91 protein-coding genes (1 of these 91 cut by a window edge) are annotated in these 115,343 nt (G+C 48.8%); 60 read left to right on the plus strand and 31 right to left on the minus strand.

Features of this window, described 5'->3' with window-relative positions; genetic code table 11:
* Positions 1–30 carry the final stretch of an AI-2E family transporter gene (locus tag METBU_RS0100565; protein ID WP_017838773.1) on the plus strand. 1,029 nt of this gene lie to the left of the window's left edge, so 30 of the gene's 1,059 nt are visible here — the last part of the coding sequence; the start codon falls outside the window, past its left edge; it ends in the stop codon at positions 28–30.
* Between the two features lie 60 nt (positions 31–90).
* Here the strand turns inward: METBU_RS0100565 and METBU_RS0100570 are convergent, their stop codons facing one another.
* From METBU_RS0100570 to METBU_RS0100580, 3 genes are all read right to left on the minus strand, one after another.
* Positions 91–702: a DUF502 domain-containing protein gene (locus METBU_RS0100570; RefSeq protein WP_017838774.1), complete on the minus strand. Its 612-nt coding sequence runs from the start codon at positions 700–702 to the stop codon at positions 91–93.
* A 147-nt stretch (positions 703–849) separates the two neighbouring features.
* The gene (locus METBU_RS0100575) at positions 850–1,086 is read right to left on the minus strand and encodes a DUF2171 domain-containing protein (protein WP_017838775.1); all 237 of its coding nucleotides are present in this window, start codon (positions 1,084–1,086) and stop codon (positions 850–852) included.
* A gap of 281 nt (positions 1,087–1,367) precedes the next feature.
* The gene (locus METBU_RS0100580; protein WP_083877578.1) at positions 1,368–2,537 is read right to left on the minus strand and encodes an endonuclease/exonuclease/phosphatase family protein; all 1,170 of its coding nucleotides are present in this window, start codon (positions 2,535–2,537) and stop codon (positions 1,368–1,370) included.
* Positions 2,538–3,270: 733 nt separating this feature from the next.
* Here METBU_RS0100580 and METBU_RS0100590 point away from each other — a divergent pair.
* Complete coding sequence (locus tag METBU_RS0100590) at positions 3,271–4,308, plus strand: YihY/virulence factor BrkB family protein (RefSeq protein WP_235726361.1); 1,038 nt, start codon at positions 3,271–3,273, stop codon at positions 4,306–4,308.
* Between the two features lie 212 nt (positions 4,309–4,520).
* Here the strand turns inward: METBU_RS0100590 and METBU_RS0100595 are convergent, their stop codons facing one another.
* From METBU_RS0100595 to METBU_RS0100635, 9 genes are all read right to left on the minus strand, one after another.
* The gene (locus tag METBU_RS0100595) at positions 4,521–5,861 is read right to left on the minus strand and encodes a DUF2254 domain-containing protein (RefSeq protein ID WP_017838779.1); all 1,341 of its coding nucleotides are present in this window, start codon (positions 5,859–5,861) and stop codon (positions 4,521–4,523) included.
* A 151-nt stretch (positions 5,862–6,012) separates the two neighbouring features.
* Positions 6,013–6,435, minus strand: coding sequence for an EF-hand domain-containing protein (locus tag METBU_RS0100600; RefSeq protein WP_017838780.1), 423 nt, complete (start codon positions 6,433–6,435; stop codon positions 6,013–6,015).
* A 167-nt stretch (positions 6,436–6,602) separates the two neighbouring features.
* A complete protein-coding gene (locus METBU_RS22995) occupies positions 6,603–7,016 on the minus strand; it encodes a hypothetical protein (protein WP_235726362.1) in 414 nt (137 codons plus the stop codon).
* A 340-nt stretch (positions 7,017–7,356) separates the two neighbouring features.
* The gene (locus METBU_RS0100610) at positions 7,357–7,800 is read right to left on the minus strand and encodes a DUF2383 domain-containing protein (RefSeq protein ID WP_017838781.1); all 444 of its coding nucleotides are present in this window, start codon (positions 7,798–7,800) and stop codon (positions 7,357–7,359) included.
* A gap of 53 nt (positions 7,801–7,853) precedes the next feature.
* A complete protein-coding gene (locus METBU_RS0100615) occupies positions 7,854–8,369 on the minus strand; it encodes a hypothetical protein (RefSeq protein ID WP_017838782.1) in 516 nt (171 codons plus the stop codon).
* Positions 8,370–8,386: 17 nt separating this feature from the next.
* Positions 8,387–8,800 carry a BON domain-containing protein gene (locus METBU_RS0100620; protein ID WP_017838783.1) on the minus strand — a complete coding sequence of 138 codons (414 nt, stop codon included), beginning with the start codon at positions 8,798–8,800 and terminating at the stop codon, positions 8,387–8,389.
* A gap of 708 nt (positions 8,801–9,508) precedes the next feature.
* The gene (locus tag METBU_RS0100625; RefSeq protein ID WP_017838784.1) at positions 9,509–10,447 is read right to left on the minus strand and encodes a hypothetical protein; all 939 of its coding nucleotides are present in this window, start codon (positions 10,445–10,447) and stop codon (positions 9,509–9,511) included.
* A gap of 818 nt (positions 10,448–11,265) precedes the next feature.
* The gene (locus METBU_RS0100630; RefSeq protein ID WP_014149000.1) at positions 11,266–11,583 is read right to left on the minus strand and encodes an HPF/RaiA family ribosome-associated protein; all 318 of its coding nucleotides are present in this window, start codon (positions 11,581–11,583) and stop codon (positions 11,266–11,268) included.
* A 467-nt stretch (positions 11,584–12,050) separates the two neighbouring features.
* Positions 12,051–13,211, minus strand: coding sequence for a baeRF3 domain-containing protein (locus tag METBU_RS0100635; protein WP_017838785.1), 1,161 nt, complete (start codon positions 13,209–13,211; stop codon positions 12,051–12,053).
* A gap of 1,048 nt (positions 13,212–14,259) precedes the next feature.
* Here METBU_RS0100635 and METBU_RS0100640 point away from each other — a divergent pair.
* From METBU_RS0100640 to METBU_RS0100670, 6 genes are all read left to right on the plus strand, one after another.
* On the plus strand, positions 14,260–15,333 hold the full coding sequence (locus tag METBU_RS0100640) for an OmpA family protein (RefSeq protein WP_017838786.1): 1,074 nt from the start codon (positions 14,260–14,262) through the stop codon (positions 15,331–15,333).
* 789 nt (positions 15,334–16,122) lie between these two features.
* Positions 16,123–16,743, plus strand: coding sequence for a BON domain-containing protein (locus tag METBU_RS0100650; protein ID WP_017838788.1), 621 nt, complete (start codon positions 16,123–16,125; stop codon positions 16,741–16,743).
* Positions 16,743–17,864 carry a DUF1207 domain-containing protein gene (locus METBU_RS0100655; protein ID WP_017838789.1) on the plus strand — a complete coding sequence of 374 codons (1,122 nt, stop codon included), beginning with the start codon at positions 16,743–16,745 and terminating at the stop codon, positions 17,862–17,864. Before METBU_RS0100650 ends, METBU_RS0100655 begins: the two co-directional genes overlap by 1 nt.
* A 190-nt stretch (positions 17,865–18,054) precedes the next feature.
* The gene (locus tag METBU_RS28890; RefSeq protein ID WP_017838790.1) at positions 18,055–18,177 is read left to right on the plus strand and encodes a hypothetical protein; all 123 of its coding nucleotides are present in this window, start codon (positions 18,055–18,057) and stop codon (positions 18,175–18,177) included.
* A gap of 157 nt (positions 18,178–18,334) precedes the next feature.
* The gene (locus METBU_RS23000) at positions 18,335–20,974 is read left to right on the plus strand and encodes a chemotaxis protein CheB (protein WP_083877581.1); all 2,640 of its coding nucleotides are present in this window, start codon (positions 18,335–18,337) and stop codon (positions 20,972–20,974) included.
* Complete coding sequence (locus METBU_RS0100670; RefSeq protein WP_017838792.1) at positions 20,958–23,165, plus strand: sensor domain-containing protein; 2,208 nt, start codon at positions 20,958–20,960, stop codon at positions 23,163–23,165. The genes METBU_RS23000 and METBU_RS0100670 overlap by 17 nt, the downstream gene beginning before the upstream one ends.
* A gap of 334 nt (positions 23,166–23,499) precedes the next feature.
* Here METBU_RS0100670 and glgP read toward each other — a convergent pair whose 3' ends face one another.
* Positions 23,500–25,236: an alpha-glucan family phosphorylase gene (gene glgP / locus METBU_RS0100675; RefSeq protein ID WP_017838793.1), complete on the minus strand. Its 1,737-nt coding sequence runs from the start codon at positions 25,234–25,236 to the stop codon at positions 23,500–23,502.
* 2,175 nt (positions 25,237–27,411) lie between these two features.
* Here glgP and METBU_RS23005 point away from each other — a divergent pair.
* The gene (locus METBU_RS23005; protein WP_051056227.1) at positions 27,412–28,407 is read left to right on the plus strand and encodes a sterol desaturase family protein; all 996 of its coding nucleotides are present in this window, start codon (positions 27,412–27,414) and stop codon (positions 28,405–28,407) included.
* Between the two features lie 40 nt (positions 28,408–28,447).
* Here the strand turns inward: METBU_RS23005 and tnpC are convergent, their stop codons facing one another.
* Positions 28,448–30,031 carry an IS66 family transposase gene (gene tnpC, locus METBU_RS0100685; RefSeq protein WP_017838795.1) on the minus strand — a complete coding sequence of 528 codons (1,584 nt, stop codon included), beginning with the start codon at positions 30,029–30,031 and terminating at the stop codon, positions 28,448–28,450.
* A gap of 1,519 nt (positions 30,032–31,550) precedes the next feature.
* Here tnpC and METBU_RS23010 point away from each other — a divergent pair.
* From METBU_RS23010 to METBU_RS0100710, 5 genes are all read left to right on the plus strand, one after another.
* Entirely contained in the window at positions 31,551–31,937 is a 387-nt protein-coding gene (locus tag METBU_RS23010) for a DUF4398 domain-containing protein (RefSeq protein ID WP_083877582.1), read from the plus strand.
* Positions 31,938–31,992: 55 nt separating this feature from the next.
* Positions 31,993–32,784, plus strand: a complete 792-nt coding sequence (locus METBU_RS0100695; RefSeq protein ID WP_017838797.1) for an OmpA family protein — start codon at positions 31,993–31,995, stop codon at positions 32,782–32,784.
* A gap of 1,046 nt (positions 32,785–33,830) precedes the next feature.
* Positions 33,831–34,880: an AI-2E family transporter gene (locus METBU_RS0100700; RefSeq protein WP_017838798.1), complete on the plus strand. Its 1,050-nt coding sequence runs from the start codon at positions 33,831–33,833 to the stop codon at positions 34,878–34,880.
* 366 nt (positions 34,881–35,246) lie between these two features.
* Entirely contained in the window at positions 35,247–35,429 is a 183-nt protein-coding gene (locus METBU_RS0100705) for a CsbD family protein (RefSeq protein WP_014148984.1), read from the plus strand.
* An 86-nt stretch (positions 35,430–35,515) separates the two neighbouring features.
* A complete protein-coding gene (locus METBU_RS0100710; protein WP_017838799.1) occupies positions 35,516–35,794 on the plus strand; it encodes a CsbD family protein in 279 nt (92 codons plus the stop codon).
* Between the two features lie 248 nt (positions 35,795–36,042).
* Here METBU_RS0100710 and METBU_RS28595 read toward each other — a convergent pair whose 3' ends face one another.
* Positions 36,043–36,654, minus strand: coding sequence for a hypothetical protein (locus METBU_RS28595; RefSeq protein WP_017838800.1), 612 nt, complete (start codon positions 36,652–36,654; stop codon positions 36,043–36,045).
* Here METBU_RS28595 and METBU_RS23015 point away from each other — a divergent pair.
* The 3 genes from METBU_RS23015 (at position 36,629) to METBU_RS0100730 (ending at position 39,679) form a co-directional block, all read left to right on the plus strand.
* Complete coding sequence (locus METBU_RS23015) at positions 36,629–37,780, plus strand: PQQ-dependent sugar dehydrogenase (RefSeq protein WP_017838801.1); 1,152 nt, start codon at positions 36,629–36,631, stop codon at positions 37,778–37,780. The two genes, METBU_RS28595 and METBU_RS23015, sit on opposite strands and share 26 nt — an antisense overlap.
* Positions 37,781–38,043: 263 nt before the next feature.
* Entirely contained in the window at positions 38,044–38,865 is an 822-nt protein-coding gene (locus METBU_RS0100725) for an alpha/beta fold hydrolase (protein ID WP_017838802.1), read from the plus strand.
* A 235-nt stretch (positions 38,866–39,100) separates the two neighbouring features.
* Positions 39,101–39,679, plus strand: coding sequence for a PAS domain-containing protein (locus tag METBU_RS0100730; RefSeq protein WP_235726363.1), 579 nt, complete (start codon positions 39,101–39,103; stop codon positions 39,677–39,679).
* A 123-nt stretch (positions 39,680–39,802) separates the two neighbouring features.
* Here the strand turns inward: METBU_RS0100730 and METBU_RS0100735 are convergent, their stop codons facing one another.
* The gene (locus tag METBU_RS0100735; protein WP_017838805.1) at positions 39,803–40,516 is read right to left on the minus strand and encodes a Crp/Fnr family transcriptional regulator; all 714 of its coding nucleotides are present in this window, start codon (positions 40,514–40,516) and stop codon (positions 39,803–39,805) included.
* Positions 40,517–40,823: 307 nt separating this feature from the next.
* Entirely contained in the window at positions 40,824–41,555 is a 732-nt protein-coding gene (locus METBU_RS0100740; protein WP_026129953.1) for a Crp/Fnr family transcriptional regulator, read from the minus strand.
* Positions 41,556–42,466: 911 nt separating this feature from the next.
* Here METBU_RS0100740 and shc point away from each other — a divergent pair.
* Positions 42,467–44,434 carry a squalene--hopene cyclase gene (gene shc / locus METBU_RS0100745; RefSeq protein ID WP_017838807.1) on the plus strand — a complete coding sequence of 656 codons (1,968 nt, stop codon included), beginning with the start codon at positions 42,467–42,469 and terminating at the stop codon, positions 44,432–44,434.
* Between the two features lie 89 nt (positions 44,435–44,523).
* Here the strand turns inward: shc and METBU_RS0100750 are convergent, their stop codons facing one another.
* From METBU_RS0100750 to METBU_RS0100775, 4 genes are all read right to left on the minus strand, one after another.
* Positions 44,524–45,273 carry a glycosyltransferase family 2 protein gene (locus tag METBU_RS0100750; protein WP_017838808.1) on the minus strand — a complete coding sequence of 250 codons (750 nt, stop codon included), beginning with the start codon at positions 45,271–45,273 and terminating at the stop codon, positions 44,524–44,526.
* Between the two features lie 292 nt (positions 45,274–45,565).
* Positions 45,566–46,459, minus strand: coding sequence for an LpxL/LpxP family acyltransferase (locus METBU_RS0100760; protein ID WP_017838809.1), 894 nt, complete (start codon positions 46,457–46,459; stop codon positions 45,566–45,568).
* A gap of 275 nt (positions 46,460–46,734) precedes the next feature.
* Complete coding sequence (locus METBU_RS0100770) at positions 46,735–47,163, minus strand: TRL-like family protein (protein WP_017838811.1); 429 nt, start codon at positions 47,161–47,163, stop codon at positions 46,735–46,737.
* Positions 47,164–47,507: 344 nt separating this feature from the next.
* Positions 47,508–47,714 carry a hypothetical protein gene (locus tag METBU_RS0100775; RefSeq protein WP_014148973.1) on the minus strand — a complete coding sequence of 69 codons (207 nt, stop codon included), beginning with the start codon at positions 47,712–47,714 and terminating at the stop codon, positions 47,508–47,510.
* Between the two features lie 886 nt (positions 47,715–48,600).
* Between METBU_RS0100775 and METBU_RS0100780 the strand changes: the two genes are divergently transcribed.
* The 17 genes from METBU_RS0100780 to hemN all read left to right on the plus strand — a co-directional run bounded on the left by METBU_RS0100780 (position 48,601) and on the right by hemN (position 71,320).
* Entirely contained in the window at positions 48,601–49,260 is a 660-nt protein-coding gene (locus METBU_RS0100780; RefSeq protein ID WP_017838812.1) for a polysaccharide deacetylase family protein, read from the plus strand.
* Between the two features lie 1,169 nt (positions 49,261–50,429).
* Positions 50,430–50,831 carry a hypothetical protein gene (locus METBU_RS0100785; protein ID WP_014148970.1) on the plus strand — a complete coding sequence of 134 codons (402 nt, stop codon included), beginning with the start codon at positions 50,430–50,432 and terminating at the stop codon, positions 50,829–50,831.
* Between the two features lie 354 nt (positions 50,832–51,185).
* Complete coding sequence (locus METBU_RS25595) at positions 51,186–51,329, plus strand: DUF3096 domain-containing protein (protein ID WP_014148969.1); 144 nt, start codon at positions 51,186–51,188, stop codon at positions 51,327–51,329.
* Positions 51,330–51,398: 69 nt separating this feature from the next.
* Positions 51,399–51,557: a DUF3309 family protein gene (locus tag METBU_RS25600; RefSeq protein ID WP_017838813.1), complete on the plus strand. Its 159-nt coding sequence runs from the start codon at positions 51,399–51,401 to the stop codon at positions 51,555–51,557.
* Between the two features lie 271 nt (positions 51,558–51,828).
* A complete protein-coding gene (locus METBU_RS0100800; protein ID WP_017838814.1) occupies positions 51,829–60,609 on the plus strand; it encodes a GH36-type glycosyl hydrolase domain-containing protein in 8,781 nt (2,926 codons plus the stop codon).
* A 408-nt stretch (positions 60,610–61,017) separates the two neighbouring features.
* A complete protein-coding gene (locus METBU_RS28600) occupies positions 61,018–61,377 on the plus strand; it encodes a Thivi_2564 family membrane protein (protein WP_017838815.1) in 360 nt (119 codons plus the stop codon).
* Between the two features lie 679 nt (positions 61,378–62,056).
* Positions 62,057–62,674 (plus strand): cytochrome c biogenesis heme-transporting ATPase CcmA, encoded by a 618-nt coding sequence (gene ccmA / locus METBU_RS0100815; RefSeq protein WP_014148966.1) that lies wholly within the window; start codon positions 62,057–62,059, stop codon positions 62,672–62,674.
* On the plus strand, positions 62,674–63,351 hold the full coding sequence (gene ccmB / locus METBU_RS0100820) for a heme exporter protein CcmB (protein WP_017838816.1): 678 nt from the start codon (positions 62,674–62,676) through the stop codon (positions 63,349–63,351). Before ccmA ends, ccmB begins: the two co-directional genes overlap by 1 nt.
* A 124-nt stretch (positions 63,352–63,475) precedes the next feature.
* On the plus strand, positions 63,476–64,228 hold the full coding sequence (locus METBU_RS0100825; RefSeq protein ID WP_014148964.1) for a heme ABC transporter permease: 753 nt from the start codon (positions 63,476–63,478) through the stop codon (positions 64,226–64,228).
* Positions 64,225–64,392 (plus strand): heme exporter protein CcmD, encoded by a 168-nt coding sequence (gene ccmD, locus METBU_RS0100830; RefSeq protein WP_014148963.1) that lies wholly within the window; start codon positions 64,225–64,227, stop codon positions 64,390–64,392. The genes METBU_RS0100825 and ccmD overlap by 4 nt, the downstream gene beginning before the upstream one ends.
* A complete protein-coding gene (gene ccmE, locus METBU_RS0100835) occupies positions 64,389–64,838 on the plus strand; it encodes a cytochrome c maturation protein CcmE (protein WP_017838817.1) in 450 nt (149 codons plus the stop codon). Before ccmD ends, ccmE begins: the two co-directional genes overlap by 4 nt.
* The gene (locus METBU_RS0100840; RefSeq protein ID WP_017838818.1) at positions 64,835–66,793 is read left to right on the plus strand and encodes a heme lyase CcmF/NrfE family subunit; all 1,959 of its coding nucleotides are present in this window, start codon (positions 64,835–64,837) and stop codon (positions 66,791–66,793) included. The genes ccmE and METBU_RS0100840 overlap by 4 nt, the downstream gene beginning before the upstream one ends.
* Positions 66,786–67,313, plus strand: a complete 528-nt coding sequence (locus METBU_RS0100845; RefSeq protein WP_017838819.1) for a DsbE family thiol:disulfide interchange protein — start codon at positions 66,786–66,788, stop codon at positions 67,311–67,313. The genes METBU_RS0100840 and METBU_RS0100845 overlap by 8 nt, the downstream gene beginning before the upstream one ends.
* 22 nt (positions 67,314–67,335) lie before the next feature.
* On the plus strand, positions 67,336–68,163 hold the full coding sequence (locus tag METBU_RS0100850) for a hypothetical protein (RefSeq protein ID WP_017838820.1): 828 nt from the start codon (positions 67,336–67,338) through the stop codon (positions 68,161–68,163).
* Positions 68,164–68,241: 78 nt separating this feature from the next.
* Positions 68,242–68,742 (plus strand): cytochrome c-type biogenesis protein, encoded by a 501-nt coding sequence (locus METBU_RS0100855; RefSeq protein WP_017838821.1) that lies wholly within the window; start codon positions 68,242–68,244, stop codon positions 68,740–68,742.
* Entirely contained in the window at positions 68,739–69,944 is a 1,206-nt protein-coding gene (ccmI, locus tag METBU_RS0100860; protein WP_017838822.1) for a c-type cytochrome biogenesis protein CcmI, read from the plus strand. Before METBU_RS0100855 ends, ccmI begins: the two co-directional genes overlap by 4 nt.
* Positions 69,944–71,320 carry an oxygen-independent coproporphyrinogen III oxidase gene (hemN, locus tag METBU_RS0100865; protein ID WP_017838823.1) on the plus strand — a complete coding sequence of 459 codons (1,377 nt, stop codon included), beginning with the start codon at positions 69,944–69,946 and terminating at the stop codon, positions 71,318–71,320. Before ccmI ends, hemN begins: the two co-directional genes overlap by 1 nt.
* Before the next feature lie 101 nt (positions 71,321–71,421).
* Here hemN and METBU_RS0100870 read toward each other — a convergent pair whose 3' ends face one another.
* Complete coding sequence (locus METBU_RS0100870) at positions 71,422–71,628, minus strand: hypothetical protein (protein WP_017838824.1); 207 nt, start codon at positions 71,626–71,628, stop codon at positions 71,422–71,424.
* A gap of 415 nt (positions 71,629–72,043) precedes the next feature.
* On the opposite strand from METBU_RS0100870, the gene gyrA reads away from it, so the two are divergent.
* The 14 genes from gyrA to METBU_RS0100945 all read left to right on the plus strand — a co-directional run bounded on the left by gyrA (position 72,044) and on the right by METBU_RS0100945 (position 88,591).
* Entirely contained in the window at positions 72,044–74,665 is a 2,622-nt protein-coding gene (gene gyrA, locus METBU_RS0100880) for a DNA gyrase subunit A (RefSeq protein WP_017838826.1), read from the plus strand.
* Positions 74,665–75,747, plus strand: a complete 1,083-nt coding sequence (gene serC, locus METBU_RS0100885; protein ID WP_017838827.1) for a 3-phosphoserine/phosphohydroxythreonine transaminase — start codon at positions 74,665–74,667, stop codon at positions 75,745–75,747. Before gyrA ends, serC begins: the two co-directional genes overlap by 1 nt.
* A 10-nt stretch (positions 75,748–75,757) precedes the next feature.
* Entirely contained in the window at positions 75,758–76,843 is a 1,086-nt protein-coding gene (pheA, locus tag METBU_RS0100890; protein WP_017838828.1) for a prephenate dehydratase, read from the plus strand.
* A gap of 94 nt (positions 76,844–76,937) precedes the next feature.
* Entirely contained in the window at positions 76,938–78,050 is a 1,113-nt protein-coding gene (gene hisC / locus METBU_RS0100895; RefSeq protein ID WP_017838829.1) for a histidinol-phosphate transaminase, read from the plus strand.
* Positions 78,043–78,918 (plus strand): prephenate dehydrogenase, encoded by an 876-nt coding sequence (locus tag METBU_RS0100900; RefSeq protein WP_017838830.1) that lies wholly within the window; start codon positions 78,043–78,045, stop codon positions 78,916–78,918. The genes hisC and METBU_RS0100900 overlap by 8 nt, the downstream gene beginning before the upstream one ends.
* A gap of 1 nt (position 78,919) precedes the next feature.
* Entirely contained in the window at positions 78,920–80,239 is a 1,320-nt protein-coding gene (gene aroA, locus METBU_RS0100905) for a 3-phosphoshikimate 1-carboxyvinyltransferase (RefSeq protein ID WP_026129956.1), read from the plus strand.
* Complete coding sequence (gene cmk / locus METBU_RS0100910) at positions 80,239–80,895, plus strand: (d)CMP kinase (protein ID WP_017838832.1); 657 nt, start codon at positions 80,239–80,241, stop codon at positions 80,893–80,895. The genes aroA and cmk overlap by 1 nt, the downstream gene beginning before the upstream one ends.
* Before the next feature lie 106 nt (positions 80,896–81,001).
* A complete protein-coding gene (rpsA, locus tag METBU_RS0100915; protein ID WP_017838833.1) occupies positions 81,002–82,663 on the plus strand; it encodes a 30S ribosomal protein S1 in 1,662 nt (553 codons plus the stop codon).
* 66 nt (positions 82,664–82,729) lie between these two features.
* The gene (locus tag METBU_RS0100920; protein ID WP_017838834.1) at positions 82,730–83,035 is read left to right on the plus strand and encodes an integration host factor subunit beta; all 306 of its coding nucleotides are present in this window, start codon (positions 82,730–82,732) and stop codon (positions 83,033–83,035) included.
* 110 nt (positions 83,036–83,145) lie between these two features.
* A complete protein-coding gene (locus tag METBU_RS0100925; RefSeq protein ID WP_017838835.1) occupies positions 83,146–83,391 on the plus strand; it encodes a lipopolysaccharide assembly protein LapA domain-containing protein in 246 nt (81 codons plus the stop codon).
* Between the two features lie 503 nt (positions 83,392–83,894).
* On the plus strand, positions 83,895–84,128 hold the full coding sequence (locus tag METBU_RS0100930; RefSeq protein ID WP_014148944.1) for a FeoA family protein: 234 nt from the start codon (positions 83,895–83,897) through the stop codon (positions 84,126–84,128).
* Complete coding sequence (gene feoB, locus METBU_RS0100935) at positions 84,128–86,452, plus strand: Fe(2+) transporter permease subunit FeoB (protein ID WP_017838836.1); 2,325 nt, start codon at positions 84,128–84,130, stop codon at positions 86,450–86,452. Before METBU_RS0100930 ends, feoB begins: the two co-directional genes overlap by 1 nt.
* Positions 86,433–86,654 carry a FeoC-like transcriptional regulator gene (locus METBU_RS0100940; protein WP_017838837.1) on the plus strand — a complete coding sequence of 74 codons (222 nt, stop codon included), beginning with the start codon at positions 86,433–86,435 and terminating at the stop codon, positions 86,652–86,654. The genes feoB and METBU_RS0100940 overlap by 20 nt, the downstream gene beginning before the upstream one ends.
* Before the next feature lie 272 nt (positions 86,655–86,926).
* The gene (locus tag METBU_RS0100945; protein ID WP_017838838.1) at positions 86,927–88,591 is read left to right on the plus strand and encodes an ATP-binding protein; all 1,665 of its coding nucleotides are present in this window, start codon (positions 86,927–86,929) and stop codon (positions 88,589–88,591) included.
* A 243-nt stretch (positions 88,592–88,834) separates the two neighbouring features.
* Here METBU_RS0100945 and METBU_RS0100950 read toward each other — a convergent pair whose 3' ends face one another.
* Positions 88,835–89,371 carry a putative metalloprotease CJM1_0395 family protein gene (locus METBU_RS0100950; RefSeq protein WP_017838839.1) on the minus strand — a complete coding sequence of 179 codons (537 nt, stop codon included), beginning with the start codon at positions 89,369–89,371 and terminating at the stop codon, positions 88,835–88,837.
* Positions 89,372–90,002: 631 nt separating this feature from the next.
* Between METBU_RS0100950 and fae the strand changes: the two genes are divergently transcribed.
* Entirely contained in the window at positions 90,003–90,512 is a 510-nt protein-coding gene (gene fae / locus METBU_RS0100960) for a formaldehyde-activating enzyme (RefSeq protein WP_017838841.1), read from the plus strand.
* Between the two features lie 306 nt (positions 90,513–90,818).
* Here fae and METBU_RS0100965 read toward each other — a convergent pair whose 3' ends face one another.
* Entirely contained in the window at positions 90,819–91,355 is a 537-nt protein-coding gene (locus METBU_RS0100965) for a hypothetical protein (RefSeq protein ID WP_017838842.1), read from the minus strand.
* Between the two features lies 1 nt (position 91,356).
* Positions 91,357–91,902, minus strand: a complete 546-nt coding sequence (locus tag METBU_RS0100970; RefSeq protein ID WP_017838843.1) for a hypothetical protein — start codon at positions 91,900–91,902, stop codon at positions 91,357–91,359.
* 312 nt (positions 91,903–92,214) lie between these two features.
* Between METBU_RS0100970 and METBU_RS23025 the strand changes: the two genes are divergently transcribed.
* On the plus strand, positions 92,215–94,896 hold the full coding sequence (locus METBU_RS23025) for a UvrD-helicase domain-containing protein (RefSeq protein WP_201764840.1): 2,682 nt from the start codon (positions 92,215–92,217) through the stop codon (positions 94,894–94,896).
* Positions 94,883–95,158: a hypothetical protein gene (locus METBU_RS28360; RefSeq protein WP_201764841.1), complete on the plus strand. Its 276-nt coding sequence runs from the start codon at positions 94,883–94,885 to the stop codon at positions 95,156–95,158. The genes METBU_RS23025 and METBU_RS28360 overlap by 14 nt, the downstream gene beginning before the upstream one ends.
* Before the next feature lie 109 nt (positions 95,159–95,267).
* Here the strand turns inward: METBU_RS28360 and METBU_RS25070 are convergent, their stop codons facing one another.
* From METBU_RS25070 to suhB, 5 genes are all read right to left on the minus strand, one after another.
* Entirely contained in the window at positions 95,268–98,915 is a 3,648-nt protein-coding gene (locus METBU_RS25070; protein ID WP_017838844.1) for a DUF748 domain-containing protein, read from the minus strand.
* A 452-nt stretch (positions 98,916–99,367) separates the two neighbouring features.
* Positions 99,368–100,147, minus strand: coding sequence for a motility protein A (locus tag METBU_RS0100985; RefSeq protein WP_014149214.1), 780 nt, complete (start codon positions 100,145–100,147; stop codon positions 99,368–99,370).
* Positions 100,148–100,879: 732 nt separating this feature from the next.
* Positions 100,880–101,644: a slipin family protein gene (locus tag METBU_RS0100990; RefSeq protein ID WP_017838846.1), complete on the minus strand. Its 765-nt coding sequence runs from the start codon at positions 101,642–101,644 to the stop codon at positions 100,880–100,882.
* Positions 101,637–103,037, minus strand: coding sequence for an NfeD family protein (locus METBU_RS0100995; RefSeq protein ID WP_017838847.1), 1,401 nt, complete (start codon positions 103,035–103,037; stop codon positions 101,637–101,639). The genes METBU_RS0100990 and METBU_RS0100995 overlap by 8 nt, the downstream gene beginning before the upstream one ends.
* Before the next feature lie 1,102 nt (positions 103,038–104,139).
* Positions 104,140–104,949 (minus strand): inositol-1-monophosphatase, encoded by an 810-nt coding sequence (suhB, locus tag METBU_RS0101010; protein ID WP_017838850.1) that lies wholly within the window; start codon positions 104,947–104,949, stop codon positions 104,140–104,142.
* 92 nt (positions 104,950–105,041) lie between these two features.
* Between suhB and METBU_RS0101015 the strand changes: the two genes are divergently transcribed.
* From METBU_RS0101015 to METBU_RS0101045, 6 genes are all read left to right on the plus strand, one after another.
* Entirely contained in the window at positions 105,042–105,770 is a 729-nt protein-coding gene (locus METBU_RS0101015; RefSeq protein ID WP_017838851.1) for an RNA methyltransferase, read from the plus strand.
* Between the two features lie 2 nt (positions 105,771–105,772).
* Positions 105,773–106,528 carry a serine O-acetyltransferase gene (cysE, locus tag METBU_RS0101020; RefSeq protein ID WP_017838852.1) on the plus strand — a complete coding sequence of 252 codons (756 nt, stop codon included), beginning with the start codon at positions 105,773–105,775 and terminating at the stop codon, positions 106,526–106,528.
* A 296-nt stretch (positions 106,529–106,824) separates the two neighbouring features.
* Positions 106,825–107,304 carry an Rrf2 family transcriptional regulator gene (locus tag METBU_RS0101025; protein WP_026129957.1) on the plus strand — a complete coding sequence of 160 codons (480 nt, stop codon included), beginning with the start codon at positions 106,825–106,827 and terminating at the stop codon, positions 107,302–107,304.
* 12 nt (positions 107,305–107,316) lie between these two features.
* Positions 107,317–108,423: a cysteine desulfurase family protein gene (locus METBU_RS0101030; protein WP_017838854.1), complete on the plus strand. Its 1,107-nt coding sequence runs from the start codon at positions 107,317–107,319 to the stop codon at positions 108,421–108,423.
* 253 nt (positions 108,424–108,676) lie between these two features.
* Positions 108,677–109,000 carry a HesB/IscA family protein gene (locus METBU_RS0101035; protein WP_014149206.1) on the plus strand — a complete coding sequence of 108 codons (324 nt, stop codon included), beginning with the start codon at positions 108,677–108,679 and terminating at the stop codon, positions 108,998–109,000.
* A gap of 328 nt (positions 109,001–109,328) precedes the next feature.
* Positions 109,329–110,570 (plus strand): TIGR03862 family flavoprotein, encoded by a 1,242-nt coding sequence (locus tag METBU_RS0101045; protein ID WP_026129958.1) that lies wholly within the window; start codon positions 109,329–109,331, stop codon positions 110,568–110,570.
* 211 nt (positions 110,571–110,781) lie between these two features.
* On the opposite strand, the gene mgtE is transcribed toward METBU_RS0101045, so the two are convergent.
* The gene (gene mgtE, locus METBU_RS0101055; protein ID WP_017838857.1) at positions 110,782–112,131 is read right to left on the minus strand and encodes a magnesium transporter; all 1,350 of its coding nucleotides are present in this window, start codon (positions 112,129–112,131) and stop codon (positions 110,782–110,784) included.
* Positions 112,132–112,463: 332 nt separating this feature from the next.
* On the opposite strand from mgtE, the gene METBU_RS0101060 reads away from it, so the two are divergent.
* A complete protein-coding gene (locus METBU_RS0101060) occupies positions 112,464–114,023 on the plus strand; it encodes a porin (protein WP_017838858.1) in 1,560 nt (519 codons plus the stop codon).
* Positions 114,024–114,402: 379 nt separating this feature from the next.
* Entirely contained in the window at positions 114,403–114,621 is a 219-nt protein-coding gene (locus tag METBU_RS0101065) for a PA3496 family putative envelope integrity protein (protein WP_017838859.1), read from the plus strand.
* The last annotated feature ends 722 nt before the right edge of the window (positions 114,622–115,343 follow it).

Raw genomic sequence — 115,343 nt, forward strand, 5'->3', positions numbered from 1 at the left:
ATCCAGACAAGTAAACGAAAAATAACTTAGAACGTTGTCAATCTCCAAAGTTAAGTTCAAAGTACTCCTTTTTGGGCGAAATCAAACCCTTCAACGATCTTTTTCATCATCTTTTGCATTGCCAACAACTCCCGCTGTTGCAACAAAACGCAGAGCATCCTCAATAGACATATCTATTTCTGTTACATTTTCTCGAGATATGATAATTGTGGTGCCGCCACCTATCGAATAACTTAATGGTAAATATACGGCAATCTGGTCATCGGGAATAAAAGGATGTAAAACATCTTCAAAATCTGTAAGAGTAATAAACCCTATTCGTTGAACAGTGTCGTGAGGTACTTTAACCAAAACTACCTGTTTAAATTGCCCTTTGCTCCCGCTAGAAAAAAGAGAACTGATATCGCGTATTGATTTATAAATGCTTTTAACAATAGGAATTTGGACAATAAGTTCTTCCAAATTATTGAATAGTCTTAGGAAAGTTCGAGACTCCAGGAAGGCTCCGAAAAAAAACACGAGAGGAAGACCTAATACAAGCCCCAAGCCTCTTATATACCAGCTGTCCGGGAGGAAAAATTTGAATATATGTTCCAGCCACAATTCTACAGTGCCGGCAAACCAGAAAAGCAAATAAAGAGTGAGGGTAAGGGGAATAACAGCGATTAGCCCTTTGAAAAAAATTTTACTGATCGGCTTCATATTAACTGTCCAATTAACGGAATTTATACCCTAAAAATGAGCGTTGCCAATTCTTTTACGCTGTGGTTTTTAAGTCTCAGTTTCTCAATAAAAGCAAGTAGCCACACCGCCTTTAGTCTGTTTTTTGGCGCGAAGTCATTCTTCTATTTAATTTGGCGAAATTGTTGACCATTCTGCCATCGCTTCGTCACCTGGTCGATCTACTTTAACCATACCTTTTTCAGTTGAGGTTACCCAACTTACCGGAATGTAATGATGATTACCGGTTTTATCTTTCTTCAGCTTAATCGTATCCTGTCCCTCCATATGGTCGACTGTGGCAAACTGACCGTCTTGGGAGCAGACAACGGGCATATCAGGTTTAATTTGGTCGGTATTTATCATAGCTTTTCTCCGGTTGGAATAGTCTGAAAGTCTGAACGAGAACAATTAATAATTCTACAGTCGGTAGCTCAGGTAAGGTTTGAGAAGCATTACCTGTTTTTAAATATATACACAAGAATGGCATCGGTCTGTACGGCTTCGCACATAGCAAATCACCCAGGTTATTCGTCAGCGGAACGGGGCAAATTTGTCGAAGCGGCTACCCGGCCGCGAACGGTGCGGGTAGATAAGCGCTTCCGGTTCCGCTTATCGCTCCGCGGGGTCGACGCTCCCATGACTTGTCAGCCGTTAGACTTTCCTTTGTCGATGGCTTCGTCAGCTTCTTGTTCATCGCTAGCGTTCGGCTTGAGTTCCTCGTTTGCCACGGAAGCCCCGGGATCGTAGTCGAGAACCACGAACAAGGGAAAGTGGTCGGATCCGATGTCGGGAAGCCTACGCAGCTCGACCAGAAGGAAATGCCGGGATGCGAAGACGTGATCCAGCGGAAAGCGCAGGAGGCGGCTTTTGGTGTCAAAGGTGTTGATTAACCCCCGGCCCACCCGTGGGTCGAGCAATCCACCGATCCGCTGAAAAAGATGCGTGGTGTGCGACCATGCTACGTCGTTGAGATCACCGGCGACGATGACTGGAACGTCCCCAAGTTCCTTTACCTCTTTGGCAACCAGCATCAACTCGGCATCGCGCATATCTGAGTCTTCGCGTTCGCCGTCTTCGTTTTCTTTTTCGTCTTCTTCCTCGACGCCGCCGTCTTCCCCATCGTCGGCACGTTTGGGGCCGGGAGGGCGAGGATGCACACCATAGAAGGTCACGACTGCTCCAGACCGGAGCCGCACCTTGGTGCGAATCGACGGAATTTCCGGCTCAATTAAAAACCGAATCTCTGGATTTTCCAGCTCCAGTCTGGAATAAAGCAGCTTTCCGTAATGATTCTTCTGCGGTTGGAATAGCGTGTAAGGATAGTCGTCTTCCAGGCCGGCGAGCTGTTCAAGCCACCACTGAGTCGGTTCGCTTAGCAGGATGATGTCGGGATCGTTATCGCGAATGAGGTCGCGCAGCGCTGCCACTTCCCGATTATCGGAGAGCACGTTGAAGATCAAAAGCGATATGCGGTTGGAGTCGTCTACGGCGTGGCTGTCCGACATTTCTTTGGAATAAATCGCCGTATAGGGAGCGATGGAATAGAGTTGCCAGACGAGTCCCAATCCGACCATCGCAGCAAGCGCGTATTCCCATGGCCGCAATGGCCCATAAAGATGCAGCACCGCATAGCCTACCAGCGTCAGCCCTATCAGGGCGGCAATCTGTACGCGCGGAAAATCAAAGACACGTATCCACCAGGCGTCGCTACGAAGTAAAGGGACTGCGGTAGCGAAGATCAACACCAACGAAAGCAAACCAACTGCGAGGCGGCAGAGGAAATAGAGAGCTTTCCATTCAGGTATTATTGGCATGATGCAAAATTGCTCCTTTATTTTTTAGTGTGACCCCTGCGTGTTGAGGATGATTATACTTTTCGCACTTCAAATTTCGGCAGTGCTAGAGTAGGCGCCGGGGTTCTCGGCAAAGGCTTTGCCAGCATGGATCTGGCGTAGAGCCTGGACGTATTCACGGCGTCCTTTGGCGGACACCCAGGCGCCGAATTTTGATCTACGACGGGTATAATATTTGGAGTAGAACATTCCTCGCGGATTATCCCTGTCCAATCGGAGTCATTGTCACCGGTCGTTAGCACTGATCCGGTCTACCAATAGGGGTGGAAAGTCCTTTATACATTTGCGATAGCCTCCCTGTAAGTGCGTTACCGAACAGACTGTAATTATTTTGCCCTATATATTTTGCAGCCATATTATCCAGGCCCTGGGCATTTAGCCTGCTTGATTTGGTGAATGAAGGATGTTTATTTATACCTATCGCACTTCAAATTTCGGCATTAGCGTATGGAGGCGCCGGGGTGTCCGTGGCAGTATAGATGCTGTCATAGAGCCTACATGGACGTATTCACGGCGTCCTGTGACGGGCACCCCGATGCCGAATTTTGATTTACGATGGGTATAAAAAGGCCAACAAATGAAACACATGGAAAAGCGATTACCCGAAAATTACAGCGCCGATGTGCATGGCAAGCCGTTGCACCGAAACGTTTCCTCGGCCTCGGCCGATGCCGGGCGGTAATGCATCATGCTTATGAACATAACTAATTTTTTCAAGGGGCTTTCATTAAAACAGGCTTCTTCAGCTGTAATCAAAGGTATGCGTTGCGGATACGTACTACTGTCTCCATCGCTGGCCGCCTGGTTGGCCCATCGCACTGCCAGTAAGGGGGCTGCCGTGGCTTTTTACACCCTGTTCTCGATGACCCCCATCTTGGTGTTGACCATTGCAGTGGCAGGCTATTTCTTTGGTGCAGAGGCGGCGCAAGGAGAAATTATTACGCAGATGCAAGCGTTGGTAGGACCCAATGGCGCCCAAGCTATCAGTGCTGTGCTGGCCGCCGCGCACTACTCCGAGTCTGGGGTTATCGCTTCGGTCGTTGCTACGCTCCTGCTGCTGCTGGGGGCTACCAGCGTATTCGTTGAATTAAAGGATAGCCTTGATGAAATGTGGGGCACCGATAAACCTCAAGCCTCTTCTATCAGCGTACTATTCAAAACCCGGGTTGTGTGCTTTGGCCTGGTTCTGGTTTTAGCGTTTTTATTGTTGGTTTCGCTGGTCATCAGCACCGCTCTGGCGGTATTTAAACAGTATGTCTTCGGTGGGCTCTGGAGTTTGGCTGCTCTGGTGCTGTCTCCATTGGCATGGTTGATTTCCTTTGGGGTCATTGCCAGCTTGTTTGCGGTGATTTATAAAATGCTGCCGGATGCACCGCTGGCTTGGCAGGATGCCTGGTTCGGTGCGCTGTTTACGGCCTTTTTGTTCAGTCTTGGTAAATACGTCATTGGGGTTTACCTGGGTAACAGCGGCGTAACCTCAGGTTTTGGCGCAGCAGGATCAGTAATCGCCCTGTTACTCTGGGTCTATTATTCCGCGCAGATCTTCTTTTTTGGGGCCGAGTTTACCCGCCAGTTTGCTTTGCGGTTTGGTAGCCTGCGCCAGCGCGATCAACTTAGAACCATATCTGAAAATCATGGCAATGGAGATAGAACCATCGCTGAAAATTATGGAAATGGAGCGAGTAAAAGGTATATAAATATTCAGTCTCCCTCTTTGAAAAAGAGGGATTAGGGAGATTATTTCAGCAATTCCCAGTTTGAGCAGTTTCGCCGATTTTAGGGTGTGGGTTATGCCTGTCGAGGAACGCCGTAAACCCATCCATGGGGGCTTGGCGGCAGCTAAGAGCCAAGGATGGTGTGAATGCAGATTTTGCAGGAGCAAAAATCTGCCCTGCCGCCGACACCTGTCAATCGAGCCACCAACCCCCCTTCCAAAACAGTTGTCTAAGTTATTTCATGCTCGTTCCTAAGGCTCTGGACCAGAGTCATCAATGTTTCTTGAAGCCGGTCGGCTACGCGCAGGCGGTCGGTTAGGTTAACGATTTGGCTTGCGTCTTCACCAACCAGCTGAGCATGTCGGACTAAGGCGTTGCGGTCACTGTCTCGGCGCACATCGGACGCAATGTCGCCGATGGTTTTAAGAAGGTGCAGCATCACGTCCGGATTGCGGGCGCCATAGAGACGAATCTGGTCAAAAGCGGTATCGGTCAGCTCCTCGAAATCGAGCGTGCAAGCAATCACGCGTAAGCGGCCGTGTTCATCCTGACGTAGCGCCATGGGGAGTTCGCGTCTTGCCACGCCGCATAGCGATGCGCCTATCCAATCAATACAGGCCAAGGCGGTGAAAGGTTCGTTGATGCCCGTCGACAGCGCATGAACACCGATTTCCACCATCTGCTGCATCATATACTTTGCGTCTTGATGAGGCGTGCAGTGGACTCCGAGACTAAAGCAGTCTCGTAATTGAAGCTCGATATCTGGATTCATATGCGCACGCGGCAGCACATGCAGCAACGTCGAGGTCGTTGTCACGAAACCGCCGGGGCGCCTTGCCAATTGCAGCATCAAGTCGTGTTGCGTCGCTAACTTTATTAACTGTTCATCGTCCACGACCTGCACATAGCCAGTTGCCGCGGATAGCACAATATCCGCGGCTTGCCATTGACTGTCATCGGGCAATTGCTCTGAGCAGGTATTGTCGCTGGGTCGGCCGATGCCTTCGGGGAATAAAACCGGCAGCGATTCCAGGAATTGTTCTCCCACATTGGCGATCAGATTCTCGGCTTGAATGTTTTGCGAAATGTGATGAATGAAATAGATCAGCACGGCCATCGAAACCAGCGCCAACAGCATGCCGATATTCACTGAAATATACGGCACGAAGCTATTTTCGATAGAACGCACGGTTCGCAACACCATCAGACAATAGATAAAGGTGGCGATAAACGTACCGAGTGTAAATTGAACCCCGCGATCGGCGGTAAAATTCCTGAGTACGCGCGGCCCATAATGCGATGACGTTTGCGCCAGAGTGGTCACCGTTAACGAGAACACGATTGAAACCACCGTCATGATTGAGCCGGCAATAACCGACAGCACGCTACGCGCGCCTTCAGGTCCTCCCAACCATACCCAGCTTGTATTGCGTAGCCACGCATCACCTACGGCAGAGTCAATAGCAATGGTAGCCAAAGCCGCGCCTGCGGCAAGCAACGCCATCAGTGCGGGTAGAAACCAAAAAGTATCGACTACCGCGTCACGGATGTTGATTAATTGCAGCTTCATGGTTGCTCCTGATTAGCGAGATGTTTCAGCTTGCTAATCAGATAAAATAATGAATTTAGATCCCATTCAGGCTACTCGAAATTATTAGGCCTGGAAAATTAAAAATAAAAGCCTGTTTTAAGACGCCAGGTAAATATGCTAATCCCGCGATTTACCGAACTTGACCTTCCCGTTTGGTTTCAGTTATCAGGTTTTGGTATTCATGTTGTTCCAACTTGCCATCCTCACCTGCGTCGACTTTGTCGAATACTTGCAATAGATAAGGATAATTTTTCAATTCATCTTTAGTTATGTAGTTATCGCCATTGACATCAGCCTCAGCAAATGTGGGCAATGCCCCTGCACCGTCTTTAGAGTTAGCAACGGGTTTACTTTTTCTATCAATTTGTGAGTTTTGCGCGCCGGAAGTGTTTTCAGCCTTTGCAGTTTGGGTAGCAGCGACTAGGCTGATACTCATGGCAATTGCCGTCCAGATAGGGAGACTGAAGAAATTAAACCATTGTCGAACTGTTGCCTTCGATGGGGCGGCATTTATAGCATTAGACATTTCGTTGATGTTTTTATCGGTTTTCATAATAGGTTCCTTTATTTACTAAGTGCGATCAGCTTTATATTGACTCGATACGGCTAAAGCATAAATCTATATATGAGTCCATCAAGTCAATTTAATCATAAACTTAGTGCGTGATTTAAGTCGGTGCGATATCGTACATAAAGTCTTCTATTCAACTCAGTTTTTTTCTAGCCGGAGTTTAAGCGCGTATTTTTCCCGGTCGATTTCTCCTCGGGTACGGATACCAAACCGTCGTAAGAGGGGTAAGGGGGGGCACCATCCTTGCAAGCCTGCAAGCCATGCTGCAATAGAAAAGGCAAAACAATGCCGGGCAGAAATAACCATTTCGGATTTTTGGTTAAACCAAGAATCAGACCGGTTAGGGATAAAGTAGAGGCATTGACTTCAAGCACTCGCTCTACATCCCATTCCTTATCCAGCATTTGAATACGCTCAAGAATTTCCGCCTTGCTTTTGCTCTTATATTCTTGAATATTTAAATCTGTTTGAAGATCTATTTCTTCGTTGACATGGGAAGCGGTGGAGCTACGAACGCGATCCAGGCTTGATCTTGTTGAATCTTCAGCATTAAATATAGACATAAGTGACTCCAATAAAAAACTTCAAAAACTTACCTGATTAGCAAGATGCTTCAGCTTGCTGAAGCCAATTGTCCGAGCAGTGGCCAGTCGTAACCACTTCTGCGGGACGGGTTATTTAACCCGTCCCCAACGTTTCGGTTTGCCCTAAACATTTCGGCTAACTTCGGCCAAAGTCAAAACGTTTAGGACGGGGTTGCAAACCCCGTCCTGCTAGGGATATGCTGGTTTTTGGGCTTTAGCTGAAGAAACTTGCTAATCAGGATAAATAAAGCCAGCGCGAATCAATTTGAGTTCACGCTGGCTTCTTTATTTAACAACTGCGTACTAAGGGCTGGAAAATCTAATCGGCTTCCACGCCTATAAGCCGATCCAAAGTTCGAATATGCTCTTGTTGAGCAGGTAGTAGCTTCGTTTCAATCAAAGAGCGAATTTCTGAAGGCAGCTCAGTTTCTTGCAACGCCTCCTCATAAGCTTCTGCGCCACTTTTTTCTCCGCTTTGTAAAGACTTTAGCGCCGTTTCTTTACCCAGCAGATTAGCGCCTCCCTGGACTATTTGCGCCCAAGTTCCCCAGGCTCCTGAATCTTCACAGGGAGTTCCTCCCAGTCGAATGATGAGTGACTGTAAACTGGAAGCTGACGCTTTATGATCCTCATAAATGGTCCTTAGATGCTCCGATTCGCTAAGGACGACATCTTCATGAAGTTTGTCCAGCGCCTGTTGATAAGTTTCTGTTGCAGACAATTCATCTTTCAGAAATTTGTTGAGTGTTTCTATGTTATGCATGATAAAACTCCTAGGTGATTATTTCTTGATTACGTGCAATAGCAGCAGCAAGCTTAAACTGACGCTTCCCCAGTCGAGGAAATATCTTCTGCATGAGCCTGCTCGAAGATCTTTTTCGCTTTATCAACTTCTTCGCTGCTTGTCGTATGGACTGAAATCAAGGCACTACCTCCCTTGATTTTTCCTTCATAGCGTTTGGCCTCATACTCCGGGATACCCAGTCCGATTAAAGCCCCCGTCAAACTTCCAGCGGCAGCGCCAACTGCGGCTCCGCTCAAGGCGCCCATAAGGGGTCCTGCGGCGATAAAGGGGCCCACGCCTGGAATAGCCAAAGCGCCAATTCCGGCTAATAAACCGAGCGCACCGCCGGTGCCAAAGCCCACTGTTCCTCCAATAGCAGCCCCTTCCGGCGCTTTGGTGTTCTTTTCATGTGCAAAATCCTGGGTGGTGGACTTGTCGGGAAACAAAACTGATATGTCGCTGTGGGAAAAACCCGCGGCATTCAGGTCATTAACTATGCTTTCTGCATGATCGATATTTTGGGCGATACAAAAAACTGCTTTACTCATGTCGTTCTCCTGGGCCTTTACGGCGCTTTAATTTCTAGTTGATTATCTACCTGCACTACGCCGGGTGTTTGTGTGGCGATTTGTTGCAGTCTATTTTTTTCGGCTCCACTTTCAACCAGCCCGCGCAAAGTCACGACTCCATGACGAGTAATGATTTTTGAATTCTTTGCATTGAATGAAAGCGATTCATCCCTAACGACGGCTTGACGGATGGTAGCCGTGATGTCGATATCACTTTTGGATTCCTTTTGATCTTCCGGGGTTAACTTAGCATCATCCCTGTCGCGAACATTGCGCTCGGTATTTTCCAGGTACGAACTGGGGCCGTCAGCCAAATAGATGGCGGTATTCTGTTCAGCTTGTACGGTACCGGTTATCAGTATTAGGCTACCGGTTAAACTGAAAAGTACTAACTGTAATCGTGTAGACATTGTAATTTCCTCGCTTTTGAGCGTTTCTTTTTAAGGCTAATTGGTAATTGGTCAACATAATATTTATATATACCCTTTGCTGGTCAAATTTCGGCGCCGGGGTGTCCGTCAAAGGACGCCGTGAATACGTCCATGTAGGCTCTGTGACAGCATCCCTGCTGTCAAAGCCTTTGCCGAACACCCCGGCGCCTCCATGCGTCAATGCCGAAATTTGAAGTGCGATGGGTATATAAAAGGTGTCGGGCATTAATTTCTAAGGACGCGTGAATAAGTCCTTGTAAGACCTGACTGCAACAGACAGCCTTATAAATCGATACCCGACAACCTACCCAGCCACATATGCTGAACAGTCACGATAATTGAATGGTATCCCTGCCAGTTTTATTTTTTAATTGCTCACCTTTTGAGTCAGCGGTTTTTGCTGTGCAAACTTGAGTGGATTGATGAATTTAGGAACCTGCATAAAATAACTTCCACAAGTGCGAGGATGAATTCGCACCTACATATCCCTGATTTATTCCATGCGCGTTACTTACCCGTCTTATTTCGATGCTGCTTTCTCCGTTCCATCACGACGTCTGTCTCACGAGACGACTATTATAGGAATAGAGCAATCAAAATGATGATGGGTATGGGAATACCGAGAAAGTACAAAAGTATTGAACGCATTGCTTGTCTCCTTCTTTAACGGTTAAAGAGTTGTAGTGGCTAGTACATGTCGCGTTGCTGACCACCGAATATTGCAGCGTAGCTGGCAGCAAACGCACCGATGAGTAGCGATATGAAGAACCACAGCGCCATATAGGCAGAAGTCTTGCGCATTTTGTCAGCCGCTTCTTTCGCAGCAATTTCCGCATCATGTAGCATTGTCTGTGCGCGAGCATAGGTATCCCTCACCAGTTTTTCAGCGTCCTGTTGACTCGTGCCGGTACGCAACGCGACAACCTGTCCGACATACTGCACATCCTCTGCAGGCAGAGGGCCCGTGTGAATACTATTCATGAAGATGCGGATTATTTCGGAAGCGGACCCGACAGACCTTGCCTTCTGTGCTGAATCGCTTTCGGCAGAAGTATAGGAGTATGGAGTTGTGCCGATCTCCCTTCGGAACAGCGAATCCACGAAGTAACCCATCGATTCGCTTTCGCTGTCGGATTTCGCAGCCTCGGCTCCGACTCCAGTGGCTACTCCACCAGCTACAGAGGCAGCTACAGCGGTCCCAGCCTGAACTCCACCGCTAACGATGAATCCAGACGCCCCAGTGAGTAGCGCAGCAGTTAACAGCGCGGCAACGGCCCAGGCCAGAAAGCCGTGCGCGGTGTCACGGAGGTAGACCTCGTCCGTATGTACTGCAATCCACCTTGTTCTCAGCCTGCCGGCTAGGTACCCCCCCATCCCCGAAGCAGCGAGTTGCGTGAAGGTCAACCACAGAATGGACGATACTCCGAAAGTTGTTGCGCTGACGCCGCTGTACGCCCATGGCGATACCGAGGACAGACCTAAACCCGTCCCCAACATCAAAAGGATTAACGCCAGAGCAGCGGCTGCCGTAGCGCCTGCCAAGATAGCGCTCCACGATACTGCGCTAGCTGAAGTTTGTAAGGACAAGGCGTATTCGTCAGCAGTTGAGTTATTAGGCAGGGGCATAATGAGTCTCCATTGAGTTATGTGAGAGAAATTATTGTACGAATCGGCACCATAGTCTGTACGCTATCACACATTCGGCTGAAGCAATTTGCCGCTTCAGAAGTTCAGCGACATTCATACCCCACACCCTAAAATCGGCGAAACTGCTCAAACTGGGAATTGCTGGGTTATTTAACCCTTCGGTTTGCCCTAAACATTTCGGCTTACTTCGGCCAAAGTCAAAACGTTTAGGACGTGGTTGTAAACCCCGTCCTGCTAGGGATATGCTAGTTTTTGGGCTTTAGCTGAAGAAACTTGCTAATCAGGTTAAGTTAAGCAGTCACAGAAATAATTAATGCTCGTATTCAGGCTCTAATGTGCCTCAAAAGCTTGCCATCCATGGCACTGGATTCCGCCAGTCCATGGCTGAATGACGGGTTACCCTTAACTTATACTCATCGGAGATCAAAATTTGGCGCCGGGGTGCCCGTCAAAGGACGCCGTGAATACGTCCCTGTAGGCTCTATGCCAGCTCCATGCTGGCAAAGCCTTTGCCGAGCACCCCGGCGCCTCCTTAGGCACTGCCGAAATTTGAAGTGCGAAAGGTATAATGGCAGTGAGGGTTGACTCGGGTACTCCGAGTTTTTGAGGTACGTTACGAGGCAAGACTCGCCTTAGGGGGCGCCCAGCTCCTTGCCGGCTGGTAGCAGGTATGCGGGTTTCAACGCGGCTCAAGTGTATCCAGCCGTCAGTTCCGATGATGATCTTGGTTCTTAAGATGGGGCAACTTTGAGTCTTAACTTCAATCCGTCCCGTCTCTTAAGTGGGCGCACCCATTTTTAGCGGTTGTTCAATCGTCCTAGGGTGCTGTCTAATGATCGCTTCAATTTCTTGAGAGCACCGTCGACAGCCTGCTCCAGAGTCGCAGCCTGGTCGCTCACTGAAATCGGCTGGAGACCTGCGAGACGAGCTTCCAGCAGGCAGCGGTTATCTCCAGTGCCGGATTTCTTGTCACTGTTCTCGTCGCTCAGGTGGATTTCTATCCGTGTTATTTGTTCACTGAAGCGATCAAGGGTGTCTCTGGCCAGGGCTTCAATTTGTTGAGTCAACGCATCATTGCCCTCGATGTTGCTATCCGTGTTGATCTGAATATGCATGTGTTTGCCTACTTATATATTTATGAGTTGTTAGGGGGAGGAGATACGAGACGGCTAAAGCTTTAGATAGTGAACAACCATGAAGAACATGAATTACTTGAGTCTTTTCTTCGTTGCCTTCATGGTGAAGAATGCTTTTTATCTGTATCTGCGCATTATTTCTCAGTCTCATACGCGTAAGAACGCTTCTTTTTGGTATTCTGCCCATTCCTTCACCTGATTAGCAAGATGCTTCAGCTTGCTGAAGCTAATTGTCCGAGCAGAGGCCAGTCGTAGCCACTTCTGCGGGACGGGTTATTTAACCCGTCCCCAACGTTTCGGTTTGCCCTAAATATTTCGGCTAACTTCGGCCAAAGTCAAAACGTTTAGGACGGGGTTGCAAACCCCGTCCTGCTAGGGATATGCTGGTTTTTGGCCTTTAGCTGAAGAAACTTGCTAATCAGGTTCCTTCAATGTTTATCAAAACTTCAGTCAGAATAACGGTAGATCACAGCTATTCCAGTCTCCGTCGGCATCCGTTCGCTGGGGACCACGACCACTTGTCCGCCCATCTTCAGGACCAATTCTCCTAGATCATCGAGCAGGTCATTAACCTGGGGATGTTCCAAGTCGTCAAATGCGATTTCGCCGGTCGTTGCATTGATCCGGCCTGGAATTTCACGGCTGGCTTCGATCAGCAGCGTGGCGACCCGCCCTTCTACAACAGACTTGGCGACCTGGGTCAGGTCGTCGTCACCGAGTCCCTTGGATCTAGCGTTGCCGAAATCCTCGACCAGTGCGGTCAGGCGCGTTAGATAGCGAGGCTCGATAAGCTGCCAAGCGCGCTGGCGCAGTTCATCGGTCGACGACAGGGCATCCGGGTGGATATCGATGCTTTCCGGTATCAGAAACGAATTGTGGCTGACGTCGTGAAAAATATGATGATGCTCCGGCAGCGCCGCCAGTATCAGCGGCAGGCCCGATGGCTGAGAGTGGTGCTCCAAGACCGCCCGGTCGACGGCGCGGAAGAAGCGTTCCGCGTCGCTGTCCACCTCAGACTCTTTCCCTCCGTGAGTGTGATGCATGGGCGAGTGCCCGCCACCGACACCTCCGTATGAGGCGACGGTCTGGTGTGGCTCGGTCAATTCTTCTCCCAGCGCCTCGGTTAACGTCCGCGGGACACCCAGTGCCGGCTCGATCTCGTCCAAAGCATCACGGTTTCCCTCGAAGAGCTTGATCTTGTGGCGATTCACAGCAAGAATCTGATAACGATCGGCTGACTGAAGAATCCGCACCAGAGGTTTGGTGTGGAAGCTATCCGCCACAACAGCCAATTCGGCTACCGGCCGCTGGAGCTTGTAGACTCGGAATATGCCTTTCGCGCCCAGCACAGCCAATCCGTCATGGGTGCAGTTCCAGAAGTTGCGGTCGTCAGCCAGTGCCAGGAAGGGTTCCAGCAATGGCTGGATTTCGTCGCTCGGGAATTGTTGCAGGAGCGACTCTTCCAGTGCCTTCACGAGGTTCTTGAACCGGATCGGATCTTGCTGATTGTCCGGATGGTTCCGATGAGTCGGTTGGTAAAGCGAAAGGCAAGGAGGATTACAATTCTCCATGAGTCCCGCTGTAAAGTCTTTGTCAAGTGAGTTCACTTTTTCTCCTCTCTTTCGTTATCCACTCTATGTACTCCTGTTTTACTGAAAAATCGTACAACTGTTACTTTGAAAGTTCGTAGATTGGGACTCTTTATCTAATTTTTCGATATGAAAAACAATGTCGGTTCCGACCCTAAGCACCCCAGCGCTTTCATTTGCCGGGGTGATGATAGCTTCTTCATGATCGTTACTCTGAAAGTCATGTTGGGAGATGCCCAAAATACTTTCATTTGCAGCGGCGATACCGCATCTTCATAATCGTTAAGATGAGTCAAAGATGCTGGGCGAATGCGGATTTTGCATGGAGCAAAAATCCGTCCCGCTACCGACCTCCTCGCCAAACATACCCCGCACCTTGTTGTTTATTAGACGATTTTTTCGCTCAAATCAGGAGTCGCACGGTGTAAAGATACGATTAACGGTTGGGCGTTCTATCTCGTTGAAATACATGTTCGGTGACTTATGCACGCGCAAACTTTAAAAAACTCTAACATTAAAACTGAAGACATTCAGTTCGTTAGCGTACATAAGGAAATGAGTCGGCATGCGGGAATGAAGAGTTTTCCCTAGCAGGACGGGGTTTGCAACCCCGTCCTAAACGTTTTGACTTTGGCCGAAGTTAGCCGAAATGTTTAGGGCAAACCGAAACATTGGGGACGGGTTAAATAACCCGTCCCGCAGAAGTCTTTTCAATTACCGACGCAAACAAAATTTTTTCAAGGGGATGCCAAATTCTAAAGTGTTTTAAATACAGGGGCTGAACGAAATAGAAGAACTTGAGTTACTGTTTATTTAGATTGGGCAGGACAATCGGAGTCGATGAATCGAATGCGCGATACGGGTTTAATAAATATTTTATTCGGAAAGGACGCTATGTGCGGTAACGCACTGACGATAACCGAATGTTGCGATTAAGCTACTTAACAAGGTTTATTAGCAACATGATTTGCTGAAGCGTTGAATCACCATGTTTTAACGGAATTTGGCAAATCATTGACGGGTTTTATCATTTCTCATTCATATTTACTTCAATAAGGAAGACACCATGCCGAAACACAATTTATTCGCAATCGCTTTATTAGCCGGCATGAGTATGCAGCCGCTGGTTCAGGCCGACGATCATTATCGATCCGATCGCTGGGACGATCACTATCAAGACGATCGATGGTATATCGCGCCTTTCGCATCATACGTTGACACCGGTGGCGATCGAAGTGCAAGCAACGGTTGGGGCGGCGGAATGGGCTTCGGTAAAATCATCGATGAGCATTTCAATGTCGAATTGAAAGGCTTCTATGAAGGCTTTAACGGTACGAATGGCGCCTGGAGCCTAACCGGTGGTACTGCGGACTTACAGTATTATTTCTTTCGCGATAAATTTTCGCCGTATACGGTCGTCGGTGTGGGCGGTATGAACAGCTGTGTCTCAGGTAATTGCGGAGCGGGTATCATTGGCGAAGCCGGCGTAGGTTTTTCTTATGAATTGCACGACAACCTTTTAGTCCGGAGCGATGTGCGCTATCGATATAACAATAATCTCAATGCCCATGTACAGCCCGGTACGGACGAATTTCATGATATGACGGTCAACGTGGGTTTTGTCATTCCGTTCGGCGATAAGCCGAAAACACTCGCGCAGCGAGCCGATACTCGGGTCGAACCGGTTGCCATTACGGATTGCGCGACTCTCGATTCGGACGGTGACGGCGTAAACGATTGCCTGGATCAATGTCCCGACACTATCAAAGGCGGCGTAGTCGACGCTAAAGGCTGTTTAATCAGGCTCGTATTGAAGGGCGTCGGTTTTAAATTCGATTCAGAGGAACTGACGCCAACCGCCCAAGGAATTCTGGATGGCGTCGCGCAAAATCTCATTGCTCATCCGCAATCCAATGACATTGAAGTACAGGGACACGCCAGCAGCGAAGGCAGTCATGACTACAATATGGCATTGTCGCAACGCCGTTCGGCCTCAGTCGTCGATTACCTCAAAAGAAAAGGTGTCGCCAACAAACTGATTGCGAAAGGCTACGGTGAAACACAGCCGATTGCCGATAACGCCACGGAAGCGGGACGATCCGAAAATCGCCGTGTCGAGTTGATTTGGATCGAGGAGTAATAAACGTATTTTCTCCAAAGCATCTTAAATTTAATTAACGAAAAACCCGTTATCAAAGCGGGTTTTATTGTTAATGCAACCATAAGATTTGAGGTATATCTTAACCTTAGCCGTGGTAGGTAAAAAGCCGATTCAAGCTATACCCGTCGTAGATCAAAATTCGGCACCGGGGTGTCCGACAAAGGACGCCGTGAATACGTCCACTTTACTCTATGCCAGCTCCATGCTGGCAAAGCTTTTGTGAGCGCCATGGATGGCGTGAATGTCGATTTTGCATTACGCCACGGATGGCGTGTATTAGGGCAATGCAGGAGCAATTGCCGAGGAGCGAAAATCGACCGGACACCCAGGCGCCTCCTCTAGCACTGCCGAAATTTGAAGTGCGAAAGGTATAATTTGTGTATTGGCAACTTGGCTAATGTGACCTCGATACCCTTTATTGTTACTTAACGCACCCGGCTTCGAAATCGCGATCAGGGGATCGCTCCCACAGAGCTTTCGGAACCCTTGTGGGAGCGACGCCTTCGTCGCGACTATCGAAGCCAATGATGCTCAGCAGCCATGGATTTTATCGAAGCCACCGAACCGCATAGCGGTTCAGGCTGCATTCCCACGCAGAGCGTTGGAACGATGGAAAAGCCGGTTCACGCTAGACAATCCTGTTTTATGTTCGTTATCGAACAGACCGCGCCTAGTTTTAATGTTAGATTTTAAACGTTATTTCAACACGAAGCGGGAGTGCGGCTATATCGGTTGCATACTGTTTTAAAAGATAAAAAGGAATCACACATGAAAACAATCAATGAATACAAACATATGGCTTTGGCGGATCAAGTTCTAATGCCGGCTTTATTAGCCGTTGTTCTCGGATTGTCCGGTTGCCAACAAGAAGAAGGAAGCGCTGAAAAAGCCGGGCAAAAAATCGATCGAGCGTATGAAAAGGGAGAGAAAAAAATCGAACAATCGCGAATCGATGCAACGCAAAAGCTAGAGGCCGCCAAGGAGTCATTGGATCAACAAGCCGATCGAACTACGCAGTACATCGAAGAGTCGACTGAAGCGTCTAAAGAAGCGTTAGAAAAAGCCGGAGATGAAATTGAACAAACGACAGAGGCGGCAGGACAAGAACTTGAACGCGCAAAGGAGGCGGCAATCGACAGAGCTCAAACGGCCGGTGAGTACATCGACGATTCGGTCATTAGCCTAAAAGTCAAAGCCGCATTGGTCAATGATCCGATGCTTCAGGCATCCCAAATTGAGGTAACAACCGTTAACGGCATCGTGAAGTTGAGCGGTACGGTGGGTTCCCAGCAAGATGTCGACAGGGCATTGGAAATTGCAGTCAATCAGCAATATGTCAAATCAGTGCAAAGCGATCTGATTGTTAAAACTGCACCGAGCGCGGAATAATGAAGAGTTATCGATTGGCGGCAATTATGGGCTTGATGGTATTGCATGCAACGCTGGCTAATGCCGCAGCCCAGAATGACGCATACATCGCCGGTTATGCGGCCGGCGTATTAAAACAGGGTTTAAAAATCGATATGCCGCCGTTAAATGTCCGCGATGGCGTTATTACATTGCCTGTAGGGAATTTAAAAGCCGCAGATCGTGCTAAAGCGGTACAACTATTGTCCGAAATTCCAGGGGTCAATGCGGTAAAAATATCGCAAGCAAAGGCTAGCGTACCTGCCGATGAATTTCAGGTTCCGGGAGATGAGACCGTATCGGCAACCGATAAGATTATTTTACCGACAGGACTACTGCCGAGCGGTCATCTTTTCAAGCCGTTGCTGGCCGATCCTCGCTGGGCGCATTTTTCAGCCGCCTACCGTAATTACCAGAATGACAATTTTGACGGCAAGGACATAGGATCGGTCAGCTTCGGTGAAACCATCCCGTTTTATCGTGCAAACTTCGGAGAAACTTCCGCGCAATGGGAAACGGGCATTCAGGCCTCGGTGTTTAGCGATTTCAACTTGGGAGCCGAATCGACCGATTTGGTCAATACCGATTTCATTGCGTCGCTCTATTCCAGTATGCGGGTTGGCCAGTTTTCAGCGTTCGGCCGCATTTACCATCAGAGTTCTCATCTTGGCGACGAATTTTTGTTACGACAAATCGGCACAAAATTCGAGCGCGTAAACCTTAGTTACGAAGGTGTGGACTTGAGGCTTTCCTATGAGCTTCCTTTTGGCGTGCGCATTTATGGCGGTGGAGGCGGGCTGTTTCACAGAGAGCCTGACGACCTCAAAATATGGTCTGCTCAATATGGCGTTGAATTTCGAAGCCCTTGGCGCATGGAATTTGCCGACATGCGTCCCATCATTGCGGTCGACCTGAAAAATTTTGAAGAAAACAAATGGAATACCGATGTATCGGCCAGAGCCGGCGTCGAGTTTGAAAATTTACAAGTCTTGGGCCGGAAGCTTCAGTTGCTTGTGGAATACTTTAATGGTTACTCGCCCAGTGGGCAGTTTTACAATGACAAAGTGGAGTATGTCGGCATAGGTGCACATTATCATTTTTAACCTGGCGGATGGCTGCACATAATAATCCCCTTTGATTGAAAAACCGGCTAATAATAAAAGGTATGGGATGTGCCTACCGAGGACCGCCGTGAACCCATCCATGGAAGCTTGGCGGCAGCCCGAACGTCAAGGAAGGCGTGAATGCAGATTTTGCAGGAGCAAAAATCTGCAAACGCCATGGAAGGCGTGAATGCAGATTTTGCAGGAGCAAAAATTTGCAAACGCCATGGAAGGCGTGAATGCAGATTTTGCAGGAGCAAAAATCTGCCCAGCTGCCGACATCCTCGCCAAGCATACCCCACACCCTTTTTGATCTCCAATTTGGGAATTGCTGGGGTTGAGTGATGAAAATATTCGATTTCGTGGAGTCAAATTAAGAGAAGCAGTTAAGACAACGCTGTTTTTGCACCGATGACTGAAAATGCGGTGATATGATTGACAGTCAATTTAATCTAACCCATTAGACAACAATGACTAAATCTACTCCCGACCAATCCAGCTCGACTCCATCAAGACTAACCGATACACCCGTCGGTGAACCGGACACGACCACCCCGGAGAGAAAGGTATCCGCCAAAACCGGCAGTTCTAATCCGCCTATTATCGGGGTAGGTACGTCGGCAGGAGGTTTGGAGGCCCTGGAACTATTCTTTACGCCGATTCCGGCAATCAACGGCGCGGCGTTTGTCGTCATTCAGCATCTCGACCCAACGCATCAAGGGATTCTGCCGGAATTATTGCAGCGCGTCACGCCGATGACGGTTACCCAGGCTGGCGATGGCATGCAGGTTAAACCCAATTGGGTGTACGTGATTCCTTCCAATAAAGATTTGTCTATCCTGCACGGTAAGCTGCATTTGCTGGATCCGGTCGCGCCTCGTGGGTTGCGTTTGCCGATCGACAGTTTTTTCCGAGCCTTGGCCGACGATCAGCATGAACGGGCAATCGGTGTGATTCTTTCCGGGATGGGCTCCGATGGTACTTTAGGTATGCGTGCCATAAAGGAAAACGCAGGTCTCACCCTAGTACAAACCCCGGATTCCGCTCAGTTCGATTCCATGCCGCGAAGCGCGATCGATGCGGGACTGGCCGACATCATTGTGCCGGCACAAGAAATGTGGGGGCGTATCTATGCTTATCTCAAGCATAACCCGCGTGGTTTATTGGCCGCGCCCGAAACGAAGTTGGAAGAAAAATCGCAAAGCGGCTTGGAGCAAATTGTGATTCTGCTTCGGGAAAGAACCGGCAACGATTTTTCGCTTTACAAAAAAAACACTATTTTTCGCCGCGTCGAGCGCCGCATGGGCTTGCATCAAATTAATGCGATAGCTCATTATGTGCGGTATCTACGCGAAAACCCGCAGGAACTCGATCTTTTGTTCAAGGAGCTATTGATCGGTGTAACCAATTTCTTTCGCGATCCGGAGGTATGGGAGATCCTCAAAACCAACACGATTCCCGAGCTATTGGCCAATCCTTCGACAAACAAGGACCTGCGGGCTTGGGTGCCGGCTTGCTCGACAGGCGAAGAGGCTTATTCTCTGGCCATCGTGTTCAAGGAAGCCTTGGCGCAAATCCAATCAAAACGTCAAATGACCTTGCAAATCTTTGCCACGGATCTCGATCAAGATGCGATCGATAAGGCTAGGCAAGGTTTTTATCCGGCCAATATTGCCGTCGATGTTTCCGAAGACCGCTTAAGCCGATTTTTTAGCATCGACGGCAACGGCTATCGCATCAACAAGGAAATACGCGAGATGGTGACCTTTGCGCCGCAGAACGTCATCATGGATCCGCCTTTTACCAAGTTGAATATTCTTTGTTGCCGCAACTTGTTGATTTATCTCAATGCCGAATTGCAAAAAAAACTGATCCCGCTGTTCCATTATGCGCTGACCGAAAATGGCATCTTGCTGCTCGGTAATTCCGAAACGATTAGCGGTTTCAGGGATTTATATGAAGTGGTCGACAATAAATCACGTCTTTACCGCCGTATTGAAAGTTTTCGGCGGAATTTGGACGTCGATTTTCCGACTAAGCATTCCTCGGTAATTTCGCAAGCACCTGGCGGCTATAAGCCGCCCGTGATCGATAATCTGCAAACGTTGGCGGATCAATTTTTATTACAACACTTTTCGCCGGCGGCCGTTTTGGTCAATGCTGACGGAGACATTCTTTACATTAACGGACGTACCGGTAAGTATTTGGAGCCTGCCGCCGGCAAAGCTAACTGGAATATTTACGCAATGGCCCGTGACGGACTGCGCCATATTTTGTCCGGCGCATTGAGAAAAGCGCAGAACCAAACCGGAGCCATTCATATGCAAGGCTTGACGGTAGGCACCAATGGCGGAACGCAAATAGTTAATCTGGCTGTTCAAGTAATCAGAAAGCCAGTGGCGTTAAACGGAATGTTATTCGTCGTGTTTAACGATGCGTCTCCGTTGCCGGCCAGAAAACGCTCCCGTAAATCGACGAGTGAGGAACAGAAAACGCTGGAGATCGAACTTCTACATGCCAATGAAGATATACAAACCTTGCGCGAGGAAATGCAGTCTTCTCAAGAAGAGTTGCGCTCCGCCAATGAGGAATTGCAATCGACCAATGAGGAATTGCAGTCATCCAATGAAGAATTGACCACGTCCAAGGAAGAAATGCAGTCTTTAAACGAGGAGTTGCAAACCGTGAATGCGGAGCTTCAAGCAAAAGTAGACGACCTGTCGAGGGTCAGCAACGACATGAATAATTTACTCAATAGCTTGGACATTGCCACGGTGTTTTTGGACAGCGCCCTTAATATCAGGCGTTTCACCAAACATATCAGTCGTATATTCAAGCTGATCAGCAGCGATGTCGGGCGGCCGCTTTCCGACCTCGTGACCGATCTGGACTATCCGCAACTTCAGGAAGATGCGCACGAAGTGCTGCGAACTCTGGTCTTTGCCGAAAAACAAGTCGAAGCCGCCGGTAACCGATGGTTCAAGGTGCGTATCATGCCTTATCGAACCCAAGACAACGTAATCGACGGCGTGGTGATTACTTTTATCGATATTTCCGAAACCAAGCAACTGGAAGCGAAATTAAGGGCTCTCAATGATCAATCCGAATGAACAACCCGATAATTCAGATGAATTACGCTGGCGCGCGGAACAACGGCTTGCTGTTAAACAAGCGTCGCCCGCAGGAGTGGCGATCGACGAAAAAAGGTTAGTGCACGAATTGCAAGTCCATCAAATCGAGTTGGAAATGCAGAATGAAGCGTTGCGGGAAGCGCGTCTTCAGTCTGAAATAGCCCTGGAACGCTTTACCGAACTGTTCGACTTCGCGCCGCTTGCTTATTTTAGTTTATGCTGCAAAGGCATCATTCAACAGGCCAATTTTCGTAGCGAGTCATTACTGGCTATTGAGCGCTCCGCTCTATGTGGGCAAAATTTTGCCCATTGGGTAACCAATATATTTCAACTTCTCTTTAAAAATTTTCTGGCAAAGGTGTTTGCGAATACCGATTCGCACAGCTGCGAGATGACTTTACAAATCGGTAACGATCAAAAATGGGTACGTGTCGAGGGCATTGCCGACAAAACGGGTGATTCGTGTCTTCTTGCCGTGTCGGATATCAGTGAACGAAAACGTAACGAGCAAGAATTGCAACTGGCTGCGACTGTGTTTCTGACGCTCGAGGAAGCCATTATAGTGACTGATAAAGACAACCGGATTGTCTGCATCAATCCGGCCTTCACGCGATTGACGGGTTACCTGTCGGATGAGGCCGTCGGCCAAACGACCGCGCTGCTTAAATCCGGGCGTCATGATAAGGTTTTTTACGAGGCGATGTGGCATAGCCTGAATTCGACAGGCCATTGGCAGGGAGAAATATGGACCAAACGTAAAAACGGAGAAGAATTTCTCGAATGGTTATCGATTAATACGCTGTATAGTCAAAACGGCGAGGTCATCCGGCGTATCGCCACGGCTACCGACATTACCGACAAAAAACGGACGGAGGAAATCATTCGTCGGCAAGCCCATTTCGATCAACTGACCGGCTTGCCTAATCGGTACTTATTTCTCGATCGCCTGCAACGGGCTATCAATAAAGCCAACCGGACAGGGCGGCAGTTGGCCCTGATGTTTCTTGACCTGGATCATTTCAAGGATGTTAACGATACCTTGGGTCACGACGCGGGGGACGAGCTGCTCAAGGAGGCTACACAGCGTTTGAAAGGTTGTCTGCGCGAAACCGATACGCTGGCACGTCCCGGCGGCGATGAATTCACGATCATTTTGGACGAATTGGACGAGTTCAGCAGTGTCGATCGTGTCGCTCAAATCATGGTTGAATGTATGACGGCGCCGTTTATAGTGAAAAAAGAACGGTGTTATATTTCGGTCAGTATCGGCATCGCCTTGTATCCGAGCGATGCCGAAACCCTAGAAGAATTGCTGAAGAATGCCGATCAAGCCATGTATGCCGCGAAAAATCAGGGGCGAAGTCGTTATTGTTACTTTATGCCGGCAATGCAAGAAGCGTCGGCGATGCGGTTGCGCTTAGGCAACGATTTGCGGCATGCGCTGACCGATCGGCAACTGAGTTTGTTTTATCAACCCATCGTGGATTTCGAATCCGGTCGAATCCAAAAAGCCGAAGCCTTGATTCGTTGGCAACATCCTACGCGAGGCTGGATTCATCCGTTAGATTTTATAGCCGTTTCAGAAGATAACGGCATGATAACGGAGATCGACGAATGGGTTTTTCATCAGGCGGTAGACCAGGTCGCCATTTGGCGCGCCAATTACCGTGCGGATTTTCAAATTAGCATCAATACTTCATCCGCGCAGTTTCAAAATAATGGTATCAAGTTAAACGAATGGTTTGTTTATTTGCAGGATCGAGGCCTATCCGGGGATTGTATTGCGGTGGAAATTACCGAAGGATTATTGTTGAATGCAACCGCCATCGTATCTGAAAAATTGCTTGCATTCAGGGACGCAGGCATCCAAGTATCGCTTGACGACTACGGTACCGGTAATTCGTCGCTGTACAGTCTCAAAAAGTACGATATCGATTATTTGAAAATCGACAGATCCTTCGTCGCCAATCTAACGGCCGATTCCAACGAGTTGGTATTATGCGAAGCGATGATTCTGTTGGCGCACAAACTGGATATGAAAATTATCGCTGAAGGTATCGAAACACAGGAACAATTCGATTTGTTGCGGCAAGCGGGTTGCGATTACGGACAAGGGAATTTGGTCTCGAAAGCGGTATCCGCAGAGGAGTTCGAGAAGTTATTATCTTAAAGCGCTGCACGCAATAATTTCGCGAAACATTGTTATACCCATCGCAGATCAAAATTCGGCACCAGGGTGTCCGTCAAAGGACGCCGTGAATACATCCCTGTAGGCTCTATGCCAGCTCCATGCTGGCAAAGCCTTTGCCGCACACCCTGGCGCCTCCTCAGGCACTGCCGAAATTTGAAGTGCGAAAGGTATACAATGGCTCTCATGACTTTCCATGATGGGTTTCGCTTCGCTCTACTCCCTTTTGATTGAAAAACCGTCTAAGAATAAAAGGCATGGGATGTGTCTATCGAGGACCACCGTGATTACAATCGCTCTCATGATGTTCCTACAGTCAGTGGATATAGGCTTTGGTGACGTATTGCAACACCATGCGCTGAGTATTAAAAAACGAGCCATTGAGCGCAATCGTGTGACGCATTACATCGATGAAGCGTTCGCGGTCATGATAAAACAAAGGAACGACTACTTGCTCCAGCTTGTCGTATAACGCCGCTGCATCCCGAGCCGACCGTTCCTCTTCGAAGCTAACGGAGGTCGGTAACTCACCGATTGCCCAGCCGGTAACGCCTTCGATACAACCTTCGATCCACCAGCCATCCAATATGCTCAGGCTGGGCACGCCATTGAGGGCCGCCTTCATGCCGCTGGTACCGGATGCCTCAAGCGGCGGTTGAGGGGTATTCAGCCAAATATCCACGCCGGCCGTCATCAATTGCGCCAATGGCCAATCGTAATTGGGCAGATAAGCAATTTTGACATAGCCTCTCAACGCATCCCGCGCCTGATAGATGCGCTGAATCAGTTCCTTGCCTTGCTGATCCTGCGGATGGGCCTTACCGGCATAGATGATCTGGAAACGGCCGACGCCGGCGGAGATGGCCTTTAAGCGTTCAATATCCCGAAATATCAGGTCGCCACGTTTATAAGTCGCATCCCGGCGAGCAAAGCCTATCGTCAAATCTTGGGCATCCATGCCCACATTGGTAACACGATTGACGTGGTCGATCAGCTGGCGTTTAGCCTGATCATGGGCCTGCCACACCTCCTGCGGTGGAATGCCCAAGACATAGCGCAACGTAAAATTATCCTCGCGCCAACCGGGCACATGCTGATCAAACAGGGCCTGAAACGGCGGGCTGGTCCAGGTCGTTGCATGTACGCCATTGGTAATCGAATCGATGCGGTACTGAGCAAACATTTGCCGCAATACTTCGGCATGTTTCTTGGCAACCCCGTTGACATAATGACTCAGATTGAGCGCCAGATAGGTCATATTGAGATAGTCGTCCCACAGCAATACTTCCTTCATAGCCTCGGTCTCGACGCGGCCCAACACCTGGTTGATGAGCTCGGACGGGAAGCGATCATGACCCGCGGGTACCGGTGTATGGGTAGTGAACACGCAATGCCGGCGCACCACTTCGACATCTTCTTGAGTGACACGATCGTGACCGGCTCGTTCGGCTTGTTCGTCCAGCAGCGCGATGGGTAACAAACTGGCATGACCTTCGTTCATGTGAAAGCGCTCAATGCCATGGTGTCCGAGTGCGCGCAGCATAGACACGCCCCCCATACCGAGCACGACTTCCTGGCACAGTCGGTAATGCTGGTCGCCGCCGTACAGCCAATGCGTTAAGCTACGATCCCATTCCGCATTTTCCGCAAGATCACTGTCCAGAAGATAAACCGGCACTATGCCGCCCGTACACCCGCGAACCTCATAACGCCAGGCACGCAAATGGACCGTCCGGTTTTCTATCGAGACCGCGGCCCGTTGCGGAAATTCTTGGAGAAAATCCTCGACCACCCATTCAACGGAATCCTCGGTCTGCATGCCGCCGCTATCGAGTCTTTGATAAAAATAACCTTTGCGATGCAATAGCGTGACTGCCACCATCGGTAGTTCGCGGTCGGCGGCGGCGCGGATCATGTCGCCGGCAAGAATTCCCAATCCGCCGCTGTAAGTCGGCATCGCAGGGTGCAGAGCAATCTCCATTGAGAAATAGGCTATCCGTGCCTCGTCCCTAACGCTATCCAATTCGATTTTGAATTGCTGTGACATGCTCATATCAAGGCTCTCTTAGAAGATTCTAATTTATTGATGGAAGTGAATTTCGAACGTGCCGGCTCAATGTTCCGTGGTGCCTGTCTCTAGAGCAATTTATTGCCATATAAACCTACCACCAGTTCGCAAAATTACGGTGCCAATAGATTATGAATAGACTATGGACGCCACTTCCGCACATTTTTTTTCAATTTAACCGTAAAAAGGTGGCGATTTTCTGTTCGCTAACGCACATAGAATTGACAAAGGCCGCGTATGCTAGCCGTCTTCGCAACAGTACGACAAAGCCAAGTCTGTGGTCGACATCATTATCCCTGCTCGACCTCGCTACCATTTATACCTTTCGCGCTTCAAATTTCGGCAGTGCCCGAGGTGGCGCCGGGGTGCTAGGTCGATTTTGCTCCTCGGCAATTGCTCCTGCATTGCCCTACTACACGCCATCCTTGGCGTAATGCAAAATCGACATTCACGCCATCCATGGCGCTCGCAAAGGCTTTGCCAGCATGGAGCCTTCATGGACGTATTCACGGCGTCCTTTGGCGGATACCTCGGCGCCGAAACTTGACCAGCAAAGGGTATAAATAATATACGATCAAACAGCGAATAATTCCAAGTTATTGAAAAATATCGATTAATAGTTTTGGCATCCTAAATTTATGCTGCGATCACTCAAAAAATAGAACATAACAATCAATGGCTTAAATATCAAGATAGGGGGCTAAACGGTCATAAGCGCCAACTTAGTGCCTATACTATGGTGTATTTGTGGCTTTATTCGTCATAACGGCATGGATTGCCGATATCAAGGTTACATGAGTGTGAAGCTAAGCATTGCCATCCCTGGACCTGGATTCCGCCAATTCCTGGCGGAATGACGCGTTATTTTCTTAAGTTGGCGTATATGAGGGCTGAATACTTACAAGGTAAGTATTCAGTTCCCCTCTTTGAAAAAGAGGGGCTAGGGGAGGTTTTTTAAATAAATCCCCCTCAATCCCCCTTTTTCAAAGGGGGATGCCAACAATACGCCTGGATTGCGGTAATTTGCCAACGGGGTCTGAATACTTACCTTACAAGTGGTGGGGGCTAAATGATTACTGAAATACTGTAACTTGAATATATAAAAACTGATTGGGTTCAAAGTGCGCTACCGTACCGACTGTTAGAAAGTTTTTTAATAGACTGGCACCAGATTCCTAGTAAGTATTCAGCCCGCCTCTTTGATAAATAGGGGAGAGGGGAGATATATTAAATTAATCCCCTTTTTTAAAGGGGGATGTCAATTTATAAGTAATTATTCACCAACCTATCGTTCCCACGCAGAGCGTGGGAACGATAATTGCCGGGGGTCTGAATAGTTACAGTGAGTCTTGATTATAGGTTAATGTTTTCGTATCTATCAATACTAATGAACAATCCAATAAAAGCAAATATATGAATAAATTGATCGCATCAGTAGGTAGGTATGCCGCCATTCTTCCGGCCAGTATTTATAAGTTTCTTCAATCCATAATTACTCAAAACTTTGAGCAATCTATTAAGAAGTTTCCAGAGGACAGTGTCCCAGAAAAATGGCGTTCAAAGCCATAGTATAGTTATTAATAGACTCGTTAAGTTATGTTACTGTAAAATATTCAGTCCCCCTCTTTGAAAAAGAGGGTTTAGGGGAGATTATTTAAATAAATCCCCCTTTTTCAAAGGGGGAGGTAAAGTTCCAACTTATTTTAAATGCAGGGGTCTGAACAATTACATGTTACATATTACTTCCTTTTGATTGAAAAACCGCCTAAGACTAAAAAGGGAGTAATTATTCACCCACCCTATCGTTCCCACGCTCTAGCGTCACTGCCATTAAGTTAAGCCATCACAGAAATGAATAATGCTTGTATTCAGGCTCTGATGCACCTCAAAAGCTTGCCATCCATGGCACTGGATTCCGCCAGTCCATGGCGGAATGACCAGTTTCCGTTAACTTAATGGCAGTGACGCAGAGCGTGGGAACGATAATTGTCGGGGGGACTGAATAGTTACGCTGGATCCAATCTCGATAATCAAGGGACAGGATATTCCACGACAGGCAGACTTCATACCCTAAACCCGGCAAAAAATGCTCAAACTGGGAATTGTTGTAATCCTAGCCGGTTGTTAGACAATTTTTTGTAACTTCAGTGAGGATAAGTCATGACTCTAACAATGAATGCTTCCATGAATCTTTTTGATGCAGTGGGTGTTTGGTCGATGATCACTTCATTCGATCTGGCGGGATTTTCAATATTGATGTTTTTTATCATTTTGTTCATCATCGAAACGCATCGCCCTAGAAAAAAGTTACCGACACATGAGTTGAAAAACTCTTACCGGGTTAATATCACATTGTTTTTGTTCAACAGTTTAGTGTTGTCGATAATGTCGATTGCTTCGTTGCTAATCGTCGCCGAACATTTTTCCGGTGCGGGAATTTTGAGCGGGATGTCGAATGCGGCAATAAAAGCCGCTCTGTCATTACTGTTGCTGGATTTGGTATTTTATTTTTGGCACAAGGCATGCCATGATTTTGATGGCTTATGGTTATTTCATAAAGTCCATCATAGCGAGCCGCATCTCAATGTCTCAACCGCATACCGTGTGCATATATTGGAAATATTGGCGGTAACGCTGATTAAGGTACTCAGTATAGTCATTTTCGGTTTCGATAAAGCCAGCGTATTGGCTTACGAATTATTGATGATGCTGTTTGTCATGTTTCATCACGCAAATATTGCATTTTCCCGTGAACAAAACCTAGGGTATTTGTTTATTACCCCTTATCTGCATCGGGTCCATCATTCGACGGTTCGAGTCGAACACGACAGAAATTACGGCGCGGTGTTTTCGATTTGGGACCGTCTGTTCGGGACCTTGGCCGAATTGGAGCCCAAACAAATTGGCATCAATGGCAAGCCGCCGTTGACGTTTTTAAAATTGTTGAAGTTCGGTGTAACCCAGAGGCCCAAAGCAATTCCTTTTGATGTAAGGCAGGAGACCATGCCGATGATTGCCGAGGCGGCTTATTTTAAAGCCGAGAAACGCGGTTTTGAGCCGGGTAATGAAATGTACGATTGGCTGGAAGCAGAGCAGGATATAGCCCGGAAATTATATACCCGGCGTTCGGTCATGGAGCGCCTTTGCCTCGAGTAATTAATGGTAAGTATTTACCTCTTGGCCGTAATTGTTGTAACTATTCAGACCCCCTGGCCACTGGTGGTAATTTTGGAATCGGCCGTCCGGTCCGCTGATGATCAATGACTACAGCCAAATAAAGCCAAGGGGATTGCTGTCTTTTACGGCAGGTTTCGATCACGCTGATTAAAATGGCGAATACCCGCGAGCCTTGCTCGGTGCGCGTGCCATAGCTGATGCGTCTCAAAATCACCCAGTGCCGCAGTGCCCGCTCGGCTTCGTTGTTGGTCAACGGCAAATGATAGGATGCAACGACCTGAAAGATCGCCTCCCAATCATTGAGCATTTCACCGGCCAGCTCACGCGTCTTTTTATGCGTTGCTTCGCGCAGGCTTTCGCATAGCGCTCGATAGAGCGCCAATGCTTCTTGAAAGGTTTCCGTCAACGGTTTGTCGGGTGGGTCGACACGGGCCTCTCGAATCGCGTTCATCAGCGTATTCAGCAACGCCAGTGTGTGCTTGCCGAACTGGCGGGCCACAGGGTCGAAACTCTCTTCCAGCCCTTGGGCTTTGCGCAGCAGATGCGCCCAGCAGCGCACACGATTCGGGTATCTGCGATAGGTTTGGTAGCCATCGCCCATGAGCCAGCCCAAGTAATCCGCGCCCAAGAGGTTCTCGAGCAATTCAGCGCTGCGGTAGGCAATCCAGTAAGCGGTCACGCTATCCGTGCTGAACACCCACAGCCATAAGAAGGTCGTCAGTTCCATCCAGGATGTTTCATCGACATGCAATAATCGACTGTTGACCACCGCCTCGATGAGTTCGTCTTCGATCGGCATCGCCGCCGCGCCGCTTTCATGCAGGGTGTTGTTGATCGTGCCGACACTGAGACTCAAACCTAACCAATCCTGCAAGAATTCGCGGATGCGCGCACGGGATAGTCGCATGCGATAGGCCAGACACACAATCAAGGCGGCCAAACCCGGCCCGACCAGGCGCCATTCGCTGCACACGACGTTCGGCAAACTGCCGTGGGGCACGTGACGATACGGTTCGTCTCGCGTCACATGGACGCAGTGACACGTCGCTTCATAATAGGTATGCCGCGTCGTGATCAATCTCAAGCCCGGATCGTTCGCGTCAGCCCAGGTGAGGTCAACAGTATCAAAAGCGGTATACGCTTTTTGCTGACTTGCCGTGAACACAGTACCGCAACACGCGCAAAGCTCGGGACGATGATCTTGATAGTCAGTCACTGGCAGGACTTGCTGTCTGCCGAAACCTTGCGCGCCGGGCTGTTTACCAGGTTTACGCACATTATCCGAAGCTTGAGACGAGTCGGTTTGAGAATCTTGTTTGGATTCTTTAGCAGGTGGCGCGGGAGATGTGTTATCCACCTCCTGATCCGGCGTGTCTTCGCCAGCGTCTATAGCATCGGTATCACTGGCTGTATCGTTCGCCTTATCCCACGGTGCTTCACTACTGGGTGGCCGGGAGCTATTGCGCGAGTTTTGCTTCAAGCGCTCGCGTGCTTCCTTGAGATCGTTGAGCAAACGAATCGAAAGGCGACGCAAAGCCTCTTCCGGCAAGTCAAGAAGCTTGTCTTCATCCAGTTGGTTTAGGTCGTGATCGCTCAGTTGCATGGCGCACAGAATACGTCTTGGTGGCTTAAAAATACAGTTTTTTAATGACTGATTGGATGATTTTTGTAGTAGGGGTCTGAATAGTTACTAATTGTTCGCCTCATGTATACCCTTTGCTCGTCAAATTTCGGCGTCGGGGTGCTCGTCAAAGGACGCTGTGAATACGTCCATGTAGGCTCTATGACAGCATCCATGCTGCCAAAGCCTTTGCGAGCGCCATGGATGGCGTGAATGTCGATTTTGCATTACGCCAAGGATGGCGTGTAGTAGGGCAATGCAGGAGCAATTGCCGAGGAGCAAAAATCGACCTAGCACCCCGACGCCTCCATACGCTAATGCCGAAATTTGAAGTGCGAAAGGTATAGTAATTACTCACCCCCCTATCGTTCCCACGCTCTAGCGTCACTGCCATTAAGTTAAGCGGCTACTCACTTAACGCGGGACAGTTGAAGGTTAATCCGTTCGTGGTGAGCCTGTCGAACCATGGGCGGATTAACCGTCGTCCACCCTTCGACAGGGCTCTCCTGAGCGCAGCCGAAGGGCTTAAGGCGAACGGTTAATCCTTAGTGCTTTTGTACCGCCTTAAGTGGGAAGCCAGTTAAGCCATCACAGAATTAAGTAATGCTTGTATCCAGGATCTACTTTGCCTCAAAAGCTTGCCATCCATGGCACTGGATTCCGCCAGTCCATGGCGGAATGACGGGCTTCCCTTAACTTTGGCAGTGACGCAGAGCGTGGGAACGATAATTGTCGGGGGACTGAATAGATACATTACATATGTTTAGCAAACCTTAAATTTGGAATGTTATGTTCGATAACGAACAGAGAAATTCTAAGTAATATAGTAGTATCCAACTTGTAAATATTCAGTTCCCCTCTTTGAAAAATATGGGGTATGGGGTGATTATTTAAATATATCCTCCTCAATCTTTTTTTTCAAACGGAGAGGCAAAGTTATAGCTTGTCTAAAATGCAGGGTAACTAATCAGTCCCCCGGCAATTATCGTTCCCACGCTAGAGCGTGGGAACGATAGGGGGGTGAATAATTACAATGCAGGGGTTATAAAAATTACGATTGCAAGTGATAAATGATAAGTATTCAGACCCCGTTGGCAAATTACCGCAATTCAGGCGTAATTGTTAGCCTCCCCCTTTGAAAAAGGGGGATTGAGGGGGATTTATTTAAAAAATCTCCCCTAGCCCCTCTTTTTCAAAGAGGGGGACTGAATACTTACGATAAATGAGAAATTTTGGGGAGCCTGAATTAAAAATAAAATATTACATTTTAGCGAAATCGTTTCCTCACTTTTTAATATTATTCGCAATTTTAAGCATAGGATGATTCAGATAATGTCAGTGAAGGTTTATTGATTTGAGGTAAGCGCGAAATATTTATTAGCATGTGATAATCGGTTGGTCACTGGCTTGCATCAGTATTAAGAAATGCTTTGTGTCGCCAATTAAACTTGTCATCGGCTAAATTGCCAGGCCCAACTACAACAAAAATGAGGTTGTTAATATGAAAAATTATCGAAGCGTTACAAAAACAATTAAGCTCGGGCTAGCCTTTGGAGTTTCTATGTTTATCCTGGGTTGTGCTGGAGTTCCGCCTCATGAAGAAATCACGCGCAGTTCTTATGTTATCAAAGAGGCGGAGGCTGATGGTGCAAGGCAACTTGCACCACTCGAACTTAGAAATGCAAGCCAAACTCTTGAAAACGCACGGGCTGCTATGGATGATAAAGATTACCAAAAAGCGCGTAATTTAGCGGCTCAAGCAGAATTGGAAGGGGAGCTCGCTAAAGCAAAAGCTGAAGCATTAAAAGTCCAGAAATCAGCTGAAGAGATCAAGGATGGTAATCGTATCTTAAAAGAAGAACTTAAAAGATATCATCCGGCCTATTGAACATCAGGCCGTTTGCATCATTTACGTCATTCAATAATTTAATAAGGAATCTATCATGAAGCAGTTAATCACTGACTTGAAGTTTATTACTGTACTGAGTATTGCTGGATTAATATACGGATGCGCATCAACGTCTCCTAATCCGGACTTAGTCAGTGCGCAGAGACTTTTTGACGAAATCAATGCCGATCCTTTAGTTGCAGCTAAGGCTCCCATTCCTCATGCTGAAGCCGAAGAGTCATTAGCAAAACTAAAATGGATGGTTGAAGACGGTGCCAAAGATAAGGAAATCAAAAGAGTAGCTTATAAGACGGAGATCAAAACTAAAATTGCCCGCGAAAAAGCCAATACCGCCATTGCTAAAGATTTCATCGCTCAAGCTGAAACAGAAAGACAACAAATTCAGATCAAGGCGCGCACGCGTGAAGCAGATGACCTGGCTCGACAACTCGCTGAATTAAAGGCTAAACCGAGTGAAAGAGGAATGATTGTGACGATGGGTGACGTATTATTCGAATACGACAAATCCAATGTCAAAGCTGGAGGCATGAGAATAATTAGTCAATTGGCTGAATTCCTAAAACAACATCCGGAAATAACAGTTAGCATAGAAGGTCATACGGATAGTGTCGGTTCCGATTCTTACAATCAGCAGTTGTCTGAACGCCGAGCCGAAGCCGTTCACAGAGCACTGCGGCATGCGGGTATCGATGATGCGCGTATGACTGCTATTGGCTATGGCAAGACTTATCCCATTGCCACCAATGCAACTTCCTCTGGCAGACAACAAAATCGCAGAGTTGAAATAATCATCTCTGATGAAACAGGCATCGTTAAAGAACGCTAGTGTAACTATTCAGTCCTCCGGCAATTATCGTTCCACGCTAGAGCGCTCATCGTTATACCCATCGTAGATCAAAATTCGGCACCGGGGTGTCCGCCAAAGGACGCCGTGAATATGTCCATGTAGGCTCTAGCCAGCTCCATGCTGGCAAAGCCTTTGTCGCGGACACCCCGGTGCCTCCTTAGGCACTGCCGAAATTTGAAGTGCGAAAGGTATATACATAAGTGCCGGTACACTTGCTGAACAGAGTTTATCGAATCACTGGGAGCGTTGATGTTTGATAAATCTGTGGATATTGATCGTCATTGGCTTCGACAGTCGCGACGAAGGCGTCGCTCCCACAGGGGCGGGCGATAAATGCTCTGTGGGAGCGATCCCATGATCGCGATTTCGAAGCCGGTTTCGTTGGGTGGCAATAAATGGCATCGAGGTCTCATTGGCTAAGATTGCAAAAGAGAATTTTTGACTTATGTATAACGATGAGCGCTAGAGCGTGGGAACGATAAGGGGGGATAATCATAAGCGCCAACTTAAGGAAAGAGCTCGTTATTCCGCCAGGGATTGGCGGAATCCAGGGCCACGGATGGCAATGCGTAGCACCACATTCATGTAATATGGATATCAACAACCTATACCGATATGGCAAATAAAGCCATAAACGCACCATAGGATAGACGCTAAGTTGCGCTTATGGGGGGATAATTACGTCTGAATAGTTACGCGTTAAGTGACAATAAATAGTATCGAGGTCTCGTTGGCTAAGATTGCAAAAGGGTAATTTTTAGCGTAAGTATTCAGACCTCGTTGGCAAATTACCGCAATCCAGGCGTATTGTTGGCATCTCCCTTTGAAAAAGGGGGATTTATTTAAAAAATCTCCCCTAGCCCCTCTTTTTCAAAGAGGGGGACTGAATACTTACTTTTTAACTTATGTATAAAGTTGAGCGCTGGAACATGGGAATGATAGACGAGATGTGAATAATTACATCTGAATTGCCTGTTTTGCCAGCTAGGTTTGAATACTCGATCCCTTTGACACAGGTTTCTTCAATGCAAAAGAATACCCCATATATTTTATTTCTGATATTTATTTTGCTAGTAACGGTGTCTTTTTTTATTTTAATCAAGGATTTCTTATTAGCTTGTTTTTGGGCAATCATTCTAGCTATAGTTTTTGATCCTATTCATAAAAAGTTCAAACAATATTTTAAAAATACCGAAATACTGCCTGTGCTTCTGACCCTGGTGGTGATTATTATAGTTTTTATCATTCCAATTTTAACGATAACCTTAATGATTGCGGAAGAAAGCACTACTTTTTATAAAAAAATTGAAAGCGGAGAAATAAATCCACAGCTTTATTTTCAAGATAATCTCGAGCTTTTTTTACCAATATTCAATAAGATTCCATATGTTGAAGCTGTCAGTGTTGAGCAAATGGGATCGGCAGTAGGAGACATATTCTCTCAAGCAGTAAAATATTTAGCACAACAAGTCCCCATATTAACTCAGAACATATTGAGTATTATCGTTCAATTTTCGTTAACTTTTTACATGCTGTTTTTTATGTTACGGGATGGTCATTATTTGATAAGAAAACTCATTTCACTAATTCCGATAGGCGATAGGATAGAAATAGAGTTATTTAAACGTTTTACCAGCGTAGCGAGGGGTACTGTTAAAGGGGGATTAATAGTGGCTGTTATTGAGGGAGTTATTGGAGGGTTGGTATTTTGGTTTGTTGGTATTCCCACGGCCTTTTTATGGGGTACGATCATGGTCGTTCTATCCTTGCTGCCCGTAGGAAGCATTCTGATTTGGGTTCCCGCTGCATTAATTTTATTTTTACAGGGCGAAACTATACGAGCACTCATATTATTATCAGTCTTTGTTTTAGTTATTGTCACGATAGATAATTTTCTAAGGCCCCGGCTAATAGGTAAAGATATTAAAATGTCAGATTATTTGGTACTCGTATCCACTCTAGGTGGATTAACTTGGTTTTCATTAACAGGATTTGTATTAGGCCCTATTATCGCGGCATTGTTCGTTACGTGTTGGGACATATTGGGAAAAGAAAATATCGCAAGTCAACGGTAACAATTATTGAATTCGCTTGCCGCGTTTTAAATAAGACGCTGTATGCGGTAATAATTGAAAACATCCACCGTAAGTATTCAGTCCCCCTCTTTGAAAAAGAGGGGCTAGGGGAGATTTTTTAAATAAATCCCCCTCAATCCCCTTTTTTCAAAGGGGGACGCAAAGTTACAACTTGTTTTAAATGCAAGGTCTTAACAATTACCTTATCTCTCCTACCCTTTTTTTCCAGCACTAGTCGTTAATAATAAAACTCAATGTGCGGTGACGTACCGACTGTATTCAGTATTATGAGTACGATTATATTCGAGCGCCGGAATAACTTCGGAAATTGCTCAATAACCATTCAACCAACTATCGGGAACTCTCATGAACAAAGATCAAGTAAAGGGTCGGGTCGAACAGGCCAAAGGTAAAGTCAAAAAGGTCAGTGGCAAAGTCATGGATGACGAGGATATGGAGTTAGAAGGTAAGGTCGATGAAAGCCGCGGCAAGGTTCAGTCGGGTTATGGCGATCTTAAAGAAGATGTTAAGAAGGCGACTGATAACTAGAAATACCGAATCGCGCAGTGAGCCCTGAATGACGGGCTAACTGTTCGAGGGCGCTAAGATTCCCAACATTATTACAGGAAATAATCATGAAACATACACACAACAAACTCAGCGTTTTATCGGCTGGTTTCATTTTGGCACTTTTATCCTTAAACGCTTATGCCGAAGATAGCAAAATTGAAGCCCCCATGAACGAAGATCAAGTAGAAGGCCGCGTCGAAGAAATGAAGGGGACAGTCAAGGAAGGCACCGGCAAGCTACTGGACGACAAAGGTATGGAGATAGAAGGAAATATTCAAAAGAATAAAGGCAAGATCCAGAAAGGCTATGGCGATATTAAAAAGGATATTAAGGAAGGCAATTAAATAATGTCAGCTTTGATGAGAGAGCGTCTGACCTGATCAATCCTGCTGCGATTAATCAGTTCTCCAAAAACGGATTTTTGCTCATCGGCAATATTACTATTCCTTTTTGGCTTATACCCATCGAAGATCAAAATTCGGCCTAGCAGCCTGGAGCCTTCTTAGTCGCTGCCGAATTTTCAAGTACGAAGGGTATATAAATAAAACAACTTTCATAAAGCGTGGAGTGTGTCAATCAAGACGACACACTTTCATTTAACTTTTCTTTGGAGTATCCCATGCATCAATCTTCCCACACCGATTCCGCTATGCAAGCCTGCATAGAGACTTGTACGCGTTGCCATCAGGTTTGCTTGCAAACCGCTATGAATCATTGCCTGGAAACCGGCGGAAAGCACGTCGAGGCCGAACATTTCCGTCTGATGATGAACTGTGCCGAGATTTGCCAGACCTCGGCGAATTTCCAACTGAGTAGCTCTCGTTTCCAGCATCGCCTCCACGAAGTTTGCGCCGAGATTTGCGAAGCGTGCGCATCCGATTGCAAGGAAATCGGCGATATGGACGAATGTGTTGAAGCGTGTCAAGCATGTGCCGACAGTTGCCGGAAAATGATAAGCGCTCAGCATTAAGGCCATGTGGTATCCAAGGATAGTTTTTTTATGCTCGGTAATGACGACAGTGCTGACCGCATGCGGCGAGTCGGCACTGTTGCCGATTTCTGCGGGTATCGGTCCTAATCCACAATTACCGCCACCCAACCCGACGTTGATTCCCACTGTAAACATCGCTAAGGCTGTGGGCTGGCCATCAAATATAAAACCTGTGCCGGCGCCTGGTATGACCGTAAATGCCTTTGCCGGCAATCTCGATCATCCGCGCTGGCTCTATGTGTTACCGAATGGAGATGTACTCGTTGCCGAGACCAATGCGCCGCAACAGTCCGACGATAGTTGGAGCATCAAAGGCTGGATGATGAAGCGGGCGATGAAAAAGGCTGGCGCAGCTAGTCCGAGCGCTAATCGCATCACCTTGCTGCGAGATAGCGATGGCGACGGTGTAGCGGAAATACGAACGGTGTTTATCGAGGGACTCAACTCGCCGTTCGGCATGGCGCTGGTCGGCAACGATTTCTACGTGGCGAACACGGATGCGCTGGTGAAGTTTCACTATACCGAAGGCGCAACTCGAATCACTCAACCGGGCACCAAGGTTCTGGATCTGCCGGCTGGGCCAATCAATCACCACTGGACCAAAAACCTCTTGGCCAGTGAAGATGGTGCAAGGCTTTATGTGACAGTGGGTTCTAACAGTAATATTGCCGAAAGTGGAATTGAACAAGAAGTCGGTCGCGCTGCCATTTGGGAGGTGGATCCTAGGAACGGCAATTACCGCATTTACGCATCGGGATTGCGCAATCCTAATGGACTTGCGTGGGAGCCGGATGGCGGAGCGCTTTGGACCGTAGTCAACGAGCGCGATGAGCTCGGGAGCGACTTGGTTCCGGATTATCTGACATCGGTACCCGATGGCAGCTTCTTCGGTTGGCCTTACAGTTACTTTGGCCAACATGTGGATATACGCGTTAAGCCTCAGCGGCCCGACTTAGTCGCTGAGGCAAGGGTTCCGGATTATGCGCTGGGTTCTCATACCGCTTCACTCGGTTTGGCATATTCAAAAAGTTCCATTTGGCCGGCGCCATTCGATAATGGGGTTTTCATCGGTCAGCACGGTTCATGGAACCGCAAGCCACGCAGCGGCTATCAGGTCATCTTCATCCCTTTTCGTGTTGGCAAGCCTTTCGGTGAGCCCATCGAAGTATTGACGGGTTTTGTTAGTGAAGCCGGTGAAGCTTACGGTAGGCCTGTGGGGGTTGCGCTCGACAAACAATCGGCTTTACTGGTCGTTGATGATGTCGGCAATACTATCTGGCGTGTAACGGCGCCGCCAACCACGGCTACTGCCTCAACCCGATCGCAAGCCGCGCACTAAGAATAGCAACTGGCAAGGCTCGGACGCAGTATGAGCCTATCGGGCTTTGCAACCCCGTCTTAAACGTTTTGACTTTGGCCGAAGTTAGCCGAAATATTTAGGGCAAACCGAAACGTTGGGGACGGGTTAAATAACCCGTCCCGCAGAAGTGGCTACGACTGGCCACTGCTCGGACAATTGGCTTCAGCAAGCTGAAGCATCTTGCTAATCAGGTCCGACAATGACGATAACTGTTTAACTCACTCAGATTAGGAAAACTCATCATGAGCACTATTATCACCCAAGACGGAACAGAGATTTATTACAAGGACTGGGGTGCTGGACAACCCGTCTTCTTCAGCCACGGTTGGCCACTCAACGCCGATGCCTTTGAAAGCCAGATGTTATTTTTGGCATCCCACGGCTACCGCTGCATTGCGCATGACAGACGCGGTCACGGCCGTTCGAGTCAACCATGGAACGGTAACGACATGGATACTTACGCGGACGATTTGTCGGAACTTATTGAAAGCCTAGACCTGAACGGTATTACCTTGGTAGGTCATTCGACCGGCGGCGGCGAAGTTGCCCGATACATCGGTCGTTACGGCAGTCAACGTGTCGCTAAGGTCGTGCTGATAGGGTCGGTATCTCCACAGATGGTCAAGACGGACAATAATCCGACTGGTTTGCCGATCAAGGTGTTTGACGATATTCGTAGCGGCGTCGCCGCCGACCGCTCACAATTCTTTATGGATCTCACGGCGCCGTTCTACGGCATTAACCGATCGGGCGCCAAAACTAGCCAAGGCGTGCGTGAAGCCTTCTGGTTGCAAGGCATGCAGGGCGGCCTCAAGAATCAACTGGATTGTATCAGGGCGTTTTCCGAAACGGATTTTACCGAGGATCTCAAGAAATGCGATAGGCCGACTTTGATTATCCATGGCGACGACGATCAGATTGTACCGATCGACGCATCGGCGCACGCGTCGTTAAAACTTGTTCAAAATGCGACTCTAAAGGTTTATTCAGGCGGCCCGCATGGCTTGGCCGAAACACATAAAGAACAACTGAATACCGACTTGCTTGCCTTTCTCGACATCTGAGCGGACAGGGTAAGTTGCAACGCAGAATTGACTTGTTGATGTCTTTATCGGCTTGGTAACATCCGCAAGTCGCCGCTTCTAGACTGGCCAGTCGAGAATCCTGGCATCCTCTTGGCGATAACTGATAAAATCCGGATGCGCGCCGCATTGTCGGCAAAGCAAATAAACGGCCGTTTTTTCCGGTTCAAGCGACGGCTGAAGGTATAAGCGACGATGAGTCAGCAAAGAGGCATGAATGATGAAGAAAAAGATGGAGGCGGTTGAGATTCGTAAATCGCTAAGAAAAGAAGCGGAATCCATGGTGGCTAGCTTATCAGTGGATGAAAAATCGGCCCGTCCTAGCGAAGTTTTGATGCATGAGCTCATTATTCATAAGATTGAATTGGAGCTGCAAAATCAGGAGTTACGAAAAGCTCGCACCTTACTGGAAGATGCGCTGGATCGATATGTCGATCTCTATGAGTTCGCACCGGTCGCCTACATTACGGTTAACAGGGATGGTTTGATTAGCGAAATCAACTTGACCGGGGCGGCACTGTTGGGTGTCGATCGCGCTAAACTGATCAATAGCCGTTTCTCTAAGTTTGTTTCTCCTCAGGACAGTGACCGTTGGTATCGACTGTTTTTGAATATGAAGGAAAAACCTGAAGGGGAAAAGCAAAGATTCGGTTTAACGATGATGCGTGCCGATGGGACTCTTTTTTCCGGTTATCTCGATTGTTTGCATCGCGAATCTTTGGATGCCTCTTCGAAGTTGCGGGTCGCTTTGACCGATATTACTCAACAAGATGCCTCTTTCGAACAGATCGAATGACCGGTGTTCTTATATCCCTGATCAATCGGTAAATGTTATTGAAGTCGACATTTATCGGTTCTAGCGGCCGCGGGGTGGAAGCTAGTGAATCTATGTTGGGCTCGAAAGATTTCGTTAAAATGTCTAGCGTCTACATCTCATCATTCGCTCATAAATTTCATTGTCGGCTCGGTAACAACTGCAAGCAACGGCTTCTAGACCTGGTCGGTCGATAATCCTAACGTTTCCTCGTCTGTAACTAATAAGTTTTTGCTGCTGTAGTGAATTCGCAGCTCTGGTGATACCGACGCGCCTTACGCCTAGCATATAGGCTAGACCTACGTGCGTGACATGGAAGGTATTGGAATGCGCCCGGTCATGAATCATCAACAACGAACGCGCGAGGCGGGCTTCTACCCTATGGAATTGCGAGCATGCGGCCGTTTGCGCAAGTTGTCTCATCAATGCACAGAGGTAACGCTTTAGCTCTTTTTGTAGTGCGGGACTTTGTTCGAGTTCATGGAGAAATGCCTCCGCTGTAATGCGTAACGCGGGGCCTGCTCCTTGGACTACTGCATGAAACGGGGCGATGTCGACTTCCAGCATCAGAGTAATTCCGAAAAGCCCCTCGTTACCGACCATTCCTATCTCCAAATTGGAGCTGTCTATGGATGTTACCAGGGAAATAAAGCTTCCGGTCGGGAAATAAACGTGTGTAATGAGATCTCCTGGACGGCAGAGTACCTCGGCAAAAATAAGATCGATGGGTTCGCAATGTGCGAGCAACCGGTTCCGATCCTTGCAGGGTAGTGCCGTCAACAGTTGATTACTAGCTGGGCCGGCTTTGGAGGTCTGCACGGGGTTGCTCTCCTGGAACTCTTAGATTTTCATCACTCAAGTCATTACATTTTTTGAAAACCTATGTTCTTTAATTAGAAAAACATAGGTTCGATAAGAATGACGCGACGCTTCGGAGCAGGTGAGCGTAGTCGAAATGAATAACCGGTTAAGGCTCGGCACATCGGTTGATGTCAGTGGATGGCTCCGTAAGTGGAAATTAGACTAACGGATAAGCTTTCTAGCGTCTGTACGCTAACGCCCATAAATGCCTTCATCAAATTTTAACAAGTTGGACGATTATTCAGTAAGAAAAGGAGCGCAGCGTTTAGATCGGAGGGGAGGGAAGCAGACGATCGAATTCGGTTTTTACGACGTCATAGCATTCGCAGACGCGTTCCTCCAATCCGGGTCTATCTATTACCATGATGCGCCCACGGCTGTATTCGATCAATCCGGCTTTCTGTAATTTACCGGCGGCTTCCGTGACACCTTCCCGGCGAACGCCAAGCATATTGGCAATTAGCTCCTGCGTCATGCGCAATTCATTGGTAGGCAGTCTATCGAGGCTGAGCAATAGCCATCGGCAAAGCTGCTGATCCACCGAATGATGCCGATTGCAAACTGCAGTCTGCGACATTTGAGTGATCAAGGTTTGAGCATAACGAAGCATCAGATGTTGCAAAGCACTCGAGCGGCGGCCGCCCGATCGGTTAAATTCCTGCATGAACACCTTTTTTCGAAGTCGGTAAGCATGTCCAGCGCTTTGTACGATAGCACGGTTCGGCATGGTTCCTCCGCCCATGAATATCGCAACGCCGATAATACCATCGTTGCCGGTTACGGCAATTTCTGCCGAAGCGCCATTTTCCATGACATAAAGCAGCGAAACGATGCAATTCGTGGGGAAATAGACATAATTCAATTCGCCCCCGGATTCGTAAAGGACTTCGCCAAGTCGCATGGATACGCCTTCAAGATGAGGTATTATCCGCTCATATTGGTTTGAGGGCAGCAAGTTGAGCAGATGGTTTTGTCGAGGATCGCATGCATCGGTCATAAGTAATCAAAACTAGATAGTCATGGAAAGGGAAATTCTACGAATAGTTTATGTGGCGAACCGGTTCGTAGCCTCGATAAGCTTATAGAAAAAGCCGGGTATTTTTTATGGAATTAAGGCTGCTAATTTATAGCAGAGAACTTTAAGGGGTGCAAGTGAACGGAGAGGAGTAATTGTCGGCAAGTGCATGTATACCTTATCGCACTTCAAATTTCGGCTGTACCTGAAGAGGCGCCGAACTTTGATCCACGGGTATAGAAGGAAGCATCCTTAAAAACCGGAAATGGTTATATGTGCGGCAGCGTACCGACGACATTTAAAAGTCACTGTTATCATTACCTCAAAGTAACGTATCGACAGAAAACTAATTTGCAGACATATAAGCAATGTTACCGGGATGGCTTAAATCGGCAATACAGCGTGATAACTCAGCGGCACATATCTGGTCAACAGTGCCATTATGTTAAGTCGTTATTCCCTTTGCTTGTCAAATTTCGGTGCCGGGGTGCCCGTCAAAGGACGCCGTAAATACGTCCATGTAGGCTCTATGATAGCATCCATGCTATCCAAGCCTTTGCGAGCGCCATGGATGGCGTGAATGTCGATTTTGCATTACGCCAAGGATGGCGTGTAGTAGGGCAATGCAGGAGCAATTGCCGAGGAGCAAAAATCGACCTAACACCCCGGCACCTCCATTGGCTAATGCCGAAATTTGAAGTGCGAAAGGTATATTCCGGTACGGACTGCCGAAAGGTTGGCTTAACTTAATCCATCATAAAACTCATTTTTGTTATTGCGCTCCTCCCGGCTCGCTGCGGCAATTGATTGCTGCAGTTTTTTTTGTCCTGCACCACCGACTTTATTTCAGGTCTGATACCGCTAATACTAAAGGGAAGTCAGAAAAACTATCCATGCTAATAGAGACCATTTTTCATCCTGATCAGGATGCTTCATCGACTAGCCTGTCCTATCCACGTTTGAGCTTGAACGATGCGATAACTTGCGCCAAGGCGCGGCTTTTAGAGCTGCAAAACGAGGAAGGCTATTGGGTTTTCGAGCTTGAGGCGGATTGCACGATTCCTTCCGAATACATCTTGATGATGCATTTCATGGGTGAAATCGATGCAAGGCTCCAGGCCAAGATCGTTCAATATCTCCACGAACAACAAGACCGGGACGGCAGTTATCCGCTTTATAAAGGCGGACCGGGAGACCTGAGTTGCACGATCAAGGCTTATTACGCGATGAAATTGGCCGGCGACTCGATTCAAGCGCAGCACATGGTCAAAGCGCGCCGTTGGATACTGGCTCGGGGCGGCGGCGCCAAGGCTAACGTCTTTACGCGTATCATGATGGCGATGTTCGAGCAGATTCCTTGGCGCGGCGTGCCTTTTATTCCGGTCGAAATCATGCTTTTACCGAAATGGTTTCCGTTCCATATCGATAAAGTTTCGTATTGGTCCCGTACCGTAATGGTGCCTTTATTCATCTTGTGTACTTATAAAGTCAAGGCTCGTAATCCGAATAACGTGGGGATTTCAGAGCTTTTTATCACGCAGCCTGAGTCGGAAAAAAATTATTTTGCACACGTCAAAACACCGCTAGGCAAGTCCATATTGGCCGCGGACCGCATGGGCCGCTTGATGGAACCGTTGATTCCCGGTTTCGTTCGCCGCAAGGCAACGATCAAGGCTCGCGATTGGTTTTTGTCCCGATTGAATGGGTACGATGGACTGGGTGCTATCTTTACATCCATGGTCAATGCCTATGAGGCCATGGATTATTTAGGGATTCCTGCCGACGATGAACGGCGGCGTATCGCCAGGGAAGCGATCGATCGATTGCTAGTTGTCAAGCCGGATAAGGCTTATTGTCAGCCTTGCGTTTCACCGGTCTGGGATACCGGACTCGCCACGCTGGTACTGCAGGAAGTCGATCGCCGCGAGCGTGATCCGATTGCCGAACAATCGCTCACTAAGGCTTTAAATTGGCTGGCCGGTCGGCAATTGAGCAACGAACCGGGCGATTGGCGGGTGCAACGGCCCAATCTGCCGGGCGGCGGCTGGGCTTTTCAGTTCGGCAACAGCCATTATCCCGATGTCGACGATACCGCGGTGGTTGCGCTGGCGATGATAGAGTCCGGCGATCGCGAGTTTGCCGAAAATATCGAACGGGCAGGCGTATGGATTGCCGGCATGCAATCCGCCAATGGCGGCTACGGCGCTTTTGACGCGGACAATACGCATAGCTATCTCAACCATATACCGTTCGCCGATCACGGCGCTTTACTCGACCCGCCTACCGCCGATGTCAGCGGTCGCTGCGTTATGTTTTTGAGCAAACTGGTCGATAGACAGCCGGAATACCGGGCCGTTATCGACACCTGCATTACCTATTTGCGCAATCAGCAGGAAGCCGATGGATCCTGGTTCGGTCGGTGGGGAACAAATTACATTTACGGAACTTGGTCTGTATTGACCGGGTTCGAAAGCGCCGGTATTTCGAAGCATGATTCCCACATTCGTAAAGCTGTGGTTTGGCTAAAATCCAAGCAGCGTGCCGACGGCGGTTGGGGGGAGGACAATGATAGTTATCACGATGTCGGGGTTCGCGGCGAAAGCGAAACCGGCTCGGCATTTCATACCGCGCTCGCGCTGCTGGCCTTGATGTCGGCCGGCGAGGCGGGTTGCCCCGAAGTTAAATCGGGAATAAATTATCTCTTGAAAAACCAACAAGACGATGGGTTTTGGAAAGACGATGGCTTTAATGCGCCGGGTTTTCCCAAGTTTTTTTATTTGAAATATCACGGTTACGACAAATATTTTCCGCTCTGGGCGCTAGGGCGCTACCGCAACGAATGCGGGGACTTTATATCATAAAGTTGCGTAGGTCGGGTTAGCGATAGCGTAACCCGACGTTTTACGCGAAAGTGTCGAAATACCTTCGATAGGTGAAAGCACAATAATTTTCACAGTTTTAGACTTTGGCTGCCATTAAGGCTTCGCCATAATCCGGACGGAAAAAAGCCTTGAATAAACAATCGCCAGGCCACCATGCGGGTGATGTGAGCGATATCGTTCATCGGATGGAAATGGCTGGGTCTGGCGTTATCGGGATAGCTTGTACTCACGGGTACGAAGGCGCATGGAAATCTGTGTCGGGCGGCTTCGATGATGATCTCGCTTTCGAAAACGAAGCTCTGTTTCCGGCCCAATACGAATCGGCAGCGTCGGATCAATTGTGCCGGATACACGCGGAAACCCGACTGGCTGTCTTCGATGGTTTGTCCTGCGGCCCAGGCGATCCAAAAGTTGGCGAAACGGTTGGCCCGGTAGCGCGCCTTTGGAATCACGTCTCGGTTCCAGAGGCGTGAGCCAATCACCAGTTTGTCCGGATGGACTTTTGCCGCCATCAAGAGCCTTGGCAAGTCTGCCGGATCGTGCTGGCCGTCCCCGTCCATGGTGACGATTCCTTTCGCGCCGAGATTCAAGGCGGTCTGCATGCCGTTCCACAAGCTTGCCGCCTTTCCCAGATTCTCGGGATGGCGCCGCAATGTCACCGGTAAATTTGAGAGTTTGTCCGCAGTGCCATCGTTGGAGCCGTCGTCAACGACAATCACCGTGCCGAGATGCCGTAAGGCGCCTTGCACTACCTCGCGGATGGTGGCGGATTCGTTATAGGCTGGGATTACCAGTACGTATTTGTCTCTTCCGTTCATGTTGATCTCTCCATTCATAAGTAATATGCACAAAATAACTTCGCGAAACAGTAAGCTTTGTGGAGGTTCGGTGACTCGCTTGACAGGACGCCGTGAATACGTCCGTGTAGGCTTGACGGCGGAATCTGATTGCCAAGGATGGCATGAATGCAGATTTTGCAGGAGCAAAAATCTGCCTTGCCGCCGACACCTGTCAATCGAGCCAACGAACCCCCTTCCGACATTTGATGAAGTTATTTCATGCTCGTTCCTTAGCGAATTGTTGTCAGGCAATAAGGCATTAGCCGCGTTTCTATTCGTCCTTCCAAAAATCATAAAAATTGAACCAGTTATACGGCGCCAGTCGACAATAATATTCCAGGCGGTTGGCGTAGTTTTGCATAATGCAACGAGCCGCTGTTTCCCGCTGGTTTCGGTCGACCCGCGGCGGGTCGGCCAGGTGTTCAAACCAGGCGTCGTAGCCTCCGTCATTCCGATGTAGGCAGAAGAACGTAACCAAGGGCATGTCGAGAATTCGAGACAGCAAGACAGGAGCCTCTGGAAACCATGCCGGTTCGCCGAAAAATTCGCAGCGTATCCGTTTGTCGGCACGCACGCTGCGGTCTCCCAATAGCGCGATGAGACCGCCCTGGCGCGCGTGCTCGTCGAGCCCAATCAAGGAACCGATATCGCCCACATAGACAATATCTTCGAACAATGCCGGGTTCAACTTTCGGAATATGCCGGTAACTTGGGGCGTACTCTCCCCATAAACGAGCGCTTTGATATGGAATCCGCTCTGTAATTTTCCTACCGCACGGATGATTTCGAAGCTGCCGAGATGCGCGCCTACGAGCAGACAGCCGCGCCCGGAACGGGCGTATTCGTCCAGCACTTCCAGGCCTTTGATGCGAATATCCAATCGCTGACCTTGTCCGGCAAACATGTAAACCCGATCGAGTAACGTGTGGGCGAAGGTGTGGTAATGCCGGAATACCTCGGCCCAGCCGCAATCCCTGCCCAAAACCTTTCGCAGAAAGTTGCGGGATGCCGAGCGGGCGCGGTACGAGAACACAACGAAATAGATTGTGATCGGGTAAAGTAGGAGACGCGACAACCATCGCCCGGCCCGCAAGGCGATCCATTTGATGGTGTTTAACCAGAACAGGCTGCTTCGCTCCGGTACTTCAAGCCAAGCCTGTTTCATGGGACGCGATGCAGAAGGGGCCGAAAACTTGCTCACGACCGAGGAGTTTGCAGCTGAAACAAACCGGATCGTTTTTGCGAGGGATGGGTTTCAGTCGGTAGGCTTGCCCCACAATGACGATTGTGTTGCCTTTGTTGCTCATAAGCCGGTTGATGCGGGGCTTTATCGATGTATACGAATTGGCTATGTCACTCCTCATTCTGTGTTGCGCAGATGGGTGTGAACCGGAGTTCATTCGCAGTGACCTTTCTTTCGTTGCCATCACGTAAAAGGGGTTAATGGCCTCTGACGATCGTACACCACTCGCCGACGATGTTGAGTAAGTTCCTCGCCGAGTGATCCACTGAAGTGACTTCCGTGATATTGCCATTTTGCTTTGCCGCGCGAACACTAGCATCGCCGCGGGCCAGCAAGCCAAGTATGGATTCCGCGCAGGCTTTGCCTTCCTTCATCGTGGCTGGGTCGGTAGTTTCCCCGGTCGCAATGTCGCCCCAGATGACTTCGGTACCTAAAACGCCTTTAATCGGCGCATCGACAATCATGCAACCGCTGAGTCCGGCTACGAGACTCATCACGCCAAGCGTCAACCCTGCTCTCATGGATGGCCGCATCCGCTCTCCCGAATGGCTCAGGTCAAGTTTCGATGTTTCCCCGAATTTCTCTTTTGATATTACCGATTTGTCTTCAATTTGATCCAAAGTCATCGTTGTTCTCCAAAATTTTGATAGTTTGTGAGGTGTGGGATTAGCGTTTCTGAAAATATACCTTTCGCCCTTCAAATTTCGGTAGTGCCTTAGAAGGCGCCGCTGTGCTAGGTCGATTTTCGCTCCTCGGCAATCGCTCCTGCATTGTCCTAATACACGCCATCCATGGCGCTCGCAAAGGCTTTGCCAGCATGGAGCTGGCATAGAGTCTACGGGGACCGTATTCACGGCGTCCTTTGACTGGCCCCCCGGTGCCGAATTTTGATCTACGATGGGTATATCATGTCCGAAGCAAGGTATGAAAATTGGTTTCGGCGTTCTTCGGTGGCTGTTTTTGGCTGCAATTAAGCTAAGACGGTTTTCACTAATTGCTTTGTGAATGCCCTTAGTGGTTCTTTGTGTTGTAAATATTGTTGGAATAAGCTGTCGATCGCAAGCGGTGTAAGATAGGCGTAAACGCCAATGCCGGTTTGCGAAATAAATTCACCGCTTAGCATTTCGATGAACGTGGACTGCCCTTGGCTTGTGATTTCTATCGGTTGATTTTCCATTGTCGATACCTCTGATCAATGATTTTTCATAATAAAAAGTAATATCAAGGTCCATCTAAAGAATATAAATAGTTTCAATAATTTAATAAATTATTCAAAGGTAAAGTTTGGTCTAGTCAACTTTCCTCGAGGAGAAATTGAAGGCATACCGGATTCCTGTTCTAAATCGGCGTGATCTCTTTGCGTGCCTGTCTTGGTCTTGGATGGATACATGATTAACGTAAGGCATCTACATAAGACTTGGATCGTTAGATCCGGTTGGGGATGCAAGAAACGGTTCGCTTTTTATATCTGCTCTGAGAGATATAGTGAAGTATCGGATGCTTATTGGTCTGTACGCTATCGTACATACTGGCGAAAGTTTTCCGGATATATACCTATCGTAGATCAAAATTCGGCGCCGGGGCCGTCAAAGTATGCCGTGAATGCATCTATGTAGGATCTATGCTGGCAAAGCCTTTGTTGGACACCCCGGCGCTTCCTCAGACACTACCGAAGAAATTTGAAGTGCGAAAGGTATAATATCCACCCGCTAATTTAACTATTTTTCCGGACGAATTCGTTTTCTGAGATTGATATTTGCTGATCGGAAAAGGTTGGGCATATGAACGACTGCCTAGGCGAGGTGACTATTGAATTGAACCTAAAAAATCAGTTGAGCATTCTAAATCCCGTTCGCCCTGAGCCTAGCCGAAGGGCTCAGAACGAACGGATTCCACGTGTTCGCCTGATTTTTTCTAGATTGAAAGGTAATTAAAAAATCAACGTAATCAAGAAGTCTATTATTTGGTTAGTCCTAGTGGTCTCGGGTCTATTATTTGGCTGTGTGACAGGATGGGACGAGAACTATCTGCGAGGATACACACCAACGAAAAGTGTCGAGTTTATGCTCAGCTTTGATGATGGGCCGCTGCCCGAAACAACCGAGCGCGTGTTGGATAGTTTGGCAAAACTTAAGGCTTCTGACGGGGCACCGGTAAAAGCCGGTTTTTTCTTGCTGGCCGATGCGCCCGATGATTTTTGGCGAAGGCGGCTTTATTACGCACCCTACGAACTCTGGACTCAAAAGGGCAGCATCGCAAGATATCCGGAAATTACCCGGAGAATCAAACAGGAAGGACATATTATCGGTAATCATACGACTCATCATCCATGGTTTCGATGGCCTTGGCTGGATACGAAGAAGGCTGTGCTCGCCGAATTTACCGAGTGGGAGGCCATTCATGAAAGGGTATTAGGTAAATCGGACTTGCGTCTATTTCGATCGCCCTATTTGATTCTCAATAACCATGTGCGTGAAACGGCTGATCGATTAGGCTATCAGATCGTCATGGGGGAATTGGTAGGCGATTCTAATCCGGGGGCAACGGTTGCCATGATTCAACAAAAGACGCAGTCTATTTTGGCGGCGTGGAGCAAGCCTCACCCCTGTTTATTGATATTCCACGACAATCGTCCCACCACCTACCGACATCTCGATGAAATTGTCGGCAATCTTCAGCAACGAGGTTTTCGGCTGGTGCATTTTGATCCCAAACGATTGTAATGCAACCGCAAACGCTCATTTGCCGTGAATGGTGCAAATTATTTGCCGATGTTACGCGCCGCTACTGCATGTAGAGCAAACCCCGAAACTCTTACCGCTACATTCGGTGGGAAAAGTGATGATTCTTCGTAACATCAGTTATACCCATCGTAGATCAAAATTCGGCGCCGGGGTGCCCGTCAAAGGACGCCGTGAATACGTCCCTGTAGGCTCTATGCCAGCTCCATGCCGGCAAAGCTTTTGCCGAGCACCCCGGCGCCTCCTCAGGCACTGCCGAAATTTGAAATGCGAAAGGTATATTACTTTGAAAGTGCGCAGTTTTGGATTGCTTAGGAATACGCACAAAATAACTTATACAAGTAGTAGGCTTTGTGGCGGTTTGGTGACTCGCTTGACAGGACGCCGTGAATACGTCCGTGTAGGCTTGACGGCGGCTATCCCTGCCGCCGACACCTGTCAATCGAGCCACCAAATCCCCTTCCAACCGTTGTCTAAGTTATTTCATGCTCGTTCCTTATTTAATTTTTCAATATGCAAAACTCTGCTGTAAAAATACAGCACCCTGACCATACCCTCACTGCCATTAAGTTAAGCCGTTCGTGGTGAGCCTGTCGAACCATGGACGGCTTAACTTATCGACCCAGGATTTTTCCATTCACCCTTCGACAGGCTCAGGGCGAACGGAAAAATCCTTAACTTAATGGCAGTGGACCATACCCTGGGTACTTTCATTATCCGGGGTGATGACAGCCTCTTCATGATCGTTTGGTTGAATATCGAGTGTTCGCTACCGTACAGACTTGTGCTGATGATGGTGTTAGATTTTGTATCAACGACCGTGAGCGTTTCGATTCATCGTAATGACAAACGGAATCCTGATTAGCAAGTTTCTTCAGCTAAAGCCCAAAGATCAGCATATCCCTAGCAGGACGGGGTTTGCAACCCGGTCCTAAACGTTTTGACTTTGGCCGAAGTTAGCCGAAATGTTTAGAGCAAACCGAAACGTTGGGGACGGGTTAAATAACCCGTCCCGCAGAAGTGGCTACGACTGGCCACTGCTCGGACAATTGGCTTCAGCAAGCTGAGGCATCTTGCTAATTAGGAACGGAATTGAATTCGCATGGTGTAATTTAGCTGAATTTTAGTACGCCATAACCGTTGGAGGTTATATGAAAAATATTATGTTAAGAGCCAAAGTTAGCCGGTTGCTATTACTCTTGGGTATTGCCATCGTGGTTTTGTCCGGCTGTTCTCAAACCCTTGTAAAGGATGACACGCGAATGGACGAAGCAGGCACCATTCATTGCTCCGGTAGTGAAGGTGCCGATGACTCCTCCATCGCCGTCATACCGATTCCTGTACTGGCATTTTTTATGCCCCACGCCGACCTCAATGAGATTAATGCCGATGATTATCTCAGTCGGTGCGGAGACTCCGATAAATTGATTAACCGAAAAGTGATCGTCGGTCGAGGCGCATGTTTCCCAACAGCGCTGACAAGAATCATTAGTCTGGGAATCTGGCAATGGTGTCCGGCAAGCGTTTCTTGGGAAGCTGACGTGCGGCCTTGAGATTTTTCGGGTCACGGCCGACAAGGAAAACACTGAATGGCTCAACGTAACCAGATATTCAAGTTTTGAAAGTATACCTTTCGTACTTCAAAATTCGGCGGGAGACTAAGGAGGCACCGGGGTGCTCGACAAAGGCTTTGCCAGCATGGAGCCTACATGGACGTATTCACGGCGTCCTTTGACGGGCACCCCAGCGCCGAATTTTAATCTGCGATGAGTATAGGCTAGCAGTGTATCAGGTTCGGCGGTGAATTAAGGATGTCATGTTTTAAGAAGCTATGTGTTCGATACCGAACAGACTAAGTTCATTATTACCGTTAGTTTGTAATATCTCTTAACTCGACAAGGATCGAAATGACTATTGCAATCGAACCTATGTTGGCACTTGTGATAGGGATATTAATTTTGGTGGTGCCTAGATTTTTAAATTACTTCGTGGCTGTTTATTTGATCGTTCGAGGCGTCTTGGGGCTAATGCAACATAATAATCTGTTGTAGTAGGTGATTGGGTTCCTAGACCTAAATGAATTTTCAAGCTTATGCTTTTTATCCAACAGGAGCGCTACTATGTCAATTGGCACAATTGTACTGATTATTCTTATTCTGATGCTGGTCGGCATCATTCCAGTCTGGCCGCATAGCCGAGGATGGGGATACGGACCGAGCGGCGGGCTAGGGACGATTTTGATCATCATATTGATTCTAGTTTTAATGGGCATCATCTAGCCTGTAATACCCCGCTCGCTCGTTATGGATCTTCATGCGCCGTAACTCTATGCGGGGTGTCACATTCGTGCTTCAGCGTAAGGCACTCTTCGATTTAGGTAATCGTCATTTTCCCCCGGGATACCCATAGGACACAAGAGCCGGTATCCCAGTGCCATAGACGTTTAGCTTTATATCCGGAGACCGGACTCCTGATGCGCGTTCTTGTGCATTGCCTTTCGGGCTAATGCAAACCAGCTATGCCGATTAATAAAGACAGGAGAGTCAAATCATGGCCAAACGGCGAGAACAAAGACGATATGTTAGAGTCGATCATCCGGTTAGCGATGAATCGCCTATTCGGTTCGAGTTATTCAGTCGCGAACGGCTCGAACAGCATGCGATCACTTTGGCGCAAGCGCAAAAGAAAGTCAGTCGCCACAAGAAGGGTCAAAAACTGATTCCTCGGGTGCGCGATAATTCTCTTGTGCTGCTTAATGCTTATAAAGCAGTCGCCAAGGGAGTTCGTGACAAGCACGCCATTACGCCGGCTGCCGAATGGCTTCTGGATAATTTTCATGTCATTGAAGAGCAGGTCGGTGACATTCTCGTTGACTTGCCTGAAAGCTATTACCGGGAACTGCCTAAGTTAGACGAAGGCGTGCTCGAAGGCTTTCCTCGTGTTTACGGTATTGCCTGGGCATTGGTTGCGCATTTGGATAGCCGCTTCGACCCGGAGTTGCTAAAAGTCTTTGTGCGCGCCTATCAAAGTGTCGATCCTCTCACGCTCGGCGAACTCTGGGCGATTCCGATTACATTGCGGGTCTTGCTGGTCGAAAATCTTCGGCGACTCGCGATCCGTATCTTGCATTCCCAAACCGGTCGCAAGATGGCCGACGAGTTCGTCGATAAATGCGAACAAATTATTGCCCAAAGCGATAAGCCGGACGCCCCATTACCGGTGCCGGTATTACCCGCCGAGCCCTTGATTCAAGCATACGCCGTCCAAATCTTGCAACGCTCGCACGACCCGCATCTAGGCGCAGTGGTTTCCCTTGATTTTCTTAATGAATGGCTAGACCGGCAAGGTGTAGCACTCGATGAAATCGTGAGCCGGGAGCACGCCGATCAGATCGCCGATAACTGGACGGTGCGGAATATCATTATCAGCATGCGCGCCATCTCTGCATTTGAGTGGCCTCAATTCGTCGAGGATGTGAGTCTCGTGGACGAGTGCCTGCGTGTTCATGAAAGCTATTGTTCTTTCGATTTTTTGACGCGCGATCGTTACCGGCACGCGATCGAGGACCTCGCCAAGCGCTCGCCGTATTCAGAGTTGGAGATCGCTCGCAAGGTGATAGATAAAGTTCGATGCGGAAGCGAGCATTCCATTGCCGACAAACGACAACAAGAACCGGGTTATCACTTGATCGGTACTGGCCGTTACGCATTCGAAAAGGAGGTTAAGTTTCGACCTTCGTTCAAAAAAAAGTTCTTGCGTGCCTATATCGCCCATGCCGGGCTCGCATATATGGGTAGTTTGGTTCTGTTGACACTTTTGTTGCTCGCGCTGCCGTTGAGCTTGAGCTTCGCCGCTGGTATCAGCGGATTACCGCTATTCCTGCTCGCGCTGTTCGGATTGTTCCCGGCATCGGATATAGCTGTCGGCCTGGTAAACCATTTCATCAGTGCGAATCTTCCGCCGCAACACCTGCCAAGGATCGATCTAAAAGACGGCGTGCCTCAGGCATTGAGCACATTCGTCGTCGTGCCGACGATGTTCGTCAACGAGGCCGGGGTCAAGGAGCAGATCAACCAGCTTGAAGTACGCTATCTGTCCAACTCGGATGGTGCGGTGCGCTTCGCGCTGTTGTCCGATTGGTCGGATGCCGATCGGGAAGTCATGCCGGACGATGCACCGTTGCTGGATATAGCCACTGCCGGTGTAGCCGCACTCAATGCCAAGTATGGAGACCAACGCTTCTATGTTTTTCACCGAAAACGCTTGTGGAATCCAAGCGAAGGCAAGTGGATGGGATGGGAGCGCAAACGAGGTAAACTACACGAATTTAATCGGCTGTTACGCGGCGCTGCCGATACGTCATTTCTTCCAGTCGATGGTAAGCCAGCCGTGGCGCCGCCCGGCATTTGCTATGTCATTACTCTTGATGCCGATACCAAGATGCCGATGGGTGCCGTAACGCAACTGGTGGGTGTCGCCGCTCACCCGCTCAATCAGCCGGTATTCGATCCCGACACCCAATGTGTCGTAGACGGCTATGGAATTCTGCAACCTCGCGTGACACCGACCTTGCCGCATCGGCGGGAGCACTCGATGTTTCACCAGATTTTTGCCGGGGCTTCCGGAATTGACGCCTATTCCAGTTCGGTATCCGAGCTTTATCAGGATTTGTTCAGGCTCGGTACTTACAGCGGTAAAGGCTTGTATCATGTGGACTCGTTCGAGGCCGCGTTGGCCGGACGTGTACCGGACAACACTCAGCTCAGCCATGATTTGTTCGAGAGTGTTTATGTGCGTTGCGCGTTGGTGAGCGATATCGAGCTTTTCGAAGAATTTCCTTCCCACACCGAAGTTGCGGCTTCACGTGAACACCGTTGGGTTCGGGGCGATTGGCAACTGTTACCTTGGATTTTCGGACGTCGCGGCAAGGATATGCCGATGATCGGGCGTTGGAAAATGCTGGATAATTTGCGTCGCTCCCTATTGGCTCCGGCAGCTTTATCCTCCCTGGTCGCAATCTGGGCCATCCCGAATGCACCGGTATTAGTGCTGACCGGTTTCGTACTAACGGCATTAGCCTTTCCTGCGATCTTGGCGATCATCGGCGGGTTTACATTACCTCGTCGTGGCATCGCGTTGAGCACCCATCTGCGTGCGGTGGGAGAAAATACGTTATGGGCAATTGGCAACAGCTTCGTGGCGTTGACCTTACTCGCAGAACGCGCTTGGCTGATGACGGATGCTATTGTCACCACTTTGGTACGCTTGTTCGTTACTCGGCGGCAATTGTTGAAATGGGTTACCGCCCTGCAGGCAAAGGCGCAGTCGGATCATGCGCTGAAGAATCTTATTCGACCCATGGGGCGATCCTCCATAGTCGTTATTGGCGCGGGCACAATAGTTTTGCTATTAAATCCGATTGGAATTTATGTTGCTTCGCCGTTTTTAATATTATGGATATTGTCACCGATCATCGCTCGATGGTTGAGTCTTCCGCCGAAGCTTGATCTGGCCGAGTCCTTACCGGCCGAGGATATTGTGCGCTTGCGCTTGATCGGCAGGCGTATCTGGCGCTTTTTCACGACCTTCGTGACCGAGGGGGAGCATTATCTGCCGCCGGATAATTTTCAGGAAGACCCGCAACCCGTCATCGCTCATCGTAGTTCGCCTACTAATTTCGGACTCTATTTGTTGTCCGTCGTATCCGCCCGTGATTTCGGTTGGATCGGGTTGATCGACACCGTAGAGCGACTCGAAGCCACGCTGAAAACGCTCGATGTACTGCCGCGTTTACACGGTCATTTTTACAATTGGTACGATACCCGCGACTTGCAAATGCTGGAACCACGTTATGTGTCAACCGTTGACAGCGGTAACTTAGCGGGTCATTTGCTGGTATTGGCGCAGTTCTGCCGGGAAACGCTGAATCGACCGCTCGCGTTTTACTCTGCATTGGAAGGCCTTAAGGATACTCATCGGTTGTTGATGGACGCGCTCGCTAAAATTAGCGATGACCGGCGAACACTCATCGTTCCGTTGAAAGAACTGCGGCAAAATGTCGTCATGCTCGGGGAGCTTTTGGCCAAGAGTCCTGTTGATCCGGACGAATGGAGCCGTCAGTGGCGACAGCTGACCGACGGCGCCGACACACTGCAGGATCTGGCTCATGCCTATGTCGCCGAGTGTGGCGATGAGGATGACAGCGAAGTACTCGTATGGGCTACGTTGATGCGGAATGACATTCGTTCGCATGCGAACGATGTGGAGTGTTTGGTTCCTTGGATTCATTTTACGGTCCGTAACGAGACCGGTATGGAACCCGCGATGACTCGTCTGTTTCAAACTCATCTAACCTTTGAGTCTCCGCTGAGTGACTATTCCGGCTGTTATCGTCAGTGCCTAGCTGACCTCGAAGCATTGTCCGAACAGTCTGTTGCAACTGTGGATCGTAATGCTTTGGCGATGCAATTACGGAGCGCCGGAGCCCACGTCGAATCAGTCACCGAGCGACTGGAAAACATGGCCGCACGGTTTGAAACACTGTTCCGCGAAATGGATTTTAGTTTTCTTTACGACAAAGGCTGTCATCTTTTCGCGCTCGGTTACCGCGTTTCGGAAGGTGCTTTTGATTCCAGTTATTATGATTTGCTGGCGTCCGAAGCACGTCTCGCAAGTTTCATTGCGATCGCCAAGCGCGATGTGCCGCGATCTCACTGGTTCCACCTGGGTCGTAGGGTGACACGCGCCGCACATGGCACTGTGTTGCTATCATGGTCGGGTTCGATGTTTGAATACTTGATGCCTTCCCTGGTGACTTTCACTCCACGATACAGTCTGCTCGATCAGACCTGCCGCCTGGTTGTTAAGCGGCAGATCGAATACGGCAATGAACGGAATGTGCCTTGGGGCGTTTCGGAGTCGGCTTTTAATGGTCGCGATCTTCATTTTACCTATCAGTATTCGGCTTTTGGCGTGCCTGGCCTGGGAATGAAGCGGGGTCTCAGCGAAGAATTGGTGATTGCTCCCTACGCCACGGCTTTGGCGGCGATGTATTTACCGCATGCCGCCGTGGAAAACTTTGCGCGCTTGGAAAAAAAAGGCGCAATGGGCCTGTTCGGTTTTTACGAAGCGCTAGATTTCACACCGGTCCGGTTGGCGGAAGGTCAAAATGTTGCGATGGTACGCTGCTACATGGCGCACCATCAAGGTATGTTCTTGGTGGCTATTGCCAATGTTCTACATGACGGGGAAATGCGCCATCGTTTTCATCGTGCGCCGCTGATCCAATCCGCCGACTTATTGTTGCAAGAACGGATCCCGCACGGTGCGGATACCAAGATCACGCCATTGTTGCAGGCTCTTGCCGAAGAAAAAGAACCCGCGCAGCCACCGGTTCGCCTTGTTCCATCGCCTACGTCTTCCGTACCTTCAGCGCACCTCTTGTCCAACGGCCGTTACGCGGTCATGATCACAGCGGCCGGATCAGGCTACAGCGTTTGGCGGAACCTGGCTGTGACGCGTTGGCGCGAAGACGTAACAAAGGATGCTTGGGGAAGCTATCTCTATCTGCGCGATGTTGCAAGCGGTCAGGTTTGGTCGGCCGGCTATCAACCGACGTCGGCGGTTCCCGACCATTACGATGTCGTCTTCGCTGAAGACCGTGCCCGCATCACGCGAACGGACGGCAGCATTGTCACTACTCTGGAGATCATTGTTTCACCGGAGGACGATGCCGAAATCCGACGCTTGACTTTGACCAATGACGGTCCGCAGGCACGTGAAATCGATATTACTTCTTATGCGGAGGTAGTGCTTGCTCCGATGCCTTCGGATATTGCGCATCCGGTATTTTCCAATCTGTTTGTCCGGACCGAATACTTTCCTAAGGTGCAAGGACTGGTCGCGCATCGGCGCCGACGGTCCGATGGCGATCCTGACATTTGGGCTGCCCATGTGCTGGCCGATGGGCGGCCCGGCGATGGACTTCAATATGAAACCGATCGGGCGCGTTTTGTCGGACGCGGGCAAACGCTTCGGGATCCGGTTGCGGTGATGGATGACCGGCCGCTGACCAATACGGTTGGAGCCGTTCTCGATCCGATATTCAGTCTGCGCAAACGAATTCGTATAGAGTCGGGCGCGACCGAACATATCATTTTGACTACCTTAATGGCTGAATCACGCCAAGCAGTGGAGGATTTGGCGGACAAGTATCACAACATGGCTGTGTGGGATCGTGTATCCGCACTGGCGTGGACTCACGCTCATGTGCAATTGCATCATTTGCGTACCATGCCCGATGAGGCTCAGTTATTTCAGTTTCTGGCTAACCGTCTGATCTATGCCGATTCATCGCTGCGGTCGTCAGGAAGGTTGATGCGAATGAATAACATGAACGTCGCAGGATTATGGCGGCATGGCGTCTCGGGAGATAGGCCTATCCTATTGCTCCGGATAACAGCGCTTGAGGATCGCACCCTCGTCGAACAATTGTTGCGAGCCCACGAGTACTGGCGCATGAAAGGTCTTACCGTGGACATCGTGATTCTGAACGAAAAGAAGGCATCTTATATCGATGATTTGCAGACCCTACTGGAAGGTATGGTGCGGGATAACCTGGCGCGTTCAGCTGAGCGTGAATATGGAAACCGTGGGGCGATATTCGTGCTACGGGGCGATCAGCTTTCGGCAGAAGAACAACGCCAATTACAGGTGGTCGCCCGCGCGGTTCTGGTTAGCAACCGAGGGACCTTGGCGGAACAATTGTTGAGAAGCATTCGGCCGGACGCCGCTTTTGTCGAACCGAGAGCATTGCCGGCTCCCGAAACCGATGCACCGACGCTAACGATACCCAAGCTTGAATTTTTCAATGGCTTGGGCGGTTTTGCCGAAGATGGACGCGAATATGTGATCGTACTCGACAAGGGACAGTGGACACCGTCTCCCTGGGTAAATGTGATCGCCAACGCCGAATTCGGCTTTATCGTCTCGGAATTGGGCAGCGGTTGTACGTGGTGCGGTAACAGCCGGGAAAACCTATTGACGCCTTGGTCGAACGACCCGGTTAGCGATCCTCCCGGAGAAATCTTTTACCTTCGTGACGATGAGACGAATGAATTATGGAGCCCGACCGCATTGCCTATCAGGGTCGACAATGCAAGTTATGTCATACGCCACGGTCAGGGATATAGCTGCTTCGAGCATGCCTCGCACGGGATTCATAGCGAATTGTTGCAATTCGTTAGTCCGGACGATCCGATCAAAATTTCTTCATTGAGGTTAACAAATAAATCCGGGCGAACCCGCCGGTTGACAGTCGCGGCCTATGTGGAATGGGTGCTTGGCGCTTCACGTTCCATGACTGCGCCTCATGTCATTACCGAACTGGATACTGAAACGGGCGCAGTGTTCGCATTCAATCACTGGGACGCCGAGTTCGGCCAACGGATAGCCTTCGCCGATTTTTCCGGGATACAGTCGTGTTGGACTGGTAATCGTGCTGAATTCATTGGCCGCAACGGTAGTCTTGACGCTCCGGCCGGCTTGTTGGCAACCCATACGCTGAAAAACCGAGTCGGCGCGGGAATGGATCCTTGCGCGGCGCTGCAGACGATGATCGAACTTGAACCCAACGGGAGTGCCGAGCTTGTATTCTTGTTGGGACAAGGAAATGATCGTGCCCATGCCGGCGATTTGGTCCGACGCTATCGGGAAACCAAGGTGGAAACTACATTTACTCGCGTCAAACAATCGTGGGAGCAAGTACTCGATAAGGTTCAAGTCAAAACGCCGGACCGCGAGCTCGATCTGCTGTTGAACGGTTGGCTGTTGTATCAATCCTTGAGTTGCCGCATGTGGGCTCGGGCCGGATTTTATCAGGTGGGCGGGGCATTCGGCTTTCGCGATCAATTGCAAGACAGTATGGCCTTTGTTGTCAGCAGACCCGATTTAACCCGCGCTCATTTGCTACGTGCCGCGGGTCGTCAGTTTATTGAAGGCGATGTACAGCATTGGTGGCATCCACCCTCAGGGCGTGGCGTTCGGACACGCTTTTCCGACGACCGTGTTTGGCTGCCTTATGCGGTGTCTCATTATATCAAGGTAAGCGGCGATGCCGATGTACTCGATGTGCAGGTGCCGTTTCTGGAGGGGCCTGTGCTGGGGCCGGAACAAGACGATCTTTATTACGAACCCACTGGGTCATCGCAACAAGCCAGTCTTTTCGAGCATTGTGCGCTTGCACTCGACCTGAGCCTGGAGACGGGCTCACACGGATTGCCATTGATGGGAAGCGGCGACTGGAACGACGGTATGAATCGGGTCGGCAACCAGGGTAAAGGGGAGAGCGTATGGATGGCGTGGTTCCTACTGGCAACGCTCCCCGAATTCGCGGCGTTGGCGGAAAGGCGGGGAGATCACGAGCGCGCCGTCCGCTGGCGCGACCATATCGATAAACTCAAGCTTGCGGTGGAAGCGGAAGGCTGGGACGGAGCATGGTATCGACGCGCTTTTTTCGACGACGGAACGCCGCTCGGGTCTGCGGCCAATGCCGAATGCCGTATCGATTCGATCGCACAGAGCTGGGGCGTGATTTCAGGTTTCGCGGAGACCGAGCGAGCCCGGCGGGCAATGTGTTCGGTACGGGAATACTTGGTCCGTTACGGCGACGATTTGGTGTTGCTGTTTACCCCGCCCTTCGACAAGACCGAGCGGGACCCGGGTTATATCAAAAGCTATCCGCCGGGAATACGGGAGAACGGTGGGCAGTATACCCATGCGGCGATTTGGACCGTTATCGCCTATGCGATGCTTGGCGATGGCGACCAAGCGGGGGAACTGCTGAGCATGCTGAATCCGATCAAGCGCACGACGACTCGAACCGGCGTTTATGCCTATAAAGTCGAGCCGTATGTTTTGTCGGCGGATATCTATTCAGAGTCGCCCCATGTGCGACGAGGCGGTTGGACCTGGTACACGGGGGCTGCGGGGTGGTTTTATCGCGCCGGCATGGAATGGGTATTGGGCCTGCAAGTCCGGAACGATACATTGTGTTTCGATCCATGCATTCCCAGAAACTGGTCTGGTTACAGCATCGTTTATCGGCACGGAAATTCCCGCTACGAAATTGCCGTGGAAAATCCGGACGGCGTAACACGCGGGATTGCCGCGATAGAGTTGGACGGCGAGCGCCAGTCAAGCGGAAATTCCATTATCTTGACGGATGACGGACAGGTTCATCGGGTGCGGGTCGTGTTGGGTTGTATACCCGTCGTAGATCAAAATACGGCGCCTGGGTGTCCGCCAAAGGACGCCGTGAATACGTCCATGTAGGCTCTATGCCAGCTCCATGCTGGCAAAGCCTTTATCGGACACCCAGGCGCCTCCTCAGGCACTGCCGAAATTTGAAGTGCGAAAGGTGTAATGGGTTGGAATGAGTTAGGTGTTTTGCGATAAATATACCCATCGTAGATCAAAATTCGGCGCCGGGGTGTCCGCCAAAGGACGCCGTGAATACATCCTTGTAGGCTTGACGGCGGAATCTGATTGCCATGGATGGCATGAATGCAGATTTTGCAGGAGCAAAAACCTGCCCTGCTGCCGACATCCTCGCCAAGCATACCCCACACCTTTTTTGATCTCCAAATTGGGAATTGCTGAAATATTTGTTTGTTTTTGTACTCGTTCAAAATGTTGAAGTATGAAAGAGATATATTTTTTTAACTTTATGGGAGAAAAACAATGGATATTATTTCATTAGTGGTCGTTCTTATCGTTGTCGGCGTGCTTTTATGGTTAGTCAACAGTTATTTGCCGATGGAGCGTCGTATCAAGGAAATACTGAACATCGTGGTGCTCATCGCGGTGGTGCTTTGGTTACTGAGCATATTCGGCATTATGGGCATGTTTCCGAGGGCATTGGTTTCGGTAGTAGTGGCCTTGATCGTAGTCGGTTTGTTGTTGTGGTTGGTTAATAGTTATATTCCGATGGACGGGCGTATCAAGCAGATATTGAACATTGTGGTGATCATCGCCGTGATTTTGTGGCTGCTGAGTGTGTTCGGCGTTTTGAGCGGGCTCCCGCGTATGCGCATGGGGTAATCCGTAGCTGTGTTTAGCCGTAGGATGGGTAGTAGCGAAGCGGAAACCCATCGCTTTGTTTGAGCGCAGGTACGGCCAATAGCGATTTAGCTGCGGTGGGGAGTAGCGTTTAGCTTGATGCGTATGGGTCACTCGCCCGACAGGACGCCGTAAATACGTCCATGTAGGCTCTATTCCTCAAAGCCAAAGCCTTCGCGAGCGCCATGGATGGCGAGTATTAGGGGCAACGCAAGAGCAGTTGCCGGGGAGCAAAAATTTGACCGAACACCCCGATACCTCCATACGCTAATGCCGAAATTTGAAGTGCGATAGGTATAAACATGATAAAGGGCGATTTTATTCGCCCTTTATCATTTCCGTAACAAAGAAAACGAAGCGCTTGATTTATGCTGGGGTTTTGCCTAATCTAGCTCGGTTATAAAGTCGATGCTGTTCATCGCCCTAATACATGCCATCCGTGGCGTAATGCTAAATCTACATGCCCGAAATCCTTGTTTTAGGGTTTTATGATCAAGGGTTTAGATGAAAGTCTAAGCTCTTTTTTATTGTTTGAGGCTTACTCGAGTTGGTGGGTTTTGGGTATAACGGGCTTGGTTTTATCCGGCTCAAGTTTTTTTGATTGTCGCAAAATGCGGAGCGATGAGAAGGTTTTTCGATATCATTACTTTTTAAATTTAGGATGGAACGTTTGTTATCTCTGGAAGTTAAAAACTTATGCTGCATTCGCGACGATAGAGTGTTGTTCGATAATTTGTCGTTTAATGTTTCTTCCGGGCAAGCGTTATTGCTGGAAGGGCAAAACGGTTCGGGCAAAAGCTCTTTATTGAAGATTTTATGCGGTTTTCGGGAGCCGGATGCCGGAGAGGTTTTGTGGTGCGGTGTTGAAATTAATAACGGTACTTTCTTTGAACAGATGGCCTATGTCGGCCATTTGGACGGTGTCAAAAAGGAATTGACCGTTCTGGAAAATCTCAAGATTGCCACGGCTCTGGGTAAGCCCGGCTATTATTCGATCGAGGAAACACTGGAGAAGGTCTATTTATCCGGTTACGACGATGTGCTGGTGCAATCTTTGTCGGCCGGGCAAAAACGCCGTTTGTCGCTAGCTCGTTTATTGATTACCGACAATAAATTATGGATTCTCGACGAGCCTTTCACCTCTTTGGATAAAGAGGGTATAGCCATTTTCGAGGCGCTGATGGTCGACCATATTGCCAGAGAAGGCATGGTCGTTTTGACCTCGCATCACGATATCACGCTGCACGGCATCGACGTGCAAACAATCAGGTTAGCTTAATGACATTGTCGAACGCATTTACCGCCATCATTCGACGCGATTTGGTCCTGGCTTATCGGCGGCGTGCCGAAGTCGCCAATCCGCTGTTATTTTTTGTCTTGGTCATTACCTTGTTTCCGTTGGGGCTAGGTGCGCAAACCAAGTTATTGCAAGCGATGGCCCCGGGAATCATTTGGATTGCCGCGCTATTGGCCGCGATGCTATCGCTGGATTCATTGTTTCGGTCGGATTTCGACGATGGCTCGCTGGAACAGTTTATCTTGAGCCCGCATCCGCTTTCGGTGCTGATTTTGGCTAAGATCGTCGCGCATTGGTTGGTGACGGGCTTGCCTTTATTGTTGATCTCACCCTTATTGGCAATATTTTTGGGCATGCCCGAACAGTCCGTGCCTGTGCTGCTTTGGACCTTGCTGCTTGGTACGCCGGTATTGAGTTTGATCGGTTCGATCGGTGTCGCGCTGACGGTGGGTTTACGACGAGGCGGGATGATCTTGGCGTTGTTGGTTTTGCCGTTGTACATTCCGGTGCTGATCTTTGCCGGCAATGCCGTCGAAATGGCGGGTAGCGGTTTGCCGGTCGGCGCGCAACTCAATATTCTGGCGGCGATTTTATTCGCGGCCTTGGTGCTGGCGCCGTTACCGGCCGCCGCCGCATTAAAAATGAGTATGAATGGATAATTTTTCGTAAAATAGCGTCCTATTCATCCATGCGGGCATATTCGAATGCCCGGTCTTCTAAATTTACTATTCGATATTGAATCAATTTTGCTCATTATCGTAGATCACTTTATAAGCTTATCGCATGTTTTTGATTCCTGATTCCGTAGGCCGTTTTTTCCATCGCATGGCCTCACCACCGCATTTTTATGCGTTTACCGGCCGATTATTGCCTTGGTTGACGGCGATTTTTATTATTTTGACCGCCGTAGGTCTATATGGCGGCTTGTTTTTGGCGCCCGCCGATTATCAGCAGGGCGATAGCTACCGGATCATTTATATTCATGTGCCGAGCGCCTGGATGTCATTGTTCATCTATGTCGTGATGGCGGTTGCCGGCGCCATCGGACTGGTTTGGCGTATCAAGTTGGCCGAAATCGTCATGATCAGCAGCGCCTCTGTCGGCGCCGGTTTTACTTTTATCGCCCTATTAACGGGCTCTCTATGGGGTAAGCCGATGTGGGGGACCTGGTGGGTTTGGGATGCACGTTTAACTTCGGAATTGATTCTGCTGTTTCTGTATCTGGGCGTCATCGCATTGTACGGAGCGATCGACGACAAACGAACAGCTTCGAGAGCGGTGGCAATTCTGGCGATTGTCGGTGTAGTCAATATTCCGATCATTCATTATTCGGTCGAGTGGTGGAATACCTTGCATCAGGGTCCGACCGTGTCCAAGATCGATAAACCTTCGATTCATGTCAGCATGTTGATTCCCTTGTTGACGATGGCGGTCGCCTTCAAATTTTATTATCTAGTTGCGATGTTGCAGCGCGCGCGGACCGAATTGATTCAGCGCGAACGAAACAGTCAATGGGTTAAAGGCTTAATAGAATGAATTGGCAAGAATTTTTTGCAATGGGCGGTTACGCCTTTTATGTTTGGACTTCTTATGGGGTGACTTTACTCGTGTTGCTTGCGATTGCGGTTTTGCCCGTTATTCAACGCAAACTTTTTTTAAAAGAGTTGGCTCATAAAATGAAACGGATGAAAAAATCATGAAACCGATTCGTAGACAACGACTTATTTTAATTGGATTGATGCTGGCCGGTATGGGGCTTGCCGTCGCTTTTGCGCTGAAATCGTTCAATGAAAATTTGATGTATTTTTTCTCGACGACCGAAGTGGTCGAAGGCAAGGCGCCGGAAAACGCTTTGTTTCGAATTGGCGGTATGGTAGTCGACGGCAGTGTCGATCGCCCGGCGGAGAGTTTGCTTGTGCGCTTTAAGTTAACCGATTTCAATAAAGAAGTGACCGTGGAATATACCGGCATTTTGCCGGATTTGTTCAGGGAGGGGCAAGGCATCGTCGCAAAAGGTCGTTTGTCCGAAAGCGGTGTGTTCGTTGCCGAGGAAGTCTTGGCCAAACATGACGAAAATTATATGCCGCCCGAAGTCGCAGATAGCCTGAAAAAACAACCGGAGCCTCCGGCAGAAGGTGGTATATGATTCCTGAGCTGGGGCATTTTTCTTTAATACTGGCTTTGTGCATGGCGGTGATGTTGGGCATTGTCCCTATCGTCGGTAGTTTTCGTGCGATTCCTGGATGGATTGCCGTGGCGCGTCCCGCCGCGTTCGGGCAATTGTTCTTTGTCGGCTTGTCTTATTTGTGTCTGACGTATGCGTTTTTGACGCATGATTTTTCGGTCGCCTATGTCGCGAACAATTCGAATACTCATTTGCCGGTACTATATTTAGTCTCCGGCGTATGGGGCGCGCATGAAGGCTCATTGTTACTTTGGGCCTTGAGTTTGACGATCTGGACCGGTTTGGTTGCGCAGTTTAGCCGCAGTATTCCGGACGCGACGATTGCACGGGTTCTCGGTGTGATGGGCTTGGTCAGCATCGGTTTTTTACTGTTCTTGTTGCTGACCTCGAATCCGTTCGAGCGCATGATTCCGGCGCCGCCTGAAGGCCGCGATTTGAATCCTCTGTTGCAAGACCCTGGGCTCGCGATTCATCCGCCGATGCTATACATGGGGTATGTCGGCTTTTCGGTCGCGTTTGCGTTCTCGATCGCGGCCTTGCTCGAAGGTCGTTTGGACAGCGCCTGGGCACGTTGGTCCAGACCTTGGACCAATATCGCCTGGATGTTTCTGACTTTGGGCATCACGCTGGGCAGTTGGTGGGCTTATTACGAATTAGGCTGGGGCGGTTGGTGGTTTTGGGACCCGGTCGAGAACGCTTCGTTTATGCCTTGGCTGGTCGGCACGGCGTTGATTCATTCATTGGCAGCCAGTGAAAAACGCGGTGTGTTCAAGACCTGGACCGTGCTGTTGGCGATTTTCGCGTTTTCGTTGAGTCTGCTGGGGACTTTTTTGGTCCGTTCCGGCGTATTGACCTCGGTGCATGCCTTTGCCAGCGATCCGGCCCGTGGTTTGTTCATTTTGATTTTTTTGGCTATTGTCGTCGGCGGATCTTTATTGCTCTATGCGATTAGAGCGCCGGCGGTTAAAAGCAGCGCCAGTTTCGAAATGATTTCGAAAGAATCCGCATTACTGTTGAATAACGTGCTGTTGGTCGTGACGGCGGCCAGTATTTTGGTCGGCACCTTGTATCCTTTGTTTATCGATGCCTTGGGCATGGGCAAGATTTCGGTCGGGCCGCCTTATTTCAATGCGATTTTTGTTCCTTTGATGGCGCCGCTTGCCGTGGTCTCGGGTATCGGCGTTTTGCTACGTTGGAAAAAAGACCAGTTCAACGCGCTCGCGCTACGAATCCGTTGGCTGATGCTGGGCTGCCTGTTGCTCGGCGCGGCATTACCGTTGTTGATGCCGTTTTATTCCTGGGCTGCCGCGATTGGCTTGACGTTGGCGCTGTGGACGACGGCACTGACCGGACTGGCCTTTTCAGAGCGTCTAGGGCATAAAATGCCTGATTTTACAGCCTTGCTGAAAGTGCCGAGAGCCTTTTACGGCATGACCTTGGCGCATTTGGGTATTGCGGTCTTCATCGTCGGAATTACCTTGACCTCGGTTTATAGCATCGAAAAAGACGTTAGAATGGCCCCCGGCGACAAGCTAGAAATGTCCGGTTATATATTCGAATTTCATGGTATCGATGTAGTCGATGGGCCGAATTATCGGGCGCAACAAGGCCACTTGACGGTCAGTTACGATGATAAGACGGTGGCTAAACTCGAACCGCAAAAAAGAATTTATCGCGTGCAACAAATGCCGATGACCGAGGCCGCGATCGATGCCGGTCTGTTTCGCGATCTTTTTGTCGCGATCGGCGAACCGTTGGGCGATTCGGGCGCATGGAGCATGCGCGTTTATTATAAAGCCTTTATACGGTGGATATGGATCGGCGGTGTTTTCATGGCATTGGGTGGCCTCTGGGCTGTCTGCGACAGACGTTATCGAATAGGCAATAAAAAACAGCGAGTCAGCAAAAATGCTTAAATTTTTGACGCCACTTTTAATTTTTGCAGTACTGGCGATTTTTTTGGCGATCGGTTTGAATCTCAATCCGCGTGAAATTCCGTCGCCCTTCATCGATAAGCCGGCTCCGCCTTTTACACTGCAAACTTTGGATGATCCGTCTCGTACCTTGAGTACGGCGGATTTGAAGGGGCAAGTTTGGTTGCTGAATGTTTGGGCTTCCTGGTGTGTGTCGTGCCGAGCCGAACATCCGGTGCTTAATCGGTTGGCGGAGCAAAAATTGGCTGTTATTATTGGCCTTAACTACAAGGATGAACCAGAAGATGCGAAAAACTGGCTGGCTAGATTGGGTAATCCCTATGATGTCAGTGTCTTGGACATGGAAGGATTGACCGGAATCGATTGGGGAGTCTATGGTGTTCCGGAAACGTTTGTAATCGATAAGCAGGGCGTAGTTCGTTACAAGCATACAGGACCTGTGACCGACAAAGATATTGAAACGACATTTTTACCTTTGTTGAATACTTTGCAGGCTGAGTAAATCCCGGAAATGGTACGGCTATGTGACGAAGTTATTTCTGCTTTTTTTGTTGAGCGCTTATAGTCTGTTCGCTACGGCGGCTACCATTACGCTTGATGTTCAAGGTGATGCGAGCAATCTCGATACAATCCAACCCGAAAGTCGGCTTGATAATGGTGCCGAACTTAAAGAAAGGTCTCTGGTAGCCGATGCTTTAAGGCAAGTACAAAAAAAATCCGAATCGTCTTCAAGTGAAACGGGCGATCGGCAGGAATTGGCGACCCCAAAAAAACAAGGCGATTTTGGCGCTAAACCCTCTACTCTTAAAGCCGCCGAAGCTGAAAATCCTTTGTATTTCAACCCGTTTGCCGAGACTGAAGTTTCGCCGTATATTTTTAAACAATCCGATTCAGATCATCAACCTGGATTTAATCCTTTGCTTGTATCGAAAGAGTTTATTATGAGCCTGGAAATTATCGATGATGAGCTTGTTATTGATGAAGCCTTACGAGAAATGGTCGACGAAACAGTCAACATGGCGCTTCATGTTAACGAGGCCTGGAATACTTTGGATGAAAAGGTCACACATAAAATTTACCAAGGGGTCAGCTATCTTGGATTCGATACTCAGTTTTCCGAGGATAATTCTCAAGCTAATAACCATGCTGTCGAATTCAAAAAGCTGGCCGCGCAATATGCCGACTCCGAGAACAATAATCGTCGCTATGACAACGAGCCGGAGGGCCTTTTTGCATATTTCATCAATTTACCCAAATTATTGACCGTTTCCAATTTGCTATTCATGCTGGGTTTTCTATTCGTCATGAACGGAATTTATCGAGTCATGCGTTTTTTTCTATTGCGGGTATAGCCTAAGCTTCAATAATTTGTATTTCCTTGATCTAAACCTCTCTTGAAGGGCAAGGTAGGCGCTTATTCAGGTTAATTCATGCACGTTACTAATCATTCGATCAATGCAATTATGCGTATTATTTTTTTAGTCTTCTTTTTATTGTGGGGCGTTCAGGCCATTGCTGCGGCCGTCGAGGTCAAGAATTTCGATACTCCAGAGCAGGAACGCGTTTACAACTCGCTGATTTCAGAGTTACGTTGTCTGGTTTGTCAAAACCAGACTATTGCCGATTCGAACGCCGATTTGGCGAAGGATTTGCGTGCCCAAGTCTACAAAATGCTGCAACAAGGCAAATCAAGGCAGGAAATTGTCGATTTTATGACTCAGCGTTATGGCGATTTCGTATTGTACAATCCTCCGATGAAGGCTAAGACCAGTTTATTATGGTTGGCGCCGTTATTGTTTTTAGTGATCGGTTTATTGGTTGCTTGGAGTGTCGTGCGTAAAAAACGTTTGGCGACTCGTTCCGAGTCTGCGCATGATTCCGCGCAATCGGAAGAAATTCGCCGCTTATTGGAACAAGGAGATGATCGGTGACGACAGAATTTTGGCTGACCGCAAGCGTTTTGATTGCGATAGCGTTTGCGTTTGTATTGCCGCCCTTATGGCGTCGACCGGGTTCAATAGATATTGAAACGGAGCGTTTCAACGTCGATATTGCTAAGCAGCGTTTACTGGATTTAAAAGAACAGCGCTCGGCCGGAACGATTACGGCTGATGAATACGAAGACTTATACCAAGAATTGCAATCGGTGCTGGCCGATGATTTGCAAACTGAGTCGGTTTCGCGGCAATCGGAATCATCCGGTCGGTGGTTGATCGTTCTGGCATTGATTGTTATTCCGTTGGTTTCGGTGACTTTGTACCGCACTTTAGGTAACGCCGATGCGTTGTTGCCGGAAGCGGACAGAACCGCTCAGCAGATGGATGAAATCAATGCGATGGTTTTAGGATTGGCGCAGCGTTTGCAAAGCCAACCCGACGATGCGGAAGGTTGGTTGATGCTTGGGCGTTCTTACAAATATATGAATCGCTATGCCGAATCGGCGCAAGCCTTTTCGGAGGCATATCGTCTGTTGGGTGATAGAGCCGATGTGCTGCTTCAGTACGCCGATGCGTTGGCGATGGCTAATGATGGTCGGTTGGCCGGGAAACCGGCGGAATTTGTTGCGAAGGCACTTAAATTGGCACCGGATGATTCGACGGCATTGTGGTTGTCGGGCATGGCTAAAGCCGAAGCGGGTAAATATGACGAAGCCTTACGGCATTGGCAAAAATTAGCCGCGCAAATGCCGAAAGGCTCAGAGCCATACCGTGAGGTTCAGGGTTTGATTGCGCAAGTCATGGAGAGGCTAGGTACGGCGCCTGTCGAGCAGCAGCCGGCAGCTATTGCTAAAGGCCTTAAAGTCAATGTAGCTATCTCCGACGAATTGCAAGGCGTCGTTTCCGCCACCGATACCGTATTTGTTTATGCTCAGGCATTACAGGGCCCACCTATGCCGCTAGCGATCGTTAAGATGCAAGTGGCTGATTTACCGGTAACAGTTGTGTTGAGCGACGAGCAGGCAATGATGCCGGCGATGAAGTTGTCTAACTTTGATCGCGTTAAAATTAGTGCCCGGATTTCGATGTCGGGCCAGGCAGAGTCACGTCCAGGCGATTGGATCGGTATCGTGGAGAGCGTTGCACCGGCTGAAACAGAGGGCGTTACTATAACGATCGATCAAAAGGTTCAATAATGGACCAGTCCTTAACGTTCGATCTCGATCTCATCCATCGTTACGATCAGGCCGGGCCTCGATATACATCTTATCCGACTGCGTTGGAATTACACGAGAATTTCGGCGAAGCGGATTATTTACGTCATATCGAGCAATCGAATAGGCTTGGAGGGCCGTTATCGCTTTATTTTCACATTCCGTTTTGCGATACGGTCTGTTACTACTGCGCGTGCAATAAGATCGTGACCAAAAATCGCGCGCATGCCGAGCCGTATTTGAACGATCTTTGTCGCGAAATCGAAATGCAGGGCGCTTTGTTCGATCGAGGTCGTGTCGTCGATCAATTGCATTGGGGTGGCGGAACGCCGACTTTCTTGAATGAGAGCCAAATGCGGCGGCTGATGGCGTCGACTCGCCGGTATTTCAATCTGCGCGAGGATGACGAAGGGCAGTACTCTATCGAAGTCGATCCTAGAGAAACCGACGATCGGACAATAGCCGTGCTGCGGGAATTGGGTTTTAACCGGATTAGCTTGGGTTTGCAGGATTTCGAACCCGATGTGCAAAAAGCGGTCAATCGCATTCAAACCGAACAGGAAACTTTTGCGGTATTGGAGGCGGCGCGCAACGAAGGTTTTCGTTCGACCAGTATCGATTTGATTTACGGGTTGCCGCTACAGACTGTAGAGTCGTTTTCACGAACATTGGAAAAGGTTCTTGAAGCCTCGCCCGAGCGGTTTTCGGTCTTCAATTATGCGCATTTGCCGCAGCGTTTCAAAACTCAGCGCCAGATCGATGATGTCGATATACCGGCTCCCGAGGTCAAGTTGGCAATTTTGCAAATGGTGATTCAGCGCTTGACCGAAGCCGGTTATGTTTATATCGGCATGGATCATTTCGCAAAACCGAATGACGAATTGGCGGTTGCTCAGCGCGAAGGGAAGCTGTACCGAAATTTTCAGGGCTATTCGACACACTCCGAATGCGATTTGATTGGTTTGGGGATTACTTCAATCGGTCGAGTGGGCGATGCCTACATTCAAAATGTAAAAGATCTTGACACTTATCGGCAAACGATAGAGCAGGGACGTTTGCCTGTGTTCAAAGGGTTTGAATTGAGCCGGGACGATAAACTGAGGCGAGCGGTCATCAGCGGGTTGATCTGTCACTTCGAGCTTGAATTCAGGACGCTGGAGCGCGAGTTCTCAATCGATTTCAAGACATACTTCGAGCAGGAATTGATTAAGTTGCAGAAAATGGCCGAAGATGGACTTTTGACGATCGATACCGACCAAATTTTAGTACGGCCTGCCGGTCGTTTGCTGATTCGCAATATCTGTATGGTATTTGATCGTTATCTTACTGAAAAGCAACAGTTTTCGAAGGTTATTTAAATTTCCTTAGACATGGAGCTTGCGTTTTTCGCAAAATCCATGTCCGAAGAAATGCACGAAAACCGGTTTTAGCTCTCTTCGTCGCCTTTTTTTGGCTGCAATTAAACCAAAACGGTTTTCACGTAGTGCTTCGTGAATGCCCTTAGCGGTTCTCTGTGTTGTAAATATTGACTAAATAAGCTGTTGATCGCAAGCGGTGTCAGATAGGCATAAACACCAACGCCGGTTTGCGCAATAAATTCAGCGCTTAGCATTTCGATGAATGCGGACTGTGCTTGGCTTGTGATTTCTATAGTTTGATTTTCCATTGTCGTCACCTCTGATCAATGTTGTTTCATAATAAATGAAGCAATATCAAGGCCCATCTAATCAAAATAAGTATTTTCAATGATTTAGCCATATGTTATTAAAGAGCGTATTAGACTTTTGTAAAAAAAAGTGACAGAAACGGCAGGTCTGTGACGCTTTTGTGTCAAAAATGGCGTTTGTGCTGAACGTTTTGCAGTCTTGCGCCATTTGTTGCGCTAGCCCTATTTGAGAAGCTTTGATAAAGTCGTAAGCTCTTCGACTCTCGTTCGACATTTTGTTATAATCACCCAGTTTTGGTATCTCGCGTAATTCCATTGGATGTAAGGATTTTTTAAGTCTTTTCGGAATTATCCCATTGAAGGAAACCGCTTGCCGATTTAGGTAACGGGCTTTATTTTTGTAAAAAACGGATCAATGTCGGACTTCGCTAAAGAAATTATTCCTGTCAATCTCGAAGACGAGATGAAACAGTCCTATCTCGACTATGCCATGAGCGTCATAGTCGGCCGCGCGCTCCCCGATGTTCGGGACGGCCTGAAACCGGTGCATCGCCGCGTTCTCTATGCAATGAGCGAACTTGGCAATGATTGGAATAAAGCTTATAAAAAATCCGCGCGTGTAGTCGGTGACGTGATCGGTAAATATCACCCTCATGGCGATACCGCGGTTTACGACACGATCGTTAGGATGGCGCAGCCGTTTTCTCTGCGTTATATGTTGATTGACGGGCAAGGAAATTTCGGGTCGGTCGACGGTGACTCGCCGGCGGCTATGCGGTACACCGAAGTTCGCATGGCCAAGATTGCGCATGAATTATTGGCCGATATCGATAAAGAAACCGTCGATTTCATACCGAACTACGACGAATCGGAATCCGAGCCTAAAGTTTTGCCGACTCGGGTGCCGACGCTTTTAATCAACGGTTCGTCGGGTATCGCGGTCGGCATGGCAACCAATATTCCGCCGCATAACCTAACCGAAGTCGTCAGTGCTTGTCTTGCACAAATCGAAAATCCCGAAATTACGATTAGCGAGTTGATGCAATTTATTCCGGGACCCGATTTTCCGACGGCGGCAACGATCAACGGAGCTGCCGGTATTCGAAGCGCCTATGCCACGGGGCGAGGCAAAGTCTATTTACGCGCTCGCTGCCATTTCGAGGAAATCGGCGAAAGCGGTCGTTATGCGATCATTACGACCGAGTTGCCGTATCAGGTCAATAAGGCCAGGCTGTTGGAGAAAATAGCCGAAATGGTCAAGGAAGCCAAGCTTGAGGGTATCTCCGGTTTGCGCGACGAATCCGACAAGGATGGTATGCGCATGGTCATCGAGCTACGGCGCGGGGAAGTTCCCGAAGTGGTGCTGAATAATCTGTACAAGCAAACGCAAATGCAGACGGTATTCGGTATCAATATGGTTGCGCTTTTAGGCGGTCGTCCTCATTGCATGAATCTGAAAGAGATTCTCACGGCCTTTATCGATCACCGCCGGGAAATCGTCACGCGCAGAACGGTTTATAATTTGCGCAAGGCGCGGGATAGGGCTCATATCCTGGAAGGCTTGGCAATCGCTTTGGCTAATATTGACGAAATGATCGCATTAATTAAATCGGCTAAAGACTCGGCGGAAGCGAAATCCGGACTCTTGTCCAGGACTTGGGAAGCCGGCTTGGTGAATACCTTGCTTGATCGTGCCGATGCCGACCGATCCAGGCCCGAGGATTTAACGCCTGAATTCGGTTTGGTAGACGGTTACTACCGATTATCCGAAACGCAGGCAGCCGCGATTTTAGATTTGCGCCTGCACCGTCTGACCGGTCTCGAGCAGGAAAAAATCGTCAATGAATATAGGGACTTGCTTAAACTGATTGACGAGTATTTGGAGATTCTAGGCAGCGATGTCCGGTTGATGGAGGTTATTAAGGAAGAGCTCGAAGCCATTAAAGCCGAATACGGCGACGAGCGGCGCACCGAGATTTTGCAGGATCATCTTGATTTGACCGACGAGGATTTGATTACCGAGGAAGATATGGTCGTGACCGTATCGCACGAAGGTTATGTCAAGGCGCAGCCGCTCGACGATTATAAGGCGCAGCGGCGCGGCGGTCGGGGCAAATCGGCGACGGCAACGAAGGAAACCGACTTTATCGACAAATTGATCGTTGCGAATACGCACGATACGATTCTCTGTTTCTCTTCGCTAGGTAAGGTCTATTGGCTCAAGGTATATCAATTGCCGGTTGCGAGCCGCGCCTCGCGAGGCAAGCCTTTCGTCAATTTACTGCCGCTGGAATCCGGGGAAAATATTAACGCCTTGCTGCCGGTTAGAGAGTTCAGTGCCGATAAGTTCATTTTCATGGCAACCGCGAACGGCACCGTTAAGAAAACGCCGCTTCCCGAATTCGAGCGTCAGCGCACCAACGGTAAAATCGCGATCGATTTGCGAGAAGAAGATGCCTTGGTCGGTGTGGCCGTGACCGACGGTCAGCAAAATATCTTACTATTCTCGACCGACGGCAAGGCGGTTTGTTTCAACGAAGAGGATGTTCGCTCAATGGGACGGACTGCGGCGGGTGTGCGCGGCATTAGACTACAGCCGGGGCAAAAAGTCATTTCGCTGATCGTATCGGCTGAAGGAACTGTATTGACGATCACCGAAAACGGCTACGGTAAACGGACGCATTTGAAAGAATTCGTGCGTAAAGGCCGAGGCGGGCAGGGCGTGATTTCGATACAAACGTCCGAGCGTAACGGTAATGTCGTCGGGGCGGTATTGGTGTCCGAGCGCGATGAAATCATGCTGATTACGAACGGCGGTACCTTGGTTAGGACCCGCGTCGATGAAATATCGATCGTCGGCCGGAATACGCAAGGCGTTACGGTTATTCGCCTCGACAAAAACGAAAAAGTAGTTGGAGTCGATCGAATAGAAGGTTTGGCCGAAGACGAGGACGCCGGAATGGAAGAGGAGTCCGATTTAGGTGGGGAAGTCAATAATGAAACAGAGATAGAACAGGACTCGGGAGAACAAGAATAATGGCCAGAATATATAACTTCAGCGCGGGACCGTCGGCATTACCCGAAGCGGTACTTCGGCAGGCGCGCGATGAAATGCTCGAATGGCAGGCTAGCGGCATGTCGGTGATGGAAATGAGTCATCGAGGCAAGCATTTTTCGACGATTGCCGAACAATTGGAAGTCGATTTACGCGAATTGATGGCGATTCCCGAAAATTATAAGGTCTTGTTTTTACAAGGCGGCGCGACCGGCCAGTTTTCATTTATTCCTTTGAATCTATTGCGGGGCAAGACTAAAGCTTGCTATATCAACACCGGAGCCTGGTCCGAGAAAGCGATTAAGGATGGCGGGCGGTTTTGCGAGGCGATTGTTTCGGCCAGTTCCGAATCCGAAAAATTCACCACGATACCAGATGTGACCGGATGGCAAATCGATCCGAATGCGGCGTATTTGCACTACACTTCGAACGAAACGATACACGGCGTTGAATTTCCGTTTATCCCGGATGCGCAGGGATTGCCGTTGGTTGCCGACATGTCGTCGAATATTTTGTCGCGCAAGATCGACGTAAGCCAATTCGGCTTGATTTATGCCGGAACACAAAAAAACATGGGGCCGGCCGGGGTCACCGTCGTAATCGTACGCGATGATTTGATCGGCGAGGCCGACTCCCGCTTGCCCGATGTATTCAATTACGCGGTACAGGCCAAAAATCAATCGATGTTAAATACGCCGGCATCTTACAATTGGTATCTGGTCGGTTTGGTGTTGAAATGGCTCAAATCGGCCGGCGGTGTCGATGCGATAGAAGCCGTCAACATCAGAAAAGCGGCGAGTTTGTATGATGCAATCGATAGTTCTTCGTTATATACCAATCCGGTGCAAACCGAATTTCGTTCGCGAATGAACGTACCTTTCATCTTATCCGATGCATCGCTCGATAAAGAATTTTTAACCCAAGCCGAAGCCAATGGGTTCGCCGAATTAAAAGGGCATCGTTCCGTTGGCGGTATGCGTGCGAGTATTTATAATGCAATGCCTGAGGAAGGCGTAAACGCTTTAATTGAATTCATGGCCGAATTCGAAAGAACCCGAGCCTGAGTATTGCAACATGACTTCAATTACTCCTCTTGCCGATTTAAGGGCACGAATTGATTCGATCGACGAACAGATTCTGCAGTTGATCAATCAACGCGCGTCTTGTGCCATCGAAGTGGCTAAAACCAAGATGGCGGAAGGTGAATCGGGATGTTTTTACCGGCCGGATAGGGAGTCGTTGGTATTAAGACGGGTTAAGGCGCTCAATCAAGGTCCGCTTGCCGATGAAACCGCGATGCGTTTTTTTAGGGAGTTGATGTCGGCCTGTTTAGCGCTTGAAAAACCATTGGACGTCGCGTTTTTGGGGCCGGAAGGTACTTTTACTCAACAGGCAACGATTAAGCATTTCGGGCATGCGGTCAATGCAGTGCCCGCTACGACGATCGCGGAAATATTCAATGCGGTCGAAAACGAGCATTGTCAGTTCGGCGTCGTGCCGGTCGAAAATTCGACAGAAGGCGTGGTCAATCATACCTTGGATCGGTTCGTTAGTTCGCCGCTGAAGATTTGCGGCGAGGTTGAATTACGGGTTCATCATAATCTAATCGGTAATGCCGGGAGTCTTGAGGATATCGCGGAGGTTTTTTCGCACCAGCAATCCTTGGCGCAGTGCCGTCAATGGTTGGATCTGCACTTGCCCGATGCGAAACGTACCGCTGTCAACAGTAACGGTGAGGCGGCTCGCTTAGCTGCCGGTTCGAAAGATAAAGCGGCGATAGCTGGAAAATTCGCTGCCGAACTTTACGGGCTCTCGGTCATCGAAGGCAACATCGAGGACGAGTCGAATAATACCACCCGATTCATCATTATCGGTCGCCAGATTTCAGGGTCGACCGGTAAGGATAAAACCTCGCTGTTGGTGTCGACCGGCAATCAGCCGGGCGCGCTTTATCGAGTCTTGGAGCCGTTCGCGCATCACGGTATCGGCATGATGCATATCGAATCGAGGCCGTCGCGTCAAGGTCTGTGGGATTATGTGTTCTTTATTGACATCGAAGGTCATGCCGAGGACGAAAATGTCGCGGCGGCGTTAAAAATGCTGGGTGCCCGAGTCAGTATGTTGAATATATTGGGATCGTACCCGAAGGCGGTTTTATAAAAATGAAACGCGTAAATTCCGGAGCGTCTAGCTTCTTGATAGTCGGCTTAATCAGCGTTATTCGTGCGTATAACGTTTAAAATCATATTTATTAATGAATATCACCGATAATTTTTATTCCCTGGCCACGCCTGGCGTGCAGCGCCTTATTCCTTATGTTCCCGGTAAACCGATCGAAGAACTCGAGCGCGAATTAGGTCTGAGCGATATCGTTAAATTGGCATCGAATGAAAACCCGCTAGGGCCGAGTCCAATGGCGTTGGCGGCGATTCATGCGACCTTGCCGGATTTGGCGCGTTACCCCGATGGTAACGGCTTCAAGTTGAAACGCGCGTTGGCCGAAAAATTTAGCGTCGATATGTCGCAAATTACATTGGGTAACGGTTCTAATGAAATTCTGGAGTTACTGGCCAGAGCTTTTTTAACACCGGCTCATGAAGTGATTTTTTCGCAGCATGCATTCGCCGTTTATCCGATTGTGACGCAGGCCGTCGGTGCTACCGGCGTCGTTATTCCGGCGCGCGAATACGGGCATGATCTCGATGCGATGTTGGCGGCGGTCAATGATAAAACCCGGCTTATTTTTATTGCGAATCCAAATAATCCGACCGGCACCTTATTGGCGCCCGATGAGCTGCGCCATTTTATTGCGGCATTGCCGAGTCATGTGCTTTGCGTCTTGGACGAAGCTTATTACGAATTTATCGACCCGCAAAGCCGTGCCGACTCAATCGCCTGGTTGATTGCCCATCCCAATTTGATCGTGACCCGGACTTTTTCCAAGGCATACGGATTAGCGGGCTTACGTGTCGGTTACAGTTTTTCCAATCCGAGGGTTGCCGATTTTTTGAATCGAGTGCGCCAACCCTTCAATAATAATATGCTTGCATTGGCGGCGGCTGAAGCGGCGCTTGCAGATCATGAGCATTTGCAACGTACGATAGCGACCAACAACGATGGCATGCAGCAGTTAATCGATGGATTCCGTCAGCTCGGACTGGAATGGATTCCGTCGGCCGGCAATTTTGTATCGGTCGATGTCAAGCGTTCGGGAGACGGCGTTTATCAGGCTTTGTTGCAAAAAGGCGTCATCGTAAGGCCGGTCGCGAATTACGAAATGCCCGACTATTTGCGCATTAGTATCGGTACGCCCACCGAAAATAGCCGTTGTCTCGAGGCGTTACAGGCTGTGCTCGCTGATGTTTAATAAGCTGTGTCTGATTGGCGTCGGGTTAATCGGCGGCTCGATAGCTCGTGCTGCACGCGATCGAGGCTTGTGTAAGACTATCGTCGCTTACGGTCGTGAAATAGATCTCGATAATTTGAAAGAAGCTCGGCGGTTGGGTGTCGTCGACGAGTATTTTATAAACCTCGAAGCGGCCGTGAAGGATGCCGACTGCATCGTCATCGCGACGCCGGTCGGCGCAATCGAAAAGGTACTTGGCGAGTTGCAGCCTTATTGGTCCGATCGAGCCGTTTATTCCGACGTCGGCAGTACCAAAGGCAATGTCGTCGATGCCGCTAAGCGAGTGTTCGGGTCCGTGCCGAGTAATTTTGTCCCGGCCCATCCGATTGCCGGAGCCGAACAAAGCGGTGTAACGGCTTCGGTGAATGGTTTATTCGATGATAAGCGACTGATTATCACGCCGGTTGAGCAAACCGATCCGAAGGCGACGGCATCAATTCAGCAGTTTTGGCAGCGCTTGGGAGCGATCGTGTCGATCATGGAAGTCGATCATCATGATGCGATACTAGCCGCGACCAGTCATTTGCCGCATTTATTGGCTTTTGTGTTGGTCGATTTGCTCGGACGTAAGGACGAGCAAGTCGAAATATTTAAATACGCAGCCGGTGGTTTTAAGGATTTTACGCGCATCGCTTCAAGCGATCCGACCATGTGGCTGGATATTTGTTTGGCCAATAGACAAAAATTAATACCGCTGATTCAACAGCTTAAACAAGAATTGGATACGATGGAACTGGCTCTCGAAAACGACGATAGCCAGCAGATTTTTCAAACCTTCACATACGCGGGTCAAGCCCGGCAGCGTTTTCTCGATCAATTGACAAATTAAAATGGCTAAAACGATAACTTTCACTGTACAACCCGGCGGTTCATTAAATGGGCAAGCAAGGGTCCCTGGCGACAAGTCGATTTCTCACCGTTCTATCATGCTCGGTTCGCTGGCCGATGGCGTCACGCATGTCAAAGGCTTTCTCGAAGCCGAAGACGCATTGGCGACGCTACAGGCATTCAGAGACATGGGGGTCGTTATCGAAGGGCCGAAAAATGGCGAATTGACGATTCATGGGGTCGGCAAACACGGTTTGAAGGCGCCGCAAAAACCATTGTATCTTGGCAACTCGGGCACATCGATGCGCTTACTCTCCGGGTTGTTGGCAGGGCAGGCTTTCGACTCGGTATTGACCGGCGACAAATCCTTGTCCGGCAGGCCGATGAAACGGGTTACCGATCCGTTGGCGCAAATGGGTGCGGTGATTGAAACGACGGAAAAGGGCACGGCGCCGCTGCATATCAAAGGGCAGGCCGGCAAACTTAAAGGCATCGATTATCAAATGCCAATGGCTAGCGCGCAAGTCAAATCGTGTTTGTTATTGGCTGGGATGTACGCAGAAGGGGCGACCCGCGTTACCGAGCCGGCGCCGACACGCGATCATACCGAGCGGATGCTGAGCGGTTTTTCGTATCCGGTCGAAAAAGATGGGGCCAGGGTGACGATTACTGCCGAAGGTAGACTCACGGCGTCCGATATCGATGTGCCCAGCGATATTTCTTCAGCGGCGTTTTTTTTGGTCGGAGCATCCATTGCGCCAGGTTCCGATATCGTGCTGAATCATGTGGGTATCAATCCTACTCGTACCGGTGTGATCGATATTCTGCGACTGATGGGTGCAAATATCGAAATATTGAACGAGCGTATCGTCGGTGGAGAACCGGTAGCCGATCTGCATGTTAAATCGGCACCATTGAAAGGCATCGATATTCCTGAGGAATTGGTTCCGCTGGCGATCGATGAATTTCCGGTATTGTTTGTTGCTGCGGCTTGCGCCGAAGGACAAACCCGTTTGACCGGCGCCGAAGAACTCAGGGTCAAGGAATCCGACCGGATTCAAGTCATGGCCGATGGCTTAAAAATTTTGGGAGTCGATGCTCAGCCGACGCCGGACGGCATGATCATCCAAGGCGGAAAAATCGGTTCGGGTTCGGTCGAGTCGCATGGCGACCATCGTATCGCGATGGCTTTTTCAATTGCCGGGCTCAGAGCCGACGGAAAAATCGTCATCAACGATTGCGAAAACGTCAATACATCCTTTCCGGAGTTCATAGAGATCGCTCCGGCCCTGGGTTTAAAACTGCAGTCCGAGCAAGGCTAATGTCGGTTCCGGTATTGACAATCGACGGTCCGTCCGGCGCCGGTAAAGGCACGGTCAGTCGGGCAATTGCGAGAAAATTGGGTTGGCACTATTTGGACAGCGGTTCGATCTATCGTTCGTTGGCCATTGCCGCCATTGCCGCAGGAGCCGACTTGAGCGACGAGGCGGTTGTTGCGGAAGTTGCCAAAGCGATGGTATTGGAGTTCGAATCCGCCGACGAATTGACCGTTAAGCTTGATGGTAAGGATATAACCGGTCAATTGGGTCTTGAAAGTACAGGCAATGCAGCTTCGGTGGTCGCCGCGTTGCCTGAAGTTAGAAAGGTTCTACTGCAAAAACAAAAGGATTTTAAAAAGCCGCCCGGTTTGGTTGCAGACGGTCGGGACATGGGTACCGTCGTATTTCCTGATGCTCAAAATAAGGTGTTTTTAACGGCAAGTGCTGAAGAAAGAGCGATGCGCCGATATAAACAGTTGAAAGAAAAAGGAATTGATGCTAACCTTTCGCTCATTACTCAAGAGATTGAAGAGCGGGATCGCCGCGATCAACAGCGCAAAGCCGCGCCGTTGATGCAGGCTAATGATGCTGTTTTTATCGATTCTTCCGATATGTCCATCGAGACGGTCATTGAGCAGATAGTAAATTTGATTCGCTGAGTAGTATTTACATACGCCGCAAGCAGTATTAAGCGGCTTTTTTTTTAACCTTGATAACTTATATGAAGCTTGTGCCTATTTACAACAAGCTTGGGAAAGAAGAACAATGAGCGAAAGCTTTGCTGAATTATTTGAAGAAAGTTTAGCCAAGACCGAAATGCGTCCTGGTGCAATGTTAATGGGTACCGTTGTCGATATCGAAAATGAATTCGTGATTGTCAGCACCCAAGCCAAATCAGAGGGTGTGATCCCGAAATGGCAGTTTTTGAATGCCGATGGTGATTTGGAAGTAGAAGTCGGCGATGAGATCGAAGTCGCTCTCGATTTATTTGAAGACGGCTTGGGAGCCACTCTTCTTTCCCGCGATAAAGCCAAGAAAAACAAAGCTTGGATCGAATTGGAACAGGCCTTCGAAAAAGAAGAAACCATTACCGGCCGTATTACCGGCAAGGTTCGCGGCGGCTTTACCGTTGCCGTGGGTGCGTTGAGAGCGTTCCTGCCCGGTTCATTGGTCGATGTTCGTCCTATCAGGGATACGACTTTCTTGGAAAACCGCGATCTGGAATTCAAGGTTATCAAAATCGATCAAAAACGTAACAATGTTGTATTGTCGCGTCGCGCTGTCGTAGAAAAAGAATACAGCGAAGAAAGAGAAGAACTGCTCAAATCCTTGCATGACGGCGCCGAAGTCACCGGTATCGTCAAAAACCTGACCGATTACGGCGCCTTTATTGACCTGGGCGGTATTGATGGCTTGTTGCATATCACCGATATGGCGTGGCGCCGAGTTCGTCATCCTTCCGAGTGTGTTGAAATAGGCCAGGAAGTTAAAGTCAAGGTCCTAAAATTCGATAAAGAGAAAAACCGCGTTTCGTTGGGCATGAAACAATTGGGTGAAGATCCATGGCAAAACATCGCTCGTCGTTACCCGGCCGGTACTCGCGTATTCGGTAAAGTCAATAACCTGACCGATTACGGCTGCTTTATCGAAATCGAAGAAGGCGTTGAAGGTTTGGTGCACGTTTCCGAAATGGATTGGACCAACAAAAACGTCAATCCTTCCAAAGTCGTGCAATTGGGCGATGAAGTCGAAGTCATGGTTTTGGAAATCGACGAAGAGCGTCGCCGCATTTCGTTGGGTATGAAGCAATGCCAAACCAATCCATGGGATGAATTTGCCGCGACTCATAACAAAGGCGACAAAATTTCCGGCAAAATCAAATCGATCACCGATTTCGGTGTTTTCATTGGACTGGATGGCGGTATTGACGGTTTGGTTCATATGTCCGATATTTCTTGGACCGACGATACTGAAGCTGCCGCGCGCGATTACAAGAAAGGCGACGAGGTAGAAACCGTTATTTTGGCAGTCGACGCGGAGCGTGAACGTATTTCGTTGGGTATTAAGCAACTTGAGCAAGACCCGTTCCAAAACTACCTAGCACTGCATGAAAAAGGCAGTCTCGTTAACGGAACGATTAAAGAAGTCGATGCGAAGGGCGCTGTCATCACATTAGCCGATAATGTTGAAGGTTACCTGCGTGCTTCCGAGATTCAACGCGACCGCGTTGAAGATGCTCGGACGTTACTGAAAGAAGGCGAGCAAATCGAAGCGAAGTTTATCGGTGTCGATAAAAAGAGCAAATCGATTTCCTTGTCGATTAAGGCAAAGGATCAGGATGAAGAGTCCGAAGCCCTCAAAGACTATACTCAACAGCCTGCGGGTACGCCTACCTTGGGCGATATCTTCAAGCAAATGGAAAAGTAAAGTCATGCAGACGGGTGCGCCATGGGGCGCACCCTTTTGATTTTATTCATTTTCGCAGGATAGAATGTGACAAAATCGGAATTAATAGAAGCACTCGCAAAACATCAGCCGCATCTAGCTTTAAAAGATGTCGAGTTGGCGGTCAAATGCATCATCGAACAGATGAGTCAGTCGTTGTCTTCCAATGAAAGAATAGAAATTAGGGGGTTTGGCAGCTTTTCGTTACGTGAACGCGAAGCTAGAATGGGGCGCAATCCTAAAACCGGTGAGTCGGTGGCCCTGCCCAAAAAATATGTACCGCACTTCAAGCCCGGTAAGGAGCTTAGAGATAGGGTTGATATGTCTCGCGAGCATTGCAAAATAACGGATTAATCGCCGTTTCGTCAAACTGCTTGGCATTGTTAAATATTCCTTTGCCAATCCAGTGTTTCATAAATTAGGCACTGACAGATATTCCCAATCAACGTAACAATTGGACAATAATGAAATTTCTCTCGATCGTTATTTTCATCAGTATTTTCATTGTTGCGTTGATCTTTTCCGTTCTAAATTTTCACACAGTTCAAATCCATTTTTATTTCTTTACTATTTCGATGCCGCTCACTTTGGCTTTAACGTTAGAGTTGCTGGCGGGTATTATCATTGGCGTATTGGTTTCCGGTATTAGTTCATTTAAATTGAAAAGCCAATATGCAAAATTAATGAAGAAAATCGAAAAAGGTCAATAGTCCTTAATCGGATAGCTAACCATGGAGTTCACATATTTCATGGGAAAATTCATATAAATCGTCAACCATCGGCGACCTCAAGTAGGACGAATCGGTTCTACTACATCAATCAAGCGAAGCATTGTTACTCCCTTTATATACTCCTCGTAGATCAAAATTCGGCGCCGGGGTGCCCGTCAAAGGACGCCGTGAATACGTCCCTGTAGGCTCTATGCCAGCTCCATGCTGGCAAAGCCTTTGCCGAGCACCCCGGTGCCTCCTTAGACACTGCCGAAATTTGAAGTGCGAAAGGTATAATCAATCAAGCGAAGCGTTGTTATGTTGAGCTTTCTCATGCACGAATAATCAAGGCAAGAGACGCGTACTGCGCTCGACCCGCCAATATCAAACAAGTTCGGAAAACCATGTTTTGACCTTAAGTCTAGTTATGATATAGTCATTTAATGAGAATCATTATTACTTATTATATTGTTTTGGGTATCCAAGACTAAGAGGCTAAGCGAATGAACTTAAGTTTAAAGAACCTCATCGTTGGCGATTGCGGCCGCATAACCGGATTCGATAAATCTGCAAAGGCCTACCGAAAACGCTTGTTGGCGATGGGCTTAACGCCCGGCACACAGTTTTGTGTCACTCGCTTTGCTCCAATGGGGGACCCGGTCGAGATAAAGCTGCGTGGTTTTTCATTGACATTACGCAAGGATGAAGCATCTGTCTTATTGATCGAGAAAATTTAATGGCAATCGATTTTACGATAGGCGTCGTCGGTAATCCGAATTGCGGTAAAACGACGCTGTTCAATATTTTGACAGGCTCTAAACAGCATGTAGGCAATTGGCCGGGTGTGACCGTCGAAAAGAAAACCGGCGAATATCGATTCGATCATAAAATCGTCCGTGTGGTCGATTTGCCCGGTACCTACTCCCTGGAAGCGGCCGATGACGATGTTTCTCTCGATGAGAAAGTAGCCAGAGACTATGTAGCGGCTAGGGAAGCGGATTTGATCATTAATATCGTCGATGCGTCAAATATCGAACGTAATCTATATTTGAGTTCCCAGCTTCTGGAAATGCGGGTGCCGATGATGATCGCGCTGAACATGATCGATGCCGCTCGTCTAAAAGGCGTGGCGATCGATGTCGATGAACTGTCCAATCTATTGGGTTGCCCGGTTGTGCCAATCAGTGCATCGACCGGAGAAGGGATAGGGCATTTAAAAGAAGTCATCAATCGTGCCGCGCAGGATAAGCCCGTTCCGAGTCTCGATATTCCTTATGCGCCGACTTTGGAACAAGCTATCGGCAAATTGTCGCCATTATTGCAGCCGCTGGCCGAACAGCACCATTGCGACCTGCGTTGGTTGACCGTTCGTTTGCTCGAAGACGACACTTTGGCCAAACAAATTGCCGGCCATGAACTCAAAGGGACTGTTGCGGCGCTGCAACGACAAATTGAAACCGAAGCTGATGACGAAATCGATATTCTAGCCGCCGACGCCCGCTATGGATTCGTCAATTCATTGACTCAGCGTTGCGTGATCCATACTCAACAATTAAATCGGCATACCACCGAGCGAATTGATGCCTTGGTGTTGAATCGCTTTTTAGGCATACCGATTTTTTTGCTGGTGATGTATTTGATGTTCATGTTCACGATTAATATCGGCAGCGCTTTCATAGATTTTTTTGAACAAGTGACCGGAGCTTTTTTTGTCGATGGTTTAGCGTTTGTATTAAATCAACTGAATTGGCCGGAGTGGTTAGTGGTTTTAATCGCTCAAGGCGCGGGCGGCGGCGTTCAGGTTGTCGCGACATTTATTCCTATTGTCGGGTTTCTTTTTATGGTGTTATCCGCTTTGGAGGATTCCGGCTACATGGCGCGTGCCGCTTTCGTGATGGACCGTTTTATGCGCATGATGGGTTTGCCGGGAAAATCTTTCGTGCCGATGATCGTCGGTTTCGGTTGTAACGTACCTGCAATCATGGCGACCAGAACGCTGGAAAATCAACGTGATCGTATTCTAACCAATATGATGAACCCGTTCATGTCCTGCGGTGCTCGGTTGCCGGTTTATGCTTTGTTCGCGGCGGCTTTTTTCCCGGTCGGCGGACAAAATTTAGTGTTCGGATTGTATTTGATCGGCATTGCGGTGGCGGTTTTTACCGGCCTGATTATGCGCCATACCTTATTCAAGGGCGAGGCCACGCCATTTATCATGGAACTGCCGGCTTATCATATTCCGCGCCTGCGGAGTGTTTTACTTAGAACTTGGGATCGACTCAAAACTTTCATTTTCAATGCCGGTAAGGTGATCGTGCCGATGGTATTGGTTTTGAACTTTCTCAATGCGATGGGTACGGACGGTAGTTTCGGTCGTGAAAACAGCGATCAATCGGTACTAAGCGAAATAGGCCGTGGCTTGACGCCGGTATTCAAACCTATGGGCATAGAGAGCGACAATTGGCCGGCCACGGTCGGTATTTTTACCGGCGTGTTGGCTAAAGAGGCCGTAGTCGGTACTTTGAATGCTCTTTACAGCCAAATGGCGTTCGATGAGGCTGAGGCTGACGATGAAGGTTTCGATTTAGTCGCAGCCCTGAGTGAGGCGGTGAAGACGATTCCTGAAAACTTATTGGGTGTTGCCGGCAATCTGTTGGATCCATTGGGGCTCGACATTGAAACCGCAGTCAATGACCAAGACGTCGATGCAGGAACCTACGGGGCAATGCGAGTCAGTTTCGACGGTCAAGCCGGGGCTTTCGCCTATCTATTATTCATTTTATTGTATGCGCCTTGCGTTGCGGCGACGGCGGCGATCTATCGAGAAACTAATCTGGGCTGGACATTGTTTGTCGTCTTTTGGACGACCGGTATTGCCTATATGACCGCGACATTTTTCTATCAATTATCGACCTTTAGCGATCACCCGAGTTATTCGTTGACATGGTTGATTGGGCTAAGTCTTTTCTTTTTATTGGTGTTGTTAGTGTTGCGCTTATCCGGGAGAAATTCCAGCAACCCCGTACAACAGGAGAAAACCGGTGATACTGTCCGATCTTAGAGACTATATCAAGCAAAGGCATAAAGTGGCGATGGTCGATCTGGTCAATCATTTCGATATGGATGCCGATGCGATAAGAGGCATGTTGGGCAAGTGGATCAGTAAAGGAAAAATTAAATCGTCATCGCCGAATGGGTCATGCGGAACCAGTTGTTGTAAATGCGACCCGGCATTGACCGAATTTTATGAATGGGTTGATTAAAAAAGATAAAAGATGAAAGGTGAAAGATGAAAGGTGAATTCGCTGTTACCCAAGCTCCAGCTTGGGAAATCGGTATGCGAAGCTCTAGCTTCGCGAAGTAAGGAAGGTGGGCGCTATTTTTCACTTAAAACACGATCGGATTAAATTCATGTCGTTTGATAGCGTGTTTTTTCTCCAAATTTGAAATGACAGCCAAAAAACATCCGAACGAGGTTTAAAACTTAAATTTCGTCTAAAATGCTTAATATCTTTGAATTGATAGGAAGCACATAATGTCCGAGCAACCCTTAAATAGTATTCTGATCGGCTATCTTTCCGAAGTGCGCGGCGATGGCATGGAGGCCAGAATAGCGGAACAGCATTCTTCCGATTTGCCGATTATTCGAATCGGTAATGAAGAAATCCTTGCCGGTCATATTGGTTCGTATGTCGTTATAAGGCAAGGAACAATTGGCGTTCTGGCTTTGGTTTTTAAAATGTGGGAGCGCGATCGTTTCGATTCGGTCGGGATACGCAAGGCGGATCGGTTTATTTCGTTGATTCCGGTCGGGGAAATCCAGGAAAACGGCACATTTGTTCGCGGCGTTAGACATTATCCGACGCCCGGTGCAAAAGTTTACGCTGTCGGCTTAAGCGAAATTAACGCTATTTTTTCTGCCTTTAGAGATTACGAATTTTTTATCGGCCAGTTAGCGTCGCATAAGGAATATCATCTCAGTCTCGATCCTCGCGCTTTATTCGGACGGCATTTTGCGATCATCGGGCAATCCGGTTCGGGTAAGTCCTGGACAGTCACGAGTTTGATTCAGCATACCATCAAGGCCATGCCGAAGGCTCATTTGATCATGTTGGATCTCCATGGCGAATATTGTTGGAAGGACGATAATGGCGCGATTCAATCGGCATTTCCTAGCGACATAGTCAACTATGTCGATGCGATGGACATGGAGATGCCTTATTGGATGATGAGCTATGCGGAATTGGTCGATCTCTTTATCGATCGCAACGATAGCGGCGCTTCGATGCAGATGGCATTCATGCGTGAAATCTTGCAACAACTCAAGCGGAAGGAAGCAAAGGAAATCGGTTTAGGCGTGGTTTCGATCGATACGCCGATTTATTTTTCCCTAGCCGAATTGTATATGCAGTTCAAGAACGCCAATGAAGAGCGTAAGGATTTCGGTAAAAGCAAAGGCGCCTTATTTGGTCAATTCGACGAATTTTTAGTCAGAATGCAAAGCCGATTCAATGATGTGCGTTACGATTTTTTATTAAAGCCGAAAAAACGTAACACTTCCGCCGGTATGGCCGATTTACTTCGGCAGTTCATCGGATTGGGCGATAACAAGGCCAATATTACCGTTGTCGACTTAAGTTCGGTGCCGACCGATGTTCGGCCGGCCGTTTCCGCACAAGTGGGCCGGTTGGCCTATGAATTCAATTATTGGAATCCGAAACGCAGGGAATTTCCGATCACGCTGATTTGCGAGGAAGCTCATGCTTATATCCCGCGTGAAAAAGGCGGTCAATTCGAAGGTACGAAAAAGATGATGGAGCGTATCGCAAAGGAAGGTCGAAAATACGGCGTTTCGATCGGTGTAATTAGCCAACGGCCGACCGAATTATCGGAAACGATGTTAGCCCAATGCAGTTCGTTTTTTTGCCTGAGAACTACCAACCCCGAGGATCAAGCTTATATACGCGGATTGGTTCCGGAAGCCGAAGGCGACTTGACCGATATTTTAACCTCGCTCGGAAGAGGTGAGGCGTTAGTGCTGGGTGAGGCTGCGCCGTTGCCGACGCGCGTGCAGATCTATCGCCCTAATCCCGAGCCGAAAAGTAATGACGTGGATTATTATACGGGTTGGCGTGAAGGCCCTGACGATTTGGATGTGGATCAAATTGTGCAGTTATGGCGCACTCAAACCCGAAAATAATGTCTTCTTTTACTCTCTAGGTGAATTTTGGTCCACACCTGCGTTTAACCTAAAAAATGCAGTTGAGAGCCTCAAACTACCGTTCGCGCTGAGCCCTTCGGCTGCGCTCAGGAGAGCCTCTCGTCGAAGGATGGGCGGTAGTTTGAGGCTTCACCTGGCCGGTGAAAGTGTTGTAGACCGTTCATGCTTCGACTTGGCTCAGCACGAACGGTCTACAACACATGCCAACTGTTCTTTTCAGGTTTAAACGGCGATATCGATAGTGGTGCCAAACTTAGGGTCGGCGTTTTCCTGCGTTTGTTTGAGAAGTTCAATTCTGGCATCGCTTGCCATTCTGGCGGCGTTGGCTGCCACACTAAAATCTTGAGAGGATGGTTGCGCCGGAGCAAGTGCCGCCCTGCGAATAGATTCGGCTTTTCTCAGCGTTGCCTCCGGATCGCCGGGGACCGGCGATGTGTCGATTTGGACTTCGCCGCCAATAGCGTAGCGGTTTCCGTCGGGTCCGGTTTGATAGGAAAAGCTTGCGCCGCTGACGGCAATGCCCGCGGCGGCATTCACATGCGCTTGCTCATGAGCTCTAACTTCGGCGTCTCGGGCCTTTAATGCCTCGATTTGACGCTGTTCCTCGATAGAAAATTGCGCATCATCCGCAAGGCTTGTGTCTCGTCCTTGGATTTGAGTGTCGTTTTCGGAAGCGTTAGGATTTTGTTCGGCAGCTACCGTATTTCGAAAATTAAATCCTACAAAAGCGGGTTGAATGTTGGTTAATTCCGGCAGCATAATCTCACCTTTTGCCAATGTTTCATTTGTTAGCCTGCACTGTTCGATAGGGTTTAAAATTTCCGCTTAGGAATATGCACAAAATAACTTATACAAGTAGTAGGCTTTGTGGCGGTTTGGTGACTCGTTTGACAGGACGCCGTGAATACATCCATGTAGGCTTGGCGGCGGAATCTGATTGCCATGGATGGCATGAATGCAGATTTTGCAGGAGCAAAAATCTGCCCTGCCGCCGACACCTGTCAATCGAGCCACCAACCCCCCTTCCAAAACTATTTCATGCTCGTTCCTTAGGAATATGCACAAAATAAGTTCTTCAAGCAATACCCTTTGATGCGTTCGGTGACTCGCTTAACAGGACGCCGTAAATACGTCCCTGTAGCCTCTATGCCAGTTCCATGCTGGCAAAGCCTTTGTCGAACGCCCCGACGCATCCTCTGCCATTGCCGAAATTTGAATTGCGAAAGGTATACAACCGTATTTTAAGGTTGATTGGCTCTGAAAATTCCATGAAAGGTGCCTGAAAGGAATCGGCATTACAATGCCTCACGACTTAAACGGAATGTGCCGTATTAGGTTTTAGTTTAATTTTTAAACTCTGTTCATCTTTATTTTTAAGGAGTCAACAAGCATGGCAAAAATCAGTAATTTACGCGTAGGCGAATCATTGGTAGGCGACGGCAACGAAGTCGCGCACATCGATCTGATTATCGGCCCACGCGGTTCGGCTGCCGAAACCGCTTTCGCAAATTGCCTGACCAACAACAAAGACGGTTTCTCCAGCTTGCTGGCTGTTGTTGCCCCTAACTTGATGGTAAAACCCTCGACCGTGATGTTCAATAAAGTCACGATCAAAGGTTCCAAGCAAGCCGTACAAATGTTCGGACCCGCTCAGCGTGGTGTGGCGATGGCGGTTGCCGATTCGGTCGAAAACGGCACTATTCCTGCCGACGAAGCCGACAATCTGTTTATTTCGGTAGGTGTTTTCATCCACTGGATGGCTGAAGACGACGCCAAAATTCAACAATACAACTACGAAGCGACCAAAGAAGCTATCGAGCGTGCCGTTGCCGGTTCTCCAACAGCTCAGGAAGTTGTCACCGGAAAAGCGACTGCGACGCATCCATTTGCGGCAAATTAAGGAAAAAGTTGACCGTTTCCGGCCGGGATGGCCGGACAAATCGGCAGGATAGCCGGTTTGCATTGACTCGAAGGATAATGTGAAGGAGCCACATAGTAAGATTCGATGCCATGGATGGCTCCCCCTCTCTTAATCCACTGCCATTAAGTTAATCCGTCGCAGAATAAGTAATGCAAGCATTCGAGCTCGAATGTGCTTCAAGAGGCTGCCATCCATGGCGGAATGACGGAGTCTCCTTAACTAAATTGCAGTATTCTCACAATCTAAACGATAAAAGACGAGATCTGTCCGGTATTCGGTTAAGTTTTAGTGTTTCGGTAATGTAATCCCGCCTTCCTCGACGATTAGCGCTTTTTTCAGCATGTCGCTAGCCGACGGGTATTTTTCGTAAATGTCGCCGATCGTTTTGTAATAAGCAATCGTATCGAATGGCTGCTTGGCCTGCCGTTTGGTGATGTCAGCCAGTATGGCGCCGAATTCCGGCGTTGTGGTCACGACGCGCAAGCCTTTGACGATACTCGTGGCCGAATCGACCAATACGAGATTGAACGGCAGATAGCCGGGGCCGGTTGCGACAGTTTCATCGCCGGCTAAATGAATCGTGAAGGCTAAGTCCGACCATTCCAAAAAATTATCGATCTTAAACAAAAAAAACAGCGCATCGTTTTCGGTAAACAGTCCGAACGAACACGAGCCATTCAAAAAGGAATCGATTTGCTGTTTATTCAGCGAAAAATTAAAAGTTAGCATCGGTGTGCCGTTGACCAGAATCACGCTCATGCCTTCGTCGGGCAGATTGTGCTCGAATCGTTCGCCGACCGTTAATTTCATAATATCCGACATATCAGTATTTCCGCGAATGCGTGTAGAGGTTATTGAATAGGCGGATTGCAACTAAAATCAGCGCTTGCGTGATTTGTGTGGCAGGCACCCGGCTTGGATTTTCCGAGGCATAATCATCGACCGCTGCGTTCATAAATGCAATGAGTCCGGATTGCGGGGTTTCATCGTGTGTTCTTGAAATCATCCTTTCTTGCAACGAGTTCCGGATTTTATCGTCCATGTCTTGATTTTTCTTCACGGCTTGCAATTCGGTATCGAGTAGCATCGCTTGTTTTTGAAGCCAATCGATATCAAGTTCGTTTTGTGCGGGCAGAGGGCCGAAGGCTTTTTGAAATACGCAGAGCAAGTCGAAGCACAAATCCATGAACAAATGCGCCATGTCTTGGTTTTGCTCGGCAATGATGCCGGGAAAAATACCGAACAGCATCTGCGCGAGCATCGTCTGGTCGGATTGGAAGTTGGCTATGATTTTTCTGCCGGTTGTTTCGTCGATGCTTTTGGCGTATTCGAGGGCTTGATAAAGCTCTCGGTCTGTGAGTGCTTGCATGATTTTTCCGATAATGAAGTCTGTTGTGGAATGATATCATTTGATGCGACGCAATAGAAAATACCGTCTCTATGTAGGAAAAAGGTTACACGTCGGACGGTGATGGCATTTACTCCCTTCATACTGAAAACCGTTCAAGCTCTAAAACGCTAAGCACTCAAACAGGGAATCGCTGCCATTAACGGGGCTTTTTACGAGTTTCCGGGAGCCGTGTCATAATTTTAAAGCTATGCGCAAATACGTTAAAATATTTACGAAAGGCACGAAAACAAGAGTCAAACACAATTGCCGTGCCTGGTAGTACACCGGCCTATGGTCTGTACAAAACTTAGTTTCGTAGGCGTCGATCGTTATTTCGAAAACTTCGTGATGCTCGGGGATAGCGATCGAAACTTACATCAAAAACTTTTCTTATCAAAATGGCGCGTCATGCAAGTCTTGCTTTATAACGAACTGAATCCGAAAACGATACCCGGCTTTACCAAGTTGAAAAACTATCTCGAAGCCGGCGATTTCAAGTCTGCCGACGTCAAAAAGGTCGGCGATAATTTGTTTCGCGCTCGTCTCAATCGTAGCGATCGGCTGCTGTTTTCGATTTATCGCCATCAAGGCCAAGCCTACGCGTTGATGTTGGAATTGATCAAGGGCCATGCCTATGAAGATTCGCGGTTTTTACGTCATGGAGCAACGGTCGACGAAGATAAAATTCCGGTGCTGAACGCCCCTGACGAAAACGTCGGGCAAGACTTGGTGTATCTGAATACGGGGCATCAGTGCTTTAATCTGCTCGATAAAATTATTTCCTTCGACGATAGCCAGCAATCGATTTATGCGCTGAATCCGCCGTTGATCGTGATCGGCTCGGCCGGTAGCGGCAAAACCGCATTGACGCTGGAAAAGATGAAGCAGGCGGTCGGCGATGTCCTTTATGTTACGCAATCGGCCTATTTGGTCAAAAATTCCCGCGATCTTTATTACTCGCATCATTACCGGAATGATGATCAACAGGTCGATTTTCTGTCGTTTCAGGAATTTCTCGAAAGCATCAAGGTGCCGGAAGGTAAGCCGGTTACGTTTCAACATTTCCAACAATGGTTCGGCCGTCATCGGCAAGGCGGCCAATTCAAAGATGCACACAAGCTGTTCGAGGAATTTCGCGGCGTCATCACGGGGCCTGCCACCGATAAAAGCTGGCTCAGCCGCGAGGATTATCTGGCGTTGGGGGTCAAGGAATCGATTTTTCTGGCCGAGGAGCGCGAAGCGGTTTACGGCATCTTCGAGAAATATCTGGAATTTTTACGCGAAAATCGGCTTTACGACAGCAATGTCGTCAGTCACGATTATCTGAAGATCAGCGAGCCGCGTTACGATTTTGTCGTCGTCGACGAAGTTCAGGACCTGACCAATATTCAGCTTTACCTGATCATGAAGTCGTTGCGGCAGACGCAGGATTTTATCTTGTGCGGCGATTCCAATCAGATCGTACATCCGAATTTCTTTTCCTGGTCCAAGGTTAAGACGCTGTTTTACAAACAAGAAGACTTGCAGGGTTCCGAAGACCTGATCCGGATTCTCAATACCAACTACCGCAATTCGCCGCAGGTTACCGACATCGCGAACCGGATTTTGAAGATCAAAAACCGCCGCTTCGGGTCGATCGACAAGGAAAGCCATTACTTGGTCGAAAGCAACGGACATACCCAGGGCGAAGTGCTGTTTTTACAAGATAACGACAAAATCAAACAGGAATTGGATAAAAAAACCAAGGCTTCGACGCTGTTCGCCGTGATCGTGATGACCGCCGAACAAAAACCGATGGCCCGCGAACACTTCAGCACGCCGCTGGTGTTCACGATTCAAGAAGCCAAAGGATTGGAATATGAAAATATCATTCTGTACAACTTTCTAAGCCTGGAAGAGGCGCGCTACCGCGAAATCAGCAAAGGCGTCAGTCAGGCCGATTTGGAATTAGATCTCAAATATGCGCGCGGTAAGGACAAAACCGACAAGTCGCTGGAAGTCTACAAATTCTATATCAACGCCTTGTATGTCGCGCTGACCCGGGCGATCAAGAATCTGTATTGGATAGAAAGTAACCCGAAACAGCCTTTGCTCGACTTGGTGGGGCTGCGCGATGCCAGGGATTCGTTGGAGTTAGCAAACCAAAATTCGAGTCTCGACGATTGGCGGCAAGAAGCGCATAAACTCGAATTGCAAGGCAAACAGGAGCAGGCGGATCGTATACGTAGCGAGATTCTGAAGCAAAAAACACCGAATTGGCAGGTCATTGCCGGTGAAAATCTGGAAAATCTGAAGCAACAAGCGCTCGTCGACAATAATAAGAAAGCCAAAATGGCACTTTTCGAATACGCCTTGGTTTATGAAGATCGTAACCTGATTAACCAATTGATCAAAAGCGATTTCAAGCCCGCGCAAAATCCCGTAAAGGGCCTGCAGATGCTGCAACAAAATCATTATATTGCCTACACCTTCAAGAAACCCGATGCGGTGTTGAAGCAGGTCGATTTGTACGGCCCCGATTTTCGCAATGTATTCAGCCAAACCCCGTTGATGGTTTCCGCATGGACGGGAAATGTCGAAGTGGTCAAGGCGCTGTGCGAATTGGGAGCCGATACCGAAAAAGTCGATGGTAACGGCCTGAATGCCTTTCAAATCGCTCTTGGTCAGAGCGAGCGCGACGAAGCCTATGCCAAAAAGAAATTGGCCGAGATTTACGAACAATTGGAGCCTTCCAGTATGAGCATTCAGGTTGACGGGCGCCTGATAAAGCTGGATCAGCACTTGATGGAATTTTTTCTGCTGAATTTAATGATCGCGCTGTTTTACCGGGTCATGCCTAAAAAAATGCATTATCGACTCGAGGGCTTCGCGACCCAGGATATACTTGATGCGATACAACACATCCCGAATATTATCTTGCCCGAAAGGCGAAAAAAAACGCGCTTATCTGAGCAGTATTTTGTCGAAGAATGAAATCAACCGGGATGACAAATACAATCGAAAACTGTTTTACCGGGTCAGGACCGGCTACTATATTTTCAATCCGAATCTGGCGCTGAAGGTCGAAGGCGAGTGGGTCAATGTTTATGATCTCTTGTTATTGGATCGGCTCGCTCCGGATTATGAACACCAACATAGCGGTTGGGGAATCAAACTGGACGAGATCAGAGCAAAGAATATGGAAAATTGTAAAAACCAGTTGAGGGCGTTGTTGGTGAATATGATGGGCGGTTAATAACATAGTTTGAATACTTGGAGCGCACTTGCTTGAATGCCGCTTCTTGAACATGTGCCCTGTATATTAACCTCTAAAGCTAAACCGATCTTTTCTGAATCCAATGTAATTACCGTGTTCCCAAACTCAGCGTCGCCGTGATGCCAGGCTCCTTCCTGACGGGGTTCAGTTCGGTCGCGAGTAGGAAGATCCGGTTTCCTGGGATACCGCCTTCGGCGATCAGGTAATTTTGTATTGCTCCGGCTCTGCGTACCGCCAAGTCGTTTAGTCGCTGTTGATCGGGTTCCAAGGTCGCCTCGAGTGTTTGCCGAGCGATTTCGTAAAAGTCGCCTTGTTCGGGGTTTTTTAATCTCGGTCTGCCGAAGAACGAATAGTCGGCCAGCATCGGAAATTTTTCGATGAAGAGTTGCGCAAGCAAACGCTGCTCCTCGTCTTCAGAGAGTGTGACATATTCCGCGCGGATTCTTCTACCTTCCGCTCTGAGTTCTTTCGCTCTCATCGATTTCAGTTGATCGTTCAGTGCTTCCGAGCGTAGTGCCGGCCAGTCCAGAGCCTCGAAGGCGGCGCCTCTGATTTCTAATCTGAGAGCCAGTCTGTCTTTCAGTGCCTTGGCCAGTGCGTCGAGCTTGGTTTGTTCGGCCTCCGCGATCCTGGTGCTACCCGGTTCGAAAGTGATTGTGCTTAAATCCTGTTCCGCGTCAAACATCGATGCGATGGCTCTGAACGGCGATGTGGCTATGTTTCTTATTAGGTTGCCGAGCGCTCTCATCACCAACGAGCCGACGCTGAATTCCGGATCGTCGAGACTTCCAGTGATGGGTAAGTCGATACTGATTTGTCCTTTGGAGTCTTTCAGCAATGCGATCGCTAAATTCAACGGTAGCGATACCGCATCGGGGTTTTCGACTCTCTCGCCGAGCGTGAATTGATCTATGAAAAGATTATTCTGTGCGTTGAGTTTGCCTTGGTCGATCGTGTATTTGAGATCCAGTGACATTTGGCCTCTTTCGATTTTATAACCGGCAAATTGAGCCATGTAGGGAGTGACCAGCGGCAACGGCATGTCCTTGAAGTTTAATTCGATCGCTGAATCACCGCTATCCATTTGATAATTGCCGGCAATGCTGACATCGGCCAAATTATAAACCTTGCCTTGCAGCGACAACTCGGCGGTAGCGCCGGGTTTGGATGAAATGCCGGACAAGACGCCGTCAAGATTATTCATTTGCGTGACGAAAGGTAGTATCAAAGAATAATCGGCGAAGTCGGACAAGCCTCTTCTGACCTCGATTCGGCCGACATGATAATGGATGGGTTTAGCGGGTTCGGCTTCGGTCTGTTCGGTTTCCGGAGTTTCGGTCGCTACGATAATATCGTTGAAGTTGGTCGTTCCGTCTTTTTTGATCAATACGCGAATGTAAGGCCGGTCGAAGCGGATGTCTTCAAAAATGAACTGATTAGCCGCTAGGTCAATCGAAATACTGCCGAGGTCAAGCTTGCGCCATTTGACGAAGTCCCTGCGTTGAGCTTGATCGCGAGTTAACAGCCTGTCTATATGAGCATCGCCTCGAAATTTCAAGTCCAGCTCGTCCTGTTCGTCGATGGCTAATAAAGCCTGACCCTGAGCGGAAAAATCGCCTTCTATGAGGTCCAAACGAACATGATTTTCCAAGTAGGGTTGGAAAGTTTTTAGCGCGATCGTGTCGACTTTAAGATCGAGATCGGCCGAGAGCGGGGCAGGGGCTAGTTGACCTTCGATGTCGATCGAGCCGGTTTCGTTGACCTTCGTGTGCAAACGCAGCGGTAATTTTTGATCGGTTTGATCCGTTAAGTGCTCGATGCCGATGGACAGACCGGACAAGGTGAGCGGAACAGGCGTTTTTTGAGTTTTGTCGGTAAACGCTATTCGATAGCCGTCGATAGTGAGCAAGTCGAGCGCGAATTGCCAGGGTTTGCTATCGGGTGTCGGTATCGGATCGGTTTGTTTGGTGTTCTCGTTACCGAATAGAGCTAGATAGTTAAATTGACCGTCCGGGTTGAGCCAGGCTTTCAGCTTCGCGTCTTTCGATGTCAACGACGCGATATGAATGCGCTGTTTAGCGGTATCGGCCTTGATACCGCTAGCTGTTATTGCCGGAATGTTGATGAGTTCGATATCTTGCCCGTCCGCCCCGAATTTGAGTTCGCTAAGATCTATTTTGCCTTTTTCGATTTGGACGGCCATGTCAGGAGCTATCGTTACATCGGCTGTAACCGTTAAAAGGCTCAACTCGGTTTCGAGTCTTTCGGTATGCGGCTTGAAGGCCATTTTCAGTTTGTTAAGATCGAATCGGCTTTGATCTATGTTCAGTTTGAGACCTTTTTCGGTGCTTTCGGCTGTATAGACAGCATCGAAAGTCATGTTGCGCGCCGATAATTCCGGGATGTTGGCAGACGGTTTGGACGGTTTCAGGTTAAACGTATCGATGAGCAGTTTGGCGCTATCGGTGCTGGCTTTTAGATCATCGCCGGACATTGTTAAGGCGTAGTTGGTTCCTAACTTGATGGATTTAACTGCAATTTCGGCCCTTTGGCCGGGGTTTGCGGCGATATTGAGGTTCAGATCATCGGCTTTGAGTTGATTGGGCGTTGCTGTTTTGATGGTCAAATCGTCACCGGTCTTTGTCAATGCAAAGTTGGCGCCTAAATTGATCGATTTGACGGCAATATCAGTCTTTTGGCTTGGGCGTGTGGTCATATTAAGAGTCAGATCATCGACGCGGAGTTGGTTGTCTGTTTCGGTTTTGACCATCAGTTCGCCGTTTGAGACCGTCATTAAGTAACCGGCTTCGAGCTTGATCGACTTGGTTGCAATGCCGGACGTTTGATCGGGCGCTGTCGCGATGTTGAATTTGAGATTGTCGACGTCAAGCACGATGGCTTTGATTTCGGCGGTTAAGCCGTCTTCAGCGGCAGTGAACGCATAGTCGGCAGAAAGATTCAGATCGCCATCATCGACTTTGATATCGCCGGCCTCATGTAAAAAAAGCTGTCCGATTCGCGACAAACCAACTTTTTCTACTTTAATCGAGCCTTGCGATTGCAGCGGCTTGAGTGAGATAGAGCCTTGCCAATCGAGCGTACTTTTCGAGTCAGAAACAAACGAAAATTGCAAAGGGGCAGGCGTGGGATCGACCGAATTCAATCCGGCGAGCGTCAGATAGATTGAGCCCAGAGTTTCTTTTTGCGGTTCGGCAAGTTGTAGATCCTCCCAAAGGACAGAGCCATCCAGAATGGCTAGGCCGCTTAGCCGGAATGCCGATATTTCGGCATCTTTTTCGATAGGTTGTTCTTCCGGGGCGGCTTCGATTAAATCGGCGAAATTGAAAACGCCTTCAGCGTCCTTGGCGATTCTGACGAACGGTTCGATCAAGGTGATTTTTTCGATGATAGGCTTAAAATGAGCGATCGAGTTAAACCCGGCGATATCGATATAAAGGTCTTTGAAGGCCGCGAACGATTGTCCATCGGTTTCTTTTAATTCGAAGCCCTGTATAGCCATTTCCAATGTGAATGGGTTGATCGCAAGTTTCTCTACGGCGGCTGTGCGCCCGGTTTCCTGGTTGATGATTTTAGGGAGTTGATTTTTCAGAACGGCCGGCAAGATCCAAAAGCCGGCGAGTGCATAAAATGCAAACAAGATCGAGAGGATTGCGGCGGGTTTGATCAGGTGTCGTAATCCATTTTGTATCCGTTCGGATAAATCAGCGGTATTCATTCGGCCTCCGCGTCGCCATGAAAAATTTAGTGGTTGTCGTTATTTTATACCCCAAATGAGGATTGAGGGGGATTAAAGGTTAAAGGTGAAAGGTGAAAGGTGAAAGGTGAAAGGTGAAAGGTGAAAGGTGAAAGGTGAAAGGTGAATGGTGAATGGTGAATGGTGAATGGTGAATGGTGAATGGTGAATGGTGAATGGTGAATGGTGAATGGTGAATGGTGAATGGTGAATGGTGAATAGGCGGCTCGAGAGGGGCGTTTAGTGTTCCGATGTTTCCCTAGTTGCTATGCAATTAAAGTACGCAGCCCGTATGCAGCATAGCGGAATACGGGAATGGTGTGGCTCCGAATTTCCTGGATTGTGCTAAGCTCTATCCGGGCTGCGTTGCTTAGATTAGCCGGAAAAGGCTCGATCTTTAAAACAGAAAGTTGTTATCGACGCTAGCCTTGAACTTATCGATGGGTTCTGAGGGCAGGGTGCAGGAAAGACTCGAGTTTTTGCCGGACGATGCGGGGGTTCTCGCTTTCCTGTACCGCTAAGATTCCTTCAATAATCATTTCACGGATAAACATTTCTTCTTTATCTTTTTGTTTGAGTTTATTGCCCATTGGGCTGAATACTAGATTGCCTAATAAAGAACCGTAGAGCGTCGTTAAAAAAGCTACCGCGATCGAAGGGCCTAATTGCGAAGGATCGGATAAATTGCCCATAACGCCGATTAGACCGACGACGGTTCCTATCATGCCCATGGCCGGGGCCACGCCGGCCATTGTCGACATCATTGCAATACCTGTTTGATGGCGCTGCGAAGTCATTTCATTATCGTTTTCCATGACGCGCCGGACTTCATCCGGTGCGATGCCGTCGACAACCAACATCAACGCATTCCGGATAAACGGGTCCTTGATCTTTAGCATATCCTCTTCCAATGCCAGCAAGCCCCCTCGGCGAGCTCGGTCGGCTAATTTAACGAATAAATTAATTTGCGCATGCGGATTGGGCTTTTCCATTCTGAAGCTTTGCCAAATATATTTGGGTAACATAGCGAAGGTTTTTAGCGGGTAAGCCATCATTGTCGCACCCAGCGTACCGCCGGCGACTAAAATGATCGACGGTCCGTTGATTAAGGAAAAAGGGTTTCCGTGGTCCAGCAATACAGCGACGGCAATCGCGCATAAGGCGACAAATGGGCCGAAGATGGTTGCAAAATCCATGTAGACAGGTTGTTTCACAGGGTCTCTATTTATTAGTTTTATGGCTAAGATTGCATGGCATGATGCAAATATCTGCAAACTTCATGGTTCCAGAAAATTATTTGTCACAAAATCCTTCGTAAAAAGCAGATGTGCCCGTTCAGAGTTCAAATGCGCGTTTATACCCTTTGCTAGTCAAATTTCGGCGTCGGGGGTGCCCGTCAAAGGACGCCGTGAATACGTCCATGTAGGCTCTATGACAGCATCCATGCTGCCAAAGCCTTTGCCGAACACCCCGACGCCTCCATACGCTAATGCCGAAATTTGAAGTGCGATAGGTATACATGCAGGATGGTATTCATGGTTTTGAACGTTTCGAGGAAATAATGCGATTCTGAATGTCGGACATTCGATACCTGTAAAAATAGCACAGAGTTCGTTTTGATAATTGGATTTCGGACAAAGATTGAAAATGCTTAACACGGAAAAGACAGGATCAAAGAGTAAACCGCTTACGTAACATAGCAAAATGTTACTTTATAAACTATAAACCTAAAAAGAGCAGTTGGCATGTGTTGTAGGCCGTTCGTGATGAGCGAAGTCGAAGTATGAGCGGATTCCAAGCGCCACCCTTTGGCTGAGCATTCTAAATCCCGTTTGCCCTGAGCCTTGTCGAAGGGTGGGCGGGATTTAAAATGCTCAACATATTTTAGGATGAGTGGAAGTGCTCGCTGTCGTCGATTGATTTGGTTCAGCATCCTTCGCATCGGATTACGAACTTGCATCGGTGGCTTGGCCTTTAATGATATTACTGACGATGTCGATCGGCAGCGGAAATACGATCGTCGACGATTTTTCTCCGGCGATTTCGGTCAACGTCTGCAGATAGCGAAGTTGTATGGCTTGTGGCTGTTGCGCGAGTATCGTAGCGGCCTGCAATAATTTTTCCGAGGCTTGCATTTCGCCTTCCGCATGAATGATTTTCGCGCGGCGGGTGCGTTCCGCTTCTGCTTGTTTGGCGATAGCTCTTACCATGCTTTCGTCGAGATCGACATGCTTGATTTCGACATTCGCGACCTTGATGCCCCAGGCGTCGGTTTGCTGGTCGAGAATGGTTTGGATATCGATATTCAATTTGTCGCGCTCGGCCAGCATTTCGTCCAGTTCATGTTGGCCCAATACCGAGCGAAGCGTCGTTTGCGCCAATTGGCTGGTAGCTTCGTAAAAATTTTCGACCTGAATGATCGCCTTGTCGGGATCGATAACTCGGAAATAGACCACGGCATTGACCTTGACCGAGACATTGTCGCGCGAAATGACATCTTGCGACGGCACGTCCATGACGATGGTACGCAGGTCGACCCTGACCATTTGTTGAATGAGCGGAATCACGATAATAAAGCCGGGGCCTTTGACTTTGTAAAAACGGCCAAGCGTGAAAATAACGCCGCGTTCGTATTCACGTAAAATTCTAAATGCGCTGATCAACAACAATAATACGAAGCTGCCGAAAATTAAACCGAAATATTCAAACATCTTTGTGCTCCTGGTTGGGCGTGGAATTAACCTCGAGTATAAGGCCGTCCCGGCCGATTACGCGAATCCGCTGGTTTTTTTTGAGTGATTCGCGGCTGCGGGCTTGCCATATTTCACTGTGGACCCGCACAGGCCCCGTATCGGTAAAGTCGGCAAGCACGATGCCGGTTTCGCCAAGCAATTCTTCCCGGCCGGATACGATGGGCTTTTGCCTGGATTTTAACAACATGCCCAAGGCGAAAATTAAAAATGCTGCGCTGGTAAGCGCGAAAGCGCCGACTAAGGCAATGTCGATGCCGAATCCGGTGGCATCGGTATCCATTAGAATGACAGAGCCGATCACGAACGCGGTCAAACCGCCGAAACCGAGTATACCGATACTGGGTACGAAAGCTTCGGCAATCATTAATGAAATGCCTAATAAAATCAGTGCGAAACCGGCATAGTTAATCGGTAATACTTGGAACGCGAAAAGGGCCAGTAACAAGCTAATACCGCCGATGGTGCCCGGGACGATGGCTCCGGGATTGGAAAATTCGAATATCAGGCCGTAAATTCCGGCAATCAGTAAGATATAGGCGATATTCGGATTAGTAATTACTGCCAGTAATTCGCTGCGCCAGTCTGGTTCTAAGGCTTGAATCGCCGCATTGTCTGTTGATAGGGAAATATCGCGCCCGAGTACGTTGATTTTTCGTTGATCGAGTTGTTTTAGCAAATCGTATCGATCGGTTGCTAGAATATCGATCACATTGAGTTCTAGGGCTTTTTCGGCAGAAAGGCTTGCCGCTTCTCGAACGGCTTGTTCTCCCCAATTGGCGTTTCTGCCGCGCATTTCGGCCAGGCTTCTGATATAGGCGACTGCGTCGTTAATGGCTTTTTGCGCCATCGCGTTTTTAGGCGATTTGCTAGAAGAGGTCTGGTCGACGGATTGATCTTTGTCGGGTTGTTCACCGGGCGTTTCGGTTGGACCGATCAATTGTACCGGTGTTGCGGCGCCAAGATTGGTTCCCGGCGTCATTGCGGCGATATGGCTTGCGTAAAGAATATAAGTTCCGGCGCTGGCGGCTCGTGCCCCGCCCGGTGTGACATAAGTGATCACCGGAATCGGCGAGGCGATGATTTTTTTAATGATTTGCCGCATGGATGTGTCAAGGCCGCCCGGCGTGTCGAGTGTGATCAAGATCGCTTTAGCTCCGGATTCGGAAGCCTTGTCCATGCTGCGCTCGATATAGTCCGAAGTCGCAGGACCAATAGCATCTTGAATGGTTAATTGAACAATCGGTGTTGCGGGAATGGCAGCTTGATTATTTTCAGCCGAGACGGAATTGATAAACATAGCCATGACAAAAAGTAGCGGCAGAACTGTGCGGCGGTCGATGTGTCTTTTCATGAATGGCTACCTGATTATCCAAGCAGAAGCGGCTATCTCGAGTCTACGCCATGAATGGCTTATCGGCAATAGTTGTTATTTGTTCGGCTGGCGTTTGCCAGGAAAGGTGTCGAGTTTGTCGCTCTAACAGGTGTCGGATGTTAGGATGAGGTTATAGGAGCAGGGGCGTCCCTTGACGGTGATTCCCGCTCCGAATTTTTCTGGTTCCCACGGTCCTCCGCTCATCGTTATACATAAATTGTAGGGTACGCTACGCGTACCAAAGCCGTGCCCTGGCGGTTCGGTTGGCACATGACTATCGCGGGGTTACCATGGTACGCACAGCGTACCCTACGCGGCTGTGTTGTTTGATAAAATTGCGGATATTAAACGTCAGTGGCTTCGATAGTCGCGACGAAGGCGTCGCTCCCACAGGAGGCCGGATGCTCTGTGGGGGCGATCCCCTGATCGCGATTTCGAAGTCGGGTACGTTAGGTAGCAATAAATGGTATCGAAGTCGCATTAGCTAAGATGGGGTATTTACGACTTATGTATAACGACGAGAGCTCTAGCTTGGGAGAAACACCTCGGAAGCTCCAGTTTCCTGAGACCGACACAACCTCCGCTCACTCTCAATCAACCCCGACTCGCTCGTTCAATTTTTCTTGATTGTCGGGAAGCTAGAGCTTCCTGAATAGGTTACCCAAGCTAGAGCTTGGGTAACAGCATATTTTAGTTTTTACGACTACGACTGGCCCCTGCTCCAGCAATTCCCAATTTGGAGATCAAAAAGGGTGTGGGATATGCTTGGCGAGGATGTCGGCAGCAGGGCAGATTTTTGCTCCATGCAAAATCTGCATTCACGCCATCCTTGGCGTTCGAGCTGCCGCCAAGCCCCCATGGATGGGTTTACGGCGTTCCTCGACAGGCATACCCCACACCCTAAAATCGGCGAAACTGCTCAAACTGGGAATTGCTGCCCCTGTTCGGACACTTGGCTTCGGCAAGCTGAAGCATCTTGCTAATCAGGTTCCATTAAGAAAGCCAAGTTGGTTTTCAGCTAACTCCTCTCTTTAATTTTTAAATTAGGAGAAGTAAATACTCGCACCACCGAAGGCGGATTTTATTTCGCTTTTAACCGGGTCAATGCTTCGGTGACATGCGGTTCGATGGCTTGATACAGAACCTGGTGCATTTTCGGGTTGCCGGCAATGACGTTGCCGGTTTCCATGTAATTATCTTGGAAGGCAAAATCGGTGGCGACGCCGCCGGCTTCCTTGATCAGCAAAATACCGGCCGCCATATCCCAAGGATGTAATCCGATTTCCCAAAAACCGTCGAGTCTGCCGATTGCGACATAGGCTAAATCGAGTGCGGCCGCTCCGGCACGGCGTATGCCCGCGGAATCGGCATGTATGGTCCGGAACATGCCAAGATAGGCATCGAGATGTTGCTGACTTTTAAACGGAAAACCGGTTCCGATCAGTGCGCCTTTGAGTCCGGTTTGATTGGTCACGCGAATGCGGCGGTTATTCATCATCGCGCCGCCGCCGCGTTCGGCGGTAAACAATTCATCGCGTAACGGATCGTAAACGACGCCGAGCTCCAGTTTGCCTTTGACTTGCAGTGCTATTGATACGGCATAGACAGGAAAACCGTGTAGGAAATTGGTTGTACCGTCCAGCGGGTCGATAATCCAAACGAAATCGTTGCCTTTGTGTTCGCCGCTTTCTTCAGCCAAAATAGCATGATCGGGAAAGGCGGTTTTAATAATTTTTATGATTTCCTGTTCGGCCATGCGGTCGACTTCGGTCGCGAAATCGTTGATGCCTTTCCGGTTGATTTGAAGTTTTCCGACATTGTCGGCCGAGCGGGAAATTATCTCACCGGCGTTTCTGGCGGCGCGCACGGCAATATTGAGCATGGGATGCATGATATTTGATACGAAGCTGAATTAGAAAATATCAATAGCATATCAAATCTTTTGTTAAAATTTTCTGTTTTTTCAAATGGCGGGGCTACGCATTGTTGTCGAATATTAAAATCGTATTGGTCGAAACCTCTCATCCCGGTAATATTGGAGCGGTTGCTCGAGCCATGAAGAATATGAACCTTAAAGATTTGGTTTTGGTTGCTCCGAAGCAATTTCCCTGCGCGGATGCCACTGCCAGAGCTTCCGGGGCGGATGATATTTTGAGTTCCGCTTTGGTTTGCGACAGCTTGCAAGAGGCTGTCGCCGATTGTTCCATTGTGGTAGGAACCAGTGCTCGTTGCCGAACGATTAGTTGGCCGGAGTTAACACCTAGGGAGTGTGCGAATCTCTTGAAAACGGAAGCGATCGATCATAAGGCGGCAATCGTATTCGGTAGAGAACACTCCGGGTTGAAAAATCATGAATTGGACCTGTGTCGTTATTTATTGCGAATCCCGTGCAACAAAGATTTCAGTTCATTAAATCTTGCCGCCGCCGTGCAAGTCGTCAGCTATGAGCTCTTCGTGGCTTCAGGCCAGGACTATGAAGTCACTGTCGGTGATAAAGGCAAAGGCTTGTTGGCGACAGCCGCTCAGATGGAAGCGTTTTATGAACACATGATCGAAGCGCTATCCGATATCGGCTTCATGCATCCCGATAAATCGAAGTCGGTGATGCGCCGTTTGCGTAGAATCTATAACCGGGCTCGTCTAGAGAGTAAAGAGGTGGACCTATTACGCGGAATTTTACGAATGTCGCAAGGCAATAAAAAGAAGGGCTAATTATGTGGCGAGAAATCAAAGAGAATATCGATTGTGTGTTTGAACGGGATCCTGCCGCACAAACGGTGTTTGAAGTGATTACCGCTTATCCCGGTTTTCATGCGTTGTTGATTCATCGAGTCGCGCATTTTTGTTGGCAAGCCGGTTTTCGATGGCTTGGGCGCTTTGTCTCGCATGTCGGTCGTTGGTTGACCGGGATTGAAATTCATCCGGGCGCGACGATCGGCAGACGGTTTTTTATCGATCACGGCATGGGGGTCGTAATCGGCGAAACTGCAGTGATCGGCGACGACTGTACGCTTTACCATGGTGTTACGCTAGGCGGAACCTCATGGAACAAAGGTAAGCGTCATCCGACCTTACATGACGGCGTTGTAGTAGGCGCCGGCGCGAAAGTATTGGGGCCGATAGAAATAGGCGAGGGCGCGCGTATCGGTTCGAATTCGGTTGTCCTGAAATCGGTTCCGGCCGGTGCGACCGTGGTTGGGATACCGGGGCATGTGATCGACCCTAAGGCTAAAAAGCCTGATTCTCATCGAAAAAAAATAGTCGCGAAAATGGGCTTCGATGCTTACGGCACGAGTGACGACATGACGGATCCTGTCGCTAAGGCGATCAATCATATGTTGGATCATATGCAAGCAGTCGACGGGCAGCTTGAAGTCATGAAAAAAGCGCTAAAAGACGCCGGTATCGCATGTCCGGATCAGTCGATTCCGGAAGAGGATTATAAGAGCGATAAGTTGGATGAGATTTGAAAAGTTTAAGGGGCAAGGGGCAAGGTGAAAGATGAAAGATGAAAGATGAACATCTGCTGTTTTTCTTGCTCTTGGGGGACGTTATACCTTTGGCGCTTCAAATTTCGGTAGTGTCCAAGGAGGCGTAGGGGCGAGTGTCCGACAAATGCTTTGCTAGTATCCGCCATATGACGGGTGCCCCGGTGCCGAATTTTGGTCTACGATCGGTATAATTCAAATGAGTTTTTTTCAAAGTTGACTAATTTGCTTGGTTAAGTATAGTAATGCGCATTGATTTGCTATTTGAGGATTAGGTTGTGCGATTAACCACAAAAGGCCGCTATGCAGTTACAGCCATGCTTGATCTGGCTTATCACAGTCAGCAAGATCCGGTCACTTTAACCGATATCGCGACTCGTCAGACCATTTCGTTATCTTATTTGGAACAGCTGTTTGCTCGTTTGCGTAGAGCCGGCATGGTTACCGGTGTGCGTGGGCCCGGCGGGGGGTATCGTCTGAGTCGTGCGGCGAGCGAGATTAATATCGCCGAAATCATCGAGGCCGTCGATGAACCCCTAGATACTACCAAATGTGCCGGCGAAGGCAATTGCCAAAACAACAAAGCGTGTTTGACTCATGACTTATGGATGGGGCTTAGCGATCAGATTCGGGGATATTTAAAAGGCATCAGCCTCGGCGATTTGTTGACGAGGCATCATGTTCAGGAAGTTGCTAAGCGGCAGGAACAAGATGCTAAAGTGGTTGAAATTCATCGGCAAGAAAGAGTCAGCGCTTAAGTCTTCGAACGCATGGTCTATCTCGATCACAATGCTACGACGCCGCTCGATGATCGCGTTTTAGAGGCGATGCTGCCGTTTTTGAAATCCTTTTACGGTAATCCGTCGGCCCTGTATCGGATCGGCCGGTTATCGCGTAGCGCGATTGAAGCGGCTAGGGAGCAAGTTGCTGCGCTCGTCGGCGTCTCTCCCGGTCAGGTAGTCTTTACCAGCGGGGGTACCGAGTCGAATAATTTGGCATTGAACTCGATCAAGAGTCATACGCGGCTATTGATTTCCAGCATTGAACATCCATCGGTTACCGAGCCCGTCGAACGCTTGCGAAATCGTAGTTGCTCAGTCGATATTCTGGCCGTGAATGAAAACGGTATATTCGATCGCGAATCTTTCGAGCGATGCTGTGCGAACCGGCCTAATTTCGCCTCTTTGATATTGGCCAATAATGAAACCGGCGTGATACAGTCTATCGCCGAGTGGGCCGGCATGTTACGCGAACAGGGAACAATAGTGCATGCCGATGCGGTGCAGGCGGCCGGAAAAATTCCGTTGGCCTTCAATGCGCTCAATGTTCAGTTAATGTCTATATCCGGGCATAAAATTTACGGTCCCAAAGGTAGTGGTGCGTTGATCGTCGAAAAAGGCACAGAACCGGAACCTTTGCAGCTCGGTGGCGGTCAAGAGCAAGGTTTTCGAGCAGGTACCGAAAATGTCGCGGCAATCGTCGGCTTCGGTAAAGCGGCAGAATTAGCACTTGCTGAAATGTCGCAATGGCGAAACCAAATGCTCGATTTAAGGCAATTGTTGGAGCCGGGACTGGCGGAGTTGAACGCAACCATTTTCAGCCAAGCGGTAGAACGATTGCCCAATACCGTGCAATTCGGGATTGACGGCGTCGATGGCGAGATGTTGTTGATGCAACTCGATAAAAAAGGCTTTGCGGTATCGAGCGGTTCGGCTTGCGCCAGTGGCGGCGGCATGCCGAGTCCGGTATTGACGGCGATGGGTGTTGCCCGGGATTTAGCTAAAAGCGCTTTGCGCGTCAGTTTGGGTAAAGCCAATACCGAAGCGGATATTACCGATTTTGTGAAATGTTTAAAAACTATTTTGAATCGAACCTAATATTCATGAAGGCCCGGTCATCGCCCCGGCAAATGAAAGATCTCTGGTGGCGGAGGGCGCGGTCACTCGCCCGACAGGACGCCGTGAATACGTCCATGTAGGCTCGACGGCGGCTCCCTGCCGCCGACGCCTGTCGATCGAGCAACCGCACCCTCTCTGGAACCGGCATTACCAGAACTGAGTTTTGTATATTGAAAAATTAGATAATGGGTCTAAATCTACGAACTTTCACAGTAACGTTAAGAGGTGTTGAATGGCGATTTCTTTAACCGAGAGCGCGGCAAAACAAATTAAAAAACAATTGGACAAACGCGGCAGCGGCGTGGGTTTGAAATTAGGCGTTAAAAAATCCGGTTGTTCCGGTTTCGCTTATACGATCGATTATGCCGATGAAGTGCATGAAGGCGATCGGGTGTTCGAACAATACGGGGTTAAGGTCATTACGACGCAAGACGATCTCGCTGTGATTGATGGAATCGAGTTGGATTATCGCCGCGAGGGCATCAACGAAGCATTCAAATTCAATAATCCGAATGTCACCGGCATGTGCGGTTGCGGCGAGAGTTTTTCGGTGTGATTCCTGTCCAGAAATAGAAAATTCAAAGCGAGTACCGTAGGGTGCGCATCGCGCACCTTTCCACGGTACAGAACCCGGCATAGCTCCCGACCCGGGTGCGCGATGTGCGCCCTCCACCTAACGCTTTATAATCCGTGATCACCAATAATTTCCAAAATATTTAGAGATTAAAAAGCGGGGACATAGAAATTTAGCTAAAATCGCTTTTTTTTCGGCCGCCTTGGTTAATCTCCTCATTTTGCTTCAACTCTTTTGCAGCAAAAGTCTTCATTCGGAACCTTTCGTGCTCAATCATTCTCATCTGTATACTCGACATGATTCCCGTCGATTGATTCAGCCATTCGTTGCAATCATAGGCGGCGGTCCAGCCGGGCTTATGGCTGCTGAGGCGTTAAGTCAAAGCGGCGTTCGGGTCGATGTTTACGATGCGATGCCGTCGGTGGGCCGTAAATTCCTGATGGCCGGCAAGGGCGGCATGAATATTACGCATTCCGAAGCCTACGATATTTTTTTATCGCGATACGGTAAGCGAAGCGGCGTCATCAAGCCGATACTCGATGCGTTCGGTTCCGATCAGCTTATAAAATGGTTGCGCGACCTCGGTGTCGAAACTTTTATCGGCAGCTCCGGGCGCGTATTTCCAACCGACATGAAAGCAGCGCCCTTGCTGCGCGCCTGGTTGCATCGTTTGCGCGAAACGGGCGTTAATTTTCACATGCGCCACCGTTGGCAAGGTTGGTCCGAAACCGGCGAGTTGATATTTTTAACGCCTCAAGGCGAAAAATCGATTCGCGCCGATGCCACGGTTTTGGCATTGGGCGGTGGTAGTTGGTCGAAACTGGGTACGGATGGTGTTTGGGTTGATTGTCTGGTTAATCGTAATATTCCCGTAGCGCCTCTTAGACCGTCGAATTGCGGCTTTGAAACGGCCTGGAGCGATCGATTTCGCGAGGCTTTTGCCGGACAAGCGGTCAAATCTGTGGCGGTAAGCGTCTCTGCAGGGGGTATCTCGCATCCTTTGAATGGAGAGTTTACTATTACGCAATACGGTGTCGAAGGCAGCTTGATATATGCTTTTTCGGCGCAATTGCGCGAGCAAATCGATGTAACCGGTCAGGGGCTGATGCTATTGGACTTACTACCCGAAACCGAATTACAGGCCTTGATTAAGAAATTATCCCGGCCGCGAGGCAAAAATTCTCTGGCCAATTTCTTAAGAAAATCCGCCGGCATAAAAGGCGTTAAAGCCGCATTGCTGCGCGAATTAGCCGATGCGGACGATTATCGCGATATGCATCGATTGGCTGCGAAAATCAAAGCTTTACCGATTCGATTAACGGCAACCCGGCCGCTGGACGAAGCGATCAGCAGCGCAGGCGGCGTGATGTTCGAAGCGCTCGACGACTGTTTGATGCTGAAAGACCTGCCAGGCGTATTTTGCGCCGGCGAAATGCTCGATTGGGAAGCGCCGACCGGCGGTTATTTATTGACGGCTTGTTTTGCGAGCGGTTTTGCGGCTGGACACGGTGTTTTGGAATGGTTGGGTGATTTAGATAGCTGTGAGCTGTGAGCGGTAAGCAGGGAAAGAGGAAAGAGGAAAGAGGAAAGAGGAAAGGGGAAAGGGGAAAGGGGAAAGGGGAAAGGGGAAAGGGGAAAGGGGAAATTAGGGCTTGACAAGTGGTTAAAATGCCGCATCATTTCACTATTCACTATTCACTATTCACTATTCACTATTCACTATTCACTATTCACTATTCACTATTCACCGCTCACCGCTCACCCTAAACCGGCAAGCCCAGTATCGCTGTTGCGATCGAGAAATAAATTAATACCCCGGCCGAATCGGCGATCGTCGTGACGAGAGGTGCGCTGGCTGTGGCAGGGTCCCAACCTAAGCGATTCAGTATAAACGGTAAACACATGCCGACTAGACTGCCTACGATTACAATTGACACCATGCTTAATCCGACGACCAGCGCAATTTCATCGCCTCCGCGGAAATGACCGACCATAGAAATAGCTATTGCCATGGTTAAGCCCAAGCCGGAAGCGATAACCAACTCCCTTCCCAGTAAGCGACCCCAATCTTTAAGGTCGACGTCACCGGTCGCCAAGCCGCGAATAACTAAGGTCGCCGCTTGGGATCCTGCATTACCGCCGCTGCCTACCAGAACCGGCAAGAAAAACACCAGAACGACGTACGCTGCGATCGTGTCTTCGAAAAAAGCAATTCCCGCTCCGGAAAATAGATTGCCGAATACCAGTAAAATGAGCCAAACGATGCGTTTGCGATATAGCGTGAGTAGCCGAGCGTCTCGAAAATTTCCTTCCAAATTACCGATTGTCGCGCTTTTATGCATGTCTTCGGTGGCTTCGGCTTCGGCGACATCCATCGCATCGTCATAAGTAATGATGCCGACCAAACGGCTTTCGCTATCGATAACCGGCAAGGCCAGTAAATCATAGCGGCTGATGGTTTTTGCCGCGTCTTCTTGCGCGGCATCGACTGAAACCGTGACGATATCGGTCGTCATGATGTCTTGGATTTTGACCGTTTGCGGTGCCAAAATTAGTTCTCTTAGCGATACCGTGCCTAACAGCTGGTGCTGGCCGTCGGTAACGAAAATTTGATAAATCGTTTCAGCGCCCGGAGCGGTCGTGCGGACGATATTTAATGCTTCGCTAACTTTGACATGGGCAGGGATCGCCGCATAGTCGCTGGTCATGATCGCGCCGGCGGTGCCTTCGGAATGGCTGGCCAAGCGACGCAAGTCTTCGCGTTCTTTTTTGGCGATAGAACGTAACACGCCGTCATGACGTTCTTCAGGCAACAGATTCAATAAGTCCGCACCTTCGTCGGCGTCCATGTGTTTTAGCAACAACGATACGTCGTCGTCGCTCATTTCCGCAGCCAGTTGCTCCTGCAACGTATTGGGTAAATAACCGAACACACTGGCGCGTCGTTCGTAAGACAAAAATTTTAGAATATCCAGTGCGGTCGGTAAGGGTTCTTGCTGGATTAGATCGCACAAATCGGCCGGTTGAAACTCCTCTAAAAATTGCCTGACAACCTGATAATCCTTACGTTCGATCGAGTGACGCAGAAATGATTCGATGATCGGATGAGTCATGATCGACAGTTCCTTTTGAATGGTTTATTGGCGTATGCGAAAACCTGCGAGCATGATTGGTTTGCTGCCGGGTGCGTGGTTGGGAAAACATATCGGGCCGGTCCTTAAAGTAAGACCGGTTTGGCGTCATAAATGCTGTTACATGCGAGGGCAGTTTACTTAACGCTTGGCGCGCTTGTCAATCGGCCGGGCAGTACAGGTTCTCCGCGGATTATGCATTGATTTGTCGGCTGCGAGTAATCCACGAGTATTCGTTTGTCATTAAACTGTAACATTTCAGTCATATTATGGCGGCCGGTTAAACAACATCACCGGATGACATCTCCATTTATATGAAATTTAAAAAACTTTCCATTGCGATCATGTCGGTACTGGGGGCGGCTATTTCGCCGGATGCTGCGTCGCTCGAGCTCTATGTCGATATCGAAACCAAACAATTGTATGCAGAGCCGGGGCCTAATCGGACGAAATTAGGCGATTTCGAAAGAGTTGACGACAAGGCGTCGGCAAAAGCCGATAACGCTATCGCAAATCGAGCGGTTTCAGGCAAAGAAACGATGCAAGACGAGCAAGCGCTTCCCGAGGATATGGACGTCAAGATGGCGCGTGCCCGTGCAGTCGATGTCGACCCTCACGTCGATACGCGTGCCGGCGTACATACGCCGCGGAAACTCAAGGAAACGCCCGAAGACCATTGGTATGACCGGATTAACCTGAGGGGCTATACGCAGATGCGCTATAACCATCTATTTTCGGGCGATCGTGTCGGCAGTAGAGACAACCCGGAATTACGTTCGGTAATGGACAGTGGAGTCAAAGACAATCAAAACTTTACGTTCCGTAGGGTGCGTTTGGTCATTTACGGAGACATCAGCAACTTTTTGTATCTCTACATACAGCCCGATTTCGCGACGACGGTGCGAAATCAGAGCGGAGGAGAAAGCAGTTTGCATTTCGCGCAATTACGCGACGCCTATGCCGATATCTATTTGACGAAGGATCACGAATATCGGATCCGTGCCGGTCAATCGAAAGTGCCGTTCGGTTGGGAAAATCTTCAATCGTCTCAAAATCGTATCGCATTAGATCGAAACGATGCAATCAACAGTGCGGTACCGAGCGAGCGCGATCTCGGTTTGTTTGCTTACTATACGCCAACGCATGTCCAGGAGCTTTGGAAAGACTTGAGTAAGAAAGGTCAGAAAACTTCAGGCGACTACGGCGTTCTCGGTGTCGGTATTTATAACGGCCAGAGTCTGAATAAAGAAGAAGCCAATGATGGCATGTATTTCGTGGCGCACTCGACTTATCCTTTCGACCTGGGATTCATGAGCGATAGTCTAAGTGGGCAGGTTCTTGAAGTCGGTGCCGATGCGTTTTCGGGTAAATTCAAGCCGACTTTCGGAAACTTCAAAACATTCGATGACTCGATCAACATATCAGGAAGCACAATCGAAGCAAATAGCGGAAAAAACAGAGACTTCACGGAGCAGCGTGTAGCCGTCCATGCAATTCTTTTCCCGCAACCTTTCGGCTTCCAGGCCGAATGGAACTGGGGTAATGCGGGTGCCTTGAACGTCGACAATGCAAGGATCGAACAAACGTCTCTTAGCGGCGGTTATGTGCAGGCGATGTACCAAATTGATGACTTTTACGGTAACTGGATTCCTTATGTCAAATGGCAAACCTATCGAGGCGTTTGGAAGGCCAATGCGAACATGCCGAAAATGGAAGTCGACGAACTCGAGATCGGTGTCGAATGGCAGATCATGAAGGCGCTGGAATTAGTCGTCAATTATTCGCATATGAATAGAACCAATATGAACAACAGCGCGTTCGGTCAAGCGGAAGGCGACGTGTTTCGTGCTCAGTTGCAATGGAACTACTACTGATCAAGACTGATCTTAGTTAGCAGTTAGCAGTTATACCCATCGCACTTCAAATTTCGGCATTGACGTATGGAGGCACCGGGGTGTTCGGTAAAGGCTTTGACAGCAGGGATGCTGTCACAGAGCCTACATGGATGTATTCACGGCGTCCTTTGGCGGACACCCAGGCGCCGAATTTTGATCTACGACGGGTATAGCAGTTAGCAGGGTATGCGTCTCGTTTTTCTTGCTGCGAGCGTTAACTTAAGAAAGTCATTAAAATCCGAATGGTTACGGTACAGTTAGTGTTCACTGAAAAATACCCGCCATTCGGTGGTTAAAAAGTACTTTACATTTGAAAATTATCGCGATAAAAAGCAATTTTTTCTTGAGGGTATTATTTATGGCAGGATCTACGTCGGACGTTTTGTCGGATGATATGGATTTTGAGGATGAGGATGAAGTTGGCAGCATCGATGATTCCGATGAGCTGTTAGCGGATAAAAAAGCAAAGTCGGCTTATGACAAAGTAGATGCGCGCAGAAAAATTGAGCTTTATTGGGAAAAACGTAAATTGAAAGAGGAATTCGGCGATATCGATGATTTCGACTTGGATTTTTAACCGTAAGTCAATCAAAGTAGGCTTATAAGGCTTGTCAAAGGGAGACCTAATAGGCTCATGGTGTAAGTATCGACCCCGCTGACAAATTAACGTAATACTGGCATCCCCTTTAAAAAAGGGGTGTATTTAAAAAATCTCACCTAGCCCCTCTTTTTCTAAAGAGGGAGATTGAATACTTACCTTATGGCCTTCATGGCAAGGTAGTTAATTCGACCTTAGTAATGAAAGCCTGTTTACCGGTAAATCTCTTGTTTTTGGGTCGGCGTGACGTGAATGCCGGTTCAACCTCTCCCATGCCAAGGACGGCACGATCTTTATACCTTTCGCACTTCAAATTTCGGCAGTGCCGGAGAAGGCGCCTGGGTGTCCGATAAAGGCTTTGCCAGCATGGAGCTGGCATAGAGCTTACATGGACGTATTCACGGCGTCCTTTGGCGGACCCCCCGATGCCGAATTTTGATCTACGATGGGTATAACTACTTCGGTGTGACTGGAAACTTTCAAAGTCTCAACAGCTTTGCGTACCAGGTGAAAGGACTGTTTTTCAAGTGGCTTAATAGGCGCTGCCAACCCAAAAGCTACAACTGGAAAGGTTTTAAAGCACTGGTCAAGAGTTTTGAAATTGCCAAACCACGTATACTTCATGCTGTCTAAGAATCAAGAGTTCGCCGTGTGCAAAGCGAGCAGTTTTGAAGAGCCCTGTGCAGTAATAGGGATCTTTG

Origin of the sequence: Methylotuvimicrobium buryatense 5G (assembly GCF_000341735.1) — a bacterium.
Lineage (GTDB): Bacteria > Pseudomonadota > Gammaproteobacteria > Methylococcales > Methylomonadaceae > Methylotuvimicrobium > Methylotuvimicrobium buryatense.

Coding starts and splice junctions, on each gene's coding strand:
- METBU_RS0100950 (WP_017838839.1), bottom strand. CDS start 89,371: ATGCTGCCGGAATTAACCAACATTCAACCCGCTTTTGTAGGATTTAAT.
- METBU_RS28600 (WP_017838815.1), top strand. CDS start 61,018: ATGGATATTATTTCATTAGTGGTCGTTCTTATCGTTGTCGGCGTGCTT.
- METBU_RS0100870 (WP_017838824.1), bottom strand. CDS start 71,628: ATGGAAAATCAAACTATAGAAATCACAAGCCAAGCACAGTCCGCATTC.
- aroA (WP_026129956.1), top strand. CDS start 78,920: ATGGCTAAAACGATAACTTTCACTGTACAACCCGGCGGTTCATTAAAT.
- glgP (WP_017838793.1), bottom strand. CDS start 25,236: ATGAGCATGTCACAGCAATTCAAAATCGAATTGGATAGCGTTAGGGAC.
- METBU_RS0100650 (WP_017838788.1), top strand. CDS start 16,123: ATGAAAACAATCAATGAATACAAACATATGGCTTTGGCGGATCAAGTT.
- hemN (WP_017838823.1), top strand. CDS start 69,944: ATGGACCAGTCCTTAACGTTCGATCTCGATCTCATCCATCGTTACGAT.
- mgtE (WP_017838857.1), bottom strand. CDS start 112,131: ATGACTCATCCGATCATCGAATCATTTCTGCGTCACTCGATCGAACGT.
- METBU_RS0100700 (WP_017838798.1), top strand. CDS start 33,831: ATGCAAAAGAATACCCCATATATTTTATTTCTGATATTTATTTTGCTA.
- METBU_RS0101035 (WP_014149206.1), top strand. CDS start 108,677: ATGGCGATTTCTTTAACCGAGAGCGCGGCAAAACAAATTAAAAAACAA.
- ccmD (WP_014148963.1), top strand. CDS start 64,225: ATGAATTGGCAAGAATTTTTTGCAATGGGCGGTTACGCCTTTTATGTT.
- METBU_RS0100780 (WP_017838812.1), top strand. CDS start 48,601: ATGCTCAGCTTTGATGATGGGCCGCTGCCCGAAACAACCGAGCGCGTG.
- METBU_RS0100670 (WP_017838792.1), top strand. CDS start 20,958: ATGATCAATCCGAATGAACAACCCGATAATTCAGATGAATTACGCTGG.
- METBU_RS0100705 (WP_014148984.1), top strand. CDS start 35,247: ATGAACAAAGATCAAGTAAAGGGTCGGGTCGAACAGGCCAAAGGTAAA.
- suhB (WP_017838850.1), bottom strand. CDS start 104,949: ATGCATCCCATGCTCAATATTGCCGTGCGCGCCGCCAGAAACGCCGGT.
- METBU_RS25070 (WP_017838844.1), bottom strand. CDS start 98,915: ATGAATACCGCTGATTTATCCGAACGGATACAAAATGGATTACGACAC.
- METBU_RS0100900 (WP_017838830.1), top strand. CDS start 78,043: ATGTTTAATAAGCTGTGTCTGATTGGCGTCGGGTTAATCGGCGGCTCG.
- cysE (WP_017838852.1), top strand. CDS start 105,773: ATGTGGCGAGAAATCAAAGAGAATATCGATTGTGTGTTTGAACGGGAT.
- METBU_RS23010 (WP_083877582.1), top strand. CDS start 31,551: ATGAAAAATTATCGAAGCGTTACAAAAACAATTAAGCTCGGGCTAGCC.
- METBU_RS0100630 (WP_014149000.1), bottom strand. CDS start 11,583: ATGCATATTCAGATCAACACGGATAGCAACATCGAGGGCAATGATGCG.
- gyrA (WP_017838826.1), top strand. CDS start 72,044: ATGTCGGACTTCGCTAAAGAAATTATTCCTGTCAATCTCGAAGACGAG.
- METBU_RS0100925 (WP_017838835.1), top strand. CDS start 83,146: ATGAAATTTCTCTCGATCGTTATTTTCATCAGTATTTTCATTGTTGCG.
- pheA (WP_017838828.1), top strand. CDS start 75,758: ATGACTTCAATTACTCCTCTTGCCGATTTAAGGGCACGAATTGATTCG.
- serC (WP_017838827.1), top strand. CDS start 74,665: ATGGCCAGAATATATAACTTCAGCGCGGGACCGTCGGCATTACCCGAA.
- METBU_RS23025 (WP_201764840.1), top strand. CDS start 92,215: ATGGTCTGTACAAAACTTAGTTTCGTAGGCGTCGATCGTTATTTCGAA.
- METBU_RS25600 (WP_017838813.1), top strand. CDS start 51,399: ATGTCAATTGGCACAATTGTACTGATTATTCTTATTCTGATGCTGGTC.
- METBU_RS0100640 (WP_017838786.1), top strand. CDS start 14,260: ATGCCGAAACACAATTTATTCGCAATCGCTTTATTAGCCGGCATGAGT.
- METBU_RS22995 (WP_235726362.1), bottom strand. CDS start 7,016: ATGTCTATATTTAATGCTGAAGATTCAACAAGATCAAGCCTGGATCGC.
- METBU_RS0100620 (WP_017838783.1), bottom strand. CDS start 8,800: ATGTCTACACGATTACAGTTAGTACTTTTCAGTTTAACCGGTAGCCTA.
- METBU_RS0100595 (WP_017838779.1), bottom strand. CDS start 5,861: ATGAAGCTGCAATTAATCAACATCCGTGACGCGGTAGTCGATACTTTT.
- METBU_RS0100600 (WP_017838780.1), bottom strand. CDS start 6,435: ATGAAAACCGATAAAAACATCAACGAAATGTCTAATGCTATAAATGCC.
- METBU_RS0100930 (WP_014148944.1), top strand. CDS start 83,895: ATGAACTTAAGTTTAAAGAACCTCATCGTTGGCGATTGCGGCCGCATA.
- METBU_RS0100775 (WP_014148973.1), bottom strand. CDS start 47,714: ATGGAAAATCAACCGATAGAAATCACAAGCCAAGGGCAGTCCACGTTC.
- METBU_RS0100800 (WP_017838814.1), top strand. CDS start 51,829: ATGGCCAAACGGCGAGAACAAAGACGATATGTTAGAGTCGATCATCCG.
- METBU_RS0100965 (WP_017838842.1), bottom strand. CDS start 91,355: ATGTCGGATATTATGAAATTAACGGTCGGCGAACGATTCGAGCACAAT.
- METBU_RS0100655 (WP_017838789.1), top strand. CDS start 16,743: ATGAAGAGTTATCGATTGGCGGCAATTATGGGCTTGATGGTATTGCAT.
- METBU_RS0100750 (WP_017838808.1), bottom strand. CDS start 45,273: ATGAACGGAAGAGACAAATACGTACTGGTAATCCCAGCCTATAACGAA.
- METBU_RS0100580 (WP_083877578.1), bottom strand. CDS start 2,537: ATGCCAATAATACCTGAATGGAAAGCTCTCTATTTCCTCTGCCGCCTC.
- tnpC (WP_017838795.1), bottom strand. CDS start 30,031: ATGCAACTGAGCGATCACGACCTAAACCAACTGGATGAAGACAAGCTT.
- shc (WP_017838807.1), top strand. CDS start 42,467: ATGCTAATAGAGACCATTTTTCATCCTGATCAGGATGCTTCATCGACT.
- rpsA (WP_017838833.1), top strand. CDS start 81,002: ATGAGCGAAAGCTTTGCTGAATTATTTGAAGAAAGTTTAGCCAAGACC.
- ccmA (WP_014148966.1), top strand. CDS start 62,057: ATGGAACGTTTGTTATCTCTGGAAGTTAAAAACTTATGCTGCATTCGC.
- METBU_RS0100845 (WP_017838819.1), top strand. CDS start 66,786: ATGCTTAAATTTTTGACGCCACTTTTAATTTTTGCAGTACTGGCGATT.
- METBU_RS0100570 (WP_017838774.1), bottom strand. CDS start 702: ATGAAGCCGATCAGTAAAATTTTTTTCAAAGGGCTAATCGCTGTTATT.
- METBU_RS0100610 (WP_017838781.1), bottom strand. CDS start 7,800: ATGCATAACATAGAAACACTCAACAAATTTCTGAAAGATGAATTGTCT.
- METBU_RS0100990 (WP_017838846.1), bottom strand. CDS start 101,644: ATGTTTGAATATTTCGGTTTAATTTTCGGCAGCTTCGTATTATTGTTG.
- METBU_RS0100575 (WP_017838775.1), bottom strand. CDS start 1,086: ATGATAAATACCGACCAAATTAAACCTGATATGCCCGTTGTCTGCTCC.
- METBU_RS23005 (WP_051056227.1), top strand. CDS start 27,412: ATGACTCTAACAATGAATGCTTCCATGAATCTTTTTGATGCAGTGGGT.
- METBU_RS0100590 (WP_235726361.1), top strand. CDS start 3,271: ATGAACATAACTAATTTTTTCAAGGGGCTTTCATTAAAACAGGCTTCT.
- METBU_RS0101030 (WP_017838854.1), top strand. CDS start 107,317: ATGGTCTATCTCGATCACAATGCTACGACGCCGCTCGATGATCGCGTT.
- METBU_RS28890 (WP_017838790.1), top strand. CDS start 18,055: ATGCAGATTTTGCAGGAGCAAAAATTTGCAAACGCCATGGAAGGCGTG.
- METBU_RS0100695 (WP_017838797.1), top strand. CDS start 31,993: ATGAAGCAGTTAATCACTGACTTGAAGTTTATTACTGTACTGAGTATT.
- METBU_RS0100770 (WP_017838811.1), bottom strand. CDS start 47,163: ATGACTTTGGATCAAATTGAAGACAAATCGGTAATATCAAAAGAGAAA.
- METBU_RS0100760 (WP_017838809.1), bottom strand. CDS start 46,459: ATGAAACAGGCTTGGCTTGAAGTACCGGAGCGAAGCAGCCTGTTCTGG.
- METBU_RS23000 (WP_083877581.1), top strand. CDS start 18,335: ATGACTAAATCTACTCCCGACCAATCCAGCTCGACTCCATCAAGACTA.
- feoB (WP_017838836.1), top strand. CDS start 84,128: ATGGCAATCGATTTTACGATAGGCGTCGTCGGTAATCCGAATTGCGGT.
- METBU_RS0100995 (WP_017838847.1), bottom strand. CDS start 103,037: ATGAAAAGACACATCGACCGCCGCACAGTTCTGCCGCTACTTTTTGTC.
- METBU_RS25595 (WP_014148969.1), top strand. CDS start 51,186: ATGACTATTGCAATCGAACCTATGTTGGCACTTGTGATAGGGATATTA.
- METBU_RS0100855 (WP_017838821.1), top strand. CDS start 68,242: ATGCACGTTACTAATCATTCGATCAATGCAATTATGCGTATTATTTTT.
- METBU_RS0100825 (WP_014148964.1), top strand. CDS start 63,476: ATGTTTTTGATTCCTGATTCCGTAGGCCGTTTTTTCCATCGCATGGCC.
- METBU_RS0100785 (WP_014148970.1), top strand. CDS start 50,430: ATGAAAAATATTATGTTAAGAGCCAAAGTTAGCCGGTTGCTATTACTC.
- METBU_RS0100730 (WP_235726363.1), top strand. CDS start 39,101: ATGATGAAGAAAAAGATGGAGGCGGTTGAGATTCGTAAATCGCTAAGA.
- METBU_RS0101060 (WP_017838858.1), top strand. CDS start 112,464: ATGAAATTTAAAAAACTTTCCATTGCGATCATGTCGGTACTGGGGGCG.
- METBU_RS0100725 (WP_017838802.1), top strand. CDS start 38,044: ATGAGCACTATTATCACCCAAGACGGAACAGAGATTTATTACAAGGAC.
- ccmE (WP_017838817.1), top strand. CDS start 64,389: ATGAAACCGATTCGTAGACAACGACTTATTTTAATTGGATTGATGCTG.
- METBU_RS0100945 (WP_017838838.1), top strand. CDS start 86,927: ATGTCCGAGCAACCCTTAAATAGTATTCTGATCGGCTATCTTTCCGAA.
- ccmB (WP_017838816.1), top strand. CDS start 62,674: ATGACATTGTCGAACGCATTTACCGCCATCATTCGACGCGATTTGGTC.
- METBU_RS0100740 (WP_026129953.1), bottom strand. CDS start 41,555: ATGACCGATGCATGCGATCCTCGACAAAACCATCTGCTCAACTTGCTG.
- METBU_RS0100970 (WP_017838843.1), bottom strand. CDS start 91,902: ATGCAAGCACTCACAGACCGAGAGCTTTATCAAGCCCTCGAATACGCC.
- METBU_RS23015 (WP_017838801.1), top strand. CDS start 36,629: ATGACCGTAAATGCCTTTGCCGGCAATCTCGATCATCCGCGCTGGCTC.
- METBU_RS0100625 (WP_017838784.1), bottom strand. CDS start 10,447: ATGCCCCTGCCTAATAACTCAACTGCTGACGAATACGCCTTGTCCTTA.
- METBU_RS0101065 (WP_017838859.1), top strand. CDS start 114,403: ATGGCAGGATCTACGTCGGACGTTTTGTCGGATGATATGGATTTTGAG.
- METBU_RS0100840 (WP_017838818.1), top strand. CDS start 64,835: ATGATTCCTGAGCTGGGGCATTTTTCTTTAATACTGGCTTTGTGCATG.
- hisC (WP_017838829.1), top strand. CDS start 76,938: ATGAATATCACCGATAATTTTTATTCCCTGGCCACGCCTGGCGTGCAG.
- fae (WP_017838841.1), top strand. CDS start 90,003: ATGGCAAAAATCAGTAATTTACGCGTAGGCGAATCATTGGTAGGCGAC.
- cmk (WP_017838832.1), top strand. CDS start 80,239: ATGTCGGTTCCGGTATTGACAATCGACGGTCCGTCCGGCGCCGGTAAA.
- METBU_RS0100615 (WP_017838782.1), bottom strand. CDS start 8,369: ATGAGTAAAGCAGTTTTTTGTATCGCCCAAAATATCGATCATGCAGAA.
- METBU_RS0100710 (WP_017838799.1), top strand. CDS start 35,516: ATGAAACATACACACAACAAACTCAGCGTTTTATCGGCTGGTTTCATT.